Raw genomic sequence first — 115,343 nt, forward strand, 5'->3', positions numbered from 1 at the left:
TTCTTATGTGTTCGGCCTAAATTATGATTTACTACATCTGGAGACTTTCGACCATAAAGAACGCCGTTCGGTATCCGTTGCAAAAATGCATTATAATCCGGATGGAACTATTCAGGAAGTTCCTTATTGGCAGGAGACGAAACTGGAACAGATTGAAAACTTTAATCCTTACCGTAGAGTGGAAGCCGAAACAATGGCTTGGGGATATGGTCTTAAAGCTGAAAATCATAAGAATGGTGGTTTGTATATAACCGATATTGATGATAATGAATATCTGTGTGTGCGTGGTGTCGACTTTGGCAAGAAGGGAGCAAAGAAATTCAGTGTAAGCGCAGCTTGTGTTGAAAAAGGCGGAATGATAGAAATTCGTCTGGACAGCACGGAAGGTCCGGTAATAGGCAGTATCAGTATATTACCGACAGGAGGACTGGATATCTATAAGCAGATGTCATGCCGGATTAAGAATGCAAAGGGGGTACATGACCTTTATTTCTGCTTTAAGGGAGAGAAGGGAAACAAACTCTTCAATCTGGATTATTGGGAATTTAAATAGCTTTTCATAAAAAAATAAGATTGTAATATATTGATAATCAATGTGGTCATTGGGGCGTGCTACAAGGGAAAAGATAGATGTAACATTGAAAATAAAGATGTTATTTAGGAAAAGAAGCCCGTAACATAATTATATTTGTAGTTTTGTGAACTGGCATACCTTTGCAGAAAAGATCAGTGAATCGTATTTGATTATCAAAAAATAAGAAGTATTATGAAGAATACACAGGCAATGCAATTAATGTCAATCGTCTGGCTCTCCGCATTTATGTTGGGGATGACAGTGATGTCATGTAACTCAAAGAAAGAACAGCAATTACCGGCTATTGGAAAATCTGTGGCTCTCTTTGATTATTTCTCTTACAAGGGAAATGATGACTTTTATATATCCAATCCTCTATCAGGTGAGGACTATTTCTACAATCCTATTTTGCCGGGATGGTATTCCGATCCTAGTGTTTGCACAAATGGAGAAGGTGACTACTTTCTCGTAACATCTACATTCACTTATTTCCCCGGTGTTCCTATTTTCCACAGCAAGGACTTGGTGAACTGGAAACAGATAGGGCATGTATTGAACCGTGCTTCGCAATTAGTGAATATGGAAGGGCAGAAAGTGAGTGGCGGCATTTTTGCTCCGGCTATTTCTTATAATCCGCATAACAAGACCTATTATATGGTGACAACCAATGTAGGGGCCGGAAATTTCTTTGTGAAGACACAAGACCCGTTTGGTGAATGGTCGGAGCCTATTATGTTGCCGGAAGTCGGGGGTATTGATCCTTCTTTCTTTTTTGATGAAGATGGCAAGGCATATATTGTTAATAATGATGAGGCTCCGGATAATAAGCCTGAATATAGCGGACACCGTACCATACGCATACAAGAGTTTGATGTGAAAACAGATAAGACGATCGGTCCCCGTAAGATTCTTGTAAACAAAGGAGCTCAACCGGCAGACAAGCCAATCTGGATAGAAGGTCCTCATTTGTATAAGATAAATGGAAAGTATTTCTTGATGTCTGCCGAAGGTGGAACGGGAAATTGGCATTCGGAAGTGATTTTCCGTGGTGATTCTCCGATGGGTAAATTTCTTCCATGGAAAAACAATCCGATTCTGACGCAAAGACATTTGAATTCTGACCGTCCTAATTCGGTAACTTGTGCTGGTCATGCTGACTTGATTCAGACAAAAGAGGGAGATTGGTGGGCTGTTTTTCTGGCTTGCCGCCCTATTAATAATCAGTTTGAGAATTTGGGACGTGAAACATTCATGATGCCGGTGAAATGGAGCGAAGACGGATTCCCGTATATGACTCAAGGCGATGATTTGGTACCTATGATTGTAAAACGTGAAGGTGCGAAACGCGATACGACAGTTACTTATGGTAATTTCGAGTTAATAGAGAACTTTGATTCTTCTGTACTTGATATGCGATGGATGACTTTGAGAACTTCTGCATCCGAACTATATTCATTGACGGAAACACCCGGATATCTGACCTTGAAGTGTGCGGATATTAGCGCTACGGAAAAGAAGACCCCGGCATTTGTCTGCCGTCGGTTACAACATCATAAATTTGAATGTGCTACCCGTATGTTGTTCAATCCTTCTGACGATAAGGAGACAGCCGGAATGTTGTTGTTTAAAGATGAGACGCATCAATATTTCTTCTGTTTGAATAAAGTGGGTGAGAATAAAACTATTTCTCTGAAACAAATCGGTGAAAAGGAGCAGACATTGGCTTCAGATGAAATAGATGCAGATACAAATGAGGTATATTTGAAATTAGTATCTCAAGGAATTGGTTACGATTTCTATTATTCTGTTGATGGTGAAAAAAGCTGGAAACTGCTTTGTAAAGATGTAGATCCCAGTTATCTCTCTACTACAACGGCTGGTGGATTTACCGGCGCTACAATCGGATTATACGCTACTTGCAAATAATGATTTTTTTTATATAAATCTAAATACTAGTAACTATGAGTGGTATTTATAATGATAGCTAATTCAATTAAAAAAGAATGATGATTAGAAAACAATGTAGTTAATTAACATCTTAAACTAATGGTAATGAAAAATGTAACGAAGAAAATTCAAAAAATTCCTTACCTGTTTCTCCTTATGTTGTTTAGTTTTGTAACAGCATCAGCACAGAAAGGGATAACGGTGAGGGGAACGGTTCTTGATGGTCATGGTGAGACAATCATTGGAGCCTCGGTAATTTTAAAAGGTAATAATTCAGTAGGTACAATCACAGATATAGATGGCAATTTTGTATTGACTGTGCCCAATGAAAAGTCCGTCCTTGTTGTTTCGTATGTAGGAATGAAACCGCAGGAGGTAAAAGTGGTTTCCAAAGGTCTTATTAAAGTAACATTGGAAGATGACACCCAGCAACTGGAAGAAGTCGTTGTGGTGGGTTACGGACAACAAAAGAAAGCGAGTGTGGTAGGTGCTATTACGCAGACCACTGGAAAAGTGTTGGAACGGGCAGCCGGTATTTCTGATATTGGTGCGGCGTTAACCGGCAACCTGCCGGGGGTTATTACTACTCAAAGTTCCGGTATGCCGGGCGAAGAGGAACCTAAAATCACAATTCGCGGTTCTAGTTCTTGGAATAATAGTGACCCGTTGGTGCTGGTAGATGGTATAGAACGTCCGATGAGCAGTGTAGACATTGCCTCCGTACAATCTATTTCTGTTTTGAAGGATGCTTCTGCAACAGCTGTCTATGGTGTGAAAGGTGCGAATGGTGTTATTTTGGTGACAACAAAACGTGGAACCGAAGGTGCTGCCCAAATTAACGTATCAGCCAATGCCACGATGAAGGTACCTTCCAAGCTTCCCAACAAGTTGGATTCTTATGATGCATTAATGGCGCGTAATATGGCTATTGAGCATGAGTTGAGCCTGTATCCGGATTCATGGTCGTATATAAAGCCGCAGGCAATTATTAATAAGTATCGTAATCCGGCAAATCTGGAACAAGCGGAACGTTATCCGAATGTGGACTGGCAAGATGTATTGTTTAAAGACTATGCGATGTCCTACAATGCAAATGTGAATGTTGGTGGTGGTACCCGCTTTGTTAAATATTTCGCTTCTGTGGATTATGTACATGAAGGTGACTTGTTTGAAGTGTTTGATAACGGGCGTGACTATAATTCCGGTTATGGGTATGACCGTATTAATGTGCGTAGTAATCTGGATTTCCAAATAACCAAGAGTACTGTTTTTAAGGTAAATGTGGCAGGTTCTAATGGGTATAAGAAAACTCCTTATAATAATTCCAATTATGATAGTTCGGCTGACTGGTCGATTGCCCAGCAGTGGGCGGGGGCGTATAATATTGCTCCGGATGTGTTCCTTCCCAAATATTCAGATGGTTCGTGGGGATATTATCCGAATATTTCGAATGTAACCAATTCAGCGGAAAATATTTCATTGGGGGGTACGATGACTACCACTACTACGCAGATTACGACTGACTTTGCATTGGAACAGGATTTGAGTTTTATCACCAAAGGTTTGACTGCGAGAGCTATGGTTTCTTGGGATAATACTTTCGTTGAATGGAAGCGTGGTATCAACGATTTATTTAACGATGCACAACGTAAATGGATTAATCCGGATACGGGTGAGGTCAGCTATAAAAAATCGTATGATAACAATACCGGTTTTGATTTTATGCAGGGCGTAATGTGGAACACAGAAGGTGGTGAGGTTAAGAATTGGGCAACACAGCGTAATCTTAATTATCAGGCACAACTAAACTGGGCCCGTAACTTTGGAAAACATAATGTCACCCTTATGGGGCTGTTTAGCCGTCAGGAAACTGCTACTGGTAGTGAAATTCCTCACTATCGTGAGGACTGGGCATTCCGCACAACTTATAATTGGGCTGACCGGTATTTTATTGAATACAATGGCGCTTATAACGGTTCGGAGAAATTCAGCAAGGAAAATCGTTTTGCCTTTTTTAATTCGGGCGCTATCGGTTGGATGGTTAGTGAGGAACCGTTTATGAAGTTCTTGAAAGACCGCAGAATTCTGGATATGTTAAAACTTCGCGCTTCTTATGGTGAGATTGGTGATGATAACGTAAGCACACGCTGGTTATATATGAACCAATGGGCTTATGATGGAACTTCGTCTTTGGATGTAGATCGCGGCGTAAGTCCATATACATGGTTTCGTGAGTCGGCAGTAGGTAATTCTGACGTGCATTGGGAGAAAGTAAAGAAAGTGAATTTTGGTATTGATTACTCGTTTTTGGATGGTTTATTTGCTGGTAGCGTGGAAATCTTCCGCGACAAACGTACTGATATTTTGGTTGGCGGTAGTGATCGGGCTATTCCTTCTTATTTTGGTGCCACGGCAGTTACTGCCAATTTGGGTAAGGTTAAAACTAAAGGTTATGAGTTGGAACTTCGCTTTAATAAGACGTTCTCCAACGATATGCGCGTTTGGGCTAATATGAGTATGACCCATGCGGAAAATAAGATACTCGAAAAAGATGATGCTCCATTGTTGGCTGGTTATCAAAAGGTGGCAGGTTATGCCATCGGTCAGAATAAGGCATTTATCGATAAGGGATATTTGAATTCTTATGATGACGTGATTGGTAGCCCGCAGCATGATACAAACAATTCATCACGTCTCCCCGGTGACTATTACATCGTTGATTTCAATGGTGACGGTATAGTCGACAGCAAAGACCAGGCTCCTTATGGTTATTCTGATACTCCACAGAATACATATAATGCCACTCTTGGCTTTGAATGGAAGGGTTTTAGTGCTTTCGTTCAGTTCTATGGTGTAAATAATGTGACTCGTGTTGTTCAATTGACCAGTTTTGGTAGTCAGATGAATACGGTGTATGATCAGGGTAGTTGGTGGTCTGAGGCTGGTGATGCGGCAGATGTAGTAACTCCGCGCTGGTTGTCGAAGGTGAGTAGTTACAGCAATGGTACACAATACTATTATGACGGTTCCTACATTCGTCTGAAAAATGCAGAAATTGCCTATACCTTTACAGATGCTTGGGTACGAAAACTTGGGGTGAAGAATTTGAAGATTTACTTGAATGGAAACAACTTGTGGGTGTGGTCTAAGATGCCGGACGACCGTGAATCGAATTTTGCAGGTTCGGGCAATCAAGGAGCGTATCCTACGGTGAAACGTTTCAACTTAGGCGTTAAATTTACATTATAATCAAAGTACTATGAGAAAAATATATAGAACTCTTTTATGTGGTGGCTTATTGTTCCTTTCGTTGGGATTTTCATCTTGTGAGGACTATTTGGACAAGGAAGCCGACTCTACTGTTTCAGAAGAAGAAGCATTTAAGAACTTTAGGAATTTTCAGGGTTTCATCGAAGAAATATACAACTGTATTCCGGATAAGGAGAAGAACAATTACACTACTTCATGGAACTGGGGAGATGATGAAATATTCAACCCGGAAGGGGACAGCCACATGACGCATCAGGTTGATTTGGGTAATTTCCGTGCATGGTCTACCAATAATCAATGCTGGCTTTATCGTAACGGCAGTGACCCGACGGCTACTTATCATCCGAACGATGACGGCAATGCCAAGTTTAAACATTCACTGTGGCCGCATGCCTGGTATTGCATACGTAAGGCTAACATTGGTATCGCTAATCTGGAAAGGTTGAGGGAAGCTACGGATGAGGAGAAAAAACTGATTGCCGGCCAACTTTACTTTTTCCGCGCATGGTGGCACTTTGAAATGATGCAATATTTTGGCGGATTGCCCTATATCGATAGAGTCTTATCTGCTACAGAGAAAATGTCTTTGCCACGTCTGAGTTATCAGGAATGTGCTGATAAAGCGGCAGTCGATTTCCGTATGGCAGCGGATTTGCTTCCTATTAATTGGGACAACACGACTGTCGGCAAACAAACTGCGGGTAAGAATGATTTGCGTATCAACAAGATTATGGCATTAGGCTATCTGGGCAAGAACTATCTTTGGGCTGCCAGTCCTTTGATGGAGCATGGTGCGCAGCTAGGTGGAAGCAATACTTACAATTACAATACTGAATATGCAAAAAAAGCTGCAGAGGCATTCGGGGAGTTACTGACACTTGTCGAAAGCGGACAGACGCAATATGCATTGGCACAGTTTAACTATAGTGATATTTACAATCATACCAAATCGGCATCTGCCTCTAATAGTTATTCTGAAATATTCTATACTACCGGTCAGAACTGGAAAATGCCGGGTACTACAGAAGCTATTTTCCGTGGTCCGTCCGAAGACTTCAACGGTAGTAACTGGAATATGACTAAATTGTGGGGACCTAAGATTTATGGTTTGGTTGAGCATGATAATATCATTCATCAACCTACTGCCAACTATGTGAATTTGTATGGTATGAAAAACGGTTTGCCATTGAGCGAAGATGAAACAAAATCCGGTTTTAGTAAGAATTACCCATTTAGAAATCGCGATGCGCGTTTTTATCATGACATAGTGTTTGATGGATTCCAATATGTCAATGCTGCTATTCCTGAGCAAGACAAGGAATTCCTGCGCTATTGTACCTTGTATACGGGCGGAGCTATGAGAGCTGTGGCAAATGCCAGCCGTACTGGTTATTTCATTCAGAAATTAGTGCCGCATCAGGCTAATAAATATGATGGGCTTTACAACTGGTCGGGCAACCTGCATACTTACTTGCCTTATATGCGTTTGGCTGATATTTATTTGATGTATGCCGAGGCTTGTGCGGCAGTAGATGGCGCTTCAGGTAAATCTACGAATTTTAGTAAAACGGCCGAAGATGCGATCAATACTTTGCGTAAACGTGCAGGAGTGGGTCCTGTTGGTGGTGGAGAACCGGAAGATGAAAAAGGAACTCTTTGTCCGGAGTATATTTCCAATCCCCAGAAGTTTATGGATGAGGTTCGTCGTGAACGTGCTGTCGAGTTGTCTTTCGAAGGTTTCCGCTTCAACGATTTGCAACGTTGGTTGCTGCTGACCGAAGCCCCTTATACTATAAAGACTTCACAAGAATTCGAACGGGTTGAAAATGAAGACTTTTATAAGAATAATGATCCGGCAGAGGCAGAGGTGAGAAACTTCCGTGAAGTGACTATCTTGAAACGAGTATTTGGAACGAAGCATTATTGGTTCCCCTTATTGGATAATGATGTATACCTATATGCTGAATTCCCGCAAAACCCGGGATGGTAATTCCCTAAGGTTATTGAATGTATAATTATAAATGAATAAACAATGAAACATATATATCGAAGATTCATTCTTAGTGCGATGCTTGTTTTTCCGGCTGCGATTTCTGTCGGTGCGCAAGAGTTGACAGGGGATAATGCCAGTTCGCTACAAAACGACTCGTTGGTACAGGTAGCATTCCGAAAGGTTTCTCAGAATGATTTATTAGGCGGCACCTCAGTAGTAAATGTAGAGGAATTGACGAAGAAAAATTACGATACATGGAGCCTGGCAGGTATGCAGGGATATGTCGGTGGTTACAATGGAAACTCATTGTGGGGAATGGATGACAAGTTGATATTAGTGGACGGAGTACCTCGTAATATTGATTATATTTCTCCTACGGAAATCAGCCAGATCACTTTTTTGAAAGGTGCGCAAGCTGTGGTGCTCTACGGTAGTCGTGCAGCCAAAGGGGTAATTATGATTACAACTAAAAGAGGTCGGAATACAGACCTTCAAGTAGATGTACGTGCCAATACTGGATTTTATATAGCAAAGAGTTATCCCGAATATTTAGGCTCAGCCGAATACATGACTCTTTATAATGAAGCACGTGCCAATGACGGACTCGGGGCTCTTTATAGCGCGGAAGATATTTATCATTATGGTTCAGGTGAGAACCCTTACCGTTATGCCAATGTGAATATGTATTCACCGGACTATATCAAGAAAGCGTATAATCGTTCGGATGTTACGGCTGAAATCTCAGGTGGCAATCACCGTGCGCATTTTTATACGAATATAAATTATGTCCGTTCTAATGATGTTTTCAAATTGGGTGAAGCGAAACATAACGGTACCAGCGGTTTGAACATTCGCGGTAACGTAGACTTGACATTGAATGACTTTATCACAGCTTATGTGAATGCTAAGGTCTCTTTATATTCACGTCGCAGTGCCAATGGCTCTTATTATTGGAGTGCGGCATCTACATTCCGTCCCAATCGTATTTCTCCGTTGATTCCGTTGAGCTATATTGATGCAAAGGCTGTCAGCGCATGGGATTTGGTAGCGAATAGCAATAATATAATTGATGGAAAATACTTTCTGGCAGGAACACAATCTGATATGACAAATGTCTTTGGCGATTATTATGCTTCAGGTTATAGTAAGGCGACAGATCGTTCGTTCCAGTTTGATGCCGGAGTAAACATTGGTTTGGACAAGCTTTTGAAAGGACTCTCTTTTCACACTCGGTTTTCTGTAGATTACTCTACTGCATATACTACTTCTTATAATAACAGCTATGCTACCTATGCTCCTTCCTGGTCTAATAATGGTGGTAAAGACATTATTGTGGGTCTGACAAAATACAATGAGGACAAGAAGTCCGGTGTGCAGAATATCAGTGGAAGTAAGGATAACCAGACGGTTTTATTCTCCGGTCAGTTCGATTACAAGAATACTTTTAATGATGATCATCATGTATCAGCCATGTTAATAGCCTCCGGTTATCAACAAAGTTATTCAGGAGAATACCACAAGACAAGCAATGTTAATCTGGGCATACAGGCAGGATATAACTTCCGCAATAAATATTATGCGGATTTTGGTGGAGCTGTTATACATTCGGCAAAATTAGCTCCGGGACATCGTAATGCTTTCTCACCTTCTTTGACATTAGGATGGAGATTATCTAACGAAAGCTTCCTTGAAGACTCTCCGATAGTAGACGATTTGGTGTTGAGCGCGTCCGGTAGTATCTTGAATACGGATTTGGGAATTGACAATTACTATATGTATGATGGTTATTATAACCAGTCGGACGGAGCATGGTGGGGATGGCGCGAAAGTGTATCACTTCACTCAACTAACTCCAAACAAGGTGCGAATGAGGACTTGAGTTTTATCAAGAGGAAAGAATTCTCTGTTAATCTGAAAACTTCTTTGTGGAACCAGATGATAACAGCGGATGCCTCATTTTTTGTTAACTCTATTGAAGGTAAATTGGTGACTTCCACAACTAAGTATCCGGAGTACTTCTTTACTTATTATCCGACCGCTTCGTTTCGGCCGTACATCAACTATGATAATGATCGCCGCATGGGATTTGATTTTAACGTAAACTACAACAAACGTTTTGGCAAAGTTGATTTTACTGCAGGTGTTACCGGAACTTATTACACTACGAAAGCTACCAAGCGGGATGAATTGTATCAGGATAAATACCAATATCGAAAAGGATATGCAATTGACGGTCTTTGGGGATTGCAGTGTCTTGGATTCTTCAAGGATGAACAGGACATTATAGATTCTCCTGAACAGCGTCTTGGCGGTACAGTAAGACCGGGTGATTTGAAGTATGTAGATCAGAATAATGATGGTGTAATTGATGATAAAGACCAAGTTTATCTGGCTCGTGGCGGTTGGTATGGAGCTCCCTTGGCGTTGGGTATAAACTTGACTGCTAAATGGAAAGGATTAACTTTCTTTGTATTGGGTACAGGTGAGTTTGGCGGACATGCCATGAAAAACAACGAGTCTTATTATTGGATATCCGGTGAGGATAAATACTCGGCAGTAGTCCGGGGGCGTTGGACACCGGAAACGGCAGCAACAGCTACTTATCCGCGTCTGACTACAGAAAGTGGAACTAATAACTTTTATTCTTCCGACTTCTGGATGTACAAGACGGATGCTTTCCGTCTGTCAAAAGTACAGGTCACGTATGACCTACCTTCCAAGTGGTTTAAGAATAGTTTTGTTCATGGAGTATCCGCATATATCAGCGGTTCTGATTTGCTCACAATATCCAAGGAACGCAAGGCGTTGGAATTGAATGTTGGCTCCAGCCCGCAATGCCGCTTCTATAATTTGGGTGTGACTGCCACTTTCTAATACAGATTATTTCAATAATTAAAGAACGAAATTATGAAAAATATATTCAAATTATTGGCTTTCTTGCCTCTGCTGACTGCTTGTGACGATTTGTTTGAACCGGCACTAGAGAACAACAGAGATCTTGAGGCTATGTATAAAGAACCGAGCTATGCGCAGGGTATACTTGCGAACGCTTATATTATACTTCCTTACGAAACTTCACCTACAAGTGATTTGGCTACGGATGATGCTGTGACTAATGAGATTTCCAATAGCTATCTGCGAATGGCTACAGGTTCCTGGACTGCCAATAATAATCCGGTTTCCCAATGGCAGAATCGTTTCAATGCTATCCAGTATATCAATCTTTTTCTGGAGAATGTAGATAAGGTAGAATGGGCGAAAGACGAACGTATCTCTACCATGTTTCTTGATCGTTTGAAAGGAGAGGCTTATGGGTTGCGTGCACTGCATATGTATTATTTGTTACGTGCACATGGTGGTAAGATTGCTGACGGCACGTTAATGGGAGTACCTATTATTTTGAAATCGGAAGGACCGGATGCGGATTTTAATCATGCTCGTGCCACTTATTCCGATTGCGTGAAGCAAATAATGGAAGATGCTGATAAGGCTATCGAATTATTGCCGCTCGATTATAAGAAATTTGAAGATAGTGAGATACCGGAAAAATATAAGAATATTGGTGTGACGAATGCCAGTGATTATCGGCGTGTTTGTGGTGAAGAATTTAGAGGGTTGATGAGCGGACGGATTGCATTGGCTGTTCGTGCACAAACAGCTTTGCTGGCTGCCAGCCCGGCATTTCAAAGCGGGTCGGGGATGACTTGGGAACAAGCTGCCGATTATGCTGCTGAAATTGTAGAAAAAGCGAACGGTGGCGGAGGCTGCGGACTGGATGCAAATGGATTGGAGTGGTATACACTTGCGGATAATGATTATGGAACAGGCGGCAGCCCTGCCGAAGTTATCTGGCGCAGTAGCACAGATGAAAATAATACATTGGAAGCTGCTAATTTTCCACCGTCACTTTACGGAAACGGCCGTGTCAATCCCACCCAGAATTTGGTGGATGCTTTTCCTATGGCGAACGGTTATCCTATTTCTGAGACATCATCAGAGTATGATGCAGAGAATCCGTACAATAAACGTGACCCTCGGTTGGCAAAATACATTGTTTACAATGGCGGCAAGCAAGGACCTAATGACTCGGAAATCATTACGGGAACTTACGGAACGAATACGGATGTAGTAAATAAGGAGAGTGGAAGGTCTACTCGCACCGGTTATTATTTGAGGAAACTGTTGCGTAAAGAGTGTAACCCTAATCCGCAGTATAACACAACGAAGAAGCATTATACGGCACGTATCCGTTATACAGAGATGTTCCTCATTTATGCCGAGGCGGCTAATGAGGCTTGGGGACCACAGAATAGTAATGGACATCGATATAGTGCTTATGACGTAATCAAAGCCATTCGTACACGTGCCGGATTAGGTACAGATAATGGGGATGCCTATTTGGAGAGCATAAAGAATAATAATGATAAAGACAAGATGCGTGAACTTATCCGTAATGAGCGCCGCATCGAACTCTGTTTCGAGAATTTCCGTTTCTGGGATTTACGTCGCTGGAATGTCAATTTGACCAAGCTGAATGAAATAGCTTTAGGTGTGGAAATAAGCAAGAGCGGTGCTACGATGAAGTACACTCCGCTTGAGGTAGAAAATAGAAAGTATGAGGATTATATGATCTACGGACCACTACCTTTTGCTGAAGTTATGAAATGGAGCAATCTGGAGCAGAATGTCGGTTGGAAATAATTGTAAAATGCTAAATAAAGAAGAATATGAAATTATCAAAATTAATATTTGCCATATCAGTAGGAGCCTTTGTTTCATGGACAATGACATCCTGTGAAAATCAAGATAATGAATTTCCCGATTATGAGGGCGGCACTTCTGTCTACTTTGCATCCCAATATCCGGTGAGAACGTTGGTCATGGGGGAAGACGAGTATGATACGACGCTGGACAATGCTCATAAATGTAAGATTAATGCCACTATGGGTGGTGTTTATGCCAATAAAAAAAATATCACGATAGACATTGAAGTAGACAATACCTTGTGTGATAATCTTTATTATTCGTGGACTTCGGCATCTGATAACGTGCCGGTAAAAGCTATGCCTTCCAACTACTATACATTATCCGATAATAAGATAACCTTGAATAATGTATTAATGAATGGTGTGGAAGTCTCGTTTACTGATGCTTTCTTTGCTGATCCCGAAGCGTTGACCTCTACCTATGTCATTCCTTTGGTGATGACAGGTGTGACGAATGCCGACCGTATCTTGAATGGTACTTTGTCCGAAGGAGCGGAAGCTGTCAGATGCAATTCGTCTGTGTGGTTGGTGCAACCGCAGGATTATGTACTTTATTGTGTGAAATACATCAATAAGTGGACTGGTAAGTATCTGCGTCACGGGGTGGACAAAGTGACTGAAAACGGAGAAACTACCGTTAATGATCGTCGTAACGAGTATGTTGAAGATGATGAAATCTGTCAGACAACAACAAAATCCTTGACTGAAACCATTCTTACGGTTACTACCAATTTGGGGACAGCGGACAATCCGCGTAACATCGACTATCAGCTGCTGTTGACTTTCAATGGCGATGAATGTGCGGTTTCTGGATTGGGTGGCATTACAGCTACAGGTACAGGCAAATTCGTTCAGGACGGCGAGAAGAATAGTTGGGGCAATAAAGATCGTGATGCCATTTATTTGGAGTATACTGTTGATTTCGGTAACGGATTGAAGTTTGAAACGGAAGATACATTGGTTGCGCATAGCCGTGGTGTGGAAAGAGAAGACTTTACACCCGTTTATGTGAAGAATTAACCGCTAAATCTATAAGAATATGAAATACTATAATATTATTTTACAGCTTGCTATAGCTGCCGGAATAACTGTATCTTGTGCGGATGCGCCTTTTGCAGAGTTCAAGACAGAGAAACCGGAGAGTCTGAAAAAGTATGAGTACTTGAACGAATATGGTGATTTGAAAACATATATTAACCGTACCGCCCATCCCAACTTCAAGTTGGGAACGGGTGTCTCGGTTAGTGACTTCTTGAAACAAAATTTGGTTTATGCTTTGACTGTCAATAACTATGATGATGTGACGGCAGGCAATGCCATGAAATACAGCTCATGCGTTGATGCTAAAGGAAATATGGATTTCGGTACAGTCAAGAAGTTCGTGAAGACTGCTAAAGAAGCGGGAATCAGTATTTATGGGCATACACTTTGTTGGCACTCACAACAGCAAAACACTTATTTAAGTGGTCTGATTGCGGATAAAACGGTTGAAGTAGATCCTGGTGCAACAGAAGAAAAAGAGGATGTTCGTGTGGATTATTCAGAACTTAAGTCTTTCCCATATTGGAGTGCTGAACTTGTTCGTCCTGAAGTCAAGAATGGTGTATTGACTGTAGAAAATAGTGAAATTCGCAATAATTTTTATGATATACAATACCATGCAGCTGATAATATAGCCACCACTAAGGGGGGGAGTTATAAGCTAACATTATATATAAAAGGAAGTTCTGCAGGCAGTCTTACTGCAGGTTTAGGTGGTTGGGGAAATGTCATAAGTACAACGCTTAATTTTACCAATACGTGGCAAGAAGTATCAGTTGAATTGAATAACATTCCTGTAGATAAAAGTTTTGTAATATTACAGTCAGGCAATTTTGTGGGAACCTATGAAATAAAGTGGCTGAAAGTGACTCACATAGAAGCAGTTGATTCTTCTGTTTCATATGAAAGTCTTGTTACTAATGGAAATGCAGAGGGCGATGATGTTTCTTGTTTCTTTGCCAATGAACCAACTGTTTCAGGCACTCATGCTGCTACGATTGGTGCTTCTGGTACAGGCGCTGATGGTGTAGGTCGTGCATTTATCGTGAAATCCGGTAATAATCCTTCACAGACTTATGATACTCAGTTCTTTGTAAAATCAAGCATAGTCCTGAAAAAAGATGATATTTGCAAAATCTCATTTAAGTATAAAGCTGATAAAGCGGCTGGTTCAGAATCACAAACCCATACCACCCCCGGCGGTTATATTCATCATGATGCAGGAGTAAGTGTGAATTTCACAACTCAGTGGCAGACTTTTGAAAAGGAGTTTACGGTAACAGAACAGATGGTTACTCATGATGGCATTAAACCCTTTCAAACAATAGCATGGAATTTGGCTGTGTTTAAAGAGGCTAATACTTATTATTTTGACGACATAGAATTTTCTATTCAAAGAAAGGGAGCTGGCATTCCTCTGACTCCTGAAGAGAAAGAAGAAATCCTCACGAACGAACTGGAGCGTTGGATTAAGGGTATGTTGGAATCTTGTGACGGTTATGTTAAAGCATGGGATGTTGTGAATGAACCTATTTCCGGAAAAGATTCAGATGGGGATGGTTATTACGACCTTCAATCAGCTTCTCAACCTGATGATAACGGTGTCTCCGGTCAGAATTTCTATTGGCAGGATTATTTGGGTGATGATTACGCTCGTATTCCGATTAAGTTTGCGCGTAAGTATTTTGCGGAGTTCGGTGGTAATCCTGATGAGTTGAAGCTCTTCATTAATGACTATAATCTGGAATCCGACGGGGATCAGAATATGAAATTAAAAAGCTTGATACATTGGATCGAACGTTGGGAATCTGACGGGGAAACAAAGGTGGACGGCATCGGTACTCAAATGCATGTATCTTACTATATGAATCCTGCTACTCAGGCTAGTAAGGAAAAAGCCATTATCGATATGTTTACCCTGTTAGCTTCTACCGGTAAGCTCATAAAGATCACAGAATTGGATATGGGTATTTTTGATGCAGCCGGTGAAACGATACTGACGGAGAATCTGACAGACGAAATGCAGCAGAATATGTCTGATTTCTATCAGTTCATTATTGAGAAATATTTTGAGATTATTCCGGTGCCACAGCAATATGGCATCACTCATTGGAGTCCGACTGACAGTCCGTCTGAAAATTCTTTCTGGAGAAAAGGAGAGCCAATTGGTCTGTGGGATTTGAATTACAACCGCAAACCAGTCTATGTCGGTTTCCTTGAAGGTTTGAAAAATGGTACTGCCAAATAAATGAGATAGAAAACTATCATGTAGTTAATGCTTATCTAGGTTAGGCATACTCGTCAGGATAGCGGAATCTCGTGAAAGAGTTCCGCTATTCTTGTATATAAATTCAACAACGAAATCATGAAAAACATACTAGCTGTTTTAACTATGTTTTGTGTGTTGTTTTCTGCTTGTACCAGGGATGAAATCCCGCAAGAGAAGAACGACAAGAAAACAGAAGAAACAACGCCCGGTGATGAGGGTGGAGATAATTCAGATGATGATGGTTGGCTAATGAACCTGTTCATATAAAAGGTACAGATGGTAAATATGGTGGTGACGGTGATGCTTGCTTTATCAATATGCAAAAGTATTTTCAGGCAATTGTTGATAAAATACGTGGAAATGCTTGTAACAATATCATCTGGGTACCCGGATTGGGTTGGCAATCTCAGTATAGCGGCTATAAAGACCATCGTATCAAAGGAGAGAATATCGGTTATGCCGTACACTGTTATCCGGGTTGGTATGGAAGTGATGCCGAACAGGACAGTGGTGAAGGAAATGGGTCCTCTACAGGAGGGGGGTATGAACCTTTCCAGCGTGGTTGGGACAAGCAGGTAGGTCCGGTAGCTAGTTTTGCTCCTGTCATGGTGACTGAGATAGACTGGGCACCGAAGAAATACGATGCAACATGGGGGAAAAGTATTACGGGAGTGGCGAAAGGCAAAGGTTTTGGGGCTAATTTCAAATACATAGCCGATAGGTCAGGCAACGTTTCTTGGCTGTTCTTTACTACAAAGTCTCACGAACTGGCTGCTTTTAAAGATGTAGCGGGCGAACCGGGCAATTATACCTTTTTGAATGATCCGGAAGCGTGCCCGTGGGCTATTTATCACTGGTTTAAAGAGTATGCCGAAATAGATGAATAATAATATCAGTTTTGTTACAAGATGAAGAAGATTATATTGTTAAGTTGTTTGTTATGTGCAGGCATATTTGCCTTTGCACAAGACCCTGATTTCCATATTTACCTGTGTCTCGGCCAATCCAACATGGAGGGTAATGCAAAAATCGAACCACAGGATACGTGTAATATGGGTGAACGTTTTCTGATGATGGCGGCTGTTGATTGTCCGTCTTTGGGACGTGTCAAAGGACAGTGGTATAAGGCTGTCCCTCCGTTGGTACGTTGCCATACAGGGTTAACACCGGCCGATTATTTCGGGCGTACGTTAGTGGAAAGGCTGCCTGATAATATTAAGGTAGGTGTCGTCAATGTAGCTGTTGGTGGTTGCCGGATTGAGCTGTTTGATGAGGAGAATTGCGAAGAGCATATTGCCTCTCAACCGGAATGGCTGAAGAATACCGCGAAAGCGTATGATAATAATCCTTACCGCAGACTAAAGGAATTGGCTGTAGAAGCACAAAAAGCGGGAGTGATTAAAGGTATCCTTTTGCATCAGGGCGAGTCTAATACCGGTGATAAAGAGTGGCCTCAAAAAGTAAAGAGAGTCTATGAGAGTTTGTTGAGGGATTTGAATCTTCAGGCAAAAGATGTTCCTTTGTTGGCGGGAGAAGTGGTGCATGCCGACCAGAATGGCATATGTGCAAGCATGAATGAGATAATCAATACGCTGCCGCAAGCGATTCCGACTGCGTACGTGATTCCTTCTTCGGGCTGTCCTGCCGCAGAAGATAATTTGCATTTCACGGCAGAAGGATACAGAAAATTGGGAGTGCGATATGCCGAGAAACGACTCCTTTTGTTGGAGAAAGAACCAAACTCCGGGATTACCACCGAACCGGCATCCACTAATATTCCGGGATATGACTATCCCCGGGTGGATAAAGAGGGGCGTGCTCATTTTCGTTTCTATGCTCCGCAGGCTAACAGGCTACAAGTGGATTGTTGCGGAAAGAAGTATGATATGTGGAAAGATGCCGGAGGACTCTGGACGGCAACGACCAACCCTCTGCCTGTAGGATTCCATTATTATTTCCTGATTGCAGACGGGGTGTCGGTAACAGATCCTTCCAGCTATACGTTCTTCGGTTGCTGCCGTATGGCAAGTGGCATCGAAATCCCTGAAGGTGAGGAGGGGGATTATTATCGTCCTCAGCAGGTACCTCACGGGCAGGTTCGTTCCTGTACGTATTACTCCGAAACGCAGAAAGAGTTCCGTCGTTGCATGGTGTACACACCGGCAGAGTATGAAATTCATCCGAAGAAGCGCTATCCGGTATTGTATCTGCAACATGGCATGGGTGAAGATGAAACCGGCTGGAGCACTCAGGGAAAGATGAATCATATTATGGACAATCTGATTGCATCCGGTCAGTGTGTGCCGATGCTCGTGGTGATGGATAGCGGAGATGTGGAAGCTCCGTTCCAGCCGCGTCCCGGAAAGGATATAAACGAAGAGCGGGCTCTGTATGGCGCAACTTTTTATGATGTTATTCTGAAAGACCTCATCCCGATGATAGACCGTACGTTCCGCACCAAAACCGACCGCGAACACCGTGCGATGGCAGGATTGTCGTGGGGAGGACACCAGACGTTCCAAACAGCGTTGCCGCGTCTCGACATGTTCTCCTACATCGGCGGGTTCAGCGGGGCGATTTTCGGGCTGGACGTGAAAACGTGCTTCGACGGTGTGTTTGCCGATGCAGGTAAGTTCAACAAGAAAGTGCATTATCTCTTTCTCGGCTGCGGCACGGACGAACAGATGGGCACGAAGAAGTTGGTGGAGTCTCTCCGTGAACTGGGCATCAACGTGGCTTATTATGAATCGCAAGGCACCGGTCACGAATGGCTCACATGGAGACGCTGTCTGAAAGAGTTTGTTCCACACTTGTTTAAACATTGAAAAGGATATGAATTTGAAAGCAAAACTTGTGGCGGCATTATTGCTGCTTGGAGGTGCTCTACCCCATGAGGCAGGAGCGCAAAATCCGATTGTGCAAACCTGTTATACGTCGGATCCTGCTCCTATGGTGCATGATGGCACATTGTATGTCTATACAGGACATGATGAAGATAAGGCTGATTTTTTCTGGATGCAGGAATGGCGCGTGTATTCTACCAAAGATATGGTGAACTGGACTGACCATGGCTCTCCTCTTGCCATCGAATCATTCGACTGGGCGGACGACCGTGCCTGGGCGGCACAATGCATCGAACGCAATGGTAAATTTTATTGGTATGTCTGTTTGCACTCTAAACTGACCAATACGATGGCAATCGGTGTGGCGGTAGGCGATTCACCTGTCGGTCCTTTTAAGGATGCCATCGGTAAACCCCTTTATGACGGGAGCTGGGATTATATAGATCCTACCGTATATATAGATGATGACGGTCGTGCTTATCTGTATTGGGGAAATCCGAATATCTATTATGCGGAATTGAATGAAGATATGATTTCCTTGAAAGGTGAAGTGGGTAAACTGCAACAGACTGTTGAGAGCTTTGGTGCACCCAATCCGGAAAAGCGTGTCAAAGGTGTTAAGTATAAAGATACTTATACAGAAGGTCCATGGCTTCATAAACGGGAAGGAAAATATTATCTTCTTTATGCTGCCGGAGGTGTCCCCGAACATATTGCCTATTTCATGAGCGACGGACCTCTTGGTCCGTGGAAGTATATGGGAGAAATCATGCCTTTACAAGATACGGGCTCGTTTACTAACCATTGTGGAGTGATAGACTATAAAGGCAATTCTTATTTCTTCTATCATACGGGTAAGCTGCCGGGTGGTGGAGGCTTCGGGCGAAGTGCGGCGGTGGAGCAATTTAAGTATAACGCTGACGGCACTTTCCCGATTATTAATGCTACCCGGGAAGGGGTATCACCGGTAGGCACGCTCAATCCTTACGAAAGGGTGGAAGCTGAAACAATCGCTTTTTCTGAAGGTGTGAAGTCCGAACTTAATGCGAAAACCGGTATATATATATATCTGAAATTCATAATGGAGATTATATAAAGGTACGTGAGGTGGATTTCGGCAATAAATCCCCCAAACGGTTCACTGCTACCGTTGCCAGTGCCCTTCGTGGCGGGACACTTGAAGTACGTACAGACAGCATAAACGGACCATTAATGGCGGAACTGACTATTCCTTCAACGGGCGGTTGGGAATGCTGGAAAACATTGCAGGCTGATATTGTAAAACCGGTCACAGGAATACAAGATATTTATTTTGTATTCAAAGGCCGTAAAGGCTGCAAACTGTTTAACTTTGATTGGTACAAGTTTAACAGATAAACATGCCAGAGAGCAGTTGGGTTACTCTTCCTTTTTACTCAACTGCTCTTTCATATACATGGAAGGCGGAACTCCGTATAGCTCTTTAAATGTAGTCGAAAAATTATTCGGGTCGTTGAATCCTGTTAGCATAGCAATCTCGGAGATTGTATGCTGCTTTTCAGACAGTAAGCGTGCGGCTTCTTTCAATCGTATGTTGCGTATAAAATCACGCGTTGTCTGGTTGGTGAGTTCTTTGAGTTTGCGGTGCAGGTGCACGCGGCTTATGCCTACCTCGTTGGTAATCTGCTCGATGGTCAAGTTCGGATTGCTTATATTATCATTGATCACTTTCATGACACGTTCCATCAACTTTTCATCGGGTGATTTCACTTCCAGTTTCTGAACCTTGTTCTCCTGATTTTGCTGACCTGCAAATACTTTGCGTAACTGCTGCCGTATATTAATCAGATTTTCTACCGTCTTTTGCAGGATTTCGATATTGAATGGCTTCATGATATAGGCGTCGGCTCCTGTATTCAGACCTTCAAGGTTGTCTTCTTCCCTCGTTTTCGCGGTAAGCAGAATGACTGGGATATGGTTGAGGTTTACATTCTGCTTGATTTTCCGGCATAAGGTAAGTCCGTCCATTTCGGGCATCATGATGTCACTAATGACTAAATCCGGAGCCTTTTTAAATATTTGCTCTAATGCTTCTTTACCGTTACGGCTTTCCATGATATGAAATTTGTCTCCAAACTCCTGCGCTATATAATTTCGGATTTCTTCGTCGTCCTCTACAATTAATACGTGATATTTAGTTTTTACCCTGACTTTCTTTTCTTCCTCATTTTCTATAATGGGAGAGATGACAGGAACAGTTGGTGCGGCTACAGTTACCTTTTGCTCATTGTTGTCAACTTCTTCAGGCCGTAGATGCTTGTTACCCAACGGTAATCGGATAATGAAACGGCAACCCGGTTGTTCTTTATTATTTTCTACATAGATAATTCCATGATGTAATTCCACTAATGAACGAGTCAGATGTAATCCTATTCCTGTTCCGCCTTTCGGATTCTGTTGGCTGTTACGTATCTGATAGAAACGATCGAAGATACGTTCTTTTTCCTGTTCATCGATGCCTGTTCCGGTATCCGCGATAATTATTTCGGCATATTGTTTCAAGGGATCGGGCAGTGTATTGTCTTCTCCCGTACGGATGGTAATATCTATGTTTCCTTTTTCGGGAGTAAACTTGAAGGCATTAGACAGAATATTCAGGATAATCTTATCAAAATTACCTGTGTCTACCCATACATTCAGTTCCGGGAGCGTACTGTGAAGTTGCAGCCGGATATTTTTTGTATTTGCCTGTTGACCGAACGTGGTACATAAATCCTCTATAAAAGGAATAATATTGGTCTCCCGGAACATCAGGAACATTTGTCCTTTATCAATTTTCCGGATATCCATTAGCTGATTGACAAGATTCAGAATACGTTCCGCATTTCTGTAGATAATATGGTATATTTTCAGGCGTTCATTGTTCTCCTCATTCTTAATCAGTTTCTGTAGAGGACTGATGATTAGAGACATCGGAGTGCGTATCTCATGAGAGATGTTGATAAAGAACTGCAGTTTTGCTTCATTGATTTGTTCGGCATGGATATGTTGCAGCATTTCCTGATGCATTCTGTACCGATGTCTGATTTGAAGAATAATGATAAATATAATGGTCAGTAATAATAAGGAGTAGATAACTTTGGCCCACCATGAAGCATACCATGCAGGAGATATAAAGATGGTGATTTCCTTTATATTTGAATACACAGTGTTGTCTTTTGCTCTGATTTTAAAGTTATAGGTGCCGGGTTTCAGATTGCTGAATGAGATACGGTTTACACCTTTGGGCAGGCTAATCCATTTTTCATCGTTGATAGAATAAAGGTAGTTGATGTGTTCGGGGGCATTCAATTCCAGAGTGGCAAACTCGATGCTGAACACATTGTCTTTATAAGATAGATAAAACTCTTTTGCGTTGAATACGGGGCAGTTGATAATATTGTGAATACCGGATTTCATTCCTTTTCTAACCGGATTGTTATGCAGGAAAAAGTCGGTAATCCGGATATTCCATGTTTTTGCCGGATTGATAATGTCTTGCGGATTGAAATAGGTGATACCATTCATTCCGCCAAACCAAATAATGCCTTGTTTATCTTTGAAGGAGGCATTCTTGTAGAACTCATTTCCCTGTAATCCGTCGCTGACATAATAATTGATAAATTTGTTGTTTTTCTTTTGGAATTGGGAAATTCCGGCATTGGTGCTTATCCAAAGAAAATCCTTTCCTTCTCCTTGTATGGCATATATTGTATTACTGGGCAATCCGTCGGCAGTCGTATAAGTGGTTAGTTCTTTCGTTTTTTTATTCCAACCGGATAATCCTTCGGAACTGCCCAACCAGACAACTCCGTCGGCATCTTCAAAGATTGAATAAATAACATTTTGTGAGAGTATCTTATGACTTTGGAAATCAGGACTGTCGAGGTCTATACAGTTGACGCCGTCGTAAGTTCCGACATACAGTTTATTATCATCGGAATAGTGCAGGCAACCTATCCATTCGTTGATTAGAGATGTCTGAGATTGTACGGAGGTAAATTCTTTCGTTTTCAGGTCGTAGTAGAACAAACCGAATCCCATTGTCGCAATCCAAAGACGTTTGTTTTTATCTTCAGCGAAGTCGTATACACGTTGGATATAGTTGTTGTTCTTATCTACCAGTTTGTATTGGTAATCGCACAGTCCTGTCTGTTTGTTCAGCTTTCCCATACCGTTGATAAAGGATCCGACCCACATATTGTGTTCGGAGTCTTCGTACAATTTAATAACAGTTGAGGGTACTGAATGAGGATGGGCGGTGTGTGAGAAATGTTTGGCCGGCTCCAGCTTTTCCGTAAGGGCATAAATACCGTCGTTATCCGTTCCTACCCATAGAGTCCCGTTATTATCTTTACAGAATGAAGTAATGCAACAGGAACCGATGCAATTTTTATCTGTTGATTTATGTCCGATATACTTAAAGCTGTTGGTGCGGGCCGGAATTAATATGACTCCTTTCTGATAAACAGCTAGCCATAAGTTGCCCGAATTGTCCTTTAGGATGGAGTGTATTTTCGAGTTTCCCGAATCGAAATAATTATTGTCAAACTTGTATTCGGAGATTTCGTGTGTCTGGATATTATAAATGACTACTCCCTTGCCGTCAGTGCCGATATACAATTCATTGGGTATACCGGAATAAAGGAAGCAAACAGGGAGTTCTCCTTTCTCTTTCAAATTGACCGGAACAAAGGTTTTACGTTCTTTATCGTAAATGAATAGTCCTTTTCGTATACTTCCTGCATAAATGTTGCCTCGCTGGTCCTCGCATATACTTTTGACGTATCCGTTGTCTTTAGACAAGTGTAGCGTGAGCTGATTGTCGGGAGTGAGTTGATATACTCCTTCTTCCCCTTTTGCCATCCATACATTTTGTTTTTTATCTTCAAACAGACTTCCGGGTGAAGTGACTGCAATATCGGCTTTTCGGACAGTCAACAGATGGTCTTTGATGTCCAGCTTGTACAATACATTTCCGGATACCCATATCTCTCCGTTTTTTCGCTCGATGAAAGAATTAATGTTGCTTTCAAGCGTTTCTTTGGTATCTTCCCATTTGGCAAGTGGAGTAAAATTGTCCGTGGCCGGATCATACATTTGAATCCCTATATATGTGCCGATAAGCAAATGACCCTTGCTGTCTTCAAAAACAGTACGAACAAAATTGTGGGCTAATGAATGTTCGTTATCGGGCTCATGTTTGTATATGGTAAATTTAGCACCGTCATAACGGTTCAGGCCATCTTCTGTTGCAACCCAAATGAAACCGTTCCGGTCTTGATATATTTGATTAATCAGACTGCTGGAGAGCTCTTTGTCAGTAGTGAATAACTTAGGAGATTGTCCGTTGCATAACAAAGAAAACAATAATAATAGAAAAGTGAATACATTTCTCATAGTTTATAGATCGTTGTTGGTAGCACAAAGAAAACTAAAAACCTACATATAACCTAATAAAAGATGAATATTTTCATTAGGCTTCGGGAGTACAATCGGATGTTGTAACATCGTTGGTGAATAATGTAACATGAGAAAAGATTGACCTACCACCCCGTCCTTCGGACACCCCTCCTTCCTGAAGGAGGGGAAGCCATGCGGACGAACTTATATCGAACTGACGTTACTTACAACATAGGTTTTACCGGGCTTTGTTTCGATGTCATATTCATAAACTTTCTGCAGTTTGGGAGATTGCGCACTTACCCCTTTGGCTACAAGAGGTTGCTTGACGGGAGTGGTGGCGAATAGTCTGTTTGAGCACTCTTTTCCGTTTGCCTGTTTTAAGCCTTTCCCTTTCAGGGGAACATAAGACCGGATGCGGAGCGTACCGCCTATATTCGATCGGATGATCGCTTTATTTAACACCTTGTTTTTCCAGTCCATATCGACGGTAAAGTTTCCACGTGCCACCAGCCCCTTCACACTTCCTTCTTTCCATGCATCAGGCAATGCCGGCAATAAATGTACGGCACCGTCATGACTTTGGAGCAACATCTCCGCTACTCCGGCTGTATAACCGAAATTACCGTCAATCTGGAAAGGCGGATGGGCATCCAGCATATTGGGATAGGTACGTCCGTTCGGATATTCGTTAGCCAAGTGATCGTTGGGCAATAGTTGAATCATATTTTGGATGATTTGGAAGGCATGGTTTCCATCCAGCATGCGTGCCCAGAAATTGACTTTCCAGCCGATACTCCAACCGGTAGCCTTATCACCGCGTTGCAGCAATGTGTTTCTTGCTGCCTGGAATAACCCGGGATTGGAGTATGGAGAAATTTGATTACTCGGATATAGCCCGTACAAATGTGAAATATGACGGTGCTCGTCCTTGGGATTGTCAATGTCTTCCAGCCATTCTTGTAGTTGATTATGTTTTCCTATTTGCATAGGTGGCAACTTTTCCAGTGTTTGTTTGAGCGAATCCTGGAAAGAGGAGGCTTCACCTGCGATGTATGAAGCCGATAAGGTATTATGCAGCGCATCAAAGGCAATCTGGTTATCCATGGTGCAACCTGCCGTGATGGAACCGTGTTCCGGTGACACGGAAGGAGACACTACCAACCATTTATATACTGGATGTTCCACCAGAAAATCCATATAGAATTGTGCGGTTCCTTTCAGTATCGGATAATATTCCTTTAGAAATTCTTTATCTCCGGTAAAGAGGTAATGTTGCCAGATATGTTGAGCTAACCATGCACCGCCGCTAGGCCACATTCCGGCTGCGGCAAAATCGACTACACCACAGATTCTCCACAAATCAGTATTGTGATGCGCCATCCATCCCCGACAATCATACATGGTTCGGGCGGTTTCTGCTCCTGTGACAGATAAATCTTTCAACATGGAGAATAGCGGACCATGTGTTTCACTTAAATTGGTGACTTCTGCCGGCCAATAGTTCATTTCTGTATTAATGTTGATGGTATACTTGCTGTCCCACGGGGCATGTGTGCTGTTATTCCATATTCCTTGCAGATTAGCCGGTTGTCCACCCGGTTGTGAAGATGAAATCAGCAGATAACGTCCATAATGGAAAAGTAGAGCAGCCATTGCCATGTCTTCCCCATTCCCGAAGTTTTCAATTCGTTTGGGAGTTTCCAGTTGGGAAGCTTTGCCTGAAGGTAATGTAAGGCGTACACGGTCAAATTGTTTTTTATAATAAGCGATATGGTTTTTGAAAGCTTTTTCGTAAGGTGTTTGCATCGCTCTTTTCAGATATTCGCTGGTCCGTTGGGATTCATCGGCACTGACATCCTGGTAGTTTACGTAGTTGGTTGCTGCCGATATATAAAGGGTGGCTTCTGTTCCTGCATTTATTTGGAGCGTATTTCCTGCCGGGCGGAGAGTACCATCTGTTTTCACTTGAACCTGACATTCTGCGCGTAGTGCGGCTTTCAAGCCTTCCTGTTCTTTCCCTTGACAGGTGATAGTCAGTTTGTTATTTTGAGCATTGACCTCATATTTCAATGGGCAGTTGTATGACACATTGAAATTTAGCGCATGGGGTTGGCTCGCCTTGATGTGCATGATGATGACATTATCCGTGAATGAGGCGAAAGTAGTGCGGGTATAGTTTATACCATTCACTTGATAGCGGGTGGTAGTTGTTGCATTTTCCAGATTCAAGTCGCGGTAGAATCCGGTGGCATCCTTATGTCCGGGGAACTCCAGGTACAAATTTCCCAATGTCAGATAGCTCATTCCGTGTTGCCGGGTTAGAAAATTGGCATCAATGAGCCTTTGTGCTTCCTTGTTTTTTCCTTCAAATATCAGTTTGCGCACAATAGGGAGGACATGTACTGCATTCGGGTTATTATTGTTATAAGGAGAGCCTGCCCAAAACGTTTCTTCATTCAGTTGCAGTTCTTCACGCTCGGTTCCTCCATATACCATCGCCCCAAGGCGGGAATTGCCGATAGGAAGAGCTTCCGACCAGTTCTGTGCCGGTTGGCTGTACCAAAGTTTCAAATTTTGTCCTGAAACTAAATGACTTGTTAACAGGAATAGCAGGAAGAGTGTGTTTCTATTCATATTGTACATTTGTATAGGAATTAATATGGGTTTCTCATGATTTGAAAGTTTTCGCTCAAATCGGTCGGATTATATGTCGCAAAGATAGATTATTTATTTGTTATGAAAGCATAAAAGATGTATCGGATTTTTTGTTCGTAGGTTGCCTTTCTCTGTTTATGTTACCAATATTATACTGATATGTTACATGCGGTTTATTGAGGGTGGATTTTTTTGCTTTTTGTATGAGAACGACGTATTTTTGCCATAAATAGATAATTGGCAATATGAAGAAGTTGATTTTATTTTTTATTGTATCGGTTTGTGGTTTGTCGTTGTATGCACAAACGAAGTATCAGAGTAGAGTGATGACAGATACGCTCTACAGTAACGTATTAAAAGCAAAGCGTGCATATACTGTTTATCTTCCTAAGAGTTTCGAACAGGATAAAAATAAAATGTATCCTGTTCTCTACCTGTTGCATGGTATGTGGGAAAAAAATGATGTATGGATGAATCGCGGGCATGTAAAGGATGTGATGGACTGTCTTACAGCCGGTGGGGAAGCTCGTGAAATGATAATAGTCTGCCCCGATGCGGGGGGAGGAGATCCGAATATCTTTCAGAATGGGTATTTCGATATGCCGGGTTGGGCGTATGAAACATTCTTTTTTACGGAGTTTCTGCCCTATGTAGAGAAACGTTTTCGGGTGATGGGTGATAAACGGCATCGGGCTATAGCAGGACTTTCGATGGGTGGTGGCGGAGCTACTTGTTATGGGCAACGCCATACAGAACTTTTCTGTGCAGTCTATGCTATGAGTGCATTGATGGATATTCCGGAAGAAGGGGCCGCCCGCTTTAATGATCCGAATGGAAAATTGGCAATTCTGACTCGTTCGGTTATAGAAAAAAGTTGTGTAAAATATGTTACCGGGGCAAATGAAGAACAGAAGAATGAACTGCGTAGTGTAGCTTGGTTTGTAGATTGTGGTGACGATGACTTCTTGCTCGACCGTAATATTGAATTTTACCATGCAATGAGGCAGGCTGATATCCCTTGTCAGTTTCGTGTGCGCGATGGAGGGCATACCTGGGAATATTGGCATTCGGCTCTCTATATTTGTTTGCCTTTTATTAGTCGGTTGATGGGTGTGTGATTTTGTCATAGCGACGCAAGTTATGGCAAACGGGCCGAACTGATAACAGACCAGTATGGTTATTATTTCGTTATGGCTCAACCATCCCTTTGGGTTGCGGTGACGGTGTCCTTTATTTCTCTATTCTTTGGAAAGAACAAATGAAACGAAATTAATGGGCATGTCTTTAAAAGATTTGCTTTCCATTAATCGCCGGCTATAGTTGTCTGTCTAGCCGACTGTAGTCGGCTGATTGGACAACGGTAGTCGACCAGGTGGACAACTCCAGTCGGCTTCTTATATGCAAGCTGTTCCACAGGGAAAACGCACGATTTAAAAGGCTTTAATAAAGGTATCTATCAAATTAGTTAAGTACTCATCACTCCATCCTGCCTTCTTCCTTTTCCTATTGACCGAAGTCTTCTTGTCTTCATCCTGATAATTCTTCAAAATGGTCAATGCCATTTTCGTTAAAGTGGAAAAGTTTTGTGCCGAATTCATCATTTTTCTTCCATCATCTTCATTAAATGTAACATCCAATTGCCAATGCAATCCATTTTCTACCGCCCAATGCTTTCTCTTATATTTAAGAATAAGCTCTGGATTGTTCACTAATGAAGAGATGAAACAATGTTTCTCATTTTGTATTTCTCCTGTGGCTATATTTATTTTCTCGGTCTTTATCATTCCATAAGTCCTAAGATTCTTCCAATCGCGATAACAGAACCCTAATCTACTGGGCTCAGAGCAGGATATGCAGGTCCTTGTCACCATAAATCCATGACCTTCTGTGGTTTCTTCAGCTCTTTTGATAAAATCATTTTTTCTTCCGGAAATTAGCAAGTACTCCGCATCGTTTTCGATATTTTCCCTTAGTTTTAAATGGTTGTCTTTCACCTCTAAAAGATAATCGGCTTGTTTCTCTACTATTTTTTCTACAATTTTCTTTTGGGTACCAAGTGCATCGATGGTAACTACATCTCCTTGTCGTATATCAATGTCGTCCAGTAATTTGGGTATTGCTACTATTTCATTCTCTTTTATTGAGACCCGTTCCTGCCCTAATGACAGACTCATATCAGAAAGAAAGGCACTGACAACATGAAGTTTGGCTACTGATGCCTGCTCCTTTGTTATTTTACCCGCTGACTCTTGTACCAGTTTATCAGCATTGATGGCACCACGGATCGTTTTTCCGTCAATAGCTATATGTCTATTCGTATAAAGATCATTTCCCTCATTAATTTGAACTTTCGACCAGTCACAATCTTCTATGGATGGTGAATCCCCCCTCATATTACGGGCCCATTCTCTGTAACAACTCTCTAATTTTTCCGTTTTTATGATACAAAAAAATCGGCGTAATGTATCATGTGACGGGGTAGTTTCTAAGTCCGGTATGAATCTTCTAAGAAAATCTTTCTTATAACGGGCGAAGTCTGCTATATCATTCCAACTCTGACAATCACAAAAAATACCTGATAAAGTGACAAGCATTATCAATTTGCCCGAATAAGTGACTTTATTCTTTTCACGTGGGTCGATTGTATCAATAGCTTCAGACATACTGGCCATATGACGCGCCAATTCGTCATTTATTAAAAAATCTTTTGCAATCTTATCCATTACTATTTATTATTTAGGCGTGAAGATAATGAAATACTAGAAGGTATACAATATAAATAATCAATATATCAATTGAAGAACCACGAAGATAAAAAAAAGGATGAAACCAATAGGTAACATGACAATGGGAAGTTGTGACATGTCTATAGGAGGAAAAGAAAGTAGGAAGACTTTATTTATTAGATATAAAAGAGTTTTGCCATCAAATAAGTTTTGAGAAGAAAAGATAAATGCTGGTTATTAGATAATTAACGATCGTGCGTTTTCCCTGAGCTGTTCCATTTGCTAAGCCTGACAATACCGATGCGAAGGTTACGGGCTATGAAAGTGCAAACTGTGGGAATTGTGAAGGCGTGAAGGGCGTGAAGAAAAGCTTTCTCTTTATTTGTTCACAGAAAATACCTGTCAAACAGATGGTTGCCATCCGTGAAGGATGTGAAGGAGAAGAACTAAACTTTATTGGGGCTTTGGTAATTTTCGGCACAATGAATTCAAAACCGCACCGTTTTTTAATTAAATGAGAATTTGATACAGACAGAAGAACATAAGAACAAAAAATAAAATAGCCGTTCCATAAGCAATAGAAATTTAAGGTTCGTGGTGGGACGTGCCGATAATGACTCCCATTTCACTTGCTGTTTTACTATTCTGCGGGTCGTCGGCATAGAAAGCCCAGCTCCACATGGCTGGCCAAAGGAAGTTACCTTTCAGGCGTAGTATCAGTTCGCAAACTTGTGCATAAAAACGGTGGTCACCATAGTTTGTGCCGTAGGTCTGTTTTACCCAACCGGTCAGACAGGGCGCTTCATCATTCAGGAAGATACCGCGGTAGGTCACCGCAGGTTCTCCGTCTGTATACTGTCCCGGCTTTACATATACATTCTGTTGCTTTCGGATAGGTACGTCCGCCCACCAGTACCAAGGCGATACCCCTATTTGTTCGGAAAGTTCGTAGATACCATAAATCGTACCGCGTCTGTCGCTGCCGATGATAACCACTGCTTCCTCCACTCCTTCACAGGGATTCGTGATAACTTGCAGGATATATTTCTCGTTTTTCCCTTCCAGCTCTTTTTTATCTATTTTGTTTGCGGCCATCAGTCTCTTTACAAAAGGAGTACTGTAAGTACCTGCAATGATACACCGTTTCGAACTTGTGCTTGTTAAGAGTTCGGGCTTTGTCCCGCATACTTGCAGTATGTCTTGTTGAAGATTGCCGGCAGCTATCATCACTCCTTTGTCTTCGGAAGAATCTACGTATATCGGACAAGGAACTCCTTGGGATATCAACGGAAAATGATTATCGGCCGGTGTGAATACTACGAATGGCTCGGCGGCAAATGCCGCTATACTCACAGCGGAGAGGTAGAAGAATAGAAATAGTTTTTTCATGGTTTCAATATTTAATAGTATGTTGATCATTAATCTTACTTTTAGGATGCACAACTCCCATAATAGGATAGAGGTGTCATGTTGTAAAACTATTGTTCTTCTTCATAAATACTATATTTAATGAAATTATCTTCTTTGTGTCTTAAATTTCAAGAATGGTTTATTTTTTGTCTGTACTGTGACACGATGCAAAGATAGTGGGTATTGATAAGAACGGGCTTTGAGTATGTTACAATTATTTATGCTGTTGATACCAATCTACTTTTTGAACGGTTGATATCTTCTAATATCTCTCGCACAGATAGTAAAAAGAATTATTGTTGATGGTATTGAATCAGCCCTTCCATCGGACTTTGAAGAATCTTACCGACCTGAATACCTGTTGTTTGCGCAGCCTCCTGCAAAATCTCCTTGTAACAATGAGCTACGGAACCAATAAAATGTACCGGATATTGCTTATAATCATATTGCATCACGTTTCTGCGGAGAAAAGCGATAAAGCTGTTGAGTACTAGTGAACGGATAGCCGGTTCTTCCAAGTGTTGTGCAAGGAAAGGGGAGAGACTAGCCAGAAAACGGTTCGGGAAAGGCTGGCGGTAAACGCGGTCGATGATTTCGGGAGCCGTCAGGCCGAACTGTTTTAAGAAAGCTTCTTTGATGGCGGGTGGAAGCTGGTTTTTCAGTATATCGCCTACCAATAGTTTTCCTAAGACTGCGCCGCTTCCTTCATCTCCCAGGATGAATCCAAGAGGGGAGATGTTGTTGACAATCTCTTCACCATTGTAGAAACAGGAATTGGAACCTGTGCCGAGGATGCAGGCAATCCCGGCTTCATGTCCGCATAGTCCGCGGGCAGCGGCAAGCATGTCCGAGTAGGCTTTGATATTCCCGATGACGGGCAGGCTGTCGGCAATAGCCCGCCGGAGGACGGGAGCCTTTTCGGGCGTGCATCCAGCACCATAAAAAAAGACGGAGTTGATCGCTCCTTCCGGTAGTTGTGGCAGGAGGGAGTGCGTCAGCTCTTGTTGAATCTCTTCTTCTGATTGGAAGAAGGGATTAATTCCCTTCGTTCCCATTCGTTTGACCGAGGTGCCGTTGAAAACGATGCACCAGTCGGTTTTGGTAGAACCACTATCTGCAATGAGTATCATATCTTAATGTATATTTTCTTTTTGTATAATATATAACCTATTGACCAGTTAAGTAAGACAAAGAGGATGGCATAGGCAAGAGAGCCTCCTTGGTTTCCGAAAACAGGTTGGAGGGCACATTGGTAGACAACTTGTTGGATGGAGGTACTTTCTCCCTGATAAGTGACGTTGGTAGCGCATATTGAAACGCCGATGACACCTGCCATTACATAAATAAAGAGAGGGTTCACGCCGAAAGACTCAAAGAAACGGCTCCATTTTTTATATCCTTTGATGTCGATAATCCAAACGAGTAGAGCCAATAGACTGGAGCCTAATCCACAAGTGACTAGCACAAAGGTAGGCGACCATATCTTTTTATTGAATGGGCAGCCATAACTGAATAAGAAGCCAGCAAAAGTCAGAATGGTGCCGATAAGGAAAAGCCTTTCCAGCTTCTCATGTATATCTTTCACTTCCATGAGTAGCTTACCGACGCAAAAGCCGATCAATACATGTGCGATAGAAGGAATAGTGCTAAGAAGTCCTTCCGGGTCGATGTGGCTGTTTTGATATACATGGGCGTTTCCTAAGATGCTGCGGTCGACGATGGAAAGAATATTCGTTTCGTCGTAGGCAAAACCGTTGCCAGTAATGAGAATAATGAAATAACCTACTAATAATATGACAATCAGATAAGGTATATGCTTGTGTCTCAGCAACAAGGCAATTAGTGCCGAAGCACCGTAGCAGAGCGCTAGGCGCTGCATGACTCCCAAGATGCGAATTTGCTCAAATGGGAGAGGATTGTGGGTGTAACACAGTAAGGCAAACCAGTTGAGGGCTATTCCGATAAGGAAAATAACAATGGTTCTTTTGATTATTTTCAAAGCAGTCGGAGTGTTGAATGTAAAGTTATACTTTTTAAGTGAGATATAGGTGGAGATTCCCATGATAAACATGAAGAAAGGGAAAATGAGGTCTGTGGGGGTAAGACCGTTCCATTGGGCATGTTTAAGGGGAGCGTATGCATGTTGCCAGGAGCCCGGATTATTAACTAGGATCATTCCTGCGATAGTAATGCCTCGCATTACATCGAGTGCCAGAAGGCGTTTGTTACTTGTTACATTCATGACTGTTACTTTTTAATGTGTTAAATTAGTAAATATGTTTATTGTTTCTTTCCGAAAGCATCTTCCAGTCGGTTGCGAATCATTAATGAGGCAACGATGCCGGGCAGGGTACAAATACAAACCCAGATAAAGAAGTTGGTGTATCCGAGATGTTCCTGTATCCATCCCGCAGGCATCCCGGGAAGCATCATACCCAGTGCCATAAATCCGGTTCCGATAGCATAGTGCGCCGTTTTGTGTTCACCTTCCGCTATGTAAATCAGATATAGCATATAAGCGGTAAAGCCAAAACCATACCCCAACTGTTCGATTGCTACACAAATGGCTATAAATATAGGATTGTCCGGGGTGGCGGCAGCCATCCATACATATAATAGATCGGGAATGTTGATGGCTAATGCCATGGGTAATATCCATTTCTTGAATCCGTCACGGGAAACAAGGAAACCACTGATGACTCCACCGAGCAACAAAGCTATGACACCTATGGTACCGTAGATCATTCCGACGGTTGCCGTAGATAAACCCAGTCCACCTTTATCAGAAGCATCCAGCAGGAAAGGAGAAGCTATTTTGGCTAACTGTGATTCTCCCAACCGGTAGGTAAGGAGGAAAAAGAACATGAGACCGAGGTTCTTTTTCTGAAAGAATGTGACGAAGGTCAGGAGAAAATCTCCCAACAACTTACCCGGTGTGAGTCCGGGACGTTTCATGTCCGAATCAGGATGGGGGAGGATGAGCCGATGATAGATAGTAAGAGCCAAAAATAATCCGGCAAGAAGGTAGAATGTAATGCTCCATGCCAAGGGAATATTGTTCTGTGATGTTTCTAGCCATCCTGCCAGCATGACTAGAATCCCCTGCCCGAAAATATTGGCAAGCCGATAGAAGGTATTCCGGATACCGACAAAGAAAGATTGTTCCTTATTATTGAGCCCGAGCATATAGAAACCGTCTGCTGCGATGTCATGCGTAGCGGAACTGAACGCCAACAACCAGAAAAAAGCAAGAGTCAACTGTACATAATGAGCTGTCGGAATAAAGAAGGCTATCCCGGCAAATCCGGCAGCGATGAAACCTTGCATGGCGATAATCCAGGCACGTTTCGTTTTCACCAGGTCGACGAAAGGACTCCATAGCGGTTTGATAGTCCAGGGAAGATAGAGCCAGGAAGTGTATAAGGCTATTTCCGTATTGGATAATCCCAAACGTTTGTACATGATAACAGCAATCGTCATTACCGCTACGTATGGCAGCCCTTCTGCGAAGTAGAGGGTGGGGATCCAGCTCCAGGGATTTCTTTTTGTAGTGGGTGTTGTCATGGTATTATTCTTTTTTTATTGATATTGTTTTTCGAGCGTACTGCCGGGGTAATAGTGAGACAGTATTTCTTCATATTTGTAACCTTGCTCTCCCATTACGGCAGCACCAATCTGGCAAAGTCCTACTCCATGTCCCCATCCGGCTCCGGTAAGGATGAACCGTGAAGGGAGTTTATCTTCTTTATGTCCCTTTTCTTCATATTCTTTGTCTATTATGAAAGCGGAACTATACAGATGGGAAGCAGATAGGGTACGGCGTATTTCCAGTTCTTTCCCGATAATAAGCGTTCGCAAGGTTCCTACAATTTTCAACCGGACAAGACGTCCCGACGTTCCGCGTTCTATAGGAATTAAATCCAGAATTTGCCCGAAGTCAATTCCCGAACGTTGATGAATCAGTGTTGAAAGTTCTTGTTGGGTATAGCTGACTTTCCAACGATAGAAGTCTGCCGTCTCCTGGTCATAGTTGTTTAATACCTGACTTAGAATCTTTTTATCCTGCGTATTGCAGAATGAAACAGGTGAAGTACGGATCCATTTGTCAGCCTCCGCCTCTATTGTCAAATCGGGCAATTGGTTCTCGGCCTTACAATCTCGTTGACCGGTGAGATAGGGGTGCTTTACGTTTTCCCAACAATTCTGAAACTCTTCAAAAGCCCCGCCGCAACATTTAGAGAAACGGGCGTCGCAAATCGTTCCTGCATACATCAACACTTCACCCCGGGTAGCAGTGACTGCTTCGATGGCTTGTGGTGTTGAGGCTCGTGTAATTCCCTGATAACGCTGGCAATGATCATCGGCACATACATCGAAATTTCTATGTGCTTCATGGTCATACCATTTTATATATTGAGAATGGAGAGTGGAGAGTGGAGAGTGGGCTGCGCTATCCGGCTGCACAGTAACTCTCCACTCTCCATTCTCAACTCTCAACTTATTAAGTAACCAGCTTCGGGAGATGACGGCGTGAGCCTTTAGGAGTTCTAAAGAAGCTGTTGCGCTCATTTCGGATGAAATTACACTGGTAAGATATTCTTCAATGGAAATCACATTGATGGCGGTTAGTTGTTCTCCTTCGATGATAATCTTTAATTCCCCTTTGAATTTCTGGACTTCTTTGCGTTCCCAATGGAAGTTGATTCCGATGGTCACATCTTTCAGTTCAAAGAAAGCATGTGCATTTTGTGGAGGAATGAAGGATAATTCGTCGTACTCTTTCCCTTGCCAATGAATCTTCCCATCCTGATAAATAACTTTCTGTGTCCCGGAAATTTCCGTTCCGACAGAAGAACTAAATTTCACCGGAAAAGAGAATTCAATCTCTTTCCCGGAAAGGATACCAACTGTTATTTGAGGTTGATTCATAATACAGCTTTAATACGTTCTAGTATTTTTTGCAGTTTTTCTTTGGATATAGATACTTCCCGATAGATATCATATACCTTTTCAGGAGTCAGTTTCTCCATATCCTCTTCACGTACTATAGGGAATATGCCGTTCATTTCAGCAATAGCAGGACTGATGAGAATTTGTTCGTTTCCTTTTGCGTAATAGCAGTCAGGACGATGTTTGCTGCGTAAGAAGATAATACAATTGTAAGGGTGTTCGGTCACTGATTCAAATTCTTCTTCGTAGCGCTCTCTAAAATCCTCTTTGGTGCGTTCCAAACCATACCAGGCAAGAATATTCATCATTGGTTCTTTTCCGTTATTATTGGCAGCTAAGATGTCGTAAATCAGATGAAAGGTTTTCGACATTGTTTTCTTATTTTTCGCCTGAATCCTGATGAAACTGTACGGAAAATCTTCATAACTAATTCGCACCTTGTCGTTATCTATTAATTCTATGTGATCGTAATATGATCCCTGCATACTTTCCTCTTTACTGCAAGCTTGAAAATGGGCATGATCGGGAGCGGAAGCTCCACATTCCGGTCCATTATACAAAAGGAAGTATTCTCTCATTATGTCGGTGAATTCTATCATATCTTTAAAACGCCCGGCTATGGATTGCGACTTGTGTTCCTTATCTACAATTGTAAAGTGGTGTTTAAATATGGGATAGGGATTAACCAGTATCTGATAATTTCCATAACTGATGAATTCTTGTTCCTGCGGCCGGTTTGTTTGGCAGAGGAAGCAAGGCCGTGAGTGAATGGAGGCAGTATCTGTCTGTGCGGTAGCCGAAAGAATACGTTTCGGATTAAGGAATAGGTTCGCATCTAAATTTTGATTACCAAACCATTTGGATATTTCTTTTGTTCGTGACCGATACTGTTCCAATGCCTGGTAATTCTCTTTGGCTAGTTCCCAAGAAAGAGTTTGCTTTTGGAATAATTGTTCGATACTTTGCTGAATTTTCTCTAATGTCGTTTCTTGTTGCAGGATGCGCTGTTCCAATTCCCACGTACGAAGTCGGTCTTTATATAGATTATTCTGGTTGATTTTCTCAACAGGCAGTGCAGCATCCGAGTTGCCTTCCCAACGGCGGCAAAGGTAAATCACGTCGTATATTCTGCCTATCTGATAATCGTGTGAAATTTTCAATCCAAGGGCATAATCTTCTCCATAGCTTGTGTTCGGGACTTTGATTTCCCGAAGAATGGGCGTGTAGAATGCACGGGGAGCTCCCAGACCGTTGATACGTAATGCATTATTTCGTCCGTTGTCGGGCGTCCATTCCTTATGATCAATGATGCCGGGGGCAATTTCCTGCATATCAAAGTTAGTCATCATATAAGTACCGATTACCATTGCACATTTCTGTTTATAGAAAGTATCAATGATGATTTGCAGGCTATGTTCGTCTTTATACACGTCATCGCTATCAAGTTGGACGGCAAACTTTCCGCATTTCTCGTGATGGATACCTATGTTCCAACATCCGCCTATACCGAGGTCATCTCTTTCGGGAATGACGTGAATCAGTCGCTTGTCCGAACTAAGTTCACGGAGAACTTCACTGGTTCCGTCTGTTGAATGATTGTCGATGACAATGACATTGAACGGAAAGGTCGTTTGCTGGTTCAGTGCCGAGCGTACGGCATCTTTGACTGTGCGAATACGGTTGCGTACGGGTATAATGACAGAAGCTTCATACTCAAAAGTGTGGGAAGAGAAGTCTACGGGACGGAAGATAGGATAAAGATATCCGCCAATTTCCTTCAAATGGTTGGTGCATGCCTGTTCCATTTCGATCTGTACCTGACGGTTTTTAGGGTCTACATAATCGAACTGCTTCTCACCGCTTTTCCGCTTGTCACTTTCTACTTCGGTATATAGATATTCGTTGATGTGTACCAGTTTGCTCTTTTGGGATATTTTGAGTCTCAAATCATACAAGCCTGCATATTGATATTCTTCTTCCGTATTTTCTATAACTTCCTTGAATGCGTTGGCATTGAACAGTAGAACCGAACCGAAATTGAAGTCGTCACGCAGGCTACCGGGTTGGTAATCAATGACCGGAGCTGTTTTTTGCACACTGTCTATCTGTTGGTAATGGTCTGCATATACCATGCCAGCTTGGGTCATTTCCATTACTTGAACCATTCTTTCAAGAGCGAACATGCCTATTTTTAGTGCAGTGTGTTTGGTATAGAGCAAGGTATATGTTTTATCAGAATGTTCTGCAATAGCTCGCATCGCTTGTGTAGACTGCATTTTCTCTACAGAGATGAGTTCGCATCCGGGAATGCAGACATTGGTAATTGGCGGTGCCAATAAATAAATTTTGTCTACCAGTGTCGATGCACGTAACTCCTTAACTGTTTGCACAGTTTCTTCCAACCGGCTGAAAGGAAGAAAACAGTTGATTGTTGTTTTCATTATTTTACTTTTTGTTTTGTAGTATGAGTTGTGTAAGATGTTTCTTTGTCTTGTCTTTTGATGAACAAACAGAGTCCAAGGAATGTGAACAGGGCATTGATTATCAACAACTCGTAACTAATTTGGTAACCGTTGAGCCATGCTTCTCCTATTCTTTGCAGGATATAGCAAAGAATAGGAGAAGCGATAGCTACCAACGGAATATATTTATCATAAACTTGTTTCTTGGTGAAGATGCTAAAAGCAACAACATACCATGCCGATTTACGGTTTCCGACAAAGAATCCCTCATTGTCGGCTTTGCGTCCTGCTATATAAGAGATAGTGAACAGGATTATAAAGTATGCCACAATAGTAATAGATATAACGGCTGGACTCATATCTGCTATTTAAATTCGTTTGAGGATGAATGATCCGAATTAGTTTTTCTTTGTCTACAAAAGTAGGGAATTTATCATAGATATGTATACTCTTACCTATTTTTTATTCCCGGTGTGCCTCCGGTCGCGTGTTTGGACGAACGCCAGTTTTTATTGAGCGAGGACAACTCCGGAGATTTCTTTTCAAGCGAAATGCCGGTTGTCTTTTGGTTGTCAGAATCGTGCATCTCATCTCTAAAGCAACAGGTGTCGAACGTATGTCCTTTTTCCGGCTTTTTGCTGCTGGAAAGTGCCAGATAGCCTCCGTCATTATTAAGAGCTGGGAATTTGGTTATTTCTATCAAATTTTCTCCATTTACTTTATGTTTTCGAATGACCTTGCCGGGGTATTTGCTGAAACAGAGATAACCTTTGGATGGAATGGTGAGAGGATCAGAGGATTCTTCATTAGAGAGAATCGTAGTACTGTATACGGTACCGCTTTCATACATCTTGTATAGATAGAGAGCAGGTAAAATGATTGCCTGTTCAGTTGGATTATAGATTTCTACATACTCTGCACCATCAGTGGCATTGTTATACATTATTTCGTTGAAGAGAAGCATGCCTCTCACATCTTCCGGTAACTCGGGAGATTCAGGAGTGTCAGGGTTGTCCGGTAGATCTGTTCCGGGATTATCGGGTGTTTCATCAGGGGTAGTGTTCGTTTCTACATCGTTGGACAACTGTATGTGGTGAAATGTGAATCCTTTACAGCGTGTTTTGGTGTAAATGCAGTATATACCGCAGTAGCGGGAAGTCTGTATATCAGTATCTTTTATCTGTTTTTCTTTTACATATTCATTCTCAGATTCGCGTCGTGTCCAAAAAGTCCAGTAACCATTGTTGTCACATTCTACTTTTATATATAATTTTGGTGAAGAGTCGCCTTTCATCAGTTCTCTTCCCGAAGCCAGTAATTTAGATTGCTCTCCGTTCTGACGATAAAGAGTTACATTGTCTTTTGTTCCTCCTATCTGAATATAATAGCCGTTCAAATCACCGGAAAGAATGTTTGAGGAAGAAGTCAGGTAAAATCGTGCATAATTGTTGGCGGAGGGATTAAAGGTGAGGTGAACTCCAAATTCCCAACGGGTGTTTTTTACAGAGGTGGAAGGAATGGTGACGTATGCTGTTCCGGCGTCTTCCTGCGGATCATTTAAATGGATTCCTTTAGAATTGATGGTGAATTTGTCCGTTTCTCCTTCCCAGGGAAGTTCGGACGTGATAGTGTCTTCTCCATTTAATCCTCTCTTTTCTTCGTCATCAGCAGGAAGCGAACAGTTGTAGAACAACATACTGAAAAAACATAAGAGAATGACTGTTTGGTAAGTTTTCATACGGTTTTTAATTTGAGTTTTTCGTTAAACCGTATTTGTTTGTGTATAATGCAGAAGCAATTGCGGTTTTAATAGTTGAATGAGTTGACAAAGGTAGACTTTTTTGTTGGAAAAAGACCATATTTATTGAAGAAATAATTGTAAATCCTTTTGTTTTTTGTAAATGCGTGGAAAGGAAACAGTGAGGGGTTATCAAAAGTCATATCTGATTTATTGACTTTTGATAACCCCTCACTGATGTTACATTCAATATTGAGACATTATTCGAAGCGTGGCATTACATATTTATCAGTGTAAGATGTGAACGTAATACCTGGCATGGAATGAACGTTCGATTTGTTCTCCAACTTCTTTATCAACGAATAATCGTTGGCATCCAATGCGTAATAATTGTCTGAAGCCGGAGTTGTCACGCGGACTGTCCAGTCGAACATATTACCGATGATGGTGAGCGCATCTGTTTTTGGATCAAATGCCGGAATCCCAGTTTTTACGATTTCATATGTCCGGTTCTGCAACACATAGAAAGCGTTGTTGACATCAGTCATAAAAGCAAGTGTCTTTTTGTTTCTGAACTCGGTCAGATACAGATGTTCTAATGTCAGGCCTTCAGGCAAGGTGATGGCACGGACATACGGGCGTCCTTTCACCTGTTTCAGATGAAACAGACGACGGTCTGTGTCCAACAGAAGATAACCTTCGTCATACTCCTTTTTTACTGTCGGATTTCCTACGATCTCCGTTGCCGGAAAACGAAAATCCTTCTTAGTCATAGCTTCGGTAAACTGAAGGCTTTTATCTTCCTTCACGCTGTTGGTAGCCATGTCGATAAATTCGATCCTTTTGGAGGTGATACGGAATACGTCATCCGGCATTTTCAGGTCTACACGTCCTGACATAGATTCCATCAGCGGGTAAAGTCTGATAGAAGGCGTGTTTATATCCGAAGGTACACTACGGAAGTTGAAGTTTTCCGTCTGCACCATTTTGGGAGTCACTGCGATTCCTTGAATGGTATCCGGAAAACGCTCATCAGACATCAACTGGCGGAAATAAAACATAGGCAGGATGCTGTCGAAAGCAGCTTCCGAATAAATGTTTCCTGCAAGGTCACGGCGCACGGTTCCTTTCCCTTCTTCTTGTCCCATCTGGGCGAAATCGCCAATTACGAAACTATACAGGGTAAAGGGAGTCTTTTCCGGCTTTACGATAAAGAAATTGTAACACCAAGGCAACTGCCAAAGCAGCAGAAAAGCGATGGTTACATATAATAGTATGGTACTGAAACGTCTCATTTCTCAATCTTTTAATATTTAATCTTTTATTTTTATTGGTTAATCCTGTTTTCCAGCTTTGAACCGTACGATAGAGAGCCACGAGAAAGAGGCTGTCAACAAAGTATAGACCACTAAATAAGGGAGAAACTTGTTGTATGCTTCCGGTGTAGGCGACAGGAAGAAGATTCGGAGTAACAATACTGCGATAATGAGATTCAGGATACGGCGTTTCCATGCCGGTTCGAGGCAAATCCATGCGACGAGCAGATAGCCGGAGATGCCGGCGAGATACCACGTTAAAGCGGTTAGCAGTATGTGGTTTTTGAGTTCATGAGCAAGTATTCCGTTTAGATAGATCTCCATCAACAGGAAATTGGAAGCGAAGCAGACAAGAAGCAATATGAGTCCGGAGAGTAACATATTGCCTGTCATTTTCAGTTCCGGATAAGGCAGGTGGAGAGTCAGCTTCAAACATTTGCGTTGCATCTCAGGGACAAACTGCACGATTGCCATCAGGATTCCGGCAATCAGAGGGATATATTGCAACATATCAATGAAGATGACATCCCGTTGCAGCATGACTTCCCATACATGGGCAGCCCCTTTCATTTCTACCACCCGGTTGATGCGGAGCATACAGTAGCCTGTAAAACCAAGTGTGGCGACCACGGCAAGCAGAAAATACCACCGTGTCTTTATCCATTCTTTATAAAATATAGCGTACATTCTTGAGGATTTATGATTTATGAATGATGATTTATGGGTTACGAGTTGCCAATTCTTATTCTTAATTTAATCAGTATTTCCCGGTGAGGCCGATAAAGGCATCTTCCAAATTCACTTGTTCACAGTGCAAGTCTCTGTAGGGCACTGACATTGATTTCAGTTTAGCTTCTGTTTCTGCCGGTTGCAGGAAGGAGAAAGTCTCCAACTGGTTCCGCATGACAGAAGGATGGTAGAAATCATCCGATGCAGGAAGTTCATAACCTTCGGGTATAGTGAAGGTGTAGCGACGTCCTTTTTCCAGTAATTCGGCGATTGGTTTCTGAATCAGTATCTTTCCGTAGTCCATAATAATGCAGTCGTCAACGAGACGTTCCATATCCTGAATGATATGTGAAGTCAGAAAGACGGTTTTTCCTTCCGAGCGGGCGTAGTCGCGGAGATAGTCGACAAACAGGCGGCGGTAGCCGGGATCGAGTCCGAGTGAGAAGTCGTCCAGTACCAGAAGTTCCGGATTTTGTGCAAGGATAAGTCCGAGAGCTACTTGAGAGCGCTGTCCGCAGGACATACGTGAGATACGTTGTCCGGGAGCTACTTTCAGTTTATTCATCAGTTCGTAGTACGCTTCTTTTTTCCACTGGCCGGGGTAGAAGGCTGCGTAGAATTTTTCTATTTCGGTGATGGTCATGAATTGGTATTGCACATGACCTTCGATGAGCAGTCCGATATTGCGGCGCAGAGCCGGTGCCATTGTTTGTATCTCCTGTCCGAAGATGCGGCATTCCCCTGAACGGGGTTTCAGGTAACCGCTCAAGATATTGATAGTGGTGGTTTTGCCCGTACCGTTCTTTCCCAATAGTCCCAGGATACGTCCTTTAGGTACTGTGAAACTAAGGTTTTCGTAAATCAACCGTTTGCCATAGTAGTGCGTCAGGTTGTTACATTCGATAATTTGTTCCATTTGATTTTATCTGTTATTTCGATTCAAAAGAAGAAAAGGAAAAGAATGGGAATCAAGATTCCGACAATGATTTCTATTCCCCCTCTGCCGATAATGCCCTTGTTCCCTTTCAGCATGATGATGCCGGAGAGAGTAATGATAATAAGGGCGATAGCGAAAATATCCGCGAAGTAAGTCCACCATTGTCCCGGATTGTAATGTAAACGGGACATTGCTCCGATAAGCGGGCGACGGGTGACGGATTCATATACCGCTTCTCCTGTCTTCACGTTTACCAGGAGGTTGGAACCGCCTTTCAGGAAGACTTTCATTACATCCGTTTTCGGGAAGTAATATTTGGTATAGTTGCCGGTTTCTCCTAACGGTTCCAGTAGAGTTAGTACTTTCTCTTTACTCATTCCAGCTTTGTCCGGTAGCTTTTCCGCTATTTTATATTCTTTCCGTGTGATGGAGAAGTTCGGATTAATCGTGTCACGGTGATTCATTACAATTCCGGAAATGGCATATATCAATACCATTCCGGAAAAGAAAAATGACAGGTCACGGTGTATGAGCCGACTCCATTTACGGATGTTACTACTCCACTTCATACGAATTAGCTTCCATAAAATAGAAAGATAAATACTCTTTTCCCGTTTCTGCCTTGCGGTCGGCTATTTTTGCGCGGAAGTCTGCGATGCGGGCTTCGGGGCTGTTAGCCGTTTCGCCGCGTGCTTTCTTTTCAGAGTCGCATCCGGCTTCGTTTGTTCCGTGTTTCTCGGCAGCCTGTGCTTTCAGTTGCGCTTCCCAGTTTTGGAGGTAGGCTTCGTCGATGCGTTGTTCTTTTAATGTTCCGGTAACACGGACGATAGAGTTTACACATTTAGGATCGAAGGCTCCCAATGTTCCGGCTTCTACACGGATCACTTGTGTATCGTCACTACCCATCAGGAAGATTTTCTTTGCACCATGTTTGCAGGTATGTGTGCAAACGCCTTCAATGGTAACTTCTTGCCCTGCAAGGTTTTCGGCATTGGCAAGGAGAGAATCGATTTCCAAAGCGGAAGATGCAGACTGTTCTGTTGTCGCTTCTGATGCGCTTTTCTGTTGTTTGTTACCACATGAAGTTCCGATAAAGGTTATTGCCATAAGGGCAATGGCGATTGTTAACTTTTTTGTTTTCATTATTATTGCTTCGTTTTTATATAGTTTGTAATCAGTTTTTCGTTTGTTTATAGCTTGTAATAGTTAGCCTTACGGGCGGGGGAGTTTCAACCCTGCCTGAAACTTTTAGTTTCATACCGAGAAACAAAGTGTTTCAAGGCATGAAACAAATGTTAGTCTTTTAATTAGCGGCTTGGTCCTTTACACAACGGAGTTGCTGACCTGATTTAATGCTGATATAAGGAACGTTGATGCGTCCTTCGGGATAGCTTTTTGTAAATGTTGTCATTTGGGCGAAGAACTGGATATTGGTTAGTTTTGTTGGATCTGTCTTGTCTAGATAAAGTGGTGCGTAACAGGTAGAAGACATAATATATGTCAAAGCCGGTTGTCCTTTATATTTTTCTAAAGTTTCTGATGTTGTATTACCTGAATAGAACGTTGTTAACTGGTATGTAGGTGTAGCAGCAAAAGTACTTTGCATTCTCACACCTGATAAAACATAATTCCAGCCCGCAGCGTTGTATTTATTCATATTTCCTCCACTATATGCCTCATCATAAAAAAGAGCGTCATTTTTGGTCATGTTGCCGGTTTCTCCTACTGCTTTATTTGAAAGTCCGCAGAGTCCGACGAATTCCAAGCGTGTCGGGATGTGCCAACCTTCCGGACAGATGCCTTGAGCACCTTCAAATTCATAACAATTTTCTTCTGTTACTTCTTTGCCGCCAAGTGCTGCATACAAGTCATAAAGATAGCCTAACTTTTTGATGGATGCTTCATCTGTCAGGGCTTCCGCTCCACCGGCAGTGGCCTTATCTGTAATTCCGGTAAGTTGATACGGATACCAAATGTGTGCATCCGCTGTCGGGTCACTTGAAGGTGTATATCCTTCCGGCACATAACGTAACGGTTCTGCCATCCAAGTCGTTCCGTTAGCAAGTTTCACTGTTTTATAAGTCTCTCCATAATAAACGAAATATCCGTCATGTTCCTCGAAATTAGTATCACCTGGTGTTTCGTCTTCTTTCGGTAATTTGTCATCATCACTACAAGATGCAAAGAGTGCTGCTGCGAGCATAAACATTAAGTACTTTTTCATGTTCTGATAAATTTAGTTTATATAATTATATTGATTCATTTAAAATATATATCCTAGTTTAATGGTTTCACTCCACCGATTCGCTCCTACTATGTATTTAAGGTTGAAGCCATGTGTATATTCGGTTTGGATTTCCGCATACATTCCTCGATAAAACTTGTAGCGGAGTCCAACTTCAAACGTTAGTCGGGGGGCTGTTGCGTATTCGTTCTGTAGATTATAATAGTCTGTCAATCGGTACGGAGGTTCACCCGCCTCTGATTCAGTTTTAACTGTTTTACTCTTCTCCGTATAATCTCCAATAGAGAAAACACCGGAAGTTTTCAGATCAAATAGTTTGGTGTGGAATGTGCCGGCAAGGTAAATACGCCCACATGTCATAGTCTGTGAAACGGAGTAGGGGAACATCTGTGTAGTCAGACTTTTCAATGATGACACATTCGCGCCAAAGCGTAGTTCTCTCCGGGGGGCTATGAACTCATATTCGGATTGGACAGAAAAGACACTTCTTTCAAAAATGCGGTTAGAACCATAAACATGAGTAGTCGTTATTCCGTTGGAAGTTTCCCGACCTAATACATTTTCATCATTAAATTGGCGTGACCAAGTCAAATTTAACCGTAGGAAGTGTGCTGCATTTCCTTTTGAGAAACGATAGCTCAAGTGTGAAGTGACCCGATTGGCCGGGAATTTGAACCAGATGCTTTCCTTTTCTCCAGCCGAACCTGATGAATGGCTGTATTCCACATCTACATAAAAAGCCTTCCATTGGAATTGAGCGGCTGCTCCGTGAGATAGTTCTTTAATAGGAAATCCATTCATACCCGATTCATTCAGATGAATTCCGCTGCCTTCCCATGTCTCATACGCACCGTACATTAGTCCTTTGTCCAAGAAGGCATAGTACGATGTAGCAGCGGTGCCGATTTCTTCTGCTTTGACCGATTCACTGTTCTTGCCAAAAATGTAAGAGAATCCTATGGCATAGTCATCCGAATGATACATTATACTTGGAGCTACTTTTAAGTCTAGTCTATAATTGGTATGCCGCAGATCTTTACGTTTCGAGTAGTTGGCGGAGGTAAAGTCTATTTTTCCGCCTATACGCCAACAGGGGGCAATGTCTTTGGCTATACCTCCCATGAAAGCATAAGTCTGTAAATCTTTCCGGCCGGGAGTAAATTCCAGTATGTCTACCGGATAGAATCCCGGATGAATGAACATAGAACCACTCATATTTCTACCGGAAGTGTGATCAAACGAAAATGAACCTGTCAGAGAATAGCTTTTTAGATGTGTGATAGACTTTGCTATTGCACCTGCGTTCCATAACTTGTCGGCTTCGTAATAATTGTGGAAATCGCCATGATTATTCCTACCATATAGTTCAGCATAGGAAACGGTGGTACTGTCCACCATTATTCCGGTAACGTTTGCTCCGGCATTCCAAGGATTACGCCGTTCCACAAGATCGTAAGATTGTGCCGAGACTGTGGATGCCACGTACAAGAAAAGACAAGTTATATATATTCGTTTCATATTATTCATGCAGGGATTGTTTTTCTCTTTCATAAAAGTCCGAGGAAGAGTTGTTGGTATCTTCCAGTATTTCATAGCCTGCTTCACGAGAGGCTTCTTCATCGGTATGGCGGTACAGGGTTCGTCCGTCATATAGCGCACTTTGAGTAACATAACCCGCATCAACAGAAGGCGGCATACGTTTCATATTATTGGAGGAACCTCCATAGTATATTTCTACTGCGTCTAATACCCAGTCGACCGGTACTTTAACAATCCTGTCTACTGTGCTTCCAGGTTTTTGAATAACATTGTCTGCCTGCGATACAAAATCTTGTATGGTAGTGTCTTTTGCCTTAAACAAGACAGTGGCAGGAGAAAATACAGAGAAAGTATAAGCATTTGCCTGTCCTGTTTTTATCACAACATTCAGATAATGGTCTGGCGTTATCTGGTCGCCCGGTGCGGGGTGATACAATGTATTCCAGAAATATACGGGATTATAACAAACGAAATATCCGGGTTTGTTCAGATTGACCGATTGGGTGTATTGCGCTGCGTGGTCGATAGCTCCGCAGATAACAACTACGGCATCTTCGCCAGGAGCCAAAGGGAATGTCTGTCCCGTACCTCCGAACTGCCAGACACACTGTGCCACAGGTAAAAAGTCCGGAAATATGGTAGCTCCAGTTGATTCATCCTGTGTTACCCATACATTGGTTGCCTGCGAGTTATAAGGATCGAGTGAGCCGAAGCATAAACCATCGAGATATTGTGTCTCGAAGGTGTTGTTGTGTAGAATCATGTATTTGTCTGACTGATAGTTGCCTTCAAACGGTAGCTTGGTGCATCCCCCGCAATAAATCTCCTTGATAACAATGTCACCGGACCTGGAGTGCATCAGTGGGAGATTGAGGGCGAGGTCTCCATTCACAAACTTCACCTTGTCTGCCAATCCGTTGAAGATATCCTGCTCCGCTTTATCACTTATCTGAATGCGGTATATGCCTTTGGTCAGGCTGAAACGGACTGTTCCGTTTTTATCTGTTTTTGACGTATACGAATTCCCCCGGTCTATATCTTCGATTTTTACGGTAACTCCTTCTCGGAGATAATCTGAGTATTCGTCCGGATATACTGCATTTACTTGAAGCGTATGCAGTTGGTTATCGTAAGGGTTGTCCTTGTCAATGTCTGTACAACTTCCTGTGGTGAAGAATGTCATCAGTAATAATATGTATGCTAGTTGCTTCATTGTTCTAGAATTTTATGCGGCAAGTTAATCCATAGTAAAAATCCGGAGTAAAAATGGCGCTTACTCCTGTTGCGTAAGAGGTTACATACTTCCGTGAATTCGTGAAGTTGATCGCATTGAGAGCGAGCGAGACATGATCGCCTATTTCTTTGGTTATATTGATATTGGCGGAGAAATAGGGATCGTATCCATCCGCCGCGAACGTATAGGCATTGCCCGATTTGCGTATCAGGTTTGCGAATGCGGAATTCTGGGCTTCTTTTTCGGTAAAAGGGCGTATCTCATTATTGAGATCAAGGTATGCTACCGGATAAATCGCTGTATACGAATTGCCGTCATAAATACTACCTCCTGTTCCCGCATTACTATTATCACTTACGTTGAAAGCATATTCTTTACCGTTGTATTCGGACAGGTTCTGTGACCGTTTTAATAGAGAGGCCTCCAGCCGGAATGATATAATCAATCTGGCTTTGGGGATACGGGTTATTGCCGTTATATTGGCGTCCAGAGAATGAGTACGTTTGCCGTTAGCTGTTGTCGATGAATTATCTCCGTTGGCATAGATACCTACATATTGGTAGGAACGATTTGGGATACCGGTATGTGACCACCCTGTTTGATAGTAGTAAGACAACGAATTATCTATATATTTCATATAATCATAGCTGGCATCCAGTCTCAATTGTGTACGAATAGGAGTTATTTCGGGAAAATCGACAATCATTTCCACTCCCCGGCGATTGATATCCGGTCCGTTGTCCGGTGAAACGGAATTGACAAAAGTACGGTTCGTTACTTTTACGTCCATAGGTACCCACTTCTCCGATTCATTTCCGCGTATATACACCATTCCTGTTTGGTTGTTTACGTTAATTTGCGGATTGGCAGGCATGCTGAATCTGTCCGGTAATTGCAGGACATCATAAGAAAACGGAGTATAGGCATTGGTGTATTTATAAGGATTTTTAGTACGGTTGAAATAACCAACCAATGATATCTTGGTCTTTGCGATTTCGATATCGACTCCCAATTCTGCGTTTTGATTCCGTTGCCAACGCAAGTTTTTATTATGTAAGAGCACGTATGGTTGGCTGTAATAGACGTAGGATGATTCGTTATTGTTATAAGAAACACCAAAAGTTTGTATGTCACGATACTCCTGTCTGGGATAGAGAATGTAATAAGACGGCAGTTTCTCGGCAACTCCCCATCCACCACGGATTGATATATTCCGGTTCAACTGCCATTTGGCATTGAAACGTGGTGAAAACGTATTCAGGTTTTTATATTCTGTTCCACTGATGAAAATCTTTTCCCAGCGTATACCTGCCATGAGTCTTAGTGTAGTGCTTCCGAGAGGTACTGTCAGATTCTCTTCAGCATAAAGTGAAACATTATGCATATACGGATAAGCAGTGTACGGACGCGGGCGATATCCGTTAGGAGCTAATGACGGGTTTTGGTAATATTCCCCTTCTCCTATGTTACCTGTTGATTTCCACTGAATTCCTGCTATCAGATTGCTGTTCACCTTTTTAAAATGTCGGTTCCACTCGTATTTTAGGGAAGCGGCATAATCCAGTTCTTTTGAATCTATAATTTGGTCGGCGAAATACGAATAAGGCAGTTTATCGGCAAGGAAATAACCTTCCTGTTCAGCATGTACAGCCGGTTGTTCGGACGCATACGTGTAGGGAGTATGTGCGTGTGACTTATTATCATTGTAATGGAGGGATGCGTCAAATTTCAGATTGGTAATCCATGACTTGTTGAGCAACCAGCTTAATGATGTGTTTGCCCGGAACACGTTATCCCTTACTTTTGTATATTCTCCGGTATAGGCATCGGGATCATCCTTGGTGTTCATACCTCCGATGTTTCCAGTGAAACCGATATTAAATCTGAAAATGTTCCGGAATGTATTATTATAGTTTGCAGAGAATCCTCTTCGTGTGTAGGAAGTGTAGGGTGATGATAATTTCCGGGTGGCTTTTGTCCACTCGCCACTGATATTAACGGTACCTTTGTCATTTCCCAAAGCCAGTCCTTTTGAAAATGAAAACTGTTCTGTGCGGGGATTAATGGCCAATAAGATCTCCCAAGGTGTTTTACCTTTTTTTGTCCGGATATTGATCATGCCACTGTTCAAATCTCCATACTCTGCTGAAGGTACACCTGTTATGACTTCTACCGATTCTATATTTGTAACGGCAATACTGCGTGTATCTATTCCGCTCATATTACCGAAAGATGCATTATTTCCCATGCGTATACCGTCTACAGCTACTGCTGTTCCGAAAGTGGCGTTGCCAACGGTTGAACCTCCGTCTCTTAGTGAAAATACATTATTGGTAGTCAGATCCGGGACTTTCGTCTTTCCTCCCGGAAGAAGGGCGGATATGTCGCTGACGTTAGATACTTGAAGGTGTTCCAAAGCATTGCTTCCAATGATGAGAGTCGTATTCAACTCACTTTTGGGAGCTTGTGCTGTTATAACTACATCATCTAGCGCAAGGGTATTTTCTTTGAGTTGTATCGTTAGACCTTTGACGTTGCTGCGGATATCAACCCGAATTGTTGTTGTGACGTAACCGAGAAAGGAAACCTCCAGATTACATTTTCCTTCCTGAACTCCTTGTATTGTGAAATCTCCGTTCTGATTGGATACAGCCCACAAATAGGTACCTTTGATAATGATGGATGCTCCCGGTAATGGAGTGTTTGTCTTTTCTTCGGTGATACGACCAGAGATTGTATACGTACCCGGGTTGGCTGTGGCTTTAAATACAATACAAAAGAGAAGCCCAAAGAACGCTATGTTTAGTCGAAAATGTCCCATATACAAATTTTGTGCAAAGTTCCCTAAATATATAATGCAGGGCAATCGCAATAAATGACTATTTTTGGACATTTGATACCTATATGTGGTGATGGGGATTTTCGCCTGTTAATCGAAAAATGGTTTGTGATATAATAAATAGGTATATAAAAATAGTGACCGACTTGCATTACGACGATTGTCGTATAGCAAGCCGGTCACTTATTTTGTTTTATTTATATGCTTCTCTTGAAGTCTAGATGTTTTTTACTTTTATCAGATATTCGGCAATCTGAACGGCGTTCAGTGCGGCGCCTTTCTTGATCTGGTCGCCTACAATCCAGAAAGTCAGTCCGTTCTCGTTCGTCAGGTCTTTGCGGATACGTCCTACGTAAACCGGGTCTTTACCTGCCAGGAACAACGGCATCGGATATTCTTTCTCAGCAGGATTGTCCTGAAGAACCAGTCCTTCGCCATTAGCGAACGCTTCGCGGGCCTCTTCTACGGAAATCGGACGTTCTGTTTCTATCCAGATACTTTCCGAGTGGGCGCGTAATGCAGGAACACGTACACAAGTTGCACTAACCTTTACGTCAGAATGCATGATTTTACGTGTTTCATTATACATTTTCATCTCTTCTTTCGTATAACCGTTTTCTGTAAATACATCAATCTGCGGAATCAGGTTGAAAGCCAACTGATAGGCAAACTTCTCTACAGTCACAGGCTCGTTTGCCAATACCTGACGATATTGTTCGTACAATTCGTCCATAGCGGCGGCACCCGCACCACTTGCTGCCTGATAGGTAGACACGTGCACGGTTTTTATATGAGAAAGCTTTTCGATGGCTTTCAGTGCGACTACCATCTGGATAGTCGTACAGTTAGGGTTGGCAATCACGCCACGCGGACGCTCCAATGCGTCTTCAGCATTTACTTCAGGCACCACCAAAGGCACATCGGCATCCATACGGAATGCGCTGGAGTTGTCAATCATCACAGCACCATACTTGGTGATTGTTTTCTCGAACTCCTTGGATGTTCCTGCTCCGGCAGAAGTGAAAGCAATGTCTACCCCTTTAAAGTCATCGTTGTGTTGTAAGAGTTTCACCTCGATCTGTTTACCGCGGAAAGTATAAGTTGTTCCGGCACTACGTTTAGAACCGAACAAAACTAACTCGTCCAACGGGAAGTTTCTTTCATCGAGCACGCGCAGGAATTCCTGTCCCACGGCTCCGCTTACGCCAACAATAGCTACTTTCATCTTTTTCTTGTGTTAAATTGTGAATATTGAATTTCTCTCCTTATCCTGTCGAATAGAAAAGATTTGGCTGCAAAATTATAACAATTTAGCATATAAACATCGCTTTTGAGAGAAATATTTCAGTCTTTCGGTGGATTTATTTAACCTTACGTATAGTCAAGTGTGGTTGTTGGACGGAGTGTTATGTAGCGTTGTCGATGTCGGCAAGCACACGGCGGAGATCGGTCAGTAAGGGGGCAAGTTCTTCGCGAGTAATGTCAAATACCAGTTCTGTATCTACTGAAAGATACTCATGCGAGATAATATTACGCATTCCGATGATTTGCTTCCATGGGGTCGACGGGTAACGGGCAAAAAGGTTACCAGCAGTAAGGTCATCCACTTGGCGAATTGTTTCACCGATCGTTTGCAGACACATGCAGGTGGAGTTGAAAAGCACCATGCCACTCATATTGGTGAGGAAGTCATGATAAGTTTTAACGTCAGCCGTAGTTTCAAGAACAAATACAGTCTGACGTTCCACAAAGCGGAGCATATCCGCTATTTGTTCATTAGATATAGATCGCATCGCGTTCAATATTTTGCCGGAACAACTGGCGCATATTCTCGTGCAGGGTTAATAAATCTACCTTAATATGAAAAAGATGTTCAAGTTCTTCTTTGATAGCCATATAGGTGCGGAAGGTGGTTTTGTGTAACTTCACACAGATGTCAATATCGCTATCTTCTCGCTGTTCGCCCCGTGCGGCAGAGCCGAAAAGAGCAAGTTGCTCAATACCGTACTTCTCACCGGCAACACTCTTAAATTGGCGTAGCAATTCCAGAATTTCATCAGTTGTCTTCATAGGGCAATTCTCCTTTCATAGATTACTTTCTGCAAAGTTACAAAATTTCATAGAGAATAACAACGCTTTGAGAGCAATAGTTTTCATTTCTAGTATGTCAAAGAGCACAGAAAGTTGCAAGTGGTTAATTCAGTAATTTACTACTTAACTACTTACTACTTGACTACTGAATAATACGTCTGGGCATTCATTGTGATTCTGCAAACTTTTTTGTTCCTTTGCATTGAATTCCTAAAGCCACAGCCTATGAACCTGTTTGATTTTAATTTAACCTTACCGATTACCGACCCGACTTGGGTATTCTTTTTGGTATTGATTATCATTCTCTTTGCTCCGATGATCCTCGGACGTCTTCATATACCTCATATTATAGGCATGATTCTGGCGGGTGTATTGATTGGCGAACACGGTTTTCATGTACTCGACCGTGACAGTAGCTTCGAATTGTTCGGTAAAGTAGGATTATATTATATCATGTTCCTTGCCGGGCTCGAAATGGATATGGAGGACTTTAAGAAAAACCGGACGAAAAGTGTTGTGTTCGGCTGGCTCACCTTTCTGGTTCCGATGGCGTTGGGAATATGGAGTAGTATGAGTATGCTGGGCTATGGCTTTCTCACGGCGGTGTTATTGGCAAGTATGTACGCTTCCCATACTTTAATAGCCTATCCTATTATTAGCCGTTATGGATTGTCGCGTTTGCGCAGCGTCAATATAACCATTGGGGGGACGGCTGTCACCGTCACCCTTGCTTTGATTATTCTAGCCGTCATAGGTGGTATGTTTAAAGGCACTGTTGATGGTTGGTTCTGGGTGTTTCTTGTGGCAAAAGTGGCTTTTCTCGGATTCCTGATTGTATTTTTCTTTCCCCGTATCGGGCGTTGGTTCTTCCGGAAGTATGATGACAGCGTGATGCAGTTTGTGTTTGTGCTGGCAATGGTTTTCCTTGGAGGAGGGTTGATGGAATTCGTGGGAATGGAAGGAATTTTGGGCGCTTTCCTGGCAGGCTTGGTGTTGAATCGCTTGATTCCTCATGTATCTCCTTTGATGAACCGCCTGGAGTTTGTGGGAAATGCCTTGTTTATTCCTTATTTCCTGATTGGTGTCGGGATGATTATTGATGTAAGAAGCCTGTTTGCCGGAGGTGAAGCATTGAAAGTGGCTATTGTAATGACGGTGGTGGCAACCTTTAGTAAATGGTTGGCTGCCTGGATCACGCAGAAGATATACCGGATGCAGTCCAATGAACGGAGCATGATATTCGGCTTGAGTAATGCGCAGGCCGCAGCTACACTAGCAGCAGTACTGATCGGCCACGAAATTATTATGGAGAATGGAGAACGCTTGTTGAATGATGATGTATTGAACGGTACGGTAGTGATGATACTTTTCACTTGCGTCATTAGTTCTTTGGTGACCGAACGTTCGGCACGCCGTTTTGCTCTGGATGAAAATGTGCAAGCGGAAGAAGAAGCTAAACAGATAAATAAGGAACAGATCCTGATTCCGGTTGCTAATCCGGAGACGATTGAAGATTTGGTTAATCTGGCTTTGGTGATAAAGGATGCCAAGCAGAAGAATGCATTGGTGGCATTGAATGTGATAAATGACAATAACAGTTCGGAGAAAAAAGAGCTGCAGGGCAAACGTAATCTGGAGAAGGCTGCCATGATTGCTGCCGCCGCCGATGTGCCTGTCACGATGGTGAGCCGTTATGATTTGAATATTGCTTCGGGGATTATCCATACGATCAAAGAGTATGAAGCTACGGATGTTGTGATCGGTCTGCACCGGAAGGCCAATATTGTCGATTCTTTCTTCGGACATCTGGCTGAAAGCCTATTGAAAGGTACGCATCGTGAAGTGATGATTGCCAAATTCCTGATGCCGGTTAACACCCTGCGTCGAATCAATATTGCCGTTCCGCCAAAGGCTGAATATGAATCGGGTTTCTCAAAATGGGTGGAACATTTCTGCCGTATGGGAAGCATCCTCGGCTGTCGGGTGCATTTCTTTGCCAATGAGCGTACATTGATGCGCCTTCAGCAACTGGTGAAGAAAAGGCATGCGGGTACTCCGACAGAATTTTCCGTCTTGGAAGAATGGGAAGATCTCCTGTTATTGACAGGACAGGTGAATTATGACCACTTGCTGGTAGTTGTTTCTGCCCGTCGCGGGTCTATTTCTTACGATACCTCTTTTGAACGTCTGCCGGCGCAACTGGGAAAATATTTTTCTAATAATAGTTTGATTATCATCTATCCCGATCAGTTTGGAGAACCGCAGGAAATTGTGTCATTCTCCGATCCTCGCGGACATAATGAGTCTCAACATTATGAGAAAGTGGGTAAATGGTTTTATAAATGGTTAAAGAAAAACTGATGGAAAGATACGACTGGCAACAGAGAACAGCACTCCTGTTAGGAGAGGAAAAGATGGAACGCATCCGGAATGCGCACGTATTGGTTGTGGGACTGGGGGGAGTGGGGGCTTACGCCGCCGAGATGATCTGCCGCGCAGGAGTCGGATGGATGACGATTGTAGATGCTGATACAGTGCAGCCTACCAATATGAATCGTCAGTTGCCGGCCATGCATTCCACATTGGGAAAGACGAAAGCGGAAGTATTGGCTGCCCGTTATAAAGATATAAATCCGGAAATCGAGTTGACCGTTCTGCCCGTCTATCTGAAAGATGAGAATATACCGGAACTGCTGGATGCCAATCAATATGATTTTATAGTAGATGCTATTGATACGATCAGTCCGAAATGCTTTCTGATTTATGAAGCGATGAAACGTCGTATAAAGATTGTTTCCAGTATGGGGGCAGGAGCGAAGAGTGACATCACCCAGGTGCGTTTTGCTGATCTTTGGGAAACGTATCATTGCGGCTTGAGCAAGGCGGTACGGAAACGCTTGCAGAAGATGGGGATGAAACGGAAACTTCCGGTAGTGTTCAGTACGGAACAAGCTGACCCGAAAGCCGTGTTGCTGACGGATGATGAACAGAATAAGAAATCGACATGTGGAACAGTCAGTTATATGCCGGCCGTGTTTGGGTGCTATCTGGCTGAATATGTCATTAAACGATTATAAAGGCTATTATGATAAAACTAGAAGGTATAACGAAGAGTTTCGGCTCATTACAGGTGCTGAAAGGTATTGATCTGGAAATCAATAGAGGAGAAATTGTCAGTATCGTTGGACCGAGTGGTGCCGGTAAAACGACTTTGTTGCAGATCATGGGCACTCTCGATGAACCGGACGCAGGTACGGTGCAGATTGACGGAACAGTAGTAAGCCGGATGAAAGAGAAAGAACTATCTGCATTCCGTAATAAGAATATCGGTTTTGTTTTCCAGTTTCATCAACTGTTGCCGGAGTTTACGGCATTGGAAAATGTGATGATTCCCGCCTTTATTGCAGGCGTTTCTTCCAAAGAAGCAAATGACCGTGCTATGAAGATTTTGGATTTTATGGGACTGGTTGACCGGGCTTCTCATAAACCGAATGAACTGTCGGGAGGTGAGAAACAACGGGTAGCGGTAGCGCGGGCTTTGATTAACGATCCGGCAGTTATTTTGGCAGACGAACCATCCGGTAGTCTGGATACACATAATAAAGAAGATTTACATCAACTGTTCTTCAATTTGAGGGATCGTCTGGGGCAGACGTTTGTCATAGTGACGCATGACGAGGGACTTGCCAAAATCACGGACCGGACAGTCCAAATGGTGGATGGCATGATTAAAAAATCTTAATTATAGAACCTATTTTCTAAAAATATATACCAAAAAGGTAGAGCCTTGCAAGTGTTCTATCTTTTAGCTGTATATTTATAGTCGCTTCTCTACGTAAGTCTGTGAAGATGATAGTAGAGTGTTTGTTTTGTTTGTGTGTGATGCATTCTTGTCTGGTGTGATAGGAATGCATCTTTTTTATTAATTGTAACAAATGTAAGGCTCGATCCGCTCAAGATCAGCAGGAGTGAACTCCTCATAAAGAGACAATTGCTTCAGATTTTTTAAAACACCTTTCTTTTTCCGATATTCTATGATAACCTTCGCTTGATAGTAGTTTATATATGGATGGCGAATCATTCGTTCCATGCCGGCTTTGTTTAAATTGATGCGGCGTGTCTGGTCGGCATCAATAGAAAACCACGGGCGGAGTTTTTCTGCTTTTAGATGGATCTCTTGCAGCTGTTCTATTCTGCAAAAGCCTCCCAACCGTTCGCGGTAATTCACAATCATTCGGGCAATGGCGCTTCCGATTCCCGGAATCTTTTTAAGTTCGGTGGTATCCGCAGAGTTGAGGCTGACGATGGTCCCCGGGAGGTATTTCACGAGTGTGTCCTGTTGTATGTTCTGTGCGGTTAATAATCGTACCGTATCTTTTGTAATTTTGAAGTCTTTTGTGATGTGGATATAAGGACGAAGTGTCTGATACTGTTCTTCCGTTAGTCCATATATCTTCCGAAAATCCTCCGGCTGGCGGAATTTGCCTTGTTTATGGCGATAGTGCAGGATGTTTTTTATCATCCAGGACGGTAATCCGAGTGAAAGGAAAGTGGTGGAGTCCGCGGTGTTCGGATCGAATACGGCAAGTTTGATTTCCTTTTGCGGGAATGATTGAAAAGAATGACTGGAGGTGTTGTGAGGTTTTGTATCTCGCAGGGAGGAAATAAAGTCATGATATTCTTTATCGAACTTTTCATTTCCTGTGCGGTCAGTGTCTTCGGCACGAGTGAAAACGGAAAAGAGTTTAGGAGCTGCATATACTCCCAAAATAAGAACGACAAGGACGATAATGCCTTGTCGTTCGGTTTTAGTATAATATAGGAAGTCTTTCCACATCATATTATAGTTTAATCAATCCCAGCTCATTGATAAATATCAGTGAGATGGCGATTGGTGCGATATATTTTAAAATAAAGATGATAGACTTGTATACCGGTATCTTTAACGAGCCGTCATTGGTAATCTCTGACCATACAATCTTTTTATCCAGATACCATCCGGTAAAGAGGGAGATACACAGTCCGCCAAATGGTAACATGATTTTAGCTGTTACAAAGTCGAAGAGATCGAACATTCCCAATCCGAAAACGGTGAATCCTTTCATGACTCCCAATGATAATGAACAGAATATTCCGAGGAATACACAACCACCGGTGACTAACCTTGCTGCTTTTCCACGGGAAAGATTAAACTCCTCGTGAAGATAAGCGGTTACTACTTCATGTAAAGAAATGGTAGAAGTTAAAGCAGCCATCGCCAACAATGCGTAGAACATTACAGAGAATATGTATGCTAGTATGGGAAGTCCGCTAAATGCCTGTTGGAATACATTAGGTAGCGTGATAAAGATCAGACTTGGACCAGAATCCGGTTGTATGCCAACCGAAAAGGCTGCCGGGAAGATGATAAATCCGGCTAGTATTGCCACAAAAGTATCAATGATTCCTACGCTGAAAGCAGTTTTAGTCAGGTTGGTTTCTTTACTGAAATAAGAGGCGTAGGTACAAAGGCATCCCATACCCAGGCTCAAAGAGAAGAAAGCCTGTCCCATAGCACTCAAAAACACATTTCCGTCCACTTTGCTAAAGTCGGGTTTGAGCAGGAATTCAATACCTGCACCGGCTCCCGGCAGAGTGACCGAACAAACTACCAGTATGAGGATAATGATAAACAAGGTAGGCATCATGATCTTTGAAGATTTTTCAATTCCCTTTTCTACTCCTTTTACGATGATGAAATGAGTAATCAATAAAAATGCTACCAACCATACGACCGGTCTCCACGGGCTACTGGAAAATTGTTGGAAAGAAGAGATAAACTCTCCGGAGTTTTTTCCGGCAAAGCCATTGGTGGCAGCCTCAAGAATGTATTCAAGTGTCCATCCTGCTACTACTGCATAATAACTAAGTATCAGGAATCCCGCCAACACTCCCATGCGTCCTACCCAACGCCAATGCGTTCCCGGAGCTAATGTTTGATATGCTCTTGCAGTATTGGCGCTCGACCGGCGTCCTATCAGGAACTCGGCAATCATAATAGGCAATCCCAAGAGAAAGATACAACCTAAATAGATCAGTATAAAAGCAGCACCTCCATGATTCCCTGTTTCGTATGGAAACCTCCATATATTACCCAACCCAACTGCAGAGCCGGCAGAAGCGAGTATGACCCCTAATTTGCTGCCGAAGTTCGCTCTATCAATTTTTGCCATAAATCTTGTTTTATCTTACAAATCGTTATAAATATGCGATTTAAAGTGCAAATATAGAAAATGATACTTATATTTGCACGAGAATTGTAATATTATTTAGATATGCTATCTTATATTAAGAAATATCCTATCTCGCTTTTTATCATTTTGACAGTGATTTACCTGTCGTTCTTTAAACCGCCTAAGACGGATTTGAATGAAATTCCCAATTTAGACAAACTGGTTCATGTTTGTATGTATTTCGGTATGTCGGGGATGTTGTGGCTGGAGTTTTTGCGGGCACATCGCAGGGATCATGCTCCCATGTGGCATGCGTGGGTAGGGGCGTTCCTCTGTCCGGTGGTTTTCAGTGGTTGTGTGGAGTTGCTACAAGAATACTGTACTACTTACCGGGGTGGTGACTGGTTAGATTTTGCTGCCAATACAACAGGAGCGATTTTGGCTAGTTTAGCGGCCTATTATGTTGTACGACCCAAAATGAAAATACATAAGCAGTAAAAGCAACCTATGAACAACAAAGGTGAACGATAAACGGTGAATAATGGTTGATTATATCATATCCATTATTCACCGTTTATCATTTGAAATTTACCATTCCGGCTTTATAGATATTCTACCGTTGAACTAAGTTTGATTCCATTGGAACCTTTAATAAGAATGGTATATCCGTTGGGCTTATCCTCTTGCAAATCCTTTATAACTTCCTGTACATTGGCATAAGTTTTAAAAGTATGTTCACTTGCCGCAAACTGTTCTCCCACGAGCCATACTTTCTCAAAATCACTTTCTTTGATATAGTCAACGATTTTCTGGTGTTCGGCCGGGCTGTCAGCACCCAGTTCGCGCATATCTCCTAATATGAGCATCTTGTGAGGAACTGTCATATTCCGGAAGTTTTGCAAGGCAGCCATCATGCTGGTTGGGTTTGCGTTATATGCGTCAATGATAAGCGTGTTATCTTCTGTCTTTTTAAGTTGGGAACGGTTGTTCTGTGGCGTATACTCTGCCAGAGCTTTATCAATCTTCTTTGCTTCCACTCCGAAGAAACGTCCGATAGTGATTGCAGCCAGGGCATTCGGGAAATTATATTCCCCGATCAACTGTGTACAGACGTGATGGGCTTCACCGTCTTTACCGGCTTTCCATTCGAAAGCAAGATAAGGCGAATTGCCGGTAATCCGGCCGTTGACATAGAGATCATCTTCTGTTCCATAAGAAATCAGGTTCAATCCCTGTGAGATATTCATCAAATAGGTGTTATCGTGATGGATAAAGGTGGTGGCATCTTTCTTGCGGAGGAAATCATAAAGCTCTCCTTTGGTCTTGATAACTCCTTCGAAAGAACCGAATCCCTCCAGATGGGCTTTGCCCACGTTAGTGATAATACCATAATCCGGTTCGGCTATTTCGCAAAGAAACCTGATTTCTCCCGGATGGTTGGCGCCCATCTCTATGACGGCAAGGTCATGTTCCGGTTTTAACCGTAGCAGGGTAGTCGGTACACCGATGTGGTTGTTGAGATTACCTAAAGTATAAAGTACATTGTGGGCTTGGCAGAGAACGCTGGAAATTAACTCTTTGGTGGTTGTCTTCCCATTGGTGCCCGTAATGCCGATCACTCGCGTTCCGAGTTGGCGGCGATGATAGTTGGCAAGTTGCTGCATGGTTTGCAGGCAGTCGTCTACAAGTATATATCGTTGATCGCCTTCTATGGCATACTGCGCTTCATCGATAATGGCAAACGTGCATCCGGAGTCCAGCGCTAATTTGGCAAATGCATTACCGTTGAATGACTCACCTTTCAAGGCGATAAACAAAGAACCGTCCGGGCAGTTCCGGCTATCAGTAGTTACTGATTGGCAATCCAGAAAAATCTGGTAAAGAGCAGAAAGTTTCATAACCTGATCTTTTATTTAAAACGTTGCAAAGATAGGCTATTCTTTCGAATTTTCCTCATTTCCCGGGTTCTTCTATAGTTTGTAAATATACGTTTATTTCTTCTTTTTAGTACGAATACTTGCTTTTTTTATCTACATTTGTAGGCGATCTAAAAGGAATGTTGTCAATGATGAAACCTATATCTTCTATTTATATAAATGTAAAAGGGCGATTGCTCGATCTTGCTACTCCGCAGGTGATGGGAATTTTAAATGTTACTCCCGATTCTTTTTATTCCGGCAGCCGGATGTGGACTGAAGAAGACATTGCTGCCCGGGCCCGGCAGATACTTGATGAAGGTGCTTCGATAATTGATATAGGAGCTTATTCTTCACGACCGAATGCTGAACATATTTCTGCTGAAGAAGAGATGCGAAGACTGCGCACCGGTTTGGAAATTCTGAATCGCAATCATCCCGAAGCCATTATTTCCGTTGATACTTTTCGGGCTGATGTGGCGGAAGAATGTGTGAAAAAATATGGAGTGGCTATTATTAATGACATAGCTGCCGGTGAAATGGATCACCGGATGTTTCAGGCTGTAGCCGACTTGGGAGTACCTTATATAATGATGCACATGCAGGGAACTCCTCAAAATATGCAGAAAAAAACGTCTTATGATAATCTGATAAAAGATGTTTTTCTGTATTTCGCCCGTAAAGTACAGCAACTTCGCGACTTGGGAGTGAAAGATATCATTCTCGATCCGGGATTCGGATTCGGAAAGACATTGGAACATAATTATGAACTATTGGCACATCTGGAAGAGTTTCATATCTTCGAACTTCCCGTTTTAGTGGGAGTTTCGCGAAAATCAATGATTTATAAACTGTTGGGAGGAACCCCGCAAGATTCATTGAACGGGACAACCGTATTAGACACTGTTGCGTTAATGAAAGGAGCGCATATCCTGCGAGTGCATGATGTGCGTGAAGCGGTGGAAGCTGTCCGGATCACAGAGAAATTAAAAATAGAGAGCGGATATGACAAATAAGAGGAGGGTACATGTTTTTTGAGTTTGGCATAAAAGATTTTATCGATATTCTGCTGGTAGCTTTTGTTTTGTACTATACCTATAAACTGATGAAAGCTTCCGGTTCTATCAAGGTGTTCACCGGAATTTTGGTTTTTATCCTGATCTGGCTGGGGGTGACGCAAGTGTTGGAAATGAAATTGTTGGGCTCTATTTTCGATACGTTGATGAATGTGGGTGTGATTGCGTTGATTGTTCTTTTTCAGGATGAGATACGCCGTTTCCTCTTGACTTTGGGATCTCACCAGCATGTCAGCGCACTGGCCCGTCTTTTTAGCGGTTCGAAAAAAGAGTCGTTGAAGCATGACGATATCATGCCGGTGGTAATGGCGTGTTTGAATATGGGGAAGCAAAAAGTCGGTGCATTGATTATTATAGAGCATAACGTTCCTTTAGACGAAGTCGTTCGTACGGGCGAACTGATTGATGCGGCGATCAACCAACGTTTAATCGAAAATATATTCTTTAAGAATAGTCCGTTGCACGATGGCGCAATGGTAATCAGCAAAAAACGTATCAAGGCGGCAGGATGTATTCTTCCTGTATCCCATGATTTGGATATACCGAAAGAGCTTGGCTTGCGACATCGCGCAGCAATGGGAATCTCTCAACAGTCGGATGCTCATGCTATTATTGTTTCGGAAGAAACAGGCGGTATCTCCGTAGCCTATCGCGGACAATTTTACCTTCGTCTGAACGCGGAAGAATTGGAAAGTCTGCTGACAAAAGAAAACTGATTTTATAGTGATAGGCCAATGGTCAAATAATGATGGTCGTTTTATGACTATCATTATTTGACCATTGGTGTTTTATTTATTATCTTTAGGGCAATAACAATAGATATGGATAATCCTTTTGTGACTAATGGTTATATTTCTGCCAGGTATTTCTGCGATCGGGAATAAATGAAATAAAGCAAAATAGCGCCAATTGGCGCTATTTTGCTTTATTTCTAACCCTTTTTGAATGATAATTATCCCCTCCTTTTTAGGTGAATCGCCTACCTTTGCCGTATACTATTAAAATTCTATTTTTGAATAAACCATGAAAAACAAAATCATTGCTTTACTGATACTTTTTACAGTTATTCTCTTTAGTAGTGCAGAGGCGCAGACTACTGCCCGCAAGTTTGAAGTAGGCAAGAATTCTTTCTTGCTTGATGGAAAACCATTTGTGGTGAAAGCGGCAGAATTGCATTACACCCGTATCCCACAGGCTTACTGGAATCATCGCATAGAGATGTGCAAAGCATTGGGAATGAATACGATTTGCATTTATATTTTCTGGAATATCCACGAACAGGAAGAAGGAAAGTTCGACTTCTCCGGTCAGAATGATATTGCTGCTTTCTGTAAACTTGCGCAGCTACATGGAATGTATGTTATTGTCCGCCCCGGCCCGTATGTGTGTGCGGAATGGGAGATGGGAGGACTTCCCTGGTGGCTGTTAAAGAAAAAAGATGTGGCCTTGCGCACGCTTGATCCTTATTATATGGAACGGGTAGGCATTTTTATGAAAGAGGTCGGCAAACAACTGGCTCCGTTGCAAGTGGATAAAGGAGGAAACATTATCATGGTTCAGGTGGAGAACGAGTATGGCTCTTACGGAACCGATAAACCATACGTTTCTGCCGTGCGTGATTTGGTACGTGAATCCGGTTTTACCGATGTGCCTCTGTTTCAATGCGACTGGAGCAGTAACTTTACCAATAACGCACTCGACGACCTGATTTGGACTGTGAATTTCGGAACTGGGGCTAATATCGACCAGCAGTTTAAGAAACTGAAAGAGCTTCGTCCCGAAACTCCGCTGATGTGCAGTGAGTTCTGGAGCGGATGGTTCGACCACTGGGGACGGAAACATGAAACACGTCCTGCCAAAGATATGGTGCAGGGCATCAAAGATATGCTCGATCGCAACATCTCCTTCAGCCTTTACATGACTCACGGAGGAACGACTTTCGGACATTGGGGTGGTGCCAACAATCCTGCCTACTCCGCTATGTGCAGTTCTTACGACTATGATGCCCCGATCAGCGAAGCCGGATGGACGACAGAGAAATACTTTCTCCTTCGCGATCTGCTGAAAACATATCTTCCTGCCGGTGAAGCGCTGCCGGAAGTTCCTGCTGCACTGCCTGTCATTGAAGTGCCCGAATTTCATTTCACCAAAATAGCTCCGCTTTTCTCCAACTTGCCGGATGCCAAACAGTCGGTGGATATCCAGCCGATGGAACAATTCAACCAAGGGTGGGGAACGATCCTGTATCGTACCACATTGCCCGAAGCAGTAACCTCAGGCACTACATTGAAAATCACCGAAGTGCACGACTGGGCACAAATCTACGCCAATGGCAAACTGTTGGCTCGCCTCGACCGCCGCAAAGGAGAATTTACCACTACCTTGCCGGCCTTGAAGAAAGGCACACAACTGGATATTCTGGTAGAGGCAATGGGACGTGTCAACTTTGATAAGTCCATCCACGACCGGAAGGGAATCACCGAAAAGGTAGAACTCCTTTCGGGCAATCAGGCGAAAGAACTGAAAAACTGGATTGTATATAACTTCCCCGTAGACTACTCATTTATCAAGAACAAGAACTACAAGGACACGAAAATATTACCGACTATGCCCGCTTACTATCGATCATCTTTCAAACTCGATAAAGTAGGCGACACTTTCCTCGACATGAGCACATGGGGTAAAGGTATGGTATGGGTGAACGGTCATGCGATGGGGCGTTTCTGGGAAATCGGTCCGCAACAGACCCTCTTTATGCCGGGTTGCTGGCTCAAAGAAGGAGAGAATGAAATTCTCGTATTAGATTTGAAAGGTCCTGCCAAGGCTTCTATCAAAGGCTTGAAGAAACCTATTCTTGATGTGCTTCGTGAAAAAGCTCCCGAAACACACCGCAAGGATGGAGAAAAACTGAAACTGGCAGGTGAGAAAGTAATACATGAAGGTGCTTTCACTCCGGGCAACGGCTGGCAGGAAGTACGATTTGCTGCTCCGGCGAGAGGACGTTATTTCTGTTTGGAAGCCCTTTCTCCGCAAGCCAATGATAACATCGCAGCAGTGGCAGAGTTCGATGTCCTGGGAGCTGATGGCAAACCGGTATCTCGTGAGCATTGGAAGATTCGTTATGCCGATAGCGAAGAAACGCGTAGCGGCAACCGTACAGCCGATAAGGTATTCGACTTGCAGGAATCTACTTTCTGGATGACCGTGGACAATGTTCCTTATCCTCATCAATTGGTGATTGACTTGAGTAAAGTGGAAACAGTGACCGGCTTCCGCTATCTGCCCCGTGCCGAAAAAGAATATCCGGGCATGATTAAAGAATATCGGGTGTATGTGAAATCTGCTGACTTTAACTACTAAACAATTGATGTACAAGCATTGAAATGATAATAGATATGAAGAAAAATATAATCCTTTTCGCACTCCTTTTCGTAGGAGTGTTGACTGGATATTGCCAACAATCTGCTTACCTGTTCGTTTATTTCACCGGCAATCGCATGAGTGAAGAAGCCGTCAGGATGGCTGTTAGTCTCGACGGATATAATTATAAAGCCTTGAATGGAAATCAACCGGTACTTGATTCCCGTGTGATTAGTTCAACAGGCGGAGTGCGCGATCCTCATATTTTACGTTGTGAAGATGGGAAGACATTTTATATGGTAGTTACAGACATGGTATCTGCCAATGGATGGAGTTCTAATCGCGCCATGGTATTGCTGAAATCGAAAGACCTTGTACACTGGACTTCCAATATCGTAAATATCCAGAAGAAATATCCCGATCAGGAAAACCTGAAACGTGTGTGGGCGCCACAAACGATTTATGACAAGGAAGCCGGAAAATACATGATCTATTGGTCCATGCAACATGGCAATGGTCCGGACATCATTTATTATGCTTATGCTAACAAGGATTTTACCGATATAGAAGGAGAACCGAAACCACTGTTTCTTCCGAAAAACGAAAAGTCATGTATTGACGGCGACATCATTTATAAAGACAGGCTTTATCACTTGTTCTATAAAACGGAAGGGAATGGAAATGGCATTAAGAAGGCTACTACTTCCTCTCTGACCTCCGGACAGTGGACGGAATCAGATGACTATAAGCAGCAGACGAAGGATGCAGTAGAGGGTGCGGGCATCTTTCCATTGATTGGCTCGGATAAGTATATCTTGATGTATGATGTGTATATGAAAGGCAAATACCAGTTTACGGAAAGTGCTGATTTAGAACACTTCAAAGTGATTGATCATGCCGTTAGTATGGATTTCCATCCACGCCACGGTACTGTTATTCCGATTACTCAAAAAGAATTGCAACGCCTTTTCAAGGCGTATGGTAAACCGGAAGGTTTCTGATCTAAAGGAGGAAGATCAAAATCCATCTAAATTAGAAATCATCCTCGCCACAGTTTCTTGTCGCGAAGATGATTTCGTTGAAAGGAAATTTGGACACCTCTCATCTACAAATTCAATGAATTTCAAGCGGGTAGTCTTCATTTCCAGATAAATACATTCATTCTTTCGTCTTTTTTTGAGTTATTAAGATAAGGTGGATTCACTAGTGTAATCCAGGAAAATAGTATACGATATTGGAAAAAGTGTATATTTTACTCTTGTTTACTTGTTTCTTATGTATTTTTAAGTGTAAAACAACCAATTATAGCTTGAAATATATCAGTTAGAATAATGAAAATCTTAACTTTGCGATTGATAATCTTAATGCAATAGATACCATGAGAAAATTATTCCTGTTTTTAGTTGTTTTGTTTTTGTCGTTTCAGCAAGTCACTTTAGCTGCCATCAAAGAAATGACGAGTACCCCCGATTCGGTTTATCTCTTTTCCTTCGCTACTTCCGGAGACGACGGACGCAGCGGACTTCGTTTTGCCTGGAGCATGGATAAAGAAAACTGGTTTGAAGTCGGCCGGAACTACGGATATCTCCGGTGTGATTACAGTCGCTGGGGAGCACAGAAGAAGATGCTCGATCCTTATTTGAAACATTCGCCAGCGGGCGAATGGATATGTACTTGGAAATTGAATGATCGTGATGGATACGGTCAGTCCACTTCTAAAGACTTGATAAACTGGACCAGCCAGAAATATCCCCGTACTACTTCCGATTTTGACGGAACAAGAGTGAAAGCCGTAGTTGCCGGAGAGGAGCATAAAGGAACTATCAACCGGGTAGCGTGGACTTTGGTAGATGGATTAAATAAGAATTATGACTGGAATCAATATCGGAACTCATTGTATGGAGAACGTCCGGTGCAGGATGGAGAACGTTTTACCGGTTTGAAGCCTGTAAAAGCAACGGTCACCGTACAGCCCGAACGTGCCAAAGCCATCAGCGATGTCTTGTTGGGTGCTTTTTTTGAAGATATTAATTATTCGGCAGACGGAGGACTCTATGCAGAGCTGATCCAGAACCGTGATTTCGAATACGACCCTTCAGACAGGGAAGGGGATAAGAACTGGAATAGTACTCATTCCTGGACACTGAAAGGAGATAAAACCACTTTTGCCATTAACACTACCGATCCTATTCATGCCAATAATCCACATTATGCCGTATTGAATGTAGAACGACCGGGAGCCACGTTAGAAAATACGGGCTTTGATGGTATCGCGCTGAATGTCGGAGAGAAATATGATTTTTCCATATTTGCGAGGGTTCCGCAGGGTAAATCAAATAAATTGCAAGTTCGTTTGGTAGATGGAGAAGGAAATATATGTGGAGAGACTTCTCTGACTGTATCTTCCCGCCAATGGAAAACGTATAAAACAGTGATTACTGCCAAAGCCACCGCAGATACTCGCCTTGAAATCATTCCCCAATCTGCTGGAGAGTTGAATCTGGATATGATTTCCCTGTTTCCGCAGCATACATTTAAAGGACGTAAGAACGGACTCCGCAAGGATCTGGCTCAAGTGTTAGCTGACATTCATCCCCGTTTCATCCGTTTTCCCGGTGGCTGTGTGGCTCATGGTGATGGTCTGAAGAATATCTATCAATGGAAAAACACGGTCGGTCCGTTAGAAGCAAGAAAGGCTCAACGCAACCTTTGGGGATATCATCAAAGCATGGGACTGGGATATTTTGAATATTTTCAATTCTGCGAAGATATTGGTGCGGAACCGCTTCCGGTATTGGCTGCTGGTGTTCCTTGCCAGAACTCTGCCTGTCACGGTGACTTGAGAGGCGGACAGCAAGGCGGTATCCCAATGAGCGAAATGGGGGCTTATATTCAGGATATTCTTGATCTGATAGAATGGGCAAACGGCGACGCTAAGAAGACAAAGTGGGGAAAGGTACGTGCCGAAGCAGGCCATCCGAAACCTTTCAACCTGAAATACATTGGTATCGGAAATGAAGATCTCATCACCGATATCTTCGAAGAACGTTTTACAATGATATTTAATGCCATCAAGGAAAAATATCCGGAAATAATCGTTGTAGGTACAGTAGGACCGTTCAATGAAGGAACAGACTACGTAGAAGGATGGAAACTGGCCGACAAACTGGGTGTGCCGATGGTGGACGAACATTATTATCAGACTCCGGGATGGTTCCTGAACAATCAGGATTTCTACGATAAATACGACCGTTCGAAAAAGACAAAAGTATATCTGGGCGAATATGCGACTCATATCCCGGGACGAAAAGCGAATATCGAAACTGCACTGACGGAAGCTCTTTATCTTGCTACCCTGGAACGCAATGGAGACGTTGTACACATGACTTCTTATGCTCCTCTTCTCGCCAAAGAAGGACATACCCAATGGAATCCGGATTTGATTTACTTCAATAACCGGGAAGTGAAACCTACCACCGGATATTATGTGCAGAAACTCTACGGACAGAATGCCGGAAACGAATATTTGCCGTCGAAAATCACTTTGGATAATAAAGACGATAAAGTGCAGAAACGTTTTGCTTCTTCCATTGTCCGTGATTCGGCTAGTGGAGATGTAATTGTGAAGTTGGTCAACTTACTTCCTGTAGAGGTGAATACCCATGTCGACCTTTCCGGAATCGGTGTGATACAGCCTTCTGCAAAGAGAACCGTACTGACCGGCAAACCGGCAGATACTCCGCTACCTGTTGAGGATACGGTGGAAGTGGCAGAACAGTTTGATTGCCAATTGCCTGCCTACTCTTTTACGGTGATCCGGATAAAAAAGGCAAATGAGAAATAACAGGAAATAAATGAAAAACATAATAACATGAATAATATGAAGAAGATAATAAGCGCTCTGCTGGCTGGTTGCTGTCTGACTTCGCTGACGGCACAAGACGTGGTCGTGAAAGGACCGGATGAAAAACTGCAATTGGTTGTCTTTACTTCCCCTGCCGAAAAGCCAAGTTATTCCATTACCTATAATGGGAAAACCATGCTGGAGAAATCACCTTTGGGTATGAACACGAATATCGGTGACTTTGCTAAAGGAATGAAACTGACAGGGCATACGGTCACCCCGATTGATACTGTCTACCATCAGGATCGTATTAAAACCTCACAAGTGCATTATCAGGCAAACGAGCTGAACTGTCATTTTGAGAATCCGAAAGGACAGAAAATAGACGTTGTCTTTCGTGTCGGCAACAATGATGTAGCTTTCCGTTATACTCTGCCGCGTCAGGATGGAAAAGGAAGTGTAACGGTGACTGCCGAAGAAACCGGTTTTCGTTTCCCGCAACAGACTACTACTTTCTTGTGTCCGCAAAGCGATGCCATGATAGGATGGAAACGCACAAAACCCAGTTATGAGGAAGAATACAAGGCAGATGCTCCGATGAGTGACCGTTCCCAGTACAGGCATGGTTACACATTCCCTTGCCTGTTCCGTATCGGTGACGATGGTTGGGTGCTGGTCAGCGAGACAGGAGTGGACAGTCGATATTGCGGCTCACGTTTAAGCGATGTGAGCGAAGATAATCTGTATACGATTGCTTTCCCGATGGCAGAAGAAAATAACGGCAACGGAACGGTTGCTCCGGCATTTGCCTTGCCGGGAGCTACTCCCTGGCGTACTATCACTGTCGGCGAGACTTTGAAACCGATTGTGGAAACAACTGTTGCGTGGGATGTCGTGCGTCCTCTTTATGAAACAAAATATGACTACCGTTTCGGACGCGGCACATGGAGCTGGATTCTTTGGCAGGATGGTAGTATCAACTATGACGATCAGGTGCGATATATTGATTTTGCTGCGGCAATGGGATATGAGTATGCGTTGATTGATAACTGGTGGGATACGAACATCGGTCGCGACCGCATGAAGTCTTTGGTAGAATACGCACGTAGTAAAGGCGTGGAACTCTTCTTATGGTATAGCTCTTCCGGTTATTGGAATGATATTGAGCAAGGACCGGTTAATCGCATGGACAACGCCATTATTCGCAAACGGGAGATGAAATGGTTGCAGAGTCTCGGAGTAAAAGGCATTAAAGTTGATTTCTTTGGTGGCGACAAGCAAGAAACGATGCGCCTGTATGAAGATATCTTGAGTGATGCCGACGATCACGGCCTGATGGTGATCTTCCACGGTTGTACAATCCCTCGCGGATGGGAACGCATGTATCCGAATTATGTTGGTAGTGAAGCCGTACTGGCATCCGAGAATATGATATTCAACCAACATTTCTGCGATGAAGAAGCCTTCAATGCTTGCCTACATCCGTTTATCCGCAATACGGTGGGTAGCATGGAATTCGGCGGCTGTTTCCTGAACAAGCGACTGAACCGCAACAATGACGGAGGAACTACGCGTCGCACTACTGATATATTCCAACTGGCCACTACCGTATTATTCCAGAATCCGGTACAAAACTTTGCGCTTGCTCCCAACAACCTGAAAGATGTTTCTCCTGTTTGTATGGACTATATGAAAGCAGTTCCTACCACTTGGGACGAAACACGCTTCATTGATGGATATCCTGGGAAATATGTCGTGTTGGCACGTCGTCACAATGATACTTGGTATCTGGCTGCTGTGAATGCAGGAAAAGAAACGTTGAAGTTGAAACTGGATTTAGAGATGTTTGCCGGAAAAACAGTTTCTCTGTATAAGGATGATAAAAAAGGAGCACCACAGCTAGTGCCGTTGAAAGTAAAAGAGAACGGTAAAGTACAGCTGGAGATTCTTCCGCAGGGAGGTGCTGTATTGGTAAACAAATAGATGATATCTCTACCGTTTGTTGTGGATCATGTGGCAATGATTGTTCGGTAAAAGTTTGATAGAATCAATATTTATAGCATAATTTATGTAGCACTTTTTATGCTACACAAATTGTGCTATGAATAATTGCTTGAATATAAACAATATAGACTGCTCCCTCTATTCTTTGAATGAAATCATATTTGAGAAATGTTTCGTGGATATAATTCATTCAGTTGTAGTTGCAGACATTGCCTTACGCTGGTATACTAAAATAATCATATTCAAGAAAAGACCCTTCACCTTTCACAATGCCCTGTTCATCGGCATTGGCGGGTGAAGGGCTGGCTTTCACCTTCCTTTCACCTTTCTACCCTGGCTTTTACAGCTTGTCTAATCTGCTAAATCTTTTATCTATAGCTGGCAGGAGAAGTATTAATAGATAGCTTCCAGACTATTATAAGAAAACTTCTTTTCTATAAGGGATAAACTTCTTTTGTATAGGACCCAAACTTTTTTTGCATTATAAGAAAACTATAAATGCAAGCTTTGATTATATAAATGAAACTTTTATTTATATAATTGCAAGTTCTGTTTTTATAAACGCAACTTGCAATTATAGATTGCATTTAATGAAAAGTAAGTTTGCATACTGGTAATAAGAAGTTTACCTATAATCAAAAGAAAGTTTGTTATTAATGAAAGAGAGGGCAGTTATTAATGAATAAGGAAGCAGGTCAGGTATGTCTTCAGAAGCATAGATAGAGAAGTGCCATATAGGATTAGGAAACCGATGGGTGAAAGACGGGTGAAAGTACAGCCTTCACCCGCTAATGCCGATGAACAGGGCATTGTGAAAGGTGAAGGCTGTATCTGTAAAACTGAATAGGAAGAGTTTGGAATGTAAACGTTTCATGTTTTGAGGTATTGGTCGCACGTTATATTGCAAAGATAGTTGGATCAGAAAATCATTCTACGTCTGTCATTGTATTGATGCCATATTTACTGCCACGATTTCAATGTTTGAGAATATAGGAACTACTCCTCTTCTTGGAATATTCCCTGATTCATTGACTAAGTTACCGGTTATTTGCTTGCATATGTTCAGAAATTTTGCGAATATTGCATATAGGTTGTGCATATGATATTTGTTTATTAAAAGAATGATTACCTTTAATTTGTTAAATATCAACAATATACACAATTTATTATACATAAATCTTTTATCAATTTAATTCCGCTAACGGGTGATAATTCTCTCATTGAATAGATAAAGGTATTTATATTTGTTTTAATAAAACCATAAATCTACTATATGGCAAACAAACTATGCATAAATATTGTTAATAGAAAGATTATACTTCTTTTATTTTTATTCTGTATGCAACCTTCTACTGCACTACTTGCATCAGGAGATAACCTTGTCGCCAATCTGAAATTCAAGCGGTTTCCTGCCTTGAATAATTTGCCGTCGGACGAAATACAAAAAATATATCAGGATAAAGATGGATTTATTTGGTTGGCAAGTCGTTATGGCTTTTATCAATATGACGGTTATGAGACTACTTTGTATAAGTCAAACCTGTATACGCCCGGATTGCTGACTAATAATAACATTCTTTGTTTGGTGGACGATTATGACCATAACCTGTGGGTAGGCACGCAAGAGGGGTTGAATATATTAGATAAGAAAACCGGAGAAATAAAGAAAATACTATCTCCCGCCATTCCGAGCAATGTAATATCTTGCCTGCTGGTGGCGCGAGACCATTCTGTCTGGTTGGGGACGGATGCCGGATTGTGCAAATACGATGCCGAGAATGACAAGTTTGTGGTTTATGACCGCGAACAGACCGAGGGAGTGCTGGACTATACCGCTATTAAATCATTGCTGGAAGATTCGGAGGGCGATTTGTGGATAGGTACTTGGTCGTCGGGATTATACAGATATGTCTCTTCCACCGGAAAATTCTACGCTTATCCTACCATGAACGAACGCAATTCGGCACATGTCATTTATGAAGACACGAATAAGAATATTTGGGTAGGCGGTTGGAACTGCGGGCTTTTCAGACTTGACAATCCGAAAGACCTTAGCGCGGTGTCCTACGTGAACTATCGGCATAAGGTAGGCGACAGCGCAAGTCTGTCCGATGATATTGTATATGATATAAGCGAAGACTTGAATACCGGAACATTGTGGGTGGGTACACGTAGCGGATTGAGTATCATGGAAAAAGACGCTCCCGGTCGTTTCGTCAATTATAAGTCCCGCGGCTCCTCACACTATATCTTTTGCGATGAAATCAATACTATCCTGCGCGATAAGGCAGGGACGATGTGGCTTGGATCCATCGGCGGAGGGGTATTGGCGGCTGATACCGGCCGACCGATGTTTGCTTCCCACAGCCTGGATTTTACGGATAATGATATCCCCGTTACTTCCGTACGCGCGTTGTTTACAGATTCCGAACGTAATATTTGGATGGGGATTGGTACGTATGGGTTGGCCTGTATCGAACAGGCTACCGGCAAGTTGAAGTCTCACTCGCAAATACCGGAGTTTGCAGGAATGTCCATCCCTACCGTGTTCTCCGTGGTGCAACGGCGCAATAGCGGCGATATTTGGTTCGGTACATACGATGGAGGCATCTTCATCTACCGGAAGGGACGGCAAGTAGAGAATCTGACGGCTGATAACTGTGAATTCGTGGGGAATTCGTGTGTTTCAGCGCTTTATGAAGACAGGCAAGGCAACTGCTGGGTAGGAACCCGCGGCAGTTTGGGAGTGCTGCTGGCCGATGGGCAGAGTTTCTTGTTCGGTCCCATGACATTTGCGGACAACACACGGCTGGACTGGCTTTATGTGCGCGACATCATTGCCGATAGTGAGAATAGTGTGTGGATAGCTACTTCAAACTACGGGCTGATTCATATTCAGGGAGATATTCATCATCCTTCCACTTTAAAGTATGACAATTACAGCTTTTATAACGGAAAATTGACGACAAACAATGCGTTGTGCGTTTACAATGACATGACAGGACGTTTGTGGGTAGGGACGGAGGGAGGAGGCCTTTATCTCTATGACCGCCGGAAAGACTGTTTCGAGGCGAAAAACCAAGAATATAATATTCCCGGCGATATGGTAGGAAGTATCAAAGAAGATAAGAATGGCAACTTATGGTTAGGAACCAATGCAGGATTGGTAAAGTTGGGCGCACAATCGCCAGGGGGGGATGCGGTACTTCGCGTATATACTAAAGTGGACGGGCTGCAAGGAAACTTCTTCATACCCCGGTCAGCTTGCTGCCGCGATGGCGAATTGTTTTTCGGAGGCTACGGAGGATATAGCAGTTTTATTCCTGAGAATATGGAAGAAAAACAGAGTGACGTCTCGCCTGCAATCACCGATATTAAGATATTCAACCACTCCATAACGTTGTTGTCATTGGGTGTGAGGCGGAAAATATCCCGTTTCACTCCGGCTTTCACTCAGAAAATAGAGCTACCTTACCAATACAATAATTTCAGTATCGAGTTTGCCACACTTACGTATAAGAATCCGGAACTGAACCGGTATGCCTATCAGTTGGAAGGATTTGATAAGAATTGGGTGTATACAAATTCGAACCGGCGTTTCGCTTACTATAATAACTTGAAGAGCGGAACTTATACGTTCCGCCTCAAGGCAACCGATGAGAATGGAATTTGGAGCGGTTATATTCGTGAACTGACGATTGTGATACTTCCTCCGTTTTGGGCAACCTGGTGGGCGTATATCTTGTACGCACTGTTTGCTGCCGGAACGGTTTTCTGGCTCTTTCGAATCACCCGTAATCGTATTTTGTTGCAAAATGAACTCCGGTTGCGCGAAATGGAAAAGATGAAAGCGGAGGAATTGAATCATGCTAAATTGCAATTCTTTACCAATATAACTCATGAATTACTGACACCGCTCACTATCGTTTCTGCTACGGTGGACGAGCTTAAAGCACAAGCTCCCCAGCATACTGACCTGTTTGCGGTGATGTATAACAATATTCATCGGTTAATACGTTTGTTACAACAAATTTTGGAGTTTCGAAAAGCGGAAACAGGGAATTTAAAACTTCGGGTTTCTTCTGGAGACATAGCTGTTTTTGTAAGGAAGGAAGCGGAGAGTTTTCAACCTTTGATAAAGAAATCGAAAATACATTTCTCCGTATTGTGCAATCCGGATTCAATCATAGGATACTTTGATACGGATAAGTTGGATAAAATTTTATATAACCTGCTGTCTAATGCGGCTAAATATACAGTAGAGGGTGGCTTCATACAGGTGACGCTGACGTATGCGGAAGATAGAGACCATGTATGTCTGAAAGTCAAGGATAACGGAAAGGGCATTTCGCAGGAGAAGCAGAAAACTCTTTTTCAACGTTTTTATGAAGGCGACTATCGTAAGTTCAATACGATTGGGACAGGAATCGGCCTGTCGCTCACCAAAGACTTAGTAGAATTGCATAAAGGTACTATCTCTGTAGTGAGCGAAAGCGGACAAGGCGCGGAATTCATAGTGTGCATCCCGGTCGACCGCTCTTATTTCAGCGAAGACCAGATTGACGACGAGACTATTGTGCCGATACAGAAAACCGAGGCTTATGCCGATGAGGAAGATGTGCAGACAAACGATGAGGCGGAAGTGGTGAAAAAGAAACATTCGGTGCTGGTAATAGAGGATAATGAAGAGTTGCTGCAACTCATGACAAGACTGTTGAAACGTGAATATAATGTATTTACGGCGGAAAACGGTAAGGAAGGGATTATTGTATTGGAAAATGAGGATGTAGATTTGATCGTGTCTGATGTGATGATGCCCGAAATGGATGGAATCGAATTTTGTAAATACGTGAAAGGTAATCTGGAAATCAGTCATATTCCTGTGATACTGTTGACTGCCAAAAATAAGGAGGAAGATCGGGCGGAAGCTTATGAGGTGGGTGCGGATGCTTTTATCAGCAAACCTTTCAATCTGCCTGTGCTTTATGCGCGTATTCGTAATTTGTTGAAACATAAGGAAGGGCTGGTGCATGACTTCAAACATCAGTTGGTATTTGAATTGAAGGACCTGAATTATACAAGTCTGGATGAGGATTTCCTGCAACGGGCTATTGATTGTGTGAATGGTCATCTGGAAGATGCTGAATTTGATCAGCCGCAGTTCGCCGATGAAATGAAAACCAGTAAATCTACTTTGTATAAGAAACTAAAATCTTTGACAGGACTCAATACTTCAGCTTTTATTCGTAATGTTCGCTTGAAATCCGCCTGTCGGATTATGGAGGAGAAAGGTAGTAATATCCGTATATCCGAGTTGGCTTATGCGGTAGGATTCAACGACCCGAAATATTTCAGCTCTTGCTTTAAGAAAGAGTTCGGAATGTTGCCTTCCGAGTATATCGAACGCTTCTTGGACACTCCTGCCAAGTAGAAAGAACGGAATTGTCCGCATTTTGCAGGTCGAATTATCATTCGATTTGGTGGAGTAACTAAAATTCATCCTAAGATAAGTATTATTGGAGCCTTGCAGAGAGGCAGCTCCTTACCTTTGCACAGGTTCTTCTATGTGATCCATAAGAAGAACCTGTAGTTCACTTAATGTTTAATCTTAATATTTATACTAAATGGAAAAACAAAAGCAATTCCATGAAAGACAAGCGGGAAAGAAATGTCGGCTGCTTCCGATAGTGTTCTCGTTGTTTTTGTTTCTTTTGATTCCTCTGAAAGGATATGGAGACGAAAGTTCCATGCCGGAGGTGGTGCAACAAAGTTCCAAAGTGACAGGTACGGTGGTGGATGCCAATGGCGAGCCTGTGATTGGTGCCAATGTTACGGTAGTGGGAACTACGCAGGGAACCATTACCGATATAGACGGGCGTTTTTCTCTCAATGCGAATTCCGGTGCAAAAATTAAAATTAGTTTTATCGGTTACAAAGAAAAAGTGGTAACCATTAAGAAAGGTATTAGTCTCAATATAGTTTTGGAAGAAGATGCACAGTCATTGGGCGAAGTCCAGGTGGTAGCTTATGGCGTTCAGAAAAAAGTATCCATCACGGGGGCCATCTCCTCCATGAAGGGCGACGACCTGTTGAAAACTCCGGCAGGCTCTTTATCCAATGTATTGTCGGGGCAAATCACAGGTATTTCTTCCGTACAGTATTCCGGCGAGCCTGGAGCGGATGCGGCGGATATTTATGTGCGTGGTGTCGCTACATGGAACAATGCGAAGCCGTTGATTCAGGTAGATGGCGTAGAGCGTGACTTTTCGCAGATTGACCCGAATGAAATTGAAAGCGTCACTGTGTTGAAAGACGCTTCGGCCACGGCGGTATTCGGTGTGCGCGGTGCCAACGGCGTTATCCTGATTACCACCAAACGTGGTGCGGAAGGAAAGGCGAAGGTCTCCTTCTCCACATCTGCCGGTGTCAATGTGCGTACGAAGGATTTGGATTTTGCCAATTCCTACCAGTATGCCTCCTATTATAATATGATGAAGGTCAATGACGGTGGAGTGCCTACTTTTAGCGATGAACAACTGGAAACGTTCCGCAATCATTCCAATCCGTTGTTGTATCCGGATATCAACTGGATTGATTATTGTATGAATAAGGCGGCTTTCCAGTCTCAACACAATGTGAACATATCCGGTGGAACCAGTAATATGAAGTATTTTGTCTCTGCCGGTTTGTTTACGCAAGGCGGTATGTTCAAGCAGTTCAATGCGACGGACAACTTCAACTTTGATTATAAACGATATAATTATCGCGCTAATCTGGACTTTGATGTAACGAAAACCACCTTGTTGTCTGTCAATATCGGCGGTCGCATAGAAACGAAACGCACGCCTGAATCCGGCGAAGACCAGAATCAGCTGTTTCGTAAGCTCTATTGGGCGGTTCCCTTTGCTGGTGCGGGCATTGTAAACGGCGAGCGGGTGGTGTCTAATTCTGAAATTCTGCCTTTTACGGGAGTGGACGGATTGAGTTCATACTATGGAAAGGGATTCCAGACAAGAACGACAAATGTGCTGAATGTAGACCTTGCTTTGAATCAGAAACTGGACTTCATCACGAAAGGATTGTCCGTAAAACTAAAAGGCGCTTATAATTCAGAGTATGCCAATACCAAGCGGGCAAGCTCATCCAAGGCTTATTATACCCCTATTGCGAATGCGGACGGTTCTATTTCGCTTCGTAAATATGGAACAGATTCCCAGTCGAGTTATGACGAACCTGACAACGGCTTCTCCAAAGCACGCAACTGGTATATGGAGTTGGCGCTGAATTATGCCCGTAAGTTTGGCGATCATAATGTGACTGCATTGTTGCTGTATAATCAGTCAAAGAAATACTATCCGTCAGAGTATTCTGACATTCCTACCGGATACGTAGGCTTGGTAGGGCGTGTGACTTATGACTGGAAAACACGTTATATGGCAGAGTTTAATGCGGGTTATAACGGCTCGGAAAACTTCCGCCCGGGAAATCGGTATGGTTTCTTTCCGGCAGGTTCGTTGGGCTGGGTCGTGAGTGAGGAATCTTTCTTCCAGTCGGTCAAGAATGTGGTGAACTATTTAAAGTTGCGCGCTTCTGTGGGAATGGTCGGTAATGATGTGTCACAACGTTTCTTGTATCTGCCTGACTCTTATCAATATGGCAGCGGCGGATACTATTTCGGACAGAATGTCGGCAATAAGATGCCGGGCGCAAGTGAGGTCAGCCGTTCGAATCCCGATGCCAAGTGGGAAACAGCGGTGAAACAGAACTATGGAGTGGACGCCACTTTCTTGAAAGAACGCTTGTCCGTCTCTTTGGATTACTTTAGAGAAGACCGCAGCGATATTTTGTCTAAACCGGATTACTTACCGAGCATTTTGGGCATGTCGCTTCCTTCTGTCAACGTAGGAGAAACATTGAATAGAGGATTTGAAGTACAGTTGAAATGGAACGAAACGTTGAAGAATGATTTCAGATATTGGGCGAACTTCAATGTCTCTTTCTCAAGAAATAAGATTGTCTATAAAAACGAGGTGGCTCAGAATGAACCTTGGATGTATGAGACAGGACGTAGAATAGGGTCCCGTTCGATGTATAAGTTTTGGGGATTTTATGATGAAACGGCTGACATGCGTTATCAGGAAGAGTTCGGACGCCCGATAGCCGATCATGGTATTACGCTTGTGCCGGGCGACTGTGTGTATGTGGACTTGAATGCTGACGGCGAAATAAACTCCAATGATGCGACCCGCGATATCGGATATACGGATATGCCCGAATACACGGCCGGATTGAATACTGGGTTCACTTGGAAAAATTTCGATTTCTCCATGCAATGGACAGGTGCTTGGAACGTTGACCGTATGTTGAGCGAATTCAGACGTCCGTTGGGAGACACCAATGAAAAGGGATTGCTGCTTTATCAGTATGATACGACGTGGCGTTCCTCAGCCGATACATTTACGGCTAAATATCCGCGCGCTTCCAGCTTGCACGCTTCCAATAATTATGCAGGGTCCGACCTGTATCTCATTAATGCCAGCTATCTGCGCTTGAAGAACGTAGAGATAGGCTATAATTTTAAATTCCCTTTCATGAAGAAGTTGAAGATGGATAATTGCCGGTTGTATGTAAATGGATATAATCTGCTTACTATTACCGGATTCAAATGGGGAGACCCGGAATCTCGTCAGAGCGACCGTCCCAATTATCCTCTGACACGTGTGTTTAATATTGGATTGAAACTTGGATTCTAATGCTTTATGAATAATATGATGAAACATTTAAGTAAATGGTTTATAACGGCCTTTGCAGGAGTGGCTTTGTTCTCCTCTTCTTGTGTCGATCAGGTGAAATTTGGGGATGGCTTTTTGGAAAAAGCTCCGGGAGTAGCGGTAACGCAAGATACAATCTTCGGGAAAGCCACGTATGCTCGCGCTTTCTTGTGGGATACATATAGCAAACTTTATTATGGGCTTCCCGTATATTGGAATGCGGTGGAAGGTAAAATGAATACCGGAATCTTTGAAATGATGTCTGATTGTTGGCATAGCCATACTGATTGGAACGGGGTCAACCGGAAATACTATTCGGGCTCTTATAAAGCAGGTGATGAGGATAGTGGTGATGATACACGCTTTGGATATACCAAAGAGAACTGTTGGGAGGCGATTCGCGCCGCATGGTTGTTTATTGAGAATGTGGATAAAGTCCCCGATATGGAGGAAGCGGAGAAAAAGCGTTTGATAGCGGAGGCTAAAGTGATCGTTGCGTCTCGTTATTTTGACTTATTCCGTCATTTGGGAGGGCTTCCGTTGATTAAGGAAACCTATGATGTACAGCCTTCTTATGAATTGCCGCGTGCTACGGTGGAGGAAACCGTGAACTATATGGTGAATCTTTTGGATGAGGCTGCAGCGACTCCTCAACTTCCTTGGGATTTGGGTACGGATGACATGAACTGGCAAGGACGTTTCACCAAAGCATCTGCTATGGGATTGAAGTGTAAGATTCTGTTGTTTGCAGCCAGTCCGTTGTTTAATGACGACGTGCCTTATTGCACGGAATCACCGCAGGATGCCGTGACGAATCATCAGGTGTGGTATGGTGCTTATAAACCGGAATTGTGGGAACAATGCTGGCAGGCTTGCGTTGATTTCTTTGCGGAATTGGAGTCGAAAGGATATTATGAACTGACGCAGGCGACGGAAGCTACAATCAAAGGTTATAGAAATGCGTATAATAAAGCTTATTTTACTCGTGAGAATAATAAGGAACTGTTGATTTCCACTCATGTTTCACGTTTCGGTAAATTCAATTCATGGGATGAATGGCAATATATTTTTGTGAATAGCGGAAACGGTACGGTCATTACAGGCGGATTGACTCCTACATTGGAATTTATGGAGATGTTCCCTATGAGCGACGGCAATCCTTTCCGGCTGGATAATACGACCAATCCGTTTTATACGGATAATGATTATAATAAGCCGATTCGTGACCCGCGTCTGTACGAAACGATGTTGGTGAACGGAACACAATTTGGCGATCATGCTGCCGAGTTATGGATTGGAGGGCGCGACAACGTGAATGATACAGAGAAAGAAACAGGAAAATATGCTACCGGATTCGGATGCTATAAATTTTATAAGGAAGGTATCAATTCATTGAAAGATAAATATCTGCAATGGCCCTATCTGCGGTTGGCGGAAATGTATCTGATTTATGCAGAGGCGTTGCTCCAACACAAGCATGATTTGACGGGAGCTATTGAACAGGTAAATAAAGTGCGTGCCCGCGTGGGATTGGGAGACTTGGCGGCTTGCAATCCGAGCAAAAACTTGACGACCGATTCCGATGCCTTGTTGGAAGAGATTCTGAGAGAGCGTGCTTGTGAGTTGGGTTTGGAAGATGTTCGCTTGTTTGATATGATACGCTACAAGAGAGAAGATCTTTTCAAAAAGCAACTTCACGGATTGAAGATTTATAGAAATGATGGGGCAGGGAACACTCCTTGGTCAGGAAGTACCGGAAACAGCAGTACTTATCCTAAACCGACTCAATTCACTTATGAGGCATTCCCGTTGGTGAATCCTTCCCGTGCGTGGTGGAGCAATTTTAGTCCGAAATGGTATTTGTCGGCATTTCCACCGTCGGAAGTGAATAAAAACTACGGATTGACCCAGAATCCGGGATGGAATTAATGCGGAATAACTACGATTAATCATAGAGTAAAATGAAAAAATATAAGATATTAGCTTTAGCAATGTTCGCTTGTGCCACTCTGAACGGATGGGCGCAAAGTGAAAGTAATGTGACCGGAAAGGTGCTCGACAAAAAAGGGAAACCGGTAGCGGGAGCTTTAGTATCGGTAGAAGAAAATCCGTTGGTACGGGTGGCTACCGATAAAAACGGACGTTTTGAAATCGTTGCGGTGAAAGGAAATCGGTTGAAAGTACAGACCGGTGACGATGCGATGAAGGTTGTGAAAGTGGGCAGCAGTCCGGAACTGACTGTGGTCATGGATTACTCATCGGAGAAAGTAAATTATGGTTTTGGATTGCAGCAGACCAATGCGGAGTCTACAGGAGCCGTATCTACTGTATATGCGGAGAATATAGAGAAAAGTTCGGCTTTCTCTATCGGAAATTCTTTATATGGCAATGCGTTGGGACTGACTACCCTGCAAAATACCGGTGTGGTATGGGAACAGATGCCGTCAATGTATATTCGCGGACTTAAAACACTGAACGGCAATAATGGAATCTTGCTGGTAGTGGACGGGATTGAACGGGATAATAACTGGCAGGCTCTGAAATACATCACTCCGGAAGAAGTGGAATCTGTCAGTGTGCTTCGTGATGCGGCTGCATTGGCTCTTTATGGCTATAGGGGAGTGAATGGTGTGGTCAATATTGTGACAAAACGTGGAAAATACAATACCCGTGAGATTAATTTCTCTTACGATCATGCTTTTAACTACATGACACGCAAGCCGGAAATGGCGGACGCTTATATGTATGCTTCCGCTCTGAATGAGGCATTGACTAATGATGGTAAGCAGGTGCACTATTCACAAAATGAGTTGAACGCGTTCAAGAATGGTACTTCTCCTTATCTTTATCCGAATGTAAACTGGTGGGAAGAGGTCTTTCGCGAACGTGGAACATCGGATATCGCCACATTGAGTTTCCGTGGCGGTTCTACTAAGATGCGTTATTATACGATGATGAACTTGCAGAACAACCGTGGGTTTATCAAGCATTACAACGCAACTCCGGATTATTCAACGCAGGAAAAGTATTCAAAAGCAAATTTCCGTTCAAATCTGGATATTGACTTGTCGCCGAAAACAAAGATGCAGGCCAATATTATGGGAATCTTGAATGAATTCAGCCGTCCGGGTATGGGCAGTGATAATTTGATAAGTAAACTGTATCAGTTACCTTCGGCTGCTTTCCCGGTTCGTACGGAAAGCGGATTGTGGGGAGGAAACACTACTTGGGGCGAGAACTGGAATCCGGTAGCGCTGACCGAAGGCCGTGCATATTCAAAAGGACACACTCGCGGATTGTATGCGGATATGTCTTTGCGTCAGGATTTGTCTTCTTTGACCGAAGGATTGGGAGCTTCTGTCCGTATGGGATATGACAATCTTGCTTCCTACTGGGAAAATCATACGAAGGGATATAAATATGGTATGGCAACAGTGGCTTCTTGGGAGAACGGAATGCCTGTGGCTGGTGAGGAATTGACCGGAGGTAAAGACACGGAAATGTCGGGTGACAGTAAACTCGACTGGCAATACCGCGCCTTTAATTTTCAGATGAATATCGATTGGCAACGTCAGTTTGGTGCGCACAATTTATACTCCATGTTGCTTTATTCTTATAAATATGATAATGCTAAAGGCATCAATAATACGTTCTATCGTCAGAATGTGGGCTGGTACACTCATTATGGCTTTAAGAACCGTTATTTCGCCGATTTTACATTGATGGCTTCTGCTTCCAACTTATTGGCGCCCGATCATCGCTGGAATGTATCTCCTACTGTCGGGCTGGCATGGCTCATTTCTAATGAGAAGTTCATGCAACATCAGAATGTGGTGGATTTCTTGAAACTACGGGCTTCGTTCGGTATGTTGAATACAGACAATATCCCCGGTAACGGCTATTGGAATGAGACGGTAGGCGGAGGCAACGGTTATCCGATAAACAACAACTTTGGTGGTGACGGTGGCTGGCAGGAAGGTCGTTTGGCTTCCGTAAACGGAACCACGGAAAAAGCCTATAAATACAATGCCGGTATAGACGCTACTTTGTTCAAAGGCTTGACTTTGACAGTGGATGGATTTTATGAAAGACGTTCAGATATCTGGGTGAGTTCTGCCGGACAGAATTCGGCGGTTCTCGGTGCAACCAGCTCTTATGTAAATGCTGGTATCGTAGATAGTTGGGGGACGGAAATCGGTGCCAATTATTTTAAGAAGATTGGTGGCGTGGAATTAAATCTGGGAGGAACCTTTACCTACAACCGAAGCAAAATCATAGAGATGCTGGAAGAACCTGCCGCTTATGACTATACACGTGCCACAGGCAATCCGGTAGGACAGATTTTTGGCTTGCAGGCCATTGGCTATTTTGTGGATCAGGCAGATATAGACAATAGTTTGCCACAGCAGTTTGGACCTGTAAAGGCCGGAGATATCAAATACAAGGATATGAACGGTGATAAAGTCATTAATTCGGATGATAGAGTGGCTATGGGATACAATAGTACCTGCCCTGAAACGTATTACTCGTTCAGTCTTGGTTTGGAATGGAAAGGATTGGGCTTTAGTGCGCAATTCCAGGGAGTAGGAAATTATACGGCAATCTTGTCTTCCAACTACTATCGCCCGTTGGTCGATAATACGACGATTTCTACTTATGCCTACCAAAATCGCTGGACACCGGAAACTCCGAATGCCCGCTTCCCGAGACTGACCACGGAAACTGTCGATAATAATCTACAGACAAGTTCATTGTGGCTGGCAGATCGTTCTTTCTTGAAGTTGCGCAACTGCGAAGTGTATTACAAACTTCCCTCATCCTGGCTGAGCAAATGCTGGATGAAGAATGCGAAAGTATATGTAAGAGGAGTCGATTTGCTTTGTTTCGATGGCATTGACCATTTAGATCCGGAAGCGATGAATAATTCTTATCCTGCTACCCGTTCTGTTCATGTAGGTTTGTCAGTAGGATTTTAACGTTTAACGCTATAAAAAGAAAGAAACTATGAAATTGAAAAATATATGCTTAGGAATAGCTTGTATAGCGGTGGTGTCAGCTTGCAGCGATAAGATGGATTATCATGAATATACGTCATACGACAAGGGGTATGTCTTTTCAGACTTTTCCCGGACTGCGGGATTTGTGAATAATATCTATAGTTATCTGGACACTGATTTGCCAAGCTATCAATCGTTGGCTTCTGCTTGTGACGAAGCGGAAATGGCTGTGACTTATTCATCCGTTCTTGACTATACGAATGGTGGATGGAGCGCATTGAACCCTAAATCTTTATGGGGATATTATTCCGGCATCCGTGCTGCCAATTTCTATCTGGCGGAGAGTAAAGACCTTGATTTTTATGACTTACGTTATGCGCAGGATTATGAAGCTCAAATGAATCGGTTCAATCGTTATCAATATGAAGTTCGTCTGTTGCGTGCATATTATTATTTTCTGTTGGTACGTGCATACGGAGATGTTCCTTTCACGGTAAATGTATTGACAGAAAGTGAAGCCAATTCTCTTTCACGTACTCCGGCCTCGGAAATCTTTGATTTTATTATCAACGAATGTGAAGAAGTGGCGCCCGAACTGCCTGTCTCTTATTCGGCATTGGACAATGACGCTGCCGGTGGTTCCAATCCGGAGGCCGGTCGTGTCACGCAAGGAACAGCTTTGGCTTTGAAAGCCCGTGCCGCATTGTATAGGGCGAGCAAGTTGTTTAATAGCGGTGAAGAACGGGAGTTATGGTACGAAGCTGCTGTAGCCAATAAGGCTGTGATTGATTATTGTACAGCCAATGGCATCCGGCTTGGAAAATATACGGATATCTGGGGAACGGACAATCACCAGGCTTCTGAAATGATTTTTGTTCGTCGTATCGGAGACACGAGTAGTCCGGAATACGCAAACTTCCCGGTTGGTATGGAGAACGCCAATTCCGGCAATTGTCCGACACAAACCTTGGTAGATGCTTATGAATCGAAGGATAATGGAGATAAAGATCCGCGTTTCGGAATGACTATTGCTTGTAATGGTGATAAATGGCCGAATACGAATCCGACCCCGTTGGAAACGTTTATCGGTGGTAAGAACGGGTTGCCGTTGCCTTATGCTACACCTACCGGTTATTATTTGAAGAAGTATCTGGACGCATCCACTGATATCAGTGCGGAGAGTGGCAGTGGCGGCAAACGGCATAACTGGGTGGTTTTTCGTTTGGGAGAATTTTATCTGAACTATGCCGAGGCAATCTTCCGCTATTTGGGTTCGGCGGGTGCTACGGACAATGAATTCAGAATGTCGGCTTGTGCCGCAGTCAATAAAGTACGGCAGCGCTCGGATGTGCAAATGCCCGATTTCCCGGATAATATTTCTAATACGGAGTTTTGGCAACGGTATAAAAACGAAAGAATGGTAGAATTAGCTTTTGAACAACATCGTTTTTGGGATGTACGCCGTTGGAAAGAGGGTGGCTTTACTGAAATCGGGCGTATGCAGATTACCAAAAAGGAAGATGGAAGTTTCCTCTATGAGCGGAAAAATAAGTCGTTGGTTTGGGATGATAAAATGTATTTCTTCCCGATTCCGGCTTCAGAAATACGTAAGAACCCGAATCTCACCCAGAATCCGGGATGGTAAGTCTTATTAATGAAAAAAGATAAAAACTATGAAGTTGAATATTAAATATATGTTTGCGGCCTTTATGTTTTTGGGAATGATTGGCTGTGATAAGAATTTTGAAGAATTTGAAACAACGGGAGGAAAGAGTCCTGCTTCCGTGGAACTCTCCACAGTCGTGTCGGAGGCTTTGCCGGGACAGATTAAATTGACTTGGAAAGCACCCGAAGGGGATTATGCTTATATGCAGATTCGCTATTATGACCCCTTGCAAAAGAAAGATATCTGTAAGATTGCTTCTAAGGGAACAACGGAAATGTTGATAGAGAATACTCGTGCCCGTTTCGGAGACTATACTTTCTATTTGCAGACTTTTAGTACGGCTCATGAAGCAGGAGTGGTTCAGGAATTGAAAGCACGGTCGGGTGCGATGCCAGCATCCTATACAGAAAAATCCCGCACGCAGGTTGCTTTGACGGTAGAGCAGTTGTCTTGTAATTATCCGGATGTGTCCGAAGGGTATTTTGACCGTCTGATAGATGGTAAAACAGCGGACCCATCTTTCTTTCATACCAACTGGCATTCTCCGCAGGTCGATTTGCCGCATTATATACAGATTAATTTGAAGGAAGAGCATGAGAACTTTGCGTTTGAGTATTATACGCGGGATACTGGTAATGCGGACGGATTCCCTACTTCCGCAGAATTACAGATTAGTACGGATGGCGAGCATTGGGAAACGGTTTCTACTTTGAACGGGTTGCCTACAACACGTCAGACAAAGTACGCTTCTGACTTTGTAATGCCGGGTAAGAAGTTCAAATATTTCCGTTTCAATGTGTTGACAAGTTCGCAGAATAAGAAATATTTCCATATAGGAGAAATTGCCTTTTTTGATGCAGATATCGAAAAGTATGACCCGGAAACAGTTCCTTTGGATTAATTTAAAATGAGACTTATGATGAAAATGAATAAAATATGGATGGTCGCTTGTGTGGCGGCCACCCTCATCGGTGGAGTGTATGGTTGTGACGATGATAAAGACTTTACTTATGAAGGTCAATTGGATTTAAGTTTGCTGAACCTGACACAAGCTCGTGAAGTGTGGGACGGTGCGGAGTGTAATGTGGCTACGAATTTGCAACAAAGCGAGGATGAAACGCCTGTTAAGAACTTTACTTATAAGTTGAATCTTTCTCTTTATCAAGGGCGCACTGCCGGACAAGAAGCTAAAGTGAGTCTGGTTGTGAATAAAGATACGCTCGATAAAGTATCGGCTAAAGTGGCGGAAGGAGGTATTTATGCAAAATATGATGGCGCGAAATTGCTTCCCGAGGGCTATTATCATTTATCTTCTCAGACATTAACGTTACAGGCCGGTGAAACAAAATCGGATGCCGTATCAGTGACTGTTTATTCCAATGAATTGGTTACCGCTTGTCAGGAAGCAGAGCGTGATTTGCTGTATGTACTTCCGTTAACGATTGAGTCTTCATCTTCTTATGGAATCAATCCTAAGACGAATACATTGATGTTGCTATTCAATGTGAGCTATGTAGAGCCGGCTGAGGATGAAAGTGGTCCGGAATATCTGCCTGACCCTAACGACGCACCGGAAACAACGGAGGACGGACTTGTTTTGAAGTTTCATGATGAATTTAATGGAACGGGAGAACCGGACTGGAATGTATGGCGTTGGGAGGAAGGTTTCCAACGTAATCAGGAATTGCAATGGTATCAGAAAGAAAATGCGATTTGCAAAGACGGGGCATTGATAATCACAGGAAAAGAGGAACGGGTAAAAAATACGAATTATGAGGCTGGAAGCAGCGACTGGAAGAAGAATCGTGAATATGCTGAGTATACTTCGAGTTGTCTGATTACAAAAGATTATAGATTCCGGAAGGGACGACTGCTTGTCAGAGCCAAGATACCTACGGCAATGGGTGCATGGCCGGCTATTTGGACAACCGGTGGAAGTACTGACAGTTGGTGTTGGGAATGGCCGTTGGGAGGTGAGATTGATTTGCTCGAATACTATTTGGTAAATGGAAAGCCGAGTGTACATGCCAATGTTTGTTGGGGTTCCGACACCCGTTGGAGTGGCAAATGGCAGTCTTATAACAGACCGGTTGCGGAATTTATAGCGAAAGACAAGAACTGGGGAAAGAAATATCATGTTTGGCGGTTGGACTGGTGCCTGGATGAGGACGAAAATACCTTGAGACTTTATCTGGATGATGAGTTGATGAATGAAATTAAGGATTTGAAAGCGACTACAGTAAATGGTTCTGGTGGACTGGATGATGGTTGGTGGAGAGGAGCATGGCGTAATCCGTATCTTGATGATGGCAATCCTAATGAAGGCTTCGGTCAATGTATCTGGTTGAACTTGGCTTTAGGCTCCAACGGGGGCGAACCGGACTTGTCGAAGTTTCCGCTCGAATATCATGTAGACTACGTTCGTGTTTATCAGTTCGAATAAACGATGGGATTAAGCAATGGTATATTTGAAGAATTATTTGGTTATACCGCTGTTACTAGCGTTTTTGCCTTTGCTTGCAAAGGCGCAAAATGATGGTTGGCAGTTGGTTTGGAGCGAAGAGTTTGATACGGAAGGGAGATTGTCCCCTTCTGTATGGAATTACGAACAAGGTTATGCACGTAACGAAGAGGCTCAGTGGTATCAGCCCGACAACGCTGTCTGCAAAGGAGGCTCTCTCATTATCGAAGCCCGGAAGGAGCACGGTCGCCCGAATCCTCTTTACGTGCCCGGTAGTAACGACTGGCGTAAGAAACGGGAGTTTATAGAATACACCTCTTCATCGGTGACGACTGCCGGAAAGAAGGAGTTTCTCTACGGACGCTTTGAAGTGCGTGCACGCATACCGGTGGCGAAAGGTGCATGGCCGGCTATTTGGCTGTTGGGCAGTCATATGGAATGGCCCTCTTGCGGGGAGATTGATATGATGGAATATTACCACATCAAGGGGATTCCTCATATATTGGCAAATGCTGCATGGGGAACAGATAAGAAATGGAGTGCAAAATGGGATAGCCAGGCCATTCCATACGCTCATTTTACCGATAAAGACCCCGACTGGGCTTCCAAATTCCATATTTGGAGAATGGACTGGGACGAAGAAGCGATTAAGATTTATTTGGATGATGAGCTTTTAAATGAGATTCCTTTGAATAATACGGTAAACGGAAGTATCGGCAAAGGGACGAATCCTTTTACGAAACCACAATATCTTTTGTTGAATCTTGCTATTGGTGGTATTAATGGTGGTCCGGTTGATGAAACTGTTCTTCCGATGAAGTATGAGATAGATTATGTGAGAGTTTATCAGAAGGAGAAAAAGATTGTTTCCGGTAAAGTGTGGAGGGATATAGAAGGGAATGTGATTAATGCGCATGGGGGAGGCATACTTTTTCATCAAGGTATATATTATTGGTTTGGCGAACATCGTCCCGAATCCGGTTTTGTGACAGAAAAAGGAGTAAATTGTTATTCATCCGTTGATTTATGCAAATGGAAGCCTGAAGGTATTGTCTTGGCTGTTTCCGGTGAGGAAGGGGCTGATATTGAACAAGGATGTATCATGGAACGTCCGAAAGTGATATATAATGAGAAAACCGGAAAGTTTGTGATGTGGTTTCATTTGGAAAAGAAAGGGAAAGGATACAGTTCTGCGTGTGCAGCCGTTGCTGTCAGTGACTCACCAACCGGACCATATCGGTTTATCCGTTCCGGTCGTGTCAATCCGGGCATTTATCCATTAAATATGAAGGAAAAGGAAAAAAGGATCAAATGGGACTTTTCAGAATATAAAGAATGGTGGACTCCGGGATGGTATAATGCGATTGAAAAAGGATTGTTTGTAAGAAGGGATTTGGAAGGAGGACAAATGTCCCGCGATATGACTCTGTTTGTGGATGATGACGGGAAGGCTTATCATATTTATTCTTCGGAAGATAATCTGACATTGCAGATTGCCGAATTGTCTGATGATTATCTCGGTCATACAGGCAGGTATATACGCATTTTTCCCGGCGGACATAATGAAGCCCCCGCTATTTTCAAGAAAGACGGGACGTACTGGATGATAACTTCCGGTTGTACGGGATGGGAGCCTAATAAAGCCCGGTTATTAACTGCTACCTCGATTCTTGGAGAATGGAAACAACTTCCGAATCCATGTGTCGGAGAGAAAGCGGATAAGACGTTCGGGGGACAAGGCACATATATCCTTCCTTTGCAAGGAAAGGAAGACTGGTTTGTTTTTATGGCAGATAGCTGGCGCCCGGAGAGTTTGTCGGATTCACGTTATATCTGGTTGCCTATTCAATTTAATGAGAAAGGAATACCTTTTATTGAATGGATTGATAGGTGGAAACCTTATTAATTTCGTATATATAACTATCCCTGTATGAAATTTGGTCTTTTTGTATCCCTTTTTTGACACAAATTTAGACATTATTCTTGTGAGTATAAAGTATCTTTGTAAACGAAAAACTATAATAATATCATGAACTTGAATAGACATTGCATATTACTATTGCTTATGGCAATCTTGATGATTCCGTCACAAGACCTGTCGGCAAAAAAGAAGAAACAAGTGAAAGAACCGACCGACCGTGAGTTATGGGCGGAAGTGTTGTATCGTATGGCTGAACCGGTGCTTAGTAATATGAGTGAAGGTAAGCTGCAACAGAATATGTTAGTAGAGTTAAGCCCGACATGGGACGGAAGAAATAAAAAGGTTACTTATATGGAATGTTTCGGACGTTTGATGGCAGGACTGGCTCCTTGGATTTCATTGCCGGATGATGATACGACCGAAGGTATCCAGCGGAAACAACTGCGTGAATGGGCGCTCAAGAGTTATGCGCAGGCTGTCGACCCGGAAAGTCCCGATTATTTGTTGTGGAGAAAGGAAGGGCAAACCTTGGTGGATGCCGCTTATATCGCGGAAAGTTTCATAAGAGGATATGATGCTTTATGGGTTCCGTTGGACAGCGTGACGAAACAACGTTATATTACCGAGTTTACACAGCTTCGCCGGGTAGACCCGCCTTATACGAATTGGTTATTGTTCTCTGCTACCGTAGAAGCGTTTCTGCGGAAGGCGGGTGCGCCAAGTGATACTTACCGCATAGCTTCGGCGCTGCGCAAAGTGGAAGAATGGTATGTCGGTGACGGCTGGTATTCGGATGGAAAGGATTTTGCTTTCGACTATTACAATAGTTTTGTATTGCATCCCATGTATATAGAACCGCTGGAAATAATGACCAACGGCGGAAAGAATAAAGTCTGGAATATGCCGGACTGTGATTACAACCGTGCAGTAAAACGAATGCAACGTTTCGGAATGATTTTGGAACGGTTCATCTCTCCCGAAGGGACGCTCCCTGTTTTCGGTCGTTCTATTACCTATCGTACAGGAACTTTGCAGCCTTTAGCATTGCTGGCATGGAGAGAATGGTTACCCAAGGAATTGCCGAACGGACAAGTGCGTGCAGCCATGACGGCTGTTATTAAGCGGATGTTTGGCGATGACCGCAATTTCAATGAGAAAGGATTCCTCACTTTAGGTTTTAATGGCAAACAACCGAAGATATCCGACTGGTATACAAATAATGGTAGCTTATATATGGCATCACTTGCTTTCCTGCCGCTCGGACTTCCGGCTGACCATCCCTTCTGGACATCTCCTGCCGAAGACTGGACAAGTAAAAAAGCCTGGGAAGGGAATGACTTCCCGAAAGACCATGCTTTTCATTAATTATGAACGAATCGGCAATGAACCGCCGATGCCTATTGATTGATATATGACCAGACTATTATTATTTATTGGAATAATGCTTGTGCCTGTTATCGTTTGTTCGCAGTGCTTGGTAGAAGTAGGAAAGGGATATAGTTGTACTTCGGTCAACACTGCGGTATTCCGTAATAATTCCCTGGTTACCCATGGAGATGAGCAGTACATCAGTTATTATGATGCTGACGGTTATCTGACATTGGGAAAACGTAAACTGGACTCCGAACAATGGACGCTGCATCGTACCCAATATCAGGGAAATGTGAAGGACGGCCATAATATCATCAGCATGATGGTGGACGGAGAAGGCTATGTGCACGTTTCTTTTGACCATCACGGTCATAAACTGAATTATTGTCGGAGCATTGCTCCCGGTTCTTTGGAGTTGGGAGATAAAATGCCGATGACCGGACTGGATGAAGGAAATGTCACTTATCCGGAATTCTATCCTTTGGTGAACGGGGATTTATTGTTTGCCTACCGTTCCGGTTCTTCCGGTCGTGGTAATCTGGTAATGAACCGTTACTCATTGAAAGAACGCAAGTGGACTCGTGTTCAGGATGTCTTGATTGACGGCGAGAATCAACGAAACGCCTATTGGCAACTATATGTTGATGAACAGGGAACTATCCATCTTTCATGGGTGTGGCGTGAAACCTGGCATGTAGAGACAAACCACGATATTTGTTATGCCCGTTCGTTTGATAATGGAGTGACCTGGTACAAGTCCAGTGGAGAGCAATATGAACTCCCGATTAAACTTTCGAATGCGGAATATGCTTGCCGTCTGCCGCAGAACTGTGAATTGATAAATCAAACGAGTATGAGTGCCGATGCGGGTGGAAATCCTTATATAGCTACGTATTGGCGAGATCCCGACAGTGACGTACCGCAATATCGCATTGTATGGAATGATGGAAAAATATGGCATCACCGTCAGGTAAGCGACCGTAAAACTCCTTTTAGCTTGAAAGGCGGTGGCACGAAGATGATTCCTATCGCCCGTCCGCGTATTGTCGTAGAGGGTGGAGAAGTTTTCTATATTTTCCGTGATGTAGAACGGGGAAGCTGTGTTTCAATGGCTCATGCTGCCGATGTCGGCATCGGCAAATGGACGATAACAGATTTAACAGACTTTCCGGTAGATGCCTGGGAACCGTCACACGACACGGAACTTTGGAAGAAACAACGAAAACTGCATCTCTTTGTGCAGCATACCCGCCAAGGGGATGGCGAACGTACGGCAGAGATTGAACCTCAAATGGTGTATGTGTTGGAAATGGATAGGAATACAAATAAATAAAGATATGAAGAATTTATACGTAACTCTTTTTTCGGCTTTTCTTCTGAGCGGTATGGTCTGCGCAAGTTGTGTGGACAAGAAAACCGATTCTTCGGAAGAAGTGATAGAGATAATTCATAAGGTGAATGGATATTGGCAGACGAATCATCCGGAACACGGCCGTTCTTTTTGGGACAATGCTGCCTATCATACCGGAAATATGGAAGCCTATTTCCTGACAAAGAAGCCGGAATATTTAGAGTATTCGAAAGGTTGGGCTGAACATAACGAATGGAAAGGTGCTAAATCGGATGATAAAACTTGTTGGAAGTATAGTTATGGAGAAAGTGACGACTATGTACTTTTCGGGGATTATCAGATTTGTTTCCAGACCTATGCTGATTTATACAATCTGGAACCGGATACACAGAAGATAGCCCGTGCCCGTGAAGTGATGGAATATCAGATGAGTACTTCTAACCATGATTATTGGTGGTGGGCGGATGGTTTGTATATGGTAATGCCTGTAATGACAAAGATGTATAACATCACGAAGAATCCGCTTTACCTGGAGAAATTGCACGAATATCTTGCTTATGCCGACAGTATCATGTATGATGATGAAGCCGGACTTTACTATCGGGACGGTAAATACGTATACCCCAAGCACAAAAGTGTGAACGGTAAAAAAGATTTTTGGGCGCGTGGAGATGGCTGGGTATTGGCAGGATTGGCAAAAGTGCTGAAGGAGCTTCCTGAAACAGATAAGTATCGTCAGGAATATATAGACCGTTTCCGCACATTAGCCAAATCTGTTGCTGCTTGTCAACAACCGGAAGGCTACTGGACACGCAGTATGCTTGACCCGGAACATGCGCCGGGACCGGAAACCAGTGGAACGGCTTTCTTTACTTACGGTTTGCAATGGGGCATAAATAACGGCTTCCTTGATTCAGATGAATATCAGCCGATAGCTGAAAAAGCATGGAAATATCTCTCAACGGTTGCTTTGCAACCCGATGGTAAGATTGGGTATGTACAACCGATTGGCGAGAAAGCGATACCCGGACAGGTAGTAGACGCCAACTCTACTTCAAATTTTGGAGTGGGGGCGTTTCTATTGGCTGCTTGCGAACGGGTTCGTCATTTGAATAAATAATTCAAGTTTCGCAAGTGTTCTGCATAGCTTCAGTAAATAATTTTAGGCGCGGATTACACGGATTTCACGGTTCTTAGAGGTATATTCTTAGTATAAGTCAATCGTATAATCCGTACTTTAATTCATCATCAAGCTCATATACGGCTTTAACGGCTGGAGTATTCTATCGGTTAGTTCGCTAATATTCATCTGTATATGCGCACCGGGCAGTCGCTCGGTACTATACATGCACTTCCCTTTACACAGATAATAATATCCGTTATTTACCGACAATTGCTTATCCGACAATTCCAGCTGTACTTCATCTTCGGGGAAAGCCGCGGCATAGATTTGCAGCACTTCTTTGGCATTGATGATACGTGCCATGCCCAACGGATGTTGAGGCTGTTGGTCTTCGGGAGGCAAAAGTTGAACCATGCACTTATATCCGGTGTGTTGCCTGATAGCATGCAATAGGCTATATTCCACATCTTTATCTTCAGCGCAAAGCTCATTGATAATGATATGTTTGTCTCCTTTATATATAATAGTCACTCCCTTGATTTCGTTTTCTTGCCTGGCTACAAATAAGTATCCTCCGCTGATGGCAAGATCAGTCATAATAACCTGAAAGTCTTCCGGCGTGTGTTGAATACAGCAAGCCCGTTCAGAAAGTTTCTTATTCAAATAAGAATAGATCTCCTCCTGAAACTCCGGAACCACACTGACCGCTATCTCTTTAGCAGGAATAAACTCCGGCAAAACGATCTCTTTAGTTGAATACTTGAATATGGAAGCATATCCCATGCGGGCATAATAATCGAACAACCAGGGCTCTGCCGGTATCAATGTACTGAAATGTATTCCATTTCGCAGCATCCGGGCGAAAGACTGTGATAAGAGCTCTCGCATGACCCCTTTGCTTCGGAAATCGGGATGCGTACAGGCTCCTGAAATATAGGAAGTCTGCACTGTTTCTCCGCCGAAAGTCATCGGATAAGGAAGCATCTGAAGCGCAGAGATTACCTCATCGCCACTTTGGATGGCGACATTCACCTCTGTTTTATAGCGCAGTCTGAAGTACATTTCAACGAATTCTTCACTATCGTTAAAACAGATTTTCCACAATGCTTTTACTTGCTCCTTTATCATCATATTTATGATGGATTTACCATTTAACCATATTCATGGGATGCTCTTTGAGGCAAGCCATATATTTTTCCAGAATCGTTGCCGGCTGGTAAGACAGTTTGGCTTTGCGTAAACCCTCAATACCTAAATCCTCTTCCCGGTTGATATAAATATATTGTTCGGGAATCCGGTTGGCAAATTCATAATTAATCATGGCATACGCACCTTCAATACTGGTATCCGCTTTCTCTACATGCACGCCGAACGTTTCATGATTGATAGGCATACCGAATGTGAATGCGACAATTTTACCGTTCACATGAAGAATACCTCCTGTCAGTCCGAGTGCCTCGAAGTTGTGGAGAGCATAAATCAGGGCGCGACGTTCGTTGCCTGTTCCCTCCTGTTGGTCACAGTTATTCACTTTACACCACTCTGCTTCCAGATTCAGACATTCTTGAATACGGTCCGGGGTAATCGGTGTGTATTCGTAATCCGGATAAGTGTTGCGGAACCGGTTGATATGATTTCTTTTTGCCTGGAATTTCTTCCCTTTCAGCGTAGAAAGATCACTTCTCAAATAAATATAATCCGCATAGTCGCGGTCTTCTGAGAAAGTGAACTGTTCTGGAAGGATGGCTTCGAGATCGGAGCGCATACTGCTGCACACTCCCAGCATACAGAAATGCTGGTTCTCTTTGCGGGCATCTTCTATCAGCTCCCACAATACTGCTTTCAAATCTCCTGTACCTACGGGCATCATATAAGCGAGTTGATCTCCTGCCCAGAATTTGAATACCAGGAAGTTGTCGACTACTGCAAATTTAGTGTTATATATGAATCTCCAACTGCAAAGATTGGAGAATGAAAGATCACAATTACGGCGATTGCTTTTCATCGTGAATGAGGTGATTGTGTCTTTGTCTGCTAACGTGATATCTTTAAATGGAATCATAAAATTGCTTTTTGCGTTTAACTCTTTATATAACGGTAAATCAAGAGATTTTGTTTTACAAGACACTTAATTGTTTTTACAAAACACCTAATAATCGAAGGATCGTAGGTGTGAGCAGTGCAGTGAAAATTCCATTCAGAGTCAGACCCAGGCTGGCGTATGCTCCATATTTGCTGCTGATGTCCATTGCGGTGGAAGTTCCGACAGCATGAGCGGCTGTCCCCATCGAAAGCCCTTGGGCGATCGGACTGCCTACACGCATGATTTTCATGGTCTTAAAACCACAGATTGCTCCTAATAAACCAACTGCCACAACAACTGCCGCCGTCAGTGACGGAATACCGCCAATGGCTTTGGTTACTTCCATCGCAATCGGAGTCGTAACCGATTTGGGAGCCAGAGACAGGATTACTTCTTGGGAAGCCCCCATGAACTTCGCAATCAGCACTACTGAAATAACTCCGACAATGCAGCCTGCCAGTTGAGACAGAAGGATTGGCAATAACTGCTTTTTTATCATCTCCAATTGAAGATATAAAGGTACGCCTAAAGCAACAACAGCCGGGCGGAGCCAGAACTCGATCAGATGTCCTCCTTTATTATAGGTCTCGTATGAGATATTTGTCATTTTAAGGAAGATGATTAATAGGGCGATGGTCAGCAATATAGGATTTAATAATACCAGTCCTGTTTTCTTCTGAAGCAATTTGGCAAAGAAGAAAATCCCGAAGGTGATAGCCAGCAGGAAGAAATTATTCTCTAAGAAGCTCATTTGTCTTTATTTGTTAAGTTGATTTTATCTTTAAGGTGCAGTTTCTCCGACAGATGGAAATCCGTCAGGCGAAGTTTGCGCGCCAGCTTAATCTGACGTGCCAGCCTGAACTTGCGGACGATTTGATGTACCCATCCCGTAACGACAAGTACAAGCGCGGTGCTGACAATGGTCGCTGTTACTATCGGCCAGAACTCTGCCGCAATAACATCAAAGTATAGCATAAGAGCCACACCGGGCGGAACGAAAAAGAATCCTAAGTTGGCAACCAGAAAGTCGGACAATCCCTGTACCCAGTGTAGTTTAATCCAACCTAATTTTAAAAAGAGGGTGAGCAGCAGCATACCGATGATGCTGGAGGGGAGCTTGATACCCGTAAGATAAACTATTAATTCACCCAAAGCCAAACAGCCGAATAAAATGGCGCACTGACGTATCATATACTAATAACCTATTGATTTTGTTTGAAAACACTGCAAAGGTATGAAAAATAGGAGTACAGTGTTAAATATTATAATATTTTAGACTTGGGAGAGAAAAATAGCCGAAATTGTAATGTGGATATTGCAAAATTGAGTATTTTTGCACCGCAAATTACAACTTGTAATGAGGTTTTATAATAATATTCAATATATCTATGCTCAATTTAATCAACCAAATCGTGGCGCGTGCGAAAGCGAATCGCCAACGTATTGTTCTTCCGGAAGGAACTGAAGAACGCACATTGAAAGCTGCCAATATGATTTTGACAGACGAAGTAGCTGATCTAATTTTACTGGGTAAACCGACAGAAATTAATGAACTTGCTGCAAAATGGGGATTGGGAAACATCAGTAAAGCTACTATCGTTGATCCTGAAACTTCTCCGAAACACGAAGAATATGCGCAGTTGTTGTGTGAACTTCGTAAAAAGAAGGGGATGACTATCGAAGAAGCCCGCAAATTAACGAATGATCCTTTATTCTTTGGTTGTTTAATGATGAAGAACGGTGACGCTGACGGTCAGTTGGCTGGTGCCCGCAACACTACTGGTAATGTATTGCGTCCTGCTTTGCAGATTATCAAGACTGCTCCGGGAATCACTTGCGTATCTGGTGCTATGTTGCTCCTGACTCATGCTCCCGAATATGGAAAGAATGGAGTTTTGGTCATGGGTGATGTTGCCGTAACTCCGGTTCCTGATGCTAACCAATTGGCGCAGATTGCAGTTTGTACAGCGCAGACAGCCAAGGCGGTTGCCGGTATCGAAAATCCGAAAGTAGCTATGTTGAGTTTCTCTACCAAAGGCTCTGCTAAACATGAAGTGGTAGACAAAGTAGTAGAAGCAACTAAAATAGCTAAGGAAATGGCTCCGACTCTTGATTTGGACGGTGAATTGCAGGCAGATGCGGCTCTTGTTCCTGAAGTAGGTAAAAGCAAAGCACCGGGTTCGGAGGTAGCCGGACAGGCAAATGTACTGATCGTTCCGAGCCTGGAAGTAGGTAACATCTCTTATAAGCTAGTTCAACGTTTGGGACATGCTGATGCTATCGGCCCGATCCTTCAAGGTATCGCTTGCCCGGTAAACGACTTGTCTCGCGGTTGCTCTATTGAAGATGTATATCGTATGATTGCTATCACGGCTAACCAGGCTATTGCTGCAAAGGCAAATAAATAAGTATTAGGTATCAAGTAGTAAGTATTAAATTGACAACGAAATGAAAGTTCTGGTATTGAACTGCGGAAGTTCATCTATTAAATATAAATTGTTCGATATGACCAGCAAAGAAGTGATTGCGCAAGGTGGTATCGAAAAAATCGGTCTGAAAGGCTCTTTCTTGAAACTGACTTTGCCGAACGGTGAAAAGAAAATTCTGGAAAAAGATATTCCTGAACATACAGTAGGAGTAGAGTTTATTCTGAATACATTGATTCACCCCGAATATGGCGCTATCAAATCTTTGGATGAAATCAATGCCGTAGGTCACCGTATGGTACACGGAGGCGAGCGTTTCAGCGAATCTGTATTGTTGAATAAGGAGGTATTGGAAGCTTTTACAGCTTGCAATGATCTGGCTCCGTTGCACAATCCGGCTAACTTGAAAGGTGTGAATGCAGTTTCTGCTATTCTTCCTAACATTCCGCAGGTAGGTGTATTTGATACGGCTTTTCATCAGACTATGCCGGATTATGCTTACATGTATGCTATTCCTTATGAATTGTATGAAAAGTATGGCGTGCGTCGTTATGGCTTCCACGGAACTTCTCATCGTTATGTTTCGAAGCGTGTATGCGAATTTCTGGGCGTAAATCCTGAAGGAAAGAAAATCATCACTTGCCACATCGGTAATGGCGGTTCTATTGCTGCTATCAAAGATGGTAAATGTATCGACACTACTATGGGCTTGACTCCACTGGAAGGTTTGATGATGGGTACTCGTAGCGGTGACATTGATGCCGGTGCGGTAACATTTGTCATGGAAAAAGAAGGCTTGAACACTACGGGTGTTTCCAACCTGTTGAACAAGAAGAGCGGTGTACTCGGTATTTCAGGTGTATCAAGCGATATGCGTGAATTGGATGCTGCTTGCCAAGCCGGTAATCCGAAAGCAATCCTTGCAGAAAAGATGTACTACTACCGTATTAAGAAATATATCGGTGCTTATGCTGCTGCATTGGGCGGTGTAGATATTGTTCTGTTTACGGGCGGTGTAGGTGAAAACCAGTCACAATGTCGTGAAACTGTCTGCGAAGGACTTGAATTTATGGGTATCGAAATTGACAAAGCGATGAATGATAAGATTCATGGCGATGAGGCTGTCATTTCTACTCCTGCTTCTAAAGTGAAAGTGGTAGTGATTCCGACAGATGAAGAACTGCTGATTGCATCCGATACAATGGATATTTTGAAGAAGTAACAGATTTACTGATTAATAAATAAAAAGAGGCTGTTTAAAAAGTCGGTTCTATCATTATTCTCCTCCTTCAGGAAGGAGGGGGATAGAGTTACTGACGACTTTTTAGACAGCCTCTTTTTTATGAAGTCATCAAACAGTTATAGTCATCTGAAGGTAACCGTTGACAGATTATCCTGTGGGTGATATGGTTGCTTTAGACAATGATAAGCTCAATGCCCATTTCTTCAATCGCTTGCGCCATTGACTGGGAAATGCCGGAGTCTGTGATTATCACATCGATACAGTCTAAACTACAGATTTTACCGAATCCACGTCGCCCGAATTTGGAAGAATCTGCCAAGATGATAGTACGTAATGACGCCTCTATCATTTTCTTGTTGAGGACAGCTTCTTCAATATTAGAGTTTGTGATTCCGTACTCCAGGTCAATACCGTCTACTCCTAAAAAGAGTTTTGAGCAAGTGATTTGTTCAAAAAACAAAGAAGTGTAGTCGCCAATGACGGAAAAAGAATTCTTCCGTACGATTCCCCCGAGCTGGATTACTTCGATATTATTAATGGTATTTAATAATAAGGAGGTTTTCAGAGAAGCTGTGACTACAGTTAGGTGGTTGATGGGAGTGATATGCTCGGCAAACGTATGTACGGTAGAGCCGGAAGCAATGATAATAGAATCGTTTTCTTCTATTAATTTAGCTGCAGCGGTAGCGATTCTTTTCTTTTCTTCTTTTCGAAGCTTTTCTTTTTCGTGCACATCAATATCTGATGTTAATGGGTTGACCGGACTTGCACTTCCATGAGTACGGTAGAGAAGTTTCTTTTCTTCCAGATGTTTTAAATCTTTTCGGATTGTTACAGGAGTAACTTCCAGTTCTTTAGCGATTTCATTTACTTTGATGAAACCGTTTTTTGCTAAACTTTCAAGAATATACTTATGTCTTTCAGCAATACTTGTCATAATTCCCAATTTTTATCACAAAGATAAACTAAATATTAATATATGGCAAATAAAAAGATGAAAAGTTTCATTCTATGATATAAAGATTCCGTTTTATATGTAAAATGGTCTGTTAATGAAAAATAATTTGCTTTTTGTATTGGATGATATTTCTTTTTGTGTATTTTTGCAGTGCTGATTTATAAATAAGGAAAGAAAACGAAATGTTTATAAGGAATGAAACGAAGTGATTTGCTTGAGAGGATGCTCAATTGGAAATGTGAATGTGATATCTTGGTAATCGGTGGTGGGGCTACCGGATTAGGGGCTGCAGTGGACGCAGCCTCCAGAGGGTACAGAGTTATTCTATTGGAACAGCATGATTTTGCTAAGGGTACTTCTTGCCGCAGTACGAAGCTGGTACATGGAGGAGTTCGGTATCTGGCGCAGGGAGATGTCTCTATGGTAGTTGAAGCATTACATGAACGTGGGCGTATGAGACTCAATGCTCCTCATTTGGTGAAAGATATGCGTTTTATCATCGGTAATTACCGCTGGTGGGAAAAGCCTTTTTATGCGGTGGGGCTGACTTGTTATGATTTACTGGCAGGACGCAAAGCATTGGGACGTTCGTTGCCGATGTTAAAACGTTCTGTATTAAAAGAAATACCTTCTTTAAAGCATGAAGGATTGAGAGGCGGAGTGGTATATCATGACGGACAGTTTGATGATTCGCGCATGGCTATAACGCTGGCACTGACCGCTATTGATAAAGGTGGAGTGTGCTTGAATTATATGAAGGTGAATTGTTTGCTGAAAGATGCCGCCGGAAAAATAAATGGGGTGCATGCTGTCGATACACTTGACGGGAAAGAATATCAGATCAAATCGAAAGTAGTAGTGAATGCTACCGGAGTTTTTGTGGACGATGTGATGAAGATGGATGAATGTGATACGCGGAAGAAGGTACGTCCTAGCCAGGGAGTACATTTGGTAGTTGATAGTAAATTCCTGGGTGGTCGTTCGGCACTAATGATACCTAAAACGAAAGATGGACGCGTTCTTTTTGGAGTGCCCTGGCACGGCAAAGTGGTGCTTGGCACCACGGATACCCCTCTGAATGAAGCTTCTTTGGAACCGAGAGCATTGGAAGAAGAAGTTGATTTCATTTTAGATCAGGCGGGTCAGTATCTCGACCGCAAACCGACCCGTGCCGATGTGCTTTCGATTTTTGCCGGTTTGCGTCCTTTAGCTGCGCCAACGCATGCTGATTCGAAGAAAACGAAAGAGATTTCACGGAATCATAAAATCTATCGTTCGAAATCGGGGCTTTTGACAATTACCGGAGGGAAGTGGACTACTTATCGTGCAATGGCTGAAGATGTCATCAATCAGGCTATCGTGATAGGAGGATTGTCTCCTGCGGAATGTGTGACGAAAAATTTGAGGGTTCATGGATATACAACAGAGCAATTTGATGAGAATGATTGGAATTATGTGTATGGTAGCGACGCGGACAAAATACAAAAAATGATAGAAAAAGAACCTTCTTTTGCCGAAAAGTTGTATGAAGGTTATACTTTTACAGCGGCGCATGTTGTGTGGGCGGCTCGTGAGGAGTTTGCGCAGAATATAGAAGATGTGTTGGCCCGCCGGGTGAGGATGCTGTTTCTGGATGCCCGTGCTGCTCTTGAAATAGCTCCGAAAGTGGCATCGGTATTAGCGGCGGAACTGGGAAAGGACAAAACCTGGGAGCAGGCGCAGATAGCCGACTTTAACCGGTTGGCAAGAGGATATATCTTGAATTAGAAGAAAAAATTACTTGAATTGTTGTTTGTAAATAAATGCTTATGAAAAGTTGTATGGTTTTGCGGAGAGGACTCGTAGCCTCATTGATGTTTCTTCTGTTGTCAGGGATACAGTCTGTGTCGGCGCAGGGAAAACTACATCTGTTAAAGTTTGACGATGTCACACAATTGAGAGACTTCTTTAAATATGCGGGAAATGGCTCAATCATTGTAAGCGGACATCGCGGTGGGTACGAAGAAGGATATGCGGAAAATTGCATCGAAGGTTTGGAAAATGTGCTGAAGCAGATGCCGGCTTTCTTCGAAATCGATCCTCGTCTGACAAAAGATAGCGTGATTGTATTGATGCATGATGCTACTTTGGATCGTACAACAACAGGAACGGGAAAAGTTTGCGATCATACCTGGAAAGAGTTGCAGAAGCTTCGTCTGAAAGACCATTCGGGTAAAGTGACCGACTGCAAGATTCCTACTTTGGAAGAAGTGATCAAATGGAGCAGAGGTAAAACGATTATCAACCTTGATAAGAAAGATGTGCCGATGGCTATGATTGCGGCTTTAATCAAAAAGCATAAGGCGGAGCGACATGTGATGCTGACTGTGCATACCGGTGCCCAAGCCAGATACTATTATGACCGTTTCCCGACGATTATGATGTCCGCTTTCGCCCGTAATATGAAAGAGTTTGAGGACTTGTCGATATCAGGTGTGCCATGGGAAAATATGATCGCTTATGTAGGGCATAGTATAACACCCGAAAATAAGAAAATCGTTGAAATGCTGCATGCTCGTGGCGTACGTTGTATGATTAGTGTGGCACCTACGCACGACAGGTTGCCTTCGAAAGAAGAACGGGCTTTGAAATATAAAGAAGAGATAGATAAGAAACCGGATATTATAGAATCTGATATACCGACAGAAGTATGGACAGTTTTGCAATCTCGATAGATTGTTGCCCTGATATGGTGCAACGTCTGTTTACTATCGTAAAGGAAAATCCGGTTAGTGAACTAACAATTAATACTGTGAAAATGTCAAAAGTAGAACAAGCATTGAAAGCTGCGAATGAGACACGTGCTCTTCGTATAGGAAGCGGCATATTAAATGACGTAGCCGGACTGTTTAAAGAACAGTTTGCAGGAAGAAAAGCTGTAGTGGTAGCTGATGTAACCACCTATCGTGTTGCCGGCGAAAGAGTTGAGAAAGAGTTGCGTAATGCGAATATAGAATTATTACCATCTTTTATTTTCACTGATTCCGACCTGTATGCGGAATATTCGTATGTTGACCGTCTGGTCGAATCGTTGAAAGTGCATGATGCTATTCCGGTAGCTGTCGGCTCCGGTACGATTAATGATTTAACGAAGTTAGCTTCTCATCTGGTCGGAAGAAGATATATGTGTGTGGCCACTGCCGCTTCCATGGATGGATATACTGCATTCGGTGCTTCCATTACTGCCAATGGCGCTAAACAGACTTTTAGCTGTCCGGCTCCGCAAGCTGTATTGGCTGACATCGAAATCATAAAGAAAGCTCCCAAGCCGATGACGGCATCAGGATATGCCGATTTGTTTGCCAAAGTGACGGCTGGTGCCGATTGGATTCTTGCCGATTGGATGGGCGTGGAAGATATTGATGAAAAGGCATGGTCGATTGTGCAGGATGGATTGCATGATGCGCTTTCGAATCCTGAAGGTGCGGTGGCCGGAGACGAAAAAGCGGTGTTACAACTTATTGAAGGATTGATGCTGGGAGGTTTTGCCATGCAATGGTCTAAATCGAGTCGTCCGGCTTCGGGAGCGGAACATCAGTTCAGCCATCTTTGGAATATGGAACATCATTTAAATCAAGGTGAGCATGTTTCTCATGGCTTTCAGGTGAGTATAGGTATGTTGGCTATAACGGCATTTTATGAACAAGTGTTGAACACCCCACTAGAGAAACTGGACGTGGAAGCGTGCTGTGCGGCATGGCCCGAACCGGAAATAGCCGATAAGGTAGCTCTTGATATGTTTGTCGGTACTGATTTTCCTACTATCGGTCTGCAGGAGACGAAAGCGAAATATGTGACACGAGAGCAATTGGCTATTCAGTTGCGGCAGTTGAAAGAATACTGGCCTGAAATTCGTGAACGTTTGTCCAAACAGTTGGTTCCTTACAAAGAAGTGAAACAATCCTTGCGGCAGGTAGGCGCTCCTGTAGAACCGGAACAAATCGGTATTACACGGAAACGTCTGCGTGAAACGTTTGTTCGTGCACAATTTATCCGTCGTCGTTTTACTGTCCTCGATTTAGCTGTACGGACAGGATATATGGAACAGTGGCTGGATGGATTGTTTGGTAAAGGTAAAATATGGGAAATAACAGATTAATCACGATAGGAATGGAACTACAAGGAATGGCGCCCGAAGTGGCAAAGAAATTTAAATACTGGCAGACACGGACGATCATAGCAAGTATGATAGGCTATGCTCTATTCTATTTTGTTCGTAAAAACTTGAGTATTGCAATGCCTGCCATGCAGGATGATTTGGGAATAACCAAGGGAGACTTGGGATTATTTCTGACCTTGCACGGATTATTGTATGGAGTTTCCAAGTTTGCCAACGGTTTTGTTGGCGACCGGGTGAATGCCCGCTATTTTATGGTGACAGGTTTGGTGCTCTCAGCAGCATGTAATATTTGGTTTGGGTTTAGTTCTGCTGTGGTGATGTTTGGCGTTGTGTGGATGCTGAACGGATGGTTTCAGGGAATGGGATTTCCCCCTTGTGCCCGTTTATTGACGCATTGGATACCTCCTACACAGTTGGCAACAAAGATGTCGGTGTGGAATACCTCACATTCTGTTGGCGCAGGCCTGGTGGTGATTGTTTGCGGATATATTGTCAGTCTCGGATGGCGCTGGTGCTTCTGGTTTCCTTCTATTATAGCCTTGGTGGGTGCAGTCGGTTTGTGGTTTGCTTTGCGCGATACGCCGCGCTCGGTAGGGTTTCCGGAGCTCAACTCAAAAACGGGCGCAGAAGAAAAAGAAGATACTTCTGCCGAGTTTAAGCAGTTTGTTCGTAAGAATGTCTTTGGAAATCCGGCGATTTGGGTACTGGCTATTGCCAACTTTTTTGTGTATATCGTGCGCTATGCTGTACTTGACTGGGGACCGACTCTTTTGGGAGAATGGAAGGGAGTTTCTATTCATCATGCAGGTTGGATGGTGGCAGCCTTTGAAATATCCGGAATTATAGGTATGCTGGTAGCCGGTTGGGCAACCGATCGTTTCTTTGGTGGGCGTGGTCCGCGCGTTTGTGTGATTTGCATGGCACTGGCTACGGTGTTCGTTGCTTTATTCTGGGGAATATCCCAACCTCCCATGTGGCTTGCTACGCTTTTATTGGGAGCTGCAGGGTTCTGTATTTATGGTCCGCAAGCTTTGGTAGGTATTGCTGCAGCTAATATAGCCACAAAGAAGGCAGCCGCTACGGCAGTCGGATTCACAGGATTGTTTGGATATGTCAGTACGCTGGTTTCCGGTTGGGGATTAGGATTGTTAGCTCAACATTATGGTTGGGATATTGCAGTGGGTGCATTAATTCTGATTGCTATAATGGGAACTTTGATATTTATGGCCGCATGGTCGGCAAAAGCGAATGGGTATGATAATGATTAATGAGGTAGAACATAAATTGAACGCGGAACTTATGGATCGTATTCGTCGGATCAAGCATATTGCTTTGGACATGGATGGAACGATTTATAACGGAAACACATTATTCCCTTTTACGATTGCTTTCTTGGATAAAATGAAAGAGTTGGGAATTGGCTACTCGTTTCTGACGAATAATCCTTCCAAAAGCACGAATGATTATCTTCGACACCTGTCCGCCATGGGGATTAAAGCTGTGAAAGATGAATTTTATACATCGGCTCAGGCGACCATAGATTACATACGTGTGCATCATCCGGAGTGTAAACGGCTGTTCTTGTTGGGCACTCCCAGCATGATAAAAGAGTTTGAGGAAGCCGGTTTCGAGTCTACTGACGACAATGCTGATGATGAACCGGATGCAGTGGTTGTCAGCTTCGACATGTCGCTTGTTTACTCGCGCTTATGTCGTGCTGCGTGGTGGATTAATCAGAAGAAACTCTATATTGCTACTAATCCGGATCGTGTGTGTCCTACGGACAAGCCTTTGGTATTGGTGGATTGTGGCTCTATTTGCTCCAGTTTGGAGTATGCTACAGGGCGGGAGCCGGATGTTGTGATTGGAAAGCCCGATCCGCGAATGTTGAACGGGATAATGGAACGGCATAACTTGCGTGCGGATCAGGTAGCCATGGTGGGTGATCGTATTTATACCGATATATTGATGGCGCAGAAAGCAAAAGCTTTGGGAGTGCTGGTACTTTCCGGTGAAACCACGTATGAGACAGCTATTGCTGTCCATCCCAATCCGGACTTGATTCTGCGTGACTTGGCAGAGCTTCAGCAAATGCTTTTATTGGCTCATGAAATAGATTAGATTGGTGCATGAAAATGCAATAGTATATTTATTTTTAGTGTTTTTGATAGGTATGGTATTACGGACAGTTCTACTGTCCGTAATATTTTTTTTGTCAGAAATGATCTTGTTTTTTGTTCATCACGCCCTTCACGCCTTCACAATCCCCACAGCTTGCACTTTCATAGCGCGTAACCTTCGCATCGGCATTGTCAATCTTAGCCAATAGAACAGCTTGCATCTAAGAAGCCGACTGGAGTTGTCTACCTGGTCGACTGGAGTTGTCTACTTAGCCGACTAGAGTCAGCCAGGTGGACAACTCCAGTCGGCAATTGATAACTAGAAATAAAGTATACGATAAGGCGGTAGTTTATCAGTAATAAGAAGGCTGATTCTTAATATAGGTAATGAATAAAATAGATTCATAACTGTGCAGAAAGGAATCAGACAAATGAATCTTGTTAGTGAGTTCAATCATTTACTGTTATAATGGGTTGCACAATTCAGACCATAAAATTGCCATCTTTTGAATTGGTATTGAAGCCTGTCTAAATAGTCTTCCCAATTTTTGTGTTCTGGGCTACTCCAGCCTATTTCGGCAACAGCATTGGCGCGGGGGTATGCCATGTATTCCACTTGTTCCGGAGTTTTTATGTATTCTGTCCATACATTGGCTTGCACTCCTTTTATGTGCTTTGCTTCTTGTTCCGTCAATTCCTTGGGAATCGGGTTGTATCCGTACGTCCATTCGAGTGCGCAGATTCGTCCGTTTGCTAAAGGAGATATATCCATGCTTGCCTGGTAGTGATCAAGATATACATAAGTATTAGGAGTCATAATGACCGGATGCCCTGATTTTGCCGCGGTAATTCCTCCGGCAACACCTCTCCATGACATCAACGCTGCATTAGGGGCTATTCCGCCTTCTAATATTTCATCCCAGCCAATCAGCTTCTTCCCATTCTTATTCAAGAATTTTTCAACCCTTCTGATGACATAGCTCTGAAGTTCATGTTCGTTTTTCAATTTCAGTTCTTTTATTTTCGATTGGCATTTCGGGCAGGATTTCCAACGTGTTTTCGGGCATTCGTCTCCTCCTATATGTACATATTCTCCTGGAAATAGCTTGAATACCTCCAGCAGTACATCTTCAATGAAAGAATAGATGTTTTCATTGCCAGCGCAAAGTACATCGTCGTAGATTCCCCATCTTGTACCTACCTCATACGGTCCTCCCGTACAACCTAATTCGGGATATGTAGCCAGTGCGGCGAGCATGTGTCCCGGGAGATCAATCTCGGGAATGATGGTAATATAACGTTCTTTGGCATACGCCACTATTTCTTTGATTTCTTCTTGTGTGTAAAACCCTCCATAGGGCGTCCCGTCGTATATTCCCGGAATGGCGGCAGAATATCGGTTGATGATTGTTTCCTTGCGCATGGAACCGGTTTCGGTCAGCTTCGGATACTTCTTGATTTCTATCCTCCATCCTTGATCTTCTGTCAGATGCCAATGAAAACGGTTCATTTTTTGCATAGACATCAAGTCAATGTATTTTTTGATAAAAGAAACAGGATATAAATGTCGACCTACGTCTAAGTGTAATCCCCGGTATTCAAATTGTGGTATATCCGTAATGTTCGCTGTGGGGATACTCCATTCGTTTGTGTATGCTGTTGTGTTGGAGTAGATTTCCGGTGGAAGCAGTTGCAATAAAGACTGTATGGCATAGAAGAATCCGGTTTCTTTGTCTGCCAGTACCTGTATCTGTTCGGGAGAAATATTGATTTTGTAACCTTCATTTCCTAATGTAGGATCGTTGGCACGGCTGAAAATCACATAGTTACCGGAAATGTTTTTAGTGCTATTCTGTATTTTTAGAGGCAATTGTGCTATCCGTGTTAATCTATCCGTCAGGAATCGTAATGGCGCTTCGGCATTTTTATCTTTTAGTATAATGCGGGTTTCTTTATTAAAGATGAATTTGCCTTGCTTCTCTTCGAGAGAGCGTGGGGCGGGGATGATGCTATATATGTTTTGAGATTCTGTTCCTACCATATAAACCATACCACGAAGGCGGAAAGCACACTTTAGTGGCTTTTTCTCTGTATTGAGCGCATTTTTGATGCTTGCACGCAATGTGTATTGAGGAGATTTGATATCGTCACCATTCAAAAACAAAGTAGTTTGGCTCATTGGAGACAGAGTCACTTCATTTTGTTCCGGTTTTAAATGATCGCATTGGGTTATACGAATGTGATAAGGGATACTGCTTTTGTTGGTGATGTCAACTACCATACGGGTATTATTATTGATAAGACGGGTGCGTATATCCAAAGAAGAACTTATTAACTTCTTTAGCCATCTTTCTTCACCGGCAATGGTATCGTTTAATAATTCTACAAAGCAGTGGTCTAACAAAGCATTGCGGAGGTATCCGTCACTCCTTTCACGTGCAAACACTAAAGTTGTTTTGTTTTTATCTTTTATATTATCCGGTATGGTTTGACATTTTGACATCGTATATTGGCTGACAGCTACCATTCCTTTGTTTGTAGCATAGCTCGCCAGTTCTTTGTCGTTAATGAAGATACTGTTCAATCCTTTTTGGAAAGCTTGGTTTATCGTCTTCTTGTCTTTGGCAGGAGCACTTAAATCACATTTTAATATTATGAAGTCCGATAATTCAGGAATAAGTATACTTTTTTCTTTACTTTGTGAGAATATGGGTAATGCGACGAAAAGGTAACACATTATACATAGTAGCTTCTTGTTCATTAGGGAATCGTTTTAAGGGGTGTATAGATTGAGGGGATTAGTAAGACAGATTGCTTTGCCATGCCAAGCAGAGCCGAAGCATTTCTTTTTCCATTCACAGAAAATGAGATGCTTCGACAGGGCTTAGCATGACAAAGTGAAATTAGTCATGATTATGGAGATAGGCGCTATTTGTTATAACGGATAGCAAAGTAATTCATAGAGCTATGTGCATTGCCTTTTACTGAGATGGTAGCTCCTGCATCTATCCAGGAACTTCCATTACTAGCCTTGTTATTTTCCGGCATCAGACGGATGTATACGTTCTCTTTACCTAACAAATTCAATGGAAGCTCTACGTCAATGGCTTTATAACCAGGGCACTGGGATATTAATGTGTTTGCCCATACTACCATGTCCGGTACCGTATAAGAGGTGATATAGTGCCAATCATTGTCATTATCCATATCACCGCTAAACGACCATTCGGCTTTCCAAAAACGGGGTCTGCCGACTGCAACACCACCCTGGTTGCTGACGCTGAGTTGCATAGAGAGATGATCGCTAGTAATGTTTTGGGTGGAGAAATGGATCACCCAAGCGTAACCGCGATTGTGTTCCTCATCCCACCAATAAGGATTAGACCAAGCCAGCCAAGCATTGCCATCAACATTCCCTTTACCGTCAGTATTGACATTGGTGTAATTTCTCAAGTAGTCAGTTCCGTCTTCCAGAATAATGCCAAATCCGTTCTCATTGCCTTTGTGGATTCCAAAGATATTTGATGCGGCGGTGCTACTGCCGATAGGACCAAGGTAGGCATAGTCATAAATACCATTTCCACGCAGACCGTTACCAATCTGATGTTTGGTATATGTGTGGCGGAGACGACCGTTATCGCCATAAGTGGAAGGGATCGAACCGTCTTCTTTACGGATACCTTTCGTGTCGATGTAGCGGAATTCGGTAATCAGTCCCGAGAAACTGTTTTTAAAATCATCAGCCATTTTGAAATCCGATTTCGACATGTGACGGATTTGGTAACGGCCGATTTCGCCTGCTTTCTCTTCGTCAATCAATCCGCTTGTTCCTTCCATGTATTCGAAACGAGTGAACAACTCATACACGATGACCCCCGACATATTGCCGGAACCATAAGGCAGGCGGCTGCCGTCGCGGCGATAGGGGCAAGTCGTATTGGTATAGATATACATGCTATTTCCATTAATATCGCGCATTAATGTAGCATATTTGGCACAACGATGTCCGTTAGCCGAATTGGCATAGCCTTCGTTGATCGGTGTCAAGCTGCCTTTACGGACAGGAAGTTCGCAATCTTTCAGTGTTACATAGGTATAGATATCTTCGTCCGTGAGGTCTTTCATGTGTTTTTCTTTTACAGGTAAATCTGCGGCAGTTCCTTCTGTAGACGACATGACCATAGAAGCGGTCACTCCGGAAATTGTGTATCGTTCGGGATTTTCTTCCAAAGTCACTTTCGTTCCTTTTAACAGAATCTGAACTTTGCTGTAGCGGGAGAAGATATTGTCTTCTGCTGTAGGTGTTTCGATGCAGAATCCGTAGTGTCCGTCGATACTTTCAACATAAGCGGTCTTTTGGCTGATAGAGTAGTCAATTGTATTTTGGGTCGTTTGTGTATTATCACCTGCGTTGCCCGAGAAACGGTCGCTGACTACATATCCGGTGATGTAAATATCATCGGTCACTGTAACACCGTCTACATCACCCGAGTTGCGAACGTCCATGAACGAAACCTCAACCCCTAATTCATCCTTTGCATTCGCCTGCATTAAGAAAAGCTGCTGTTTGATTTCTTCTTCCCAACCGTCAATATAAACCATATTGACAGTGGCAGTACGTATTGCACGTTCGTCGGGGTTAGGATCTGTTTGGATGACGAGGAAACCATTCTCGTAAGTGATGTCCTTCACCCAGTTATTCTCATTATCGGATAAAGTGCTTGTTGTTGCTTCATCTGTATAATCCACACGGATAGTAAGGTCTTTTATGTCAATGTTCATATCAAGTTCTGCTTTTACCTCACCTCCATAGCCATGTACTGTCATATTGGGCTTAGAAAGTTTGAATGTCGGAGTTTTTACGCCTTTCTGTTTTAAGTAAATTGTATCCGAAAGGTTACTACCATCGGCATTCAAACATATTTTTGCCATACGGGGAAATCCGTCATTGAAATCATATTCTACATGGAGTGTGCCGTCACCTGAAAGATGACTGTCGGCTATTGCAATCCATTCGTTCGCGTTATTTTCAAGTGTGATGTTATAATTTTGGTTCGAGTAGACTTTTATGTCCAAGTCGCCTGCATCAGAAGAGAGCGTGTAGGTTTTTCCGTCGACTCCGAGTTCTTCAAAATAGGCTTCATCCCCGTTGTCCAGTTCACAGGCAGCCAAAGAGAGCATGAACACTCCTAAAAAAGCACCCAGTTGTATAGGTCTGTATTTAATAAATCGTTTCATATTAGAGTTGTTGTATTAGACAAATCGTTCTTTTTAGTTTCATTCTTTTCCCTGTTGGGTAATCATAGTGCCGGTTGTCACTATTTTCGGAGCAGTATTGATGGCATTGGCCGGAATTGAAATAGATAAATTTATTTCAGCAACGCGGGGGGCATAAGCAGGGTTAGCTTCTAATTTGAGATAAAGATGCCCCATATCATAGGATACTTCTTTAATCCAATTGTTTTCAATCTCGTCGGATTCATACGTAACGAGATAGTTGACACGGTGAAGGTCGTATTTCAGGTTGGTGTCGAGCTCCAGTTCGAGTGTCGTAGTAGAGGCTGATGCTTCCACGTTTTTCTCGTTGATGATAAGACGGGCATCGCCGGCTGAGATTTCACCGGTCTGTACCAAAGTTATCGTATCGCAGAGATGCTCTTCGGTTTCAAAAGCCAGTTGGACTTCACGGTTTACTCCATAGTTTGCGGCATAGGAGAATATAATTTCGCTATTCTCTTTGCCTGTAAGGCGGTCGATAGAGGCCCAGTCTACTTTTTCTACAAAATGTGCATTCCAGCTTCTTGTGGCATACACTAAAATGTGGGTGGTTCCTGTCCCTGATGGCAGAATCAGGTTTTTCTGTGTGAAAGCAAGCGGAAGTTCCCATTCAAAATCTTTTTCACAGCTTGTCAGCATAAAACTGCATGCCGAAATCATGAGAAGGAATGAATAATACAAATATTTTTTTCGTATCATAATTGTAAGTTGTTTCAATGATTATATAACAATTTTTTTATTTCTCCCAAGTTATATAGAGGGGACGATGGTCAGAGTATTTTCTGGTAAAATCATCAATGATAAAGTTTCCTCCGGTGAAAGCAGATTTCAAATCGGGAGAAATATAGATGAAATCGATGCGCGTACCAAAACTTGTCTCTGAGAAGTTCTTGTCAAGACGTGCCGAATCAATAAAACCGAAATCAAGAATACGCTGATGTACTGAATAATCAATCTTTCCGTTGACGAGGTTCTTCAGTTGAGGGCGTTTTTCTTCTGCTTTGCGAAGATACTCTACCAAACGCCCGTCAGCATATTTTTCGGCATCGACTGGAGATACGGAATTAAAATCGCCCATTATTATCCATTTCTCAAAAGGACCGCTCTGACGGATAGTTTCGAGAATAAGGTCAATATCGCGTTGACGACTTTCATAGCGGTGCGGACTGAGATGTAGTGATATGATATGGTAGCCGTCCACTATGCCCATTACGAATCCGTGCCACATGTTGTCTTCTACCCTCATAATGTTCACGATGGGGTATTTAGATGTTATGGCAGTGGGAAATCCCTTCTCTTTTTGTAGCACTGCATAAGGATGTCCATACGATGCAGCTAGTGCTTCAAGAGATTTTTGTGTGAATTTATTAGCCTCTTGCAAGCATACGATGTCCGGGTTTTGGCTACGAATCCATGCGGCAAATACACTTTTATTCGTAGTGGTGTCGGCACGCATGCCATATTCTATGTTATAAGATATGAGCTTCATAGGCCGCTTTCCCCGTTTGTTTTTGGCAAGTCCGGGCAAAGTGATTGTCAATCCGAACAATACGATGACTAATGATCTGAGTTTCATATAACTTTAACTTCTAAGTTGTTCATTTATTGAGGACTAGTCTCTATAGTAAGCTTCATAAGCTTTATTGTCAAGCGCATAGCCGGAATAAACGACTTGCGTGTCAGGAATTGGATAGTATTCGTGGCAAGGCCGGATATTCTCTTTTAAACTCGGTGAACCTGTGTTGTCATAGGTTTGCGTGTACCAGATTCCCCAGCGAACCAGATCGAATTTACGTTGGAATTCACCTATCAGTTCACGCCCTCGTTCTTTTTGAATTTCATCCATTAATCGTGCCCAACTACGGAATTTCGGATAGTCGCCGATGCCTGCACGGTTGCGGGTCATGTTCAGATATTTTATAGCCATGTCGGGATCTTGTTCCTTCTGGCAGTAACACTCTGCTTTCATTAACAGTGCATCGGCATAGCGGAATACCTTATAATTA

73 protein-coding genes and 5 pseudogenes (2 of these 78 cut by a window edge) are annotated in these 115,343 nt (G+C 42.8%); 41 read left to right on the top strand and 37 right to left on the bottom strand.

Annotation, left to right across the window (positions count from 1 at the left end; translation table 11 throughout):
• The 12 genes and pseudogenes from A4V03_RS00200 to A4V03_RS00250 form a co-directional block, all read left to right on the top strand.
• On the top strand, window positions 1–553 hold the 3' end of the coding sequence (locus tag A4V03_RS00200; protein WP_089280764.1) for a glycoside hydrolase family 43 protein. It extends 779 nt beyond the left edge of the window; the window shows 553 of its 1,332 coding nt (coding positions 780–1,332); its start codon lies beyond the left edge, outside the window; it ends in the stop codon at window positions 551–553.
• A gap of 213 nt (window positions 554–766) precedes the next feature.
• Window positions 767–2,500, top strand: coding sequence for a glycoside hydrolase family 43 protein (locus A4V03_RS00205; protein WP_065537490.1), 1,734 nt, complete (start codon window positions 767–769; stop codon window positions 2,498–2,500).
• Between the two features lie 120 nt (window positions 2,501–2,620).
• On the top strand, window positions 2,621–5,770 hold the full coding sequence (locus A4V03_RS00210) for a SusC/RagA family TonB-linked outer membrane protein (protein WP_180323239.1): 3,150 nt from the start codon (window positions 2,621–2,623) through the stop codon (window positions 5,768–5,770).
• 10 nt (window positions 5,771–5,780) lie between these two features.
• Entirely contained in the window at window positions 5,781–7,781 is a 2,001-nt protein-coding gene (locus A4V03_RS00215; RefSeq protein ID WP_065537491.1) for a RagB/SusD family nutrient uptake outer membrane protein, read from the top strand.
• A 42-nt stretch (window positions 7,782–7,823) separates the two neighbouring features.
• Window positions 7,824–10,658 carry a SusC/RagA family TonB-linked outer membrane protein gene (locus A4V03_RS00220; protein ID WP_065537492.1) on the top strand — a complete coding sequence of 945 codons (2,835 nt, stop codon included), beginning with the start codon at window positions 7,824–7,826 and terminating at the stop codon, window positions 10,656–10,658.
• Between the two features lie 33 nt (window positions 10,659–10,691).
• Complete coding sequence (locus tag A4V03_RS00225; RefSeq protein ID WP_065537493.1) at window positions 10,692–12,485, top strand: RagB/SusD family nutrient uptake outer membrane protein; 1,794 nt, start codon at window positions 10,692–10,694, stop codon at window positions 12,483–12,485.
• A gap of 26 nt (window positions 12,486–12,511) precedes the next feature.
• Window positions 12,512–13,570, top strand: coding sequence for a DUF5627 domain-containing protein (locus A4V03_RS00230; protein ID WP_065537494.1), 1,059 nt, complete (start codon window positions 12,512–12,514; stop codon window positions 13,568–13,570).
• Window positions 13,571–13,589: 19 nt separating this feature from the next.
• On the top strand, window positions 13,590–15,839 hold the full coding sequence (locus A4V03_RS00235) for an endo-1,4-beta-xylanase (RefSeq protein ID WP_065537495.1): 2,250 nt from the start codon (window positions 13,590–13,592) through the stop codon (window positions 15,837–15,839).
• Window positions 15,840–15,956: 117 nt separating this feature from the next.
• Window positions 15,957–16,127 (top strand): hypothetical protein, encoded by a 171-nt coding sequence (locus A4V03_RS21185; RefSeq protein ID WP_236588686.1) that lies wholly within the window; start codon window positions 15,957–15,959, stop codon window positions 16,125–16,127.
• A pseudogene (locus A4V03_RS00240) lies at window positions 16,103–16,735 on the top strand (cellulase family glycosylhydrolase); the annotation flags it as partial. The gene A4V03_RS21185 and the pseudogene A4V03_RS00240, both read left to right, overlap by 25 nt.
• Window positions 16,736–16,768: 33 nt before the next feature.
• Window positions 16,769–18,685 (top strand): sialate O-acetylesterase, encoded by a 1,917-nt coding sequence (locus A4V03_RS00245; protein ID WP_065537496.1) that lies wholly within the window; start codon window positions 16,769–16,771, stop codon window positions 18,683–18,685.
• A gap of 7 nt (window positions 18,686–18,692) precedes the next feature.
• Window positions 18,693–20,080 (top strand): annotated as a pseudogene (locus tag A4V03_RS00250) (glycoside hydrolase family 43 protein).
• 21 nt (window positions 20,081–20,101) lie between these two features.
• Here the strand turns inward: A4V03_RS00250 and A4V03_RS00255 are convergent.
• Together A4V03_RS00255 and A4V03_RS00260 are read right to left on the bottom strand one after the other, a co-directional pair.
• Window positions 20,102–24,121 (bottom strand): hybrid sensor histidine kinase/response regulator transcription factor, encoded by a 4,020-nt coding sequence (locus A4V03_RS00255; RefSeq protein ID WP_065537497.1) that lies wholly within the window; start codon window positions 24,119–24,121, stop codon window positions 20,102–20,104.
• Between the two features lie 207 nt (window positions 24,122–24,328).
• A complete protein-coding gene (locus tag A4V03_RS00260) occupies window positions 24,329–26,761 on the bottom strand; it encodes a glycoside hydrolase family 95 protein (RefSeq protein WP_065540212.1) in 2,433 nt (810 codons plus the stop codon).
• Between the two features lie 266 nt (window positions 26,762–27,027).
• Between A4V03_RS00260 and A4V03_RS00265 the strand changes: the two genes are divergently transcribed.
• Window positions 27,028–27,900, top strand: coding sequence for an alpha/beta hydrolase (locus tag A4V03_RS00265; protein ID WP_065537498.1), 873 nt, complete (start codon window positions 27,028–27,030; stop codon window positions 27,898–27,900).
• Between the two features lie 312 nt (window positions 27,901–28,212).
• Here A4V03_RS00265 and A4V03_RS00270 read toward each other — a convergent pair whose 3' ends face one another.
• The 21 genes and pseudogenes from A4V03_RS00270 to A4V03_RS00370 form a co-directional block, all read right to left on the bottom strand.
• Window positions 28,213–29,505, bottom strand: a complete 1,293-nt coding sequence (locus tag A4V03_RS00270) for an ISAs1 family transposase (RefSeq protein WP_065537499.1) — start codon at window positions 29,503–29,505, stop codon at window positions 28,213–28,215.
• Between the two features lie 591 nt (window positions 29,506–30,096).
• Window positions 30,097–30,897: pseudogene (locus A4V03_RS00275) on the bottom strand (glycosyl hydrolase 115 family protein); the annotation flags it as partial.
• Window positions 30,898–31,211: 314 nt separating this feature from the next.
• Entirely contained in the window at window positions 31,212–32,048 is an 837-nt protein-coding gene (locus A4V03_RS00280) for an ATPase (protein WP_065537501.1), read from the bottom strand.
• Window positions 32,045–33,160, bottom strand: a complete 1,116-nt coding sequence (locus tag A4V03_RS00285) for an acyltransferase family protein (protein ID WP_065537502.1) — start codon at window positions 33,158–33,160, stop codon at window positions 32,045–32,047. Before A4V03_RS00285 ends, A4V03_RS00280 begins: the two co-directional genes overlap by 4 nt.
• A 38-nt stretch (window positions 33,161–33,198) precedes the next feature.
• Complete coding sequence (locus tag A4V03_RS00290; protein WP_065537503.1) at window positions 33,199–34,482, bottom strand: MFS transporter; 1,284 nt, start codon at window positions 34,480–34,482, stop codon at window positions 33,199–33,201.
• A gap of 15 nt (window positions 34,483–34,497) precedes the next feature.
• A complete protein-coding gene (locus A4V03_RS00295; RefSeq protein ID WP_065537504.1) occupies window positions 34,498–35,847 on the bottom strand; it encodes a SpoIID/LytB domain-containing protein in 1,350 nt (449 codons plus the stop codon).
• On the bottom strand, window positions 35,844–38,309 hold the full coding sequence (locus A4V03_RS00300) for a DUF4922 domain-containing protein (RefSeq protein WP_065537505.1): 2,466 nt from the start codon (window positions 38,307–38,309) through the stop codon (window positions 35,844–35,846). Before A4V03_RS00300 ends, A4V03_RS00295 begins: the two co-directional genes overlap by 4 nt.
• Window positions 38,309–38,554 (bottom strand): annotated as a pseudogene (locus tag A4V03_RS00305) (sodium:solute symporter); the annotation flags it as partial. The pseudogene A4V03_RS00305 and the gene A4V03_RS00300, both read right to left, overlap by 1 nt.
• A 227-nt stretch (window positions 38,555–38,781) precedes the next feature.
• Window positions 38,782–40,068 carry a hypothetical protein gene (locus tag A4V03_RS00310; RefSeq protein ID WP_065537507.1) on the bottom strand — a complete coding sequence of 429 codons (1,287 nt, stop codon included), beginning with the start codon at window positions 40,066–40,068 and terminating at the stop codon, window positions 38,782–38,784.
• Between the two features lie 260 nt (window positions 40,069–40,328).
• Entirely contained in the window at window positions 40,329–41,363 is a 1,035-nt protein-coding gene (locus A4V03_RS00315) for a DUF4857 domain-containing protein (RefSeq protein ID WP_065537508.1), read from the bottom strand.
• 39 nt (window positions 41,364–41,402) lie between these two features.
• Window positions 41,403–42,071: a hypothetical protein gene (locus A4V03_RS00320; protein WP_004322228.1), complete on the bottom strand. Its 669-nt coding sequence runs from the start codon at window positions 42,069–42,071 to the stop codon at window positions 41,403–41,405.
• Window positions 42,072–42,141: 70 nt separating this feature from the next.
• Window positions 42,142–43,029: an ABC transporter ATP-binding protein gene (locus A4V03_RS00325; RefSeq protein WP_065537509.1), complete on the bottom strand. Its 888-nt coding sequence runs from the start codon at window positions 43,027–43,029 to the stop codon at window positions 42,142–42,144.
• 23 nt (window positions 43,030–43,052) lie between these two features.
• Window positions 43,053–43,619, bottom strand: coding sequence for a PepSY-associated TM helix domain-containing protein (locus tag A4V03_RS00330; protein WP_065537510.1), 567 nt, complete (start codon window positions 43,617–43,619; stop codon window positions 43,053–43,055).
• Complete coding sequence (locus tag A4V03_RS00335; RefSeq protein ID WP_024987618.1) at window positions 43,606–44,193, bottom strand: hypothetical protein; 588 nt, start codon at window positions 44,191–44,193, stop codon at window positions 43,606–43,608. The genes A4V03_RS00330 and A4V03_RS00335 overlap by 14 nt, the downstream gene beginning before the upstream one ends.
• Window positions 44,194–44,353: 160 nt before the next feature.
• Window positions 44,354–45,274: an FISUMP domain-containing protein gene (locus A4V03_RS00340; RefSeq protein ID WP_065537511.1), complete on the bottom strand. Its 921-nt coding sequence runs from the start codon at window positions 45,272–45,274 to the stop codon at window positions 44,354–44,356.
• A gap of 39 nt (window positions 45,275–45,313) precedes the next feature.
• On the bottom strand, window positions 45,314–46,822 hold the full coding sequence (locus A4V03_RS00345) for a DUF6850 family outer membrane beta-barrel protein (RefSeq protein WP_065537512.1): 1,509 nt from the start codon (window positions 46,820–46,822) through the stop codon (window positions 45,314–45,316).
• On the bottom strand, window positions 46,815–48,047 hold the full coding sequence (locus tag A4V03_RS00350; RefSeq protein ID WP_065537513.1) for a DUF4876 domain-containing protein: 1,233 nt from the start codon (window positions 48,045–48,047) through the stop codon (window positions 46,815–46,817). Before A4V03_RS00350 ends, A4V03_RS00345 begins: the two co-directional genes overlap by 8 nt.
• Before the next feature lie 4 nt (window positions 48,048–48,051).
• Window positions 48,052–50,889, bottom strand: a complete 2,838-nt coding sequence (locus A4V03_RS00355; protein WP_065537514.1) for a TonB-dependent receptor — start codon at window positions 50,887–50,889, stop codon at window positions 48,052–48,054.
• Window positions 50,890–51,124: 235 nt separating this feature from the next.
• Entirely contained in the window at window positions 51,125–52,132 is a 1,008-nt protein-coding gene (locus A4V03_RS00360) for an aspartate-semialdehyde dehydrogenase (protein WP_024987622.1), read from the bottom strand.
• A 181-nt stretch (window positions 52,133–52,313) separates the two neighbouring features.
• Window positions 52,314–52,700: a HepT-like ribonuclease domain-containing protein gene (locus A4V03_RS00365; RefSeq protein WP_065537515.1), complete on the bottom strand. Its 387-nt coding sequence runs from the start codon at window positions 52,698–52,700 to the stop codon at window positions 52,314–52,316.
• Window positions 52,684–52,977, bottom strand: a complete 294-nt coding sequence (locus tag A4V03_RS00370; RefSeq protein ID WP_009039799.1) for a nucleotidyltransferase family protein — start codon at window positions 52,975–52,977, stop codon at window positions 52,684–52,686. Before A4V03_RS00370 ends, A4V03_RS00365 begins: the two co-directional genes overlap by 17 nt.
• Before the next feature lie 246 nt (window positions 52,978–53,223).
• Here A4V03_RS00370 and A4V03_RS00375 point away from each other — a divergent pair, with 246 nt between their 5' ends.
• Genes A4V03_RS00375 through A4V03_RS00385 form a run of 3 tightly spaced genes read left to right on the top strand, consistent with a single transcriptional unit; the run spans window position 53,224 to window position 56,740 of the window.
• Window positions 53,224–55,359, top strand: coding sequence for a cation:proton antiporter domain-containing protein (locus A4V03_RS00375; protein WP_065537516.1), 2,136 nt, complete (start codon window positions 53,224–53,226; stop codon window positions 55,357–55,359).
• Window positions 55,341–56,075, top strand: a complete 735-nt coding sequence (locus A4V03_RS00380; protein ID WP_089280772.1) for a tRNA threonylcarbamoyladenosine dehydratase — start codon at window positions 55,341–55,343, stop codon at window positions 56,073–56,075. The genes A4V03_RS00375 and A4V03_RS00380 overlap by 19 nt, the downstream gene beginning before the upstream one ends.
• Window positions 56,076–56,083: 8 nt before the next feature.
• Window positions 56,084–56,740, top strand: coding sequence for an ABC transporter ATP-binding protein (locus tag A4V03_RS00385; protein ID WP_065537518.1), 657 nt, complete (start codon window positions 56,084–56,086; stop codon window positions 56,738–56,740).
• A gap of 180 nt (window positions 56,741–56,920) precedes the next feature.
• Here the strand turns inward: A4V03_RS00385 and A4V03_RS00390 are convergent, their stop codons facing one another.
• Together A4V03_RS00390 and A4V03_RS00395 are read right to left on the bottom strand one after the other, a co-directional pair.
• Complete coding sequence (locus tag A4V03_RS00390) at window positions 56,921–57,835, bottom strand: helix-hairpin-helix domain-containing protein (protein WP_065540213.1); 915 nt, start codon at window positions 57,833–57,835, stop codon at window positions 56,921–56,923.
• A gap of 4 nt (window positions 57,836–57,839) precedes the next feature.
• Window positions 57,840–59,210: a sodium-dependent transporter gene (locus tag A4V03_RS00395; protein ID WP_065537519.1), complete on the bottom strand. Its 1,371-nt coding sequence runs from the start codon at window positions 59,208–59,210 to the stop codon at window positions 57,840–57,842.
• Between the two features lie 102 nt (window positions 59,211–59,312).
• Here A4V03_RS00395 and A4V03_RS00400 point away from each other — a divergent pair, with 102 nt between their 5' ends.
• Window positions 59,313–59,708: a VanZ family protein gene (locus A4V03_RS00400; protein ID WP_065537520.1), complete on the top strand. Its 396-nt coding sequence runs from the start codon at window positions 59,313–59,315 to the stop codon at window positions 59,706–59,708.
• 104 nt (window positions 59,709–59,812) lie between these two features.
• On the opposite strand, the gene A4V03_RS00405 is transcribed toward A4V03_RS00400, so the two are convergent.
• Entirely contained in the window at window positions 59,813–61,108 is a 1,296-nt protein-coding gene (locus A4V03_RS00405; RefSeq protein WP_065537521.1) for a UDP-N-acetylmuramoyl-tripeptide--D-alanyl-D-alanine ligase, read from the bottom strand.
• A 167-nt stretch (window positions 61,109–61,275) separates the two neighbouring features.
• Here A4V03_RS00405 and folP point away from each other — a divergent pair, with 167 nt between their 5' ends.
• The 6 genes from folP to A4V03_RS00435 all read left to right on the top strand — a co-directional run bounded on the left by folP (window position 61,276) and on the right by A4V03_RS00435 (window position 71,389).
• Complete coding sequence (folP, locus tag A4V03_RS00410; protein ID WP_084081087.1) at window positions 61,276–62,142, top strand: dihydropteroate synthase; 867 nt, start codon at window positions 61,276–61,278, stop codon at window positions 62,140–62,142.
• An 11-nt stretch (window positions 62,143–62,153) separates the two neighbouring features.
• Entirely contained in the window at window positions 62,154–62,918 is a 765-nt protein-coding gene (gene cdaA, locus A4V03_RS00415; RefSeq protein WP_065537522.1) for a diadenylate cyclase CdaA, read from the top strand.
• 307 nt (window positions 62,919–63,225) lie between these two features.
• Entirely contained in the window at window positions 63,226–65,562 is a 2,337-nt protein-coding gene (locus tag A4V03_RS00420; protein WP_065537523.1) for a beta-galactosidase, read from the top strand.
• Window positions 65,563–65,585: 23 nt separating this feature from the next.
• Window positions 65,586–66,563 carry a glycoside hydrolase family 43 protein gene (locus A4V03_RS00425; RefSeq protein WP_065537524.1) on the top strand — a complete coding sequence of 326 codons (978 nt, stop codon included), beginning with the start codon at window positions 65,586–65,588 and terminating at the stop codon, window positions 66,561–66,563.
• A gap of 377 nt (window positions 66,564–66,940) precedes the next feature.
• Entirely contained in the window at window positions 66,941–69,406 is a 2,466-nt protein-coding gene (locus A4V03_RS00430) for an alpha-L-arabinofuranosidase C-terminal domain-containing protein (protein ID WP_065537525.1), read from the top strand.
• A 36-nt stretch (window positions 69,407–69,442) separates the two neighbouring features.
• Window positions 69,443–71,389, top strand: a complete 1,947-nt coding sequence (locus A4V03_RS00435) for a glycoside hydrolase family 97 protein (RefSeq protein ID WP_065540215.1) — start codon at window positions 69,443–69,445, stop codon at window positions 71,387–71,389.
• A gap of 970 nt (window positions 71,390–72,359) precedes the next feature.
• On the opposite strand, the pseudogene A4V03_RS20575 reads toward A4V03_RS00435, so the two are convergent.
• Window positions 72,360–72,584 (bottom strand): annotated as a pseudogene (locus A4V03_RS20575) (IS982 family transposase); the annotation flags it as partial.
• 99 nt (window positions 72,585–72,683) lie between these two features.
• Between A4V03_RS20575 and A4V03_RS00445 the strand changes: the two are divergent.
• The 11 genes from A4V03_RS00445 to A4V03_RS00495 all read left to right on the top strand — a co-directional run bounded on the left by A4V03_RS00445 (window position 72,684) and on the right by A4V03_RS00495 (window position 95,068).
• Window positions 72,684–76,841: a hybrid sensor histidine kinase/response regulator transcription factor gene (locus tag A4V03_RS00445; protein WP_065537528.1), complete on the top strand. Its 4,158-nt coding sequence runs from the start codon at window positions 72,684–72,686 to the stop codon at window positions 76,839–76,841.
• A gap of 193 nt (window positions 76,842–77,034) precedes the next feature.
• The gene (locus tag A4V03_RS00450) at window positions 77,035–80,163 is read left to right on the top strand and encodes a SusC/RagA family TonB-linked outer membrane protein (protein WP_065537529.1); all 3,129 of its coding nucleotides are present in this window, start codon (window positions 77,035–77,037) and stop codon (window positions 80,161–80,163) included.
• 6 nt (window positions 80,164–80,169) lie between these two features.
• Entirely contained in the window at window positions 80,170–82,110 is a 1,941-nt protein-coding gene (locus A4V03_RS00455) for a RagB/SusD family nutrient uptake outer membrane protein (protein ID WP_065537530.1), read from the top strand.
• 32 nt (window positions 82,111–82,142) lie between these two features.
• Window positions 82,143–85,157: a SusC/RagA family TonB-linked outer membrane protein gene (locus A4V03_RS00460; protein ID WP_065537531.1), complete on the top strand. Its 3,015-nt coding sequence runs from the start codon at window positions 82,143–82,145 to the stop codon at window positions 85,155–85,157.
• Window positions 85,158–85,185: 28 nt separating this feature from the next.
• A complete protein-coding gene (locus A4V03_RS00465) occupies window positions 85,186–86,823 on the top strand; it encodes a RagB/SusD family nutrient uptake outer membrane protein (protein ID WP_065537532.1) in 1,638 nt (545 codons plus the stop codon).
• A gap of 28 nt (window positions 86,824–86,851) precedes the next feature.
• On the top strand, window positions 86,852–87,745 hold the full coding sequence (locus A4V03_RS00470) for a discoidin domain-containing protein (protein WP_065537533.1): 894 nt from the start codon (window positions 86,852–86,854) through the stop codon (window positions 87,743–87,745).
• Between the two features lie 15 nt (window positions 87,746–87,760).
• A complete protein-coding gene (locus A4V03_RS00475) occupies window positions 87,761–89,287 on the top strand; it encodes a BT_3987 domain-containing protein (protein ID WP_065537534.1) in 1,527 nt (508 codons plus the stop codon).
• Window positions 89,288–89,303: 16 nt separating this feature from the next.
• A complete protein-coding gene (locus A4V03_RS00480) occupies window positions 89,304–91,211 on the top strand; it encodes a family 43 glycosylhydrolase (protein ID WP_065537535.1) in 1,908 nt (635 codons plus the stop codon).
• A gap of 123 nt (window positions 91,212–91,334) precedes the next feature.
• Window positions 91,335–92,591 (top strand): DUF2264 domain-containing protein, encoded by a 1,257-nt coding sequence (locus A4V03_RS00485; protein WP_065537536.1) that lies wholly within the window; start codon window positions 91,335–91,337, stop codon window positions 92,589–92,591.
• A 46-nt stretch (window positions 92,592–92,637) separates the two neighbouring features.
• Entirely contained in the window at window positions 92,638–93,930 is a 1,293-nt protein-coding gene (locus A4V03_RS00490; protein WP_065537537.1) for an alpha-l-rhamnosidase, read from the top strand.
• Between the two features lie 4 nt (window positions 93,931–93,934).
• On the top strand, window positions 93,935–95,068 hold the full coding sequence (locus tag A4V03_RS00495) for a glycoside hydrolase family 88/105 protein (RefSeq protein WP_065540216.1): 1,134 nt from the start codon (window positions 93,935–93,937) through the stop codon (window positions 95,066–95,068).
• A 117-nt stretch (window positions 95,069–95,185) separates the two neighbouring features.
• Here A4V03_RS00495 and A4V03_RS00500 read toward each other — a convergent pair whose 3' ends face one another.
• The 4 genes from A4V03_RS00500 to A4V03_RS00515 form a co-directional block, all read right to left on the bottom strand.
• Window positions 95,186–96,202 (bottom strand): GNAT family N-acetyltransferase, encoded by a 1,017-nt coding sequence (locus tag A4V03_RS00500; RefSeq protein ID WP_065537538.1) that lies wholly within the window; start codon window positions 96,200–96,202, stop codon window positions 95,186–95,188.
• Window positions 96,203–96,215: 13 nt separating this feature from the next.
• Window positions 96,216–97,133, bottom strand: a complete 918-nt coding sequence (locus tag A4V03_RS00505; RefSeq protein WP_065540217.1) for a DUF2156 domain-containing protein — start codon at window positions 97,131–97,133, stop codon at window positions 96,216–96,218.
• A gap of 76 nt (window positions 97,134–97,209) precedes the next feature.
• Complete coding sequence (locus A4V03_RS00510) at window positions 97,210–97,905, bottom strand: LrgB family protein (protein ID WP_004305057.1); 696 nt, start codon at window positions 97,903–97,905, stop codon at window positions 97,210–97,212.
• Window positions 97,902–98,345, bottom strand: a complete 444-nt coding sequence (locus tag A4V03_RS00515) for a CidA/LrgA family protein (RefSeq protein WP_065537539.1) — start codon at window positions 98,343–98,345, stop codon at window positions 97,902–97,904. The genes A4V03_RS00510 and A4V03_RS00515 overlap by 4 nt, the downstream gene beginning before the upstream one ends.
• Window positions 98,346–98,542: 197 nt before the next feature.
• On the opposite strand from A4V03_RS00515, the gene pta reads away from it, so the two are divergent.
• Both pta and A4V03_RS00525 read left to right on the top strand, forming a co-directional pair.
• Window positions 98,543–99,562: a phosphate acetyltransferase gene (pta, locus tag A4V03_RS00520; RefSeq protein WP_065537540.1), complete on the top strand. Its 1,020-nt coding sequence runs from the start codon at window positions 98,543–98,545 to the stop codon at window positions 99,560–99,562.
• A gap of 40 nt (window positions 99,563–99,602) precedes the next feature.
• Window positions 99,603–100,802 carry an acetate kinase gene (locus A4V03_RS00525; protein WP_065537541.1) on the top strand — a complete coding sequence of 400 codons (1,200 nt, stop codon included), beginning with the start codon at window positions 99,603–99,605 and terminating at the stop codon, window positions 100,800–100,802.
• A gap of 193 nt (window positions 100,803–100,995) precedes the next feature.
• Here A4V03_RS00525 and A4V03_RS00530 read toward each other — a convergent pair whose 3' ends face one another.
• The gene (locus A4V03_RS00530) at window positions 100,996–101,760 is read right to left on the bottom strand and encodes a DeoR/GlpR family DNA-binding transcription regulator (protein ID WP_065537542.1); all 765 of its coding nucleotides are present in this window, start codon (window positions 101,758–101,760) and stop codon (window positions 100,996–100,998) included.
• A gap of 216 nt (window positions 101,761–101,976) precedes the next feature.
• On the opposite strand from A4V03_RS00530, the gene A4V03_RS00535 reads away from it, so the two are divergent.
• From A4V03_RS00535 to A4V03_RS00555, 5 genes are all read left to right on the top strand, one after another.
• Entirely contained in the window at window positions 101,977–103,548 is a 1,572-nt protein-coding gene (locus A4V03_RS00535; protein ID WP_065537543.1) for a glycerol-3-phosphate dehydrogenase/oxidase, read from the top strand.
• A 41-nt stretch (window positions 103,549–103,589) separates the two neighbouring features.
• Window positions 103,590–104,495 (top strand): glycerophosphodiester phosphodiesterase family protein, encoded by a 906-nt coding sequence (locus tag A4V03_RS00540; protein ID WP_065540219.1) that lies wholly within the window; start codon window positions 103,590–103,592, stop codon window positions 104,493–104,495.
• An 83-nt stretch (window positions 104,496–104,578) separates the two neighbouring features.
• Window positions 104,579–105,919 carry a sn-glycerol-1-phosphate dehydrogenase gene (locus A4V03_RS00545; RefSeq protein WP_065540218.1) on the top strand — a complete coding sequence of 447 codons (1,341 nt, stop codon included), beginning with the start codon at window positions 104,579–104,581 and terminating at the stop codon, window positions 105,917–105,919.
• Window positions 105,920–105,930: 11 nt separating this feature from the next.
• Window positions 105,931–107,208, top strand: a complete 1,278-nt coding sequence (locus A4V03_RS00550; RefSeq protein WP_065540221.1) for an MFS transporter — start codon at window positions 105,931–105,933, stop codon at window positions 107,206–107,208.
• Window positions 107,195–108,061, top strand: coding sequence for an HAD-IIA family hydrolase (locus A4V03_RS00555; protein WP_369882203.1), 867 nt, complete (start codon window positions 107,195–107,197; stop codon window positions 108,059–108,061). Before A4V03_RS00550 ends, A4V03_RS00555 begins: the two co-directional genes overlap by 14 nt.
• A gap of 453 nt (window positions 108,062–108,514) precedes the next feature.
• Here the strand turns inward: A4V03_RS00555 and A4V03_RS00560 are convergent, their stop codons facing one another.
• The 5 genes from A4V03_RS00560 to A4V03_RS00580 form a co-directional block, all read right to left on the bottom strand.
• A complete protein-coding gene (locus tag A4V03_RS00560) occupies window positions 108,515–110,821 on the bottom strand; it encodes an Sb-PDE family phosphodiesterase (RefSeq protein WP_084081088.1) in 2,307 nt (768 codons plus the stop codon).
• 167 nt (window positions 110,822–110,988) lie between these two features.
• A complete protein-coding gene (locus tag A4V03_RS00565) occupies window positions 110,989–113,298 on the bottom strand; it encodes a DUF5689 domain-containing protein (RefSeq protein WP_065537545.1) in 2,310 nt (769 codons plus the stop codon).
• Between the two features lie 39 nt (window positions 113,299–113,337).
• Window positions 113,338–114,036, bottom strand: a complete 699-nt coding sequence (locus tag A4V03_RS00570) for a BACON domain-containing protein (RefSeq protein ID WP_141243574.1) — start codon at window positions 114,034–114,036, stop codon at window positions 113,338–113,340.
• 37 nt (window positions 114,037–114,073) lie between these two features.
• Window positions 114,074–114,913, bottom strand: coding sequence for an endonuclease/exonuclease/phosphatase family protein (locus A4V03_RS00575; RefSeq protein WP_065537547.1), 840 nt, complete (start codon window positions 114,911–114,913; stop codon window positions 114,074–114,076).
• 36 nt (window positions 114,914–114,949) lie between these two features.
• Window positions 114,950–115,343, bottom strand: partial view of a RagB/SusD family nutrient uptake outer membrane protein gene (locus A4V03_RS00580; RefSeq protein ID WP_065537548.1) — the final stretch only. 1,106 nt of this gene lie beyond the right edge of the window; only the last 394 of its 1,500 coding nucleotides appear in the window; the start codon falls outside the window, past its right edge; its stop codon occupies window positions 114,950–114,952.

Origin of the sequence: Bacteroides caecimuris (genome assembly GCF_001688725.2) — a bacterium.
In the GTDB taxonomy this organism is placed as follows: domain Bacteria; phylum Bacteroidota; class Bacteroidia; order Bacteroidales; family Bacteroidaceae; genus Bacteroides; species Bacteroides caecimuris.

Coding starts and splice junctions, on each gene's coding strand:
- A4V03_RS00290 (WP_065537503.1), bottom strand. CDS start 34,482: ATGACAACACCCACTACAAAAAGAAATCCCTGGAGCTGGATCCCCACC.
- A4V03_RS00525 (WP_065537541.1), top strand. CDS start 99,603: ATGAAAGTTCTGGTATTGAACTGCGGAAGTTCATCTATTAAATATAAA.
- A4V03_RS00515 (WP_065537539.1), bottom strand. CDS start 98,345: ATGATACGTCAGTGCGCCATTTTATTCGGCTGTTTGGCTTTGGGTGAA.
- A4V03_RS00430 (WP_065537525.1), top strand. CDS start 66,941: ATGAGAAAATTATTCCTGTTTTTAGTTGTTTTGTTTTTGTCGTTTCAG.
- A4V03_RS00490 (WP_065537537.1), top strand. CDS start 92,638: ATGACCAGACTATTATTATTTATTGGAATAATGCTTGTGCCTGTTATC.
- A4V03_RS00295 (WP_065537504.1), bottom strand. CDS start 35,847: ATGAATCAACCTCAAATAACAGTTGGTATCCTTTCCGGGAAAGAGATT.
- A4V03_RS00345 (WP_065537512.1), bottom strand. CDS start 46,822: ATGAATAATATGAAACGAATATATATAACTTGTCTTTTCTTGTACGTG.
- A4V03_RS00470 (WP_065537533.1), top strand. CDS start 86,852: ATGAAGTTGAATATTAAATATATGTTTGCGGCCTTTATGTTTTTGGGA.
- A4V03_RS00370 (WP_009039799.1), bottom strand. CDS start 52,977: ATGAAGACAACTGATGAAATTCTGGAATTGCTACGCCAATTTAAGAGT.
- A4V03_RS00455 (WP_065537530.1), top strand. CDS start 80,170: ATGAATAATATGATGAAACATTTAAGTAAATGGTTTATAACGGCCTTT.
- A4V03_RS00325 (WP_065537509.1), bottom strand. CDS start 43,029: ATGGAACAAATTATCGAATGTAACAACCTGACGCACTACTATGGCAAA.
- A4V03_RS00545 (WP_065540218.1), top strand. CDS start 104,579: ATGTCAAAAGTAGAACAAGCATTGAAAGCTGCGAATGAGACACGTGCT.
- A4V03_RS00320 (WP_004322228.1), bottom strand. CDS start 42,071: ATGTACGCTATATTTTATAAAGAATGGATAAAGACACGGTGGTATTTT.
- A4V03_RS00385 (WP_065537518.1), top strand. CDS start 56,084: ATGATAAAACTAGAAGGTATAACGAAGAGTTTCGGCTCATTACAGGTG.
- A4V03_RS21185 (WP_236588686.1), top strand. CDS start 15,957: ATGAAAAACATACTAGCTGTTTTAACTATGTTTTGTGTGTTGTTTTCT.
- A4V03_RS00510 (WP_004305057.1), bottom strand. CDS start 97,905: ATGAGCTTCTTAGAGAATAATTTCTTCCTGCTGGCTATCACCTTCGGG.
- A4V03_RS00335 (WP_024987618.1), bottom strand. CDS start 44,193: ATGAAAACAAAAAAGTTAACAATCGCCATTGCCCTTATGGCAATAACC.
- A4V03_RS00535 (WP_065537543.1), top strand. CDS start 101,977: ATGAAACGAAGTGATTTGCTTGAGAGGATGCTCAATTGGAAATGTGAA.
- A4V03_RS00550 (WP_065540221.1), top strand. CDS start 105,931: ATGGAACTACAAGGAATGGCGCCCGAAGTGGCAAAGAAATTTAAATAC.
- A4V03_RS00560 (WP_084081088.1), bottom strand. CDS start 110,821: ATGAACAAGAAGCTACTATGTATAATGTGTTACCTTTTCGTCGCATTA.
- A4V03_RS00245 (WP_065537496.1), top strand. CDS start 16,769: ATGAAGAAGATTATATTGTTAAGTTGTTTGTTATGTGCAGGCATATTT.
- A4V03_RS00225 (WP_065537493.1), top strand. CDS start 10,692: ATGAAAAATATATTCAAATTATTGGCTTTCTTGCCTCTGCTGACTGCT.
- folP (WP_084081087.1), top strand. CDS start 61,276: ATGATGAAACCTATATCTTCTATTTATATAAATGTAAAAGGGCGATTG.
- A4V03_RS00420 (WP_065537523.1), top strand. CDS start 63,226: ATGAAAAACAAAATCATTGCTTTACTGATACTTTTTACAGTTATTCTC.
- A4V03_RS00260 (WP_065540212.1), bottom strand. CDS start 26,761: ATGAATAGAAACACACTCTTCCTGCTATTCCTGTTAACAAGTCATTTA.
- A4V03_RS00500 (WP_065537538.1), bottom strand. CDS start 96,202: ATGATGATAAAGGAGCAAGTAAAAGCATTGTGGAAAATCTGTTTTAAC.
- A4V03_RS00375 (WP_065537516.1), top strand. CDS start 53,224: ATGAACCTGTTTGATTTTAATTTAACCTTACCGATTACCGACCCGACT.
- A4V03_RS00425 (WP_065537524.1), top strand. CDS start 65,586: ATGATAATAGATATGAAGAAAAATATAATCCTTTTCGCACTCCTTTTC.
- A4V03_RS00365 (WP_065537515.1), bottom strand. CDS start 52,700: ATGCGATCTATATCTAATGAACAAATAGCGGATATGCTCCGCTTTGTG.
- A4V03_RS00235 (WP_065537495.1), top strand. CDS start 13,590: ATGAAATACTATAATATTATTTTACAGCTTGCTATAGCTGCCGGAATA.
- A4V03_RS00435 (WP_065540215.1), top strand. CDS start 69,443: ATGAAGAAGATAATAAGCGCTCTGCTGGCTGGTTGCTGTCTGACTTCG.
- A4V03_RS00530 (WP_065537542.1), bottom strand. CDS start 101,760: ATGACAAGTATTGCTGAAAGACATAAGTATATTCTTGAAAGTTTAGCA.
- A4V03_RS00570 (WP_141243574.1), bottom strand. CDS start 114,036: ATGATACGAAAAAAATATTTGTATTATTCATTCCTTCTCATGATTTCG.
- A4V03_RS00300 (WP_065537505.1), bottom strand. CDS start 38,309: ATGAAAACAACAATCAACTGTTTTCTTCCTTTCAGCCGGTTGGAAGAA.
- A4V03_RS00205 (WP_065537490.1), top strand. CDS start 767: ATGAAGAATACACAGGCAATGCAATTAATGTCAATCGTCTGGCTCTCC.
- A4V03_RS00255 (WP_065537497.1), bottom strand. CDS start 24,121: ATGAGAAATGTATTCACTTTTCTATTATTATTGTTTTCTTTGTTATGC.
- A4V03_RS00480 (WP_065537535.1), top strand. CDS start 89,304: ATGGTATATTTGAAGAATTATTTGGTTATACCGCTGTTACTAGCGTTT.
- A4V03_RS00340 (WP_065537511.1), bottom strand. CDS start 45,274: ATGAAAAAGTACTTAATGTTTATGCTCGCAGCAGCACTCTTTGCATCT.
- A4V03_RS00380 (WP_089280772.1), top strand. CDS start 55,341: ATGGTTAAAGAAAAACTGATGGAAAGATACGACTGGCAACAGAGAACA.
- A4V03_RS00485 (WP_065537536.1), top strand. CDS start 91,335: ATGAACTTGAATAGACATTGCATATTACTATTGCTTATGGCAATCTTG.
- A4V03_RS00565 (WP_065537545.1), bottom strand. CDS start 113,298: ATGAAACGATTTATTAAATACAGACCTATACAACTGGGTGCTTTTTTA.
- A4V03_RS00400 (WP_065537520.1), top strand. CDS start 59,313: ATGCTATCTTATATTAAGAAATATCCTATCTCGCTTTTTATCATTTTG.
- A4V03_RS00270 (WP_065537499.1), bottom strand. CDS start 29,505: ATGGATAAGATTGCAAAAGATTTTTTAATAAATGACGAATTGGCGCGT.
- A4V03_RS00445 (WP_065537528.1), top strand. CDS start 72,684: ATGGCAAACAAACTATGCATAAATATTGTTAATAGAAAGATTATACTT.
- A4V03_RS00395 (WP_065537519.1), bottom strand. CDS start 59,210: ATGGCAAAAATTGATAGAGCGAACTTCGGCAGCAAATTAGGGGTCATA.
- A4V03_RS00280 (WP_065537501.1), bottom strand. CDS start 32,048: ATGATACTCATTGCAGATAGTGGTTCTACCAAAACCGACTGGTGCATC.
- A4V03_RS00220 (WP_065537492.1), top strand. CDS start 7,824: ATGAAACATATATATCGAAGATTCATTCTTAGTGCGATGCTTGTTTTT.
- A4V03_RS00210 (WP_180323239.1), top strand. CDS start 2,621: ATGGTAATGAAAAATGTAACGAAGAAAATTCAAAAAATTCCTTACCTG.
- A4V03_RS00575 (WP_065537547.1), bottom strand. CDS start 114,913: ATGAAACTCAGATCATTAGTCATCGTATTGTTCGGATTGACAATCACT.
- A4V03_RS00475 (WP_065537534.1), top strand. CDS start 87,761: ATGATGAAAATGAATAAAATATGGATGGTCGCTTGTGTGGCGGCCACC.
- A4V03_RS00265 (WP_065537498.1), top strand. CDS start 27,028: ATGAAGAAGTTGATTTTATTTTTTATTGTATCGGTTTGTGGTTTGTCG.
- A4V03_RS00540 (WP_065540219.1), top strand. CDS start 103,590: ATGAAAAGTTGTATGGTTTTGCGGAGAGGACTCGTAGCCTCATTGATG.
- A4V03_RS00450 (WP_065537529.1), top strand. CDS start 77,035: ATGGAAAAACAAAAGCAATTCCATGAAAGACAAGCGGGAAAGAAATGT.
- A4V03_RS00330 (WP_065537510.1), bottom strand. CDS start 43,619: ATGAAGTGGAGTAGTAACATCCGTAAATGGAGTCGGCTCATACACCGT.
- A4V03_RS00215 (WP_065537491.1), top strand. CDS start 5,781: ATGAGAAAAATATATAGAACTCTTTTATGTGGTGGCTTATTGTTCCTT.
- A4V03_RS00460 (WP_065537531.1), top strand. CDS start 82,143: ATGAAAAAATATAAGATATTAGCTTTAGCAATGTTCGCTTGTGCCACT.
- A4V03_RS00230 (WP_065537494.1), top strand. CDS start 12,512: ATGAAATTATCAAAATTAATATTTGCCATATCAGTAGGAGCCTTTGTT.
- A4V03_RS00495 (WP_065540216.1), top strand. CDS start 93,935: ATGAAGAATTTATACGTAACTCTTTTTTCGGCTTTTCTTCTGAGCGGT.
- A4V03_RS00310 (WP_065537507.1), bottom strand. CDS start 40,068: ATGAAAACTTACCAAACAGTCATTCTCTTATGTTTTTTCAGTATGTTG.
- A4V03_RS00390 (WP_065540213.1), bottom strand. CDS start 57,835: ATGTGGAAAGACTTCCTATATTATACTAAAACCGAACGACAAGGCATT.
- A4V03_RS00350 (WP_065537513.1), bottom strand. CDS start 48,047: ATGAAGCAACTAGCATACATATTATTACTGATGACATTCTTCACCACA.
- A4V03_RS00355 (WP_065537514.1), bottom strand. CDS start 50,889: ATGGGACATTTTCGACTAAACATAGCGTTCTTTGGGCTTCTCTTTTGT.
- cdaA (WP_065537522.1), top strand. CDS start 62,154: ATGTTTTTTGAGTTTGGCATAAAAGATTTTATCGATATTCTGCTGGTA.
- A4V03_RS00505 (WP_065540217.1), bottom strand. CDS start 97,133: ATGATTCCATTTAAAGATATCACGTTAGCAGACAAAGACACAATCACC.
- A4V03_RS00315 (WP_065537508.1), bottom strand. CDS start 41,363: ATGAGACGTTTCAGTACCATACTATTATATGTAACCATCGCTTTTCTG.
- A4V03_RS00285 (WP_065537502.1), bottom strand. CDS start 33,160: ATGAATGTAACAAGTAACAAACGCCTTCTGGCACTCGATGTAATGCGA.
- A4V03_RS00360 (WP_024987622.1), bottom strand. CDS start 52,132: ATGAAAGTAGCTATTGTTGGCGTAAGCGGAGCCGTGGGACAGGAATTC.
- A4V03_RS00405 (WP_065537521.1), bottom strand. CDS start 61,108: ATGAAACTTTCTGCTCTTTACCAGATTTTTCTGGATTGCCAATCAGTA.
- A4V03_RS00465 (WP_065537532.1), top strand. CDS start 85,186: ATGAAATTGAAAAATATATGCTTAGGAATAGCTTGTATAGCGGTGGTG.
- pta (WP_065537540.1), top strand. CDS start 98,543: ATGCTCAATTTAATCAACCAAATCGTGGCGCGTGCGAAAGCGAATCGC.
- A4V03_RS00555 (WP_369882203.1), top strand. CDS start 107,195: ATGATAATGATTAATGAGGTAGAACATAAATTGAACGCGGAACTTATG.